Origin of the sequence: Saccharothrix sp. S26 (assembly GCF_021390395.1) — a bacterium.
Lineage (GTDB): Bacteria > Actinomycetota > Actinomycetes > Mycobacteriales > Pseudonocardiaceae > Actinosynnema.
This window is the reverse complement of record NZ_JAJUWT010000024.1, coordinates 57,672-170,092: the sequence shown is the minus strand read 5'-3', so window position 1 is coordinate 170,092 and position 112,421 is coordinate 57,672. Positions and strand designations below refer to the sequence as shown.

112 protein-coding genes and 1 tRNA gene (2 of these 113 cut by a window edge) are annotated in these 112,421 nt (G+C 71.6%); 66 read left to right on the top strand and 47 right to left on the bottom strand.

What is annotated here, in order from left to right:
* The 6 genes from murQ to LZG04_RS33110 all read right to left on the bottom strand — a co-directional run.
* Nucleotides 1-706: the 5' portion of an N-acetylmuramic acid 6-phosphate etherase gene (gene murQ, locus LZG04_RS33135; protein WP_233824555.1), read on the bottom strand. Its footprint begins 230 nt before the window's first position; only the first 706 of its 936 coding nucleotides appear in the window; the start codon lies at nucleotides 704-706; its stop codon lies beyond the left edge, outside the window.
* On the bottom strand, nucleotides 703-1,620 hold the full coding sequence (locus LZG04_RS33130) for a MurR/RpiR family transcriptional regulator (protein WP_233824553.1): 918 nt from the start codon (nucleotides 1,618-1,620) through the stop codon (nucleotides 703-705). Before LZG04_RS33130 ends, murQ begins: the two co-directional genes overlap by 4 nt.
* 110 nt (nucleotides 1,621-1,730) lie before the next feature.
* Nucleotides 1,731-3,398, bottom strand: a complete 1,668-nt coding sequence (locus tag LZG04_RS33125; protein ID WP_233824551.1) for a serine hydrolase domain-containing protein — start codon at nucleotides 3,396-3,398, stop codon at nucleotides 1,731-1,733.
* Between the two features lie 13 nt (nucleotides 3,399-3,411).
* On the bottom strand, nucleotides 3,412-4,659 hold the full coding sequence (locus LZG04_RS33120; RefSeq protein WP_233824549.1) for an exo-beta-N-acetylmuramidase NamZ domain-containing protein: 1,248 nt from the start codon (nucleotides 4,657-4,659) through the stop codon (nucleotides 3,412-3,414).
* Between the two features lie 5 nt (nucleotides 4,660-4,664).
* Complete coding sequence (locus tag LZG04_RS33115) at nucleotides 4,665-6,383, bottom strand: glycoside hydrolase family 3 N-terminal domain-containing protein (RefSeq protein ID WP_374202938.1); 1,719 nt, start codon at nucleotides 6,381-6,383, stop codon at nucleotides 4,665-4,667.
* A gap of 589 nt (nucleotides 6,384-6,972) precedes the next feature.
* Nucleotides 6,973-7,785, bottom strand: coding sequence for an HAD-IB family hydrolase (locus LZG04_RS33110; protein WP_233824547.1), 813 nt, complete (start codon nucleotides 7,783-7,785; stop codon nucleotides 6,973-6,975).
* Between the two features lie 474 nt (nucleotides 7,786-8,259).
* Between LZG04_RS33110 and ssd the strand changes: the two genes are divergently transcribed.
* The 8 genes from ssd (at nucleotide 8,260) to LZG04_RS33065 (ending at nucleotide 14,936) form a co-directional block, all read left to right on the top strand.
* Complete coding sequence (gene ssd / locus LZG04_RS33105) at nucleotides 8,260-9,312, top strand: septum site-determining protein Ssd (RefSeq protein ID WP_233824545.1); 1,053 nt, start codon at nucleotides 8,260-8,262, stop codon at nucleotides 9,310-9,312.
* A gap of 987 nt (nucleotides 9,313-10,299) precedes the next feature.
* Nucleotides 10,300-11,433, top strand: coding sequence for a TadA family conjugal transfer-associated ATPase (locus tag LZG04_RS33100; protein WP_233824606.1), 1,134 nt, complete (start codon nucleotides 10,300-10,302; stop codon nucleotides 11,431-11,433).
* Complete coding sequence (locus tag LZG04_RS33095; protein WP_233824543.1) at nucleotides 11,430-12,191, top strand: type II secretion system F family protein; 762 nt, start codon at nucleotides 11,430-11,432, stop codon at nucleotides 12,189-12,191. Before LZG04_RS33100 ends, LZG04_RS33095 begins: the two co-directional genes overlap by 4 nt.
* The gene (locus tag LZG04_RS33090) at nucleotides 12,188-12,742 is read left to right on the top strand and encodes a type II secretion system F family protein (protein ID WP_233824541.1); all 555 of its coding nucleotides are present in this window, start codon (nucleotides 12,188-12,190) and stop codon (nucleotides 12,740-12,742) included. The genes LZG04_RS33095 and LZG04_RS33090 overlap by 4 nt, the downstream gene beginning before the upstream one ends.
* Before the next feature lie 29 nt (nucleotides 12,743-12,771).
* Entirely contained in the window at nucleotides 12,772-12,948 is a 177-nt protein-coding gene (locus tag LZG04_RS33085; protein WP_233824539.1) for a DUF4244 domain-containing protein, read from the top strand.
* Nucleotides 12,945-13,289 (top strand): TadE family type IV pilus minor pilin, encoded by a 345-nt coding sequence (locus tag LZG04_RS33080; protein ID WP_233824537.1) that lies wholly within the window; start codon nucleotides 12,945-12,947, stop codon nucleotides 13,287-13,289. Before LZG04_RS33085 ends, LZG04_RS33080 begins: the two co-directional genes overlap by 4 nt.
* Before the next feature lie 438 nt (nucleotides 13,290-13,727).
* On the top strand, nucleotides 13,728-14,063 hold the full coding sequence (locus LZG04_RS42110; RefSeq protein WP_308199614.1) for an Rv3654c family TadE-like protein: 336 nt from the start codon (nucleotides 13,728-13,730) through the stop codon (nucleotides 14,061-14,063).
* 270 nt (nucleotides 14,064-14,333) lie between these two features.
* Complete coding sequence (locus tag LZG04_RS33065; protein WP_233824535.1) at nucleotides 14,334-14,936, top strand: bifunctional DNA primase/polymerase; 603 nt, start codon at nucleotides 14,334-14,336, stop codon at nucleotides 14,934-14,936.
* On the opposite strand, the gene LZG04_RS33060 is transcribed toward LZG04_RS33065, so the two are convergent.
* Complete coding sequence (locus LZG04_RS33060) at nucleotides 14,906-17,284, bottom strand: DEAD/DEAH box helicase (RefSeq protein WP_233824533.1); 2,379 nt, start codon at nucleotides 17,282-17,284, stop codon at nucleotides 14,906-14,908. The genes LZG04_RS33065 and LZG04_RS33060 overlap by 31 nt on opposite strands.
* Before the next feature lie 234 nt (nucleotides 17,285-17,518).
* On the opposite strand from LZG04_RS33060, the gene LZG04_RS33055 reads away from it, so the two are divergent.
* The 8 genes from LZG04_RS33055 (at nucleotide 17,519) to LZG04_RS33020 (ending at nucleotide 28,830) form a co-directional block, all read left to right on the top strand.
* Complete coding sequence (locus tag LZG04_RS33055; protein ID WP_233824531.1) at nucleotides 17,519-19,822, top strand: sodium-translocating pyrophosphatase; 2,304 nt, start codon at nucleotides 17,519-17,521, stop codon at nucleotides 19,820-19,822.
* 134 nt (nucleotides 19,823-19,956) lie between these two features.
* Nucleotides 19,957-20,541 (top strand): hypothetical protein, encoded by a 585-nt coding sequence (locus LZG04_RS33050; protein ID WP_233824529.1) that lies wholly within the window; start codon nucleotides 19,957-19,959, stop codon nucleotides 20,539-20,541.
* A 45-nt stretch (nucleotides 20,542-20,586) separates the two neighbouring features.
* Nucleotides 20,587-21,198, top strand: a complete 612-nt coding sequence (locus LZG04_RS33045) for a hypothetical protein (protein WP_233824526.1) — start codon at nucleotides 20,587-20,589, stop codon at nucleotides 21,196-21,198.
* 90 nt (nucleotides 21,199-21,288) lie between these two features.
* Entirely contained in the window at nucleotides 21,289-22,176 is an 888-nt protein-coding gene (locus LZG04_RS33040; protein WP_233824524.1) for a hypothetical protein, read from the top strand.
* A gap of 126 nt (nucleotides 22,177-22,302) precedes the next feature.
* Nucleotides 22,303-25,065: a type I DNA topoisomerase gene (gene topA, locus LZG04_RS33035; RefSeq protein WP_233824522.1), complete on the top strand. Its 2,763-nt coding sequence runs from the start codon at nucleotides 22,303-22,305 to the stop codon at nucleotides 25,063-25,065.
* 13 nt (nucleotides 25,066-25,078) lie between these two features.
* The gene (locus LZG04_RS33030; RefSeq protein ID WP_233824520.1) at nucleotides 25,079-25,498 is read left to right on the top strand and encodes a hypothetical protein; all 420 of its coding nucleotides are present in this window, start codon (nucleotides 25,079-25,081) and stop codon (nucleotides 25,496-25,498) included.
* 84 nt (nucleotides 25,499-25,582) lie between these two features.
* Nucleotides 25,583-27,610 carry a dTMP kinase gene (locus LZG04_RS33025; RefSeq protein ID WP_233824518.1) on the top strand — a complete coding sequence of 676 codons (2,028 nt, stop codon included), beginning with the start codon at nucleotides 25,583-25,585 and terminating at the stop codon, nucleotides 27,608-27,610.
* Nucleotides 27,611-27,630: 20 nt separating this feature from the next.
* Nucleotides 27,631-28,830 (top strand): DNA polymerase III subunit delta', encoded by a 1,200-nt coding sequence (locus tag LZG04_RS33020; protein WP_233824515.1) that lies wholly within the window; start codon nucleotides 27,631-27,633, stop codon nucleotides 28,828-28,830.
* A gap of 3 nt (nucleotides 28,831-28,833) precedes the next feature.
* On the opposite strand, the gene LZG04_RS33015 is transcribed toward LZG04_RS33020, so the two are convergent.
* Nucleotides 28,834-30,402: a hypothetical protein gene (locus tag LZG04_RS33015; RefSeq protein WP_233824513.1), complete on the bottom strand. Its 1,569-nt coding sequence runs from the start codon at nucleotides 30,400-30,402 to the stop codon at nucleotides 28,834-28,836.
* 123 nt (nucleotides 30,403-30,525) lie between these two features.
* Here LZG04_RS33015 and LZG04_RS33010 point away from each other — a divergent pair.
* Nucleotides 30,526-30,599: transfer RNA gene (locus tag LZG04_RS33010), tRNA-Thr, on the top strand.
* Between the two features lie 19 nt (nucleotides 30,600-30,618).
* On the opposite strand, the gene xerC is transcribed toward LZG04_RS33010, so the two are convergent.
* Nucleotides 30,619-32,031 carry a tyrosine-type recombinase/integrase gene (xerC, locus tag LZG04_RS33005; protein WP_233824511.1) on the bottom strand — a complete coding sequence of 471 codons (1,413 nt, stop codon included), beginning with the start codon at nucleotides 32,029-32,031 and terminating at the stop codon, nucleotides 30,619-30,621.
* Between the two features lie 175 nt (nucleotides 32,032-32,206).
* Complete coding sequence (locus LZG04_RS33000) at nucleotides 32,207-32,905, bottom strand: helix-turn-helix domain-containing protein (protein WP_233824509.1); 699 nt, start codon at nucleotides 32,903-32,905, stop codon at nucleotides 32,207-32,209.
* A gap of 183 nt (nucleotides 32,906-33,088) precedes the next feature.
* Here LZG04_RS33000 and LZG04_RS32995 point away from each other — a divergent pair, with 183 nt between their 5' ends.
* The 3 genes from LZG04_RS32995 to LZG04_RS32985 are packed head-to-tail and all read left to right on the top strand — an operon-like array spanning nucleotide 33,089 to nucleotide 34,694.
* The gene (locus tag LZG04_RS32995) at nucleotides 33,089-33,250 is read left to right on the top strand and encodes a hypothetical protein (protein ID WP_233824507.1); all 162 of its coding nucleotides are present in this window, start codon (nucleotides 33,089-33,091) and stop codon (nucleotides 33,248-33,250) included.
* Nucleotides 33,247-33,621, top strand: a complete 375-nt coding sequence (locus tag LZG04_RS32990) for a hypothetical protein (RefSeq protein ID WP_233824505.1) — start codon at nucleotides 33,247-33,249, stop codon at nucleotides 33,619-33,621. Before LZG04_RS32995 ends, LZG04_RS32990 begins: the two co-directional genes overlap by 4 nt.
* On the top strand, nucleotides 33,618-34,694 hold the full coding sequence (locus LZG04_RS32985; protein ID WP_233824503.1) for an AAA family ATPase: 1,077 nt from the start codon (nucleotides 33,618-33,620) through the stop codon (nucleotides 34,692-34,694). The genes LZG04_RS32990 and LZG04_RS32985 overlap by 4 nt, the downstream gene beginning before the upstream one ends.
* Before the next feature lie 382 nt (nucleotides 34,695-35,076).
* Here the strand turns inward: LZG04_RS32985 and LZG04_RS32980 are convergent, their stop codons facing one another.
* From LZG04_RS32980 to LZG04_RS32970, 3 genes are all read right to left on the bottom strand, one after another.
* Nucleotides 35,077-35,898, bottom strand: coding sequence for a hypothetical protein (locus LZG04_RS32980; RefSeq protein ID WP_233824501.1), 822 nt, complete (start codon nucleotides 35,896-35,898; stop codon nucleotides 35,077-35,079).
* Between the two features lie 322 nt (nucleotides 35,899-36,220).
* On the bottom strand, nucleotides 36,221-37,456 hold the full coding sequence (locus LZG04_RS32975) for a helix-turn-helix transcriptional regulator (protein ID WP_233824499.1): 1,236 nt from the start codon (nucleotides 37,454-37,456) through the stop codon (nucleotides 36,221-36,223).
* 42 nt (nucleotides 37,457-37,498) lie between these two features.
* Nucleotides 37,499-37,921, bottom strand: a complete 423-nt coding sequence (locus tag LZG04_RS32970; RefSeq protein WP_233824497.1) for an NUDIX domain-containing protein — start codon at nucleotides 37,919-37,921, stop codon at nucleotides 37,499-37,501.
* A gap of 161 nt (nucleotides 37,922-38,082) precedes the next feature.
* Here LZG04_RS32970 and LZG04_RS32965 point away from each other — a divergent pair, with 161 nt between their 5' ends.
* The 10 genes from LZG04_RS32965 (at nucleotide 38,083) to LZG04_RS32920 (ending at nucleotide 44,863) form a co-directional block, all read left to right on the top strand.
* Nucleotides 38,083-38,835, top strand: coding sequence for a TauD/TfdA family dioxygenase (locus LZG04_RS32965; RefSeq protein WP_267938511.1), 753 nt, complete (start codon nucleotides 38,083-38,085; stop codon nucleotides 38,833-38,835).
* A complete protein-coding gene (locus tag LZG04_RS32960) occupies nucleotides 38,832-39,176 on the top strand; it encodes a hypothetical protein (RefSeq protein ID WP_233824493.1) in 345 nt (114 codons plus the stop codon). The genes LZG04_RS32965 and LZG04_RS32960 overlap by 4 nt, the downstream gene beginning before the upstream one ends.
* A gap of 48 nt (nucleotides 39,177-39,224) precedes the next feature.
* Complete coding sequence (locus LZG04_RS32955) at nucleotides 39,225-39,497, top strand: hypothetical protein (RefSeq protein ID WP_233824492.1); 273 nt, start codon at nucleotides 39,225-39,227, stop codon at nucleotides 39,495-39,497.
* Between the two features lie 9 nt (nucleotides 39,498-39,506).
* Nucleotides 39,507-40,589 (top strand): radical SAM protein, encoded by a 1,083-nt coding sequence (locus LZG04_RS32950; RefSeq protein ID WP_233824491.1) that lies wholly within the window; start codon nucleotides 39,507-39,509, stop codon nucleotides 40,587-40,589.
* A 40-nt stretch (nucleotides 40,590-40,629) separates the two neighbouring features.
* Nucleotides 40,630-41,160: a class IV adenylate cyclase gene (locus tag LZG04_RS32945; protein ID WP_233824488.1), complete on the top strand. Its 531-nt coding sequence runs from the start codon at nucleotides 40,630-40,632 to the stop codon at nucleotides 41,158-41,160.
* A gap of 612 nt (nucleotides 41,161-41,772) precedes the next feature.
* The gene (locus LZG04_RS32940) at nucleotides 41,773-42,186 is read left to right on the top strand and encodes a hypothetical protein (protein WP_233824486.1); all 414 of its coding nucleotides are present in this window, start codon (nucleotides 41,773-41,775) and stop codon (nucleotides 42,184-42,186) included.
* Nucleotides 42,183-42,971, top strand: a complete 789-nt coding sequence (locus LZG04_RS32935; RefSeq protein ID WP_233824484.1) for a TauD/TfdA family dioxygenase — start codon at nucleotides 42,183-42,185, stop codon at nucleotides 42,969-42,971. The genes LZG04_RS32940 and LZG04_RS32935 overlap by 4 nt, the downstream gene beginning before the upstream one ends.
* Nucleotides 42,968-43,642 carry a YdcF family protein gene (locus LZG04_RS32930; RefSeq protein ID WP_233824482.1) on the top strand — a complete coding sequence of 225 codons (675 nt, stop codon included), beginning with the start codon at nucleotides 42,968-42,970 and terminating at the stop codon, nucleotides 43,640-43,642. Before LZG04_RS32935 ends, LZG04_RS32930 begins: the two co-directional genes overlap by 4 nt.
* 15 nt (nucleotides 43,643-43,657) lie before the next feature.
* On the top strand, nucleotides 43,658-44,572 hold the full coding sequence (locus LZG04_RS32925) for a hypothetical protein (RefSeq protein WP_233824480.1): 915 nt from the start codon (nucleotides 43,658-43,660) through the stop codon (nucleotides 44,570-44,572).
* Between the two features lie 111 nt (nucleotides 44,573-44,683).
* Nucleotides 44,684-44,863, top strand: coding sequence for a hypothetical protein (locus LZG04_RS32920; RefSeq protein ID WP_233824478.1), 180 nt, complete (start codon nucleotides 44,684-44,686; stop codon nucleotides 44,861-44,863).
* Here LZG04_RS32920 and LZG04_RS32915 read toward each other — a convergent pair.
* The 3 genes from LZG04_RS32915 to LZG04_RS32905 form a co-directional block, all read right to left on the bottom strand.
* Nucleotides 44,850-45,800, bottom strand: a complete 951-nt coding sequence (locus tag LZG04_RS32915; RefSeq protein ID WP_233824475.1) for a TIGR03617 family F420-dependent LLM class oxidoreductase — start codon at nucleotides 45,798-45,800, stop codon at nucleotides 44,850-44,852. The two genes, LZG04_RS32920 and LZG04_RS32915, sit on opposite strands and share 14 nt — an antisense overlap.
* Before the next feature lie 10 nt (nucleotides 45,801-45,810).
* On the bottom strand, nucleotides 45,811-46,485 hold the full coding sequence (locus LZG04_RS32910) for a thermonuclease family protein (protein WP_233824473.1): 675 nt from the start codon (nucleotides 46,483-46,485) through the stop codon (nucleotides 45,811-45,813).
* Nucleotides 46,486-46,653: 168 nt separating this feature from the next.
* Complete coding sequence (locus LZG04_RS32905) at nucleotides 46,654-47,106, bottom strand: DUF4442 domain-containing protein (RefSeq protein ID WP_233824471.1); 453 nt, start codon at nucleotides 47,104-47,106, stop codon at nucleotides 46,654-46,656.
* Nucleotides 47,107-47,233: 127 nt separating this feature from the next.
* On the opposite strand from LZG04_RS32905, the gene LZG04_RS32900 reads away from it, so the two are divergent.
* Together LZG04_RS32900 and LZG04_RS32895 are read left to right on the top strand one after the other, a co-directional pair.
* Nucleotides 47,234-47,749: a MarR family winged helix-turn-helix transcriptional regulator gene (locus LZG04_RS32900; RefSeq protein ID WP_233824469.1), complete on the top strand. Its 516-nt coding sequence runs from the start codon at nucleotides 47,234-47,236 to the stop codon at nucleotides 47,747-47,749.
* A complete protein-coding gene (locus LZG04_RS32895) occupies nucleotides 47,749-49,413 on the top strand; it encodes an MDR family MFS transporter (protein WP_233824467.1) in 1,665 nt (554 codons plus the stop codon). Before LZG04_RS32900 ends, LZG04_RS32895 begins: the two co-directional genes overlap by 1 nt.
* 75 nt (nucleotides 49,414-49,488) lie before the next feature.
* Here the strand turns inward: LZG04_RS32895 and LZG04_RS32890 are convergent, their stop codons facing one another.
* Nucleotides 49,489-49,995 (bottom strand): inorganic diphosphatase, encoded by a 507-nt coding sequence (locus LZG04_RS32890; protein ID WP_233824465.1) that lies wholly within the window; start codon nucleotides 49,993-49,995, stop codon nucleotides 49,489-49,491.
* A 381-nt stretch (nucleotides 49,996-50,376) separates the two neighbouring features.
* Here LZG04_RS32890 and dacB point away from each other — a divergent pair, with 381 nt between their 5' ends.
* From dacB to hpt, 4 genes are all read left to right on the top strand, one after another.
* Nucleotides 50,377-51,726 carry a D-alanyl-D-alanine carboxypeptidase/D-alanyl-D-alanine-endopeptidase gene (gene dacB / locus LZG04_RS32885; RefSeq protein ID WP_233824463.1) on the top strand — a complete coding sequence of 450 codons (1,350 nt, stop codon included), beginning with the start codon at nucleotides 50,377-50,379 and terminating at the stop codon, nucleotides 51,724-51,726.
* Nucleotides 51,727-51,883: 157 nt separating this feature from the next.
* The gene (locus tag LZG04_RS32880; RefSeq protein WP_233824461.1) at nucleotides 51,884-52,897 is read left to right on the top strand and encodes a zinc-dependent metalloprotease; all 1,014 of its coding nucleotides are present in this window, start codon (nucleotides 51,884-51,886) and stop codon (nucleotides 52,895-52,897) included.
* Nucleotides 52,894-53,805 carry a tRNA lysidine(34) synthetase TilS gene (gene tilS, locus LZG04_RS32875; RefSeq protein ID WP_233824459.1) on the top strand — a complete coding sequence of 304 codons (912 nt, stop codon included), beginning with the start codon at nucleotides 52,894-52,896 and terminating at the stop codon, nucleotides 53,803-53,805. Before LZG04_RS32880 ends, tilS begins: the two co-directional genes overlap by 4 nt.
* Nucleotides 53,806-53,822: 17 nt before the next feature.
* The gene (gene hpt / locus LZG04_RS32870; protein ID WP_233824601.1) at nucleotides 53,823-54,374 is read left to right on the top strand and encodes a hypoxanthine phosphoribosyltransferase; all 552 of its coding nucleotides are present in this window, start codon (nucleotides 53,823-53,825) and stop codon (nucleotides 54,372-54,374) included.
* Nucleotides 54,375-54,428: 54 nt separating this feature from the next.
* On the opposite strand, the gene LZG04_RS32865 is transcribed toward hpt, so the two are convergent.
* Nucleotides 54,429-56,129 carry a substrate-binding and VWA domain-containing protein gene (locus tag LZG04_RS32865; protein ID WP_233824457.1) on the bottom strand — a complete coding sequence of 567 codons (1,701 nt, stop codon included), beginning with the start codon at nucleotides 56,127-56,129 and terminating at the stop codon, nucleotides 54,429-54,431.
* 420 nt (nucleotides 56,130-56,549) lie between these two features.
* Here LZG04_RS32865 and ftsH point away from each other — a divergent pair, with 420 nt between their 5' ends.
* The 8 genes from ftsH to LZG04_RS32825 are packed head-to-tail and all read left to right on the top strand — an operon-like array spanning nucleotide 56,550 to nucleotide 64,037.
* Complete coding sequence (gene ftsH / locus LZG04_RS32860; protein ID WP_233824455.1) at nucleotides 56,550-58,817, top strand: ATP-dependent zinc metalloprotease FtsH; 2,268 nt, start codon at nucleotides 56,550-56,552, stop codon at nucleotides 58,815-58,817.
* Between the two features lie 17 nt (nucleotides 58,818-58,834).
* A complete protein-coding gene (folE, locus tag LZG04_RS32855) occupies nucleotides 58,835-59,458 on the top strand; it encodes a GTP cyclohydrolase I FolE (protein ID WP_233824599.1) in 624 nt (207 codons plus the stop codon).
* A gap of 29 nt (nucleotides 59,459-59,487) precedes the next feature.
* Entirely contained in the window at nucleotides 59,488-60,276 is a 789-nt protein-coding gene (gene folP, locus LZG04_RS32850) for a dihydropteroate synthase (RefSeq protein ID WP_233824597.1), read from the top strand.
* 1 nt (nucleotide 60,277) lies between these two features.
* The gene (folB, locus tag LZG04_RS32845; RefSeq protein WP_233824453.1) at nucleotides 60,278-60,658 is read left to right on the top strand and encodes a dihydroneopterin aldolase; all 381 of its coding nucleotides are present in this window, start codon (nucleotides 60,278-60,280) and stop codon (nucleotides 60,656-60,658) included.
* Nucleotides 60,651-61,133, top strand: coding sequence for a 2-amino-4-hydroxy-6-hydroxymethyldihydropteridine diphosphokinase (folK, locus tag LZG04_RS32840; RefSeq protein WP_233824451.1), 483 nt, complete (start codon nucleotides 60,651-60,653; stop codon nucleotides 61,131-61,133). Before folB ends, folK begins: the two co-directional genes overlap by 8 nt.
* Before the next feature lie 53 nt (nucleotides 61,134-61,186).
* Nucleotides 61,187-61,843 (top strand): maleylpyruvate isomerase family mycothiol-dependent enzyme, encoded by a 657-nt coding sequence (locus LZG04_RS32835; protein WP_233824449.1) that lies wholly within the window; start codon nucleotides 61,187-61,189, stop codon nucleotides 61,841-61,843.
* 17 nt (nucleotides 61,844-61,860) lie between these two features.
* Nucleotides 61,861-62,313 (top strand): DUF3180 domain-containing protein, encoded by a 453-nt coding sequence (locus tag LZG04_RS32830; RefSeq protein WP_233824447.1) that lies wholly within the window; start codon nucleotides 61,861-61,863, stop codon nucleotides 62,311-62,313.
* A gap of 50 nt (nucleotides 62,314-62,363) precedes the next feature.
* Nucleotides 62,364-64,037: a DUF6779 domain-containing protein gene (locus tag LZG04_RS32825; RefSeq protein WP_233824445.1), complete on the top strand. Its 1,674-nt coding sequence runs from the start codon at nucleotides 62,364-62,366 to the stop codon at nucleotides 64,035-64,037.
* A gap of 3 nt (nucleotides 64,038-64,040) precedes the next feature.
* Here the strand turns inward: LZG04_RS32825 and LZG04_RS32820 are convergent, their stop codons facing one another.
* The 3 genes from LZG04_RS32820 to LZG04_RS32810 all read right to left on the bottom strand — a co-directional run bounded on the left by LZG04_RS32820 (nucleotide 64,041) and on the right by LZG04_RS32810 (nucleotide 66,573).
* Nucleotides 64,041-65,105 carry an NADH-quinone oxidoreductase subunit D gene (locus LZG04_RS32820; RefSeq protein ID WP_233824443.1) on the bottom strand — a complete coding sequence of 355 codons (1,065 nt, stop codon included), beginning with the start codon at nucleotides 65,103-65,105 and terminating at the stop codon, nucleotides 64,041-64,043.
* Between the two features lie 42 nt (nucleotides 65,106-65,147).
* Nucleotides 65,148-65,594 (bottom strand): DUF1203 domain-containing protein, encoded by a 447-nt coding sequence (locus tag LZG04_RS32815; RefSeq protein WP_233824441.1) that lies wholly within the window; start codon nucleotides 65,592-65,594, stop codon nucleotides 65,148-65,150.
* Nucleotides 65,595-65,661: 67 nt separating this feature from the next.
* Complete coding sequence (locus tag LZG04_RS32810) at nucleotides 65,662-66,573, bottom strand: SAM-dependent methyltransferase (RefSeq protein ID WP_233824439.1); 912 nt, start codon at nucleotides 66,571-66,573, stop codon at nucleotides 65,662-65,664.
* A 30-nt stretch (nucleotides 66,574-66,603) separates the two neighbouring features.
* Between LZG04_RS32810 and LZG04_RS32805 the strand changes: the two genes are divergently transcribed.
* The 5 genes from LZG04_RS32805 (at nucleotide 66,604) to LZG04_RS32785 (ending at nucleotide 70,963) form a co-directional block, all read left to right on the top strand.
* Nucleotides 66,604-67,776 carry a PrsW family intramembrane metalloprotease gene (locus LZG04_RS32805; RefSeq protein ID WP_233824437.1) on the top strand — a complete coding sequence of 391 codons (1,173 nt, stop codon included), beginning with the start codon at nucleotides 66,604-66,606 and terminating at the stop codon, nucleotides 67,774-67,776.
* 91 nt (nucleotides 67,777-67,867) lie between these two features.
* On the top strand, nucleotides 67,868-68,758 hold the full coding sequence (locus LZG04_RS32800) for a Rossmann-like and DUF2520 domain-containing protein (protein WP_233824435.1): 891 nt from the start codon (nucleotides 67,868-67,870) through the stop codon (nucleotides 68,756-68,758).
* Nucleotides 68,755-69,645 (top strand): pantoate--beta-alanine ligase, encoded by an 891-nt coding sequence (gene panC / locus LZG04_RS32795; RefSeq protein WP_233824433.1) that lies wholly within the window; start codon nucleotides 68,755-68,757, stop codon nucleotides 69,643-69,645. The genes LZG04_RS32800 and panC overlap by 4 nt, the downstream gene beginning before the upstream one ends.
* A gap of 10 nt (nucleotides 69,646-69,655) precedes the next feature.
* Nucleotides 69,656-70,150: an aspartate 1-decarboxylase gene (gene panD / locus LZG04_RS32790; protein WP_233824431.1), complete on the top strand. Its 495-nt coding sequence runs from the start codon at nucleotides 69,656-69,658 to the stop codon at nucleotides 70,148-70,150.
* A 27-nt stretch (nucleotides 70,151-70,177) separates the two neighbouring features.
* Nucleotides 70,178-70,963 carry a type III pantothenate kinase gene (locus tag LZG04_RS32785; RefSeq protein ID WP_233824429.1) on the top strand — a complete coding sequence of 262 codons (786 nt, stop codon included), beginning with the start codon at nucleotides 70,178-70,180 and terminating at the stop codon, nucleotides 70,961-70,963.
* A gap of 24 nt (nucleotides 70,964-70,987) precedes the next feature.
* On the opposite strand, the gene LZG04_RS32780 is transcribed toward LZG04_RS32785, so the two are convergent.
* The gene (locus LZG04_RS32780; protein ID WP_233824427.1) at nucleotides 70,988-71,743 is read right to left on the bottom strand and encodes a class I SAM-dependent methyltransferase; all 756 of its coding nucleotides are present in this window, start codon (nucleotides 71,741-71,743) and stop codon (nucleotides 70,988-70,990) included.
* Nucleotides 71,744-71,805: 62 nt separating this feature from the next.
* On the opposite strand from LZG04_RS32780, the gene lysS reads away from it, so the two are divergent.
* The 5 genes from lysS to LZG04_RS32755 all read left to right on the top strand — a co-directional run bounded on the left by lysS (nucleotide 71,806) and on the right by LZG04_RS32755 (nucleotide 76,892).
* Nucleotides 71,806-73,317, top strand: a complete 1,512-nt coding sequence (gene lysS, locus LZG04_RS32775; protein ID WP_233824425.1) for a lysine--tRNA ligase — start codon at nucleotides 71,806-71,808, stop codon at nucleotides 73,315-73,317.
* 114 nt (nucleotides 73,318-73,431) lie between these two features.
* Nucleotides 73,432-73,779 carry an Lsr2 family protein gene (locus tag LZG04_RS32770; protein ID WP_073886911.1) on the top strand — a complete coding sequence of 116 codons (348 nt, stop codon included), beginning with the start codon at nucleotides 73,432-73,434 and terminating at the stop codon, nucleotides 73,777-73,779.
* Nucleotides 73,780-74,035: 256 nt separating this feature from the next.
* On the top strand, nucleotides 74,036-75,043 hold the full coding sequence (locus LZG04_RS32765; RefSeq protein WP_233824423.1) for an iron ABC transporter permease: 1,008 nt from the start codon (nucleotides 74,036-74,038) through the stop codon (nucleotides 75,041-75,043).
* Entirely contained in the window at nucleotides 75,040-76,089 is a 1,050-nt protein-coding gene (locus tag LZG04_RS32760; protein WP_233824421.1) for an iron chelate uptake ABC transporter family permease subunit, read from the top strand. The genes LZG04_RS32765 and LZG04_RS32760 overlap by 4 nt, the downstream gene beginning before the upstream one ends.
* The gene (locus LZG04_RS32755) at nucleotides 76,086-76,892 is read left to right on the top strand and encodes an ABC transporter ATP-binding protein (protein WP_233824419.1); all 807 of its coding nucleotides are present in this window, start codon (nucleotides 76,086-76,088) and stop codon (nucleotides 76,890-76,892) included. The genes LZG04_RS32760 and LZG04_RS32755 overlap by 4 nt, the downstream gene beginning before the upstream one ends.
* 118 nt (nucleotides 76,893-77,010) lie before the next feature.
* Here the strand turns inward: LZG04_RS32755 and LZG04_RS32750 are convergent, their stop codons facing one another.
* Complete coding sequence (locus tag LZG04_RS32750) at nucleotides 77,011-77,811, bottom strand: (2Fe-2S)-binding protein (RefSeq protein WP_233824417.1); 801 nt, start codon at nucleotides 77,809-77,811, stop codon at nucleotides 77,011-77,013.
* Nucleotides 77,812-78,167: 356 nt separating this feature from the next.
* Between LZG04_RS32750 and LZG04_RS32745 the strand changes: the two genes are divergently transcribed.
* Complete coding sequence (locus LZG04_RS32745) at nucleotides 78,168-80,726, top strand: ATP-dependent Clp protease ATP-binding subunit (protein ID WP_233824415.1); 2,559 nt, start codon at nucleotides 78,168-78,170, stop codon at nucleotides 80,724-80,726.
* A 60-nt stretch (nucleotides 80,727-80,786) separates the two neighbouring features.
* Here LZG04_RS32745 and pcp read toward each other — a convergent pair whose 3' ends face one another.
* Entirely contained in the window at nucleotides 80,787-81,419 is a 633-nt protein-coding gene (gene pcp / locus LZG04_RS32740) for a pyroglutamyl-peptidase I (RefSeq protein WP_233824413.1), read from the bottom strand.
* Nucleotides 81,420-81,437: 18 nt separating this feature from the next.
* Between pcp and LZG04_RS32735 the strand changes: the two genes are divergently transcribed.
* Nucleotides 81,438-82,412, top strand: coding sequence for an endonuclease/exonuclease/phosphatase family protein (locus LZG04_RS32735; protein ID WP_233824411.1), 975 nt, complete (start codon nucleotides 81,438-81,440; stop codon nucleotides 82,410-82,412).
* Here the strand turns inward: LZG04_RS32735 and LZG04_RS32730 are convergent.
* From LZG04_RS32730 to LZG04_RS32715, 4 genes are read right to left on the bottom strand one after another with little or no spacing between them, the layout of a single operon-like run.
* Complete coding sequence (locus LZG04_RS32730; RefSeq protein ID WP_233824409.1) at nucleotides 82,384-83,181, bottom strand: Sir2 family NAD-dependent protein deacetylase; 798 nt, start codon at nucleotides 83,179-83,181, stop codon at nucleotides 82,384-82,386. The genes LZG04_RS32735 and LZG04_RS32730 overlap by 29 nt on opposite strands.
* A gap of 10 nt (nucleotides 83,182-83,191) precedes the next feature.
* Entirely contained in the window at nucleotides 83,192-83,500 is a 309-nt protein-coding gene (locus LZG04_RS32725; RefSeq protein WP_233824407.1) for an antibiotic biosynthesis monooxygenase, read from the bottom strand.
* A 9-nt stretch (nucleotides 83,501-83,509) separates the two neighbouring features.
* Nucleotides 83,510-84,121: a CGNR zinc finger domain-containing protein gene (locus LZG04_RS32720; protein ID WP_233824405.1), complete on the bottom strand. Its 612-nt coding sequence runs from the start codon at nucleotides 84,119-84,121 to the stop codon at nucleotides 83,510-83,512.
* 17 nt (nucleotides 84,122-84,138) lie between these two features.
* Complete coding sequence (locus LZG04_RS32715; protein ID WP_233824403.1) at nucleotides 84,139-85,614, bottom strand: M1 family metallopeptidase; 1,476 nt, start codon at nucleotides 85,612-85,614, stop codon at nucleotides 84,139-84,141.
* Between the two features lie 17 nt (nucleotides 85,615-85,631).
* On the opposite strand from LZG04_RS32715, the gene LZG04_RS32710 reads away from it, so the two are divergent.
* Nucleotides 85,632-86,378, top strand: coding sequence for an alpha/beta fold hydrolase (locus tag LZG04_RS32710; RefSeq protein ID WP_233824401.1), 747 nt, complete (start codon nucleotides 85,632-85,634; stop codon nucleotides 86,376-86,378).
* Here the strand turns inward: LZG04_RS32710 and LZG04_RS32705 are convergent.
* The 3 genes from LZG04_RS32705 to LZG04_RS32695 are packed head-to-tail and all read right to left on the bottom strand — an operon-like array spanning nucleotide 86,327 to nucleotide 88,226.
* Nucleotides 86,327-86,824 carry a 2'-5' RNA ligase family protein gene (locus LZG04_RS32705; protein ID WP_233824399.1) on the bottom strand — a complete coding sequence of 166 codons (498 nt, stop codon included), beginning with the start codon at nucleotides 86,822-86,824 and terminating at the stop codon, nucleotides 86,327-86,329. The two genes, LZG04_RS32710 and LZG04_RS32705, sit on opposite strands and share 52 nt — an antisense overlap.
* Before the next feature lie 2 nt (nucleotides 86,825-86,826).
* Entirely contained in the window at nucleotides 86,827-87,696 is an 870-nt protein-coding gene (locus LZG04_RS32700) for an A/G-specific adenine glycosylase (protein ID WP_233824397.1), read from the bottom strand.
* Nucleotides 87,697-87,734: 38 nt separating this feature from the next.
* Complete coding sequence (locus tag LZG04_RS32695; protein WP_233824395.1) at nucleotides 87,735-88,226, bottom strand: carbonic anhydrase; 492 nt, start codon at nucleotides 88,224-88,226, stop codon at nucleotides 87,735-87,737.
* A gap of 144 nt (nucleotides 88,227-88,370) precedes the next feature.
* Here LZG04_RS32695 and LZG04_RS32690 point away from each other — a divergent pair, with 144 nt between their 5' ends.
* Complete coding sequence (locus LZG04_RS32690; RefSeq protein ID WP_233824393.1) at nucleotides 88,371-89,030, top strand: hypothetical protein; 660 nt, start codon at nucleotides 88,371-88,373, stop codon at nucleotides 89,028-89,030.
* Here the strand turns inward: LZG04_RS32690 and LZG04_RS32685 are convergent.
* From LZG04_RS32685 to LZG04_RS32675, 3 genes are all read right to left on the bottom strand, one after another.
* On the bottom strand, nucleotides 89,023-90,057 hold the full coding sequence (locus LZG04_RS32685; RefSeq protein WP_233824391.1) for an LLM class flavin-dependent oxidoreductase: 1,035 nt from the start codon (nucleotides 90,055-90,057) through the stop codon (nucleotides 89,023-89,025). The two genes, LZG04_RS32690 and LZG04_RS32685, sit on opposite strands and share 8 nt — an antisense overlap.
* A gap of 177 nt (nucleotides 90,058-90,234) precedes the next feature.
* Nucleotides 90,235-91,338 (bottom strand): LacI family DNA-binding transcriptional regulator, encoded by a 1,104-nt coding sequence (locus tag LZG04_RS32680; RefSeq protein ID WP_233824389.1) that lies wholly within the window; start codon nucleotides 91,336-91,338, stop codon nucleotides 90,235-90,237.
* A gap of 107 nt (nucleotides 91,339-91,445) precedes the next feature.
* Nucleotides 91,446-92,495 carry a LacI family DNA-binding transcriptional regulator gene (locus LZG04_RS32675; RefSeq protein WP_233824387.1) on the bottom strand — a complete coding sequence of 350 codons (1,050 nt, stop codon included), beginning with the start codon at nucleotides 92,493-92,495 and terminating at the stop codon, nucleotides 91,446-91,448.
* Between the two features lie 225 nt (nucleotides 92,496-92,720).
* On the opposite strand from LZG04_RS32675, the gene LZG04_RS32670 reads away from it, so the two are divergent.
* The 3 genes from LZG04_RS32670 to LZG04_RS32660 all read left to right on the top strand — a co-directional run bounded on the left by LZG04_RS32670 (nucleotide 92,721) and on the right by LZG04_RS32660 (nucleotide 95,853).
* A complete protein-coding gene (locus LZG04_RS32670; RefSeq protein ID WP_233824385.1) occupies nucleotides 92,721-93,977 on the top strand; it encodes an extracellular solute-binding protein in 1,257 nt (418 codons plus the stop codon).
* Nucleotides 93,978-94,042: 65 nt separating this feature from the next.
* Nucleotides 94,043-94,960, top strand: a complete 918-nt coding sequence (locus LZG04_RS32665) for a carbohydrate ABC transporter permease (RefSeq protein ID WP_374202936.1) — start codon at nucleotides 94,043-94,045, stop codon at nucleotides 94,958-94,960.
* Complete coding sequence (locus LZG04_RS32660) at nucleotides 94,960-95,853, top strand: sugar ABC transporter permease (protein WP_233824383.1); 894 nt, start codon at nucleotides 94,960-94,962, stop codon at nucleotides 95,851-95,853. The genes LZG04_RS32665 and LZG04_RS32660 overlap by 1 nt, the downstream gene beginning before the upstream one ends.
* Before the next feature lie 37 nt (nucleotides 95,854-95,890).
* Here the strand turns inward: LZG04_RS32660 and LZG04_RS32655 are convergent, their stop codons facing one another.
* From LZG04_RS32655 to LZG04_RS32645, 3 genes are read right to left on the bottom strand one after another with little or no spacing between them, the layout of a single operon-like run.
* Nucleotides 95,891-96,292, bottom strand: coding sequence for a type II toxin-antitoxin system VapC family toxin (locus LZG04_RS32655; protein ID WP_233824381.1), 402 nt, complete (start codon nucleotides 96,290-96,292; stop codon nucleotides 95,891-95,893).
* Nucleotides 96,285-96,563 (bottom strand): type II toxin-antitoxin system Phd/YefM family antitoxin, encoded by a 279-nt coding sequence (locus LZG04_RS32650; protein WP_233824379.1) that lies wholly within the window; start codon nucleotides 96,561-96,563, stop codon nucleotides 96,285-96,287. Before LZG04_RS32650 ends, LZG04_RS32655 begins: the two co-directional genes overlap by 8 nt.
* A gap of 52 nt (nucleotides 96,564-96,615) precedes the next feature.
* On the bottom strand, nucleotides 96,616-97,182 hold the full coding sequence (locus LZG04_RS32645) for a histidine phosphatase family protein (RefSeq protein WP_233824377.1): 567 nt from the start codon (nucleotides 97,180-97,182) through the stop codon (nucleotides 96,616-96,618).
* A gap of 115 nt (nucleotides 97,183-97,297) precedes the next feature.
* Between LZG04_RS32645 and LZG04_RS32640 the strand changes: the two genes are divergently transcribed.
* The 4 genes from LZG04_RS32640 (at nucleotide 97,298) to LZG04_RS32625 (ending at nucleotide 101,166) form a co-directional block, all read left to right on the top strand.
* Nucleotides 97,298-98,398 carry an ABC transporter ATP-binding protein gene (locus LZG04_RS32640; RefSeq protein WP_233824375.1) on the top strand — a complete coding sequence of 367 codons (1,101 nt, stop codon included), beginning with the start codon at nucleotides 97,298-97,300 and terminating at the stop codon, nucleotides 98,396-98,398.
* A 160-nt stretch (nucleotides 98,399-98,558) separates the two neighbouring features.
* Nucleotides 98,559-99,506 (top strand): metal ABC transporter solute-binding protein, Zn/Mn family, encoded by a 948-nt coding sequence (locus tag LZG04_RS32635; protein WP_233824373.1) that lies wholly within the window; start codon nucleotides 98,559-98,561, stop codon nucleotides 99,504-99,506.
* The gene (locus tag LZG04_RS32630; RefSeq protein WP_233824370.1) at nucleotides 99,503-100,336 is read left to right on the top strand and encodes a metal ABC transporter ATP-binding protein; all 834 of its coding nucleotides are present in this window, start codon (nucleotides 99,503-99,505) and stop codon (nucleotides 100,334-100,336) included. Before LZG04_RS32635 ends, LZG04_RS32630 begins: the two co-directional genes overlap by 4 nt.
* Nucleotides 100,336-101,166, top strand: a complete 831-nt coding sequence (locus tag LZG04_RS32625; protein ID WP_233824351.1) for a metal ABC transporter permease — start codon at nucleotides 100,336-100,338, stop codon at nucleotides 101,164-101,166. The genes LZG04_RS32630 and LZG04_RS32625 overlap by 1 nt, the downstream gene beginning before the upstream one ends.
* A gap of 221 nt (nucleotides 101,167-101,387) precedes the next feature.
* On the opposite strand, the gene LZG04_RS32620 is transcribed toward LZG04_RS32625, so the two are convergent.
* From LZG04_RS32620 to LZG04_RS32575, 10 genes are all read right to left on the bottom strand, one after another.
* Nucleotides 101,388-102,797, bottom strand: a complete 1,410-nt coding sequence (locus LZG04_RS32620) for a GGDEF domain-containing protein (protein WP_233824349.1) — start codon at nucleotides 102,795-102,797, stop codon at nucleotides 101,388-101,390.
* Nucleotides 102,798-103,099: 302 nt separating this feature from the next.
* Nucleotides 103,100-104,323, bottom strand: coding sequence for an MFS transporter (locus LZG04_RS32615; protein WP_233824347.1), 1,224 nt, complete (start codon nucleotides 104,321-104,323; stop codon nucleotides 103,100-103,102).
* Nucleotides 104,324-104,685: 362 nt separating this feature from the next.
* The gene (locus LZG04_RS32610) at nucleotides 104,686-106,107 is read right to left on the bottom strand and encodes an MBOAT family protein (RefSeq protein WP_233824345.1); all 1,422 of its coding nucleotides are present in this window, start codon (nucleotides 106,105-106,107) and stop codon (nucleotides 104,686-104,688) included.
* 570 nt (nucleotides 106,108-106,677) lie between these two features.
* Nucleotides 106,678-107,646 carry a 23S rRNA (guanosine(2251)-2'-O)-methyltransferase RlmB gene (rlmB, locus tag LZG04_RS32605; RefSeq protein ID WP_233824343.1) on the bottom strand — a complete coding sequence of 323 codons (969 nt, stop codon included), beginning with the start codon at nucleotides 107,644-107,646 and terminating at the stop codon, nucleotides 106,678-106,680.
* A 4-nt stretch (nucleotides 107,647-107,650) separates the two neighbouring features.
* On the bottom strand, nucleotides 107,651-109,042 hold the full coding sequence (cysS, locus tag LZG04_RS32600) for a cysteine--tRNA ligase (protein WP_233824341.1): 1,392 nt from the start codon (nucleotides 109,040-109,042) through the stop codon (nucleotides 107,651-107,653).
* Nucleotides 109,043-109,087: 45 nt separating this feature from the next.
* Nucleotides 109,088-109,699, bottom strand: coding sequence for an HAD family hydrolase (locus tag LZG04_RS32595; protein WP_233824339.1), 612 nt, complete (start codon nucleotides 109,697-109,699; stop codon nucleotides 109,088-109,090).
* 96 nt (nucleotides 109,700-109,795) lie between these two features.
* A complete protein-coding gene (locus LZG04_RS32590; RefSeq protein ID WP_233824337.1) occupies nucleotides 109,796-110,191 on the bottom strand; it encodes a PPOX class F420-dependent oxidoreductase in 396 nt (131 codons plus the stop codon).
* Nucleotides 110,192-110,195: 4 nt separating this feature from the next.
* Nucleotides 110,196-110,669, bottom strand: coding sequence for a 2-C-methyl-D-erythritol 2,4-cyclodiphosphate synthase (ispF, locus tag LZG04_RS32585; RefSeq protein WP_233824335.1), 474 nt, complete (start codon nucleotides 110,667-110,669; stop codon nucleotides 110,196-110,198).
* Nucleotides 110,666-111,376, bottom strand: a complete 711-nt coding sequence (gene ispD, locus LZG04_RS32580) for a 2-C-methyl-D-erythritol 4-phosphate cytidylyltransferase (protein ID WP_233824332.1) — start codon at nucleotides 111,374-111,376, stop codon at nucleotides 110,666-110,668. Before ispD ends, ispF begins: the two co-directional genes overlap by 4 nt.
* A gap of 32 nt (nucleotides 111,377-111,408) precedes the next feature.
* The gene (locus tag LZG04_RS32575) at nucleotides 111,409-111,897 is read right to left on the bottom strand and encodes a CarD family transcriptional regulator (RefSeq protein ID WP_012782996.1); all 489 of its coding nucleotides are present in this window, start codon (nucleotides 111,895-111,897) and stop codon (nucleotides 111,409-111,411) included.
* 347 nt (nucleotides 111,898-112,244) lie between these two features.
* Between LZG04_RS32575 and LZG04_RS32570 the strand changes: the two genes are divergently transcribed.
* Nucleotides 112,245-112,421, top strand: partial view of a hypothetical protein gene (locus tag LZG04_RS32570; protein ID WP_233824325.1) — the beginning only. The gene runs 585 nt beyond the window's last position; 177 of the gene's 762 nt are visible here — the first part of the coding sequence; the start codon lies at nucleotides 112,245-112,247; its stop codon lies beyond the right edge, outside the window.

The window sequence follows — 112,421 nt, the reverse complement described above, 5'->3', positions numbered from 1 at the left end:
CGCGCATCGACACCATCAGGTTCGAGTACGTGCGGCCCAGCCGGACCATCACCGCGGTGGAGAACGACGTCAGCACCAGCTTCTGCGACGTGCCCGCCTTCATCCGGGTCGACCCCGCGATCGCCTCCGGACCCGTGTCGACCGCGATCAGCACGTCCACCTCGACCGGCGCGGGCGCGGTCGGGTTGTTCGACACCAGCACGGTGCGCGCGCCCAGCGTCCGCGCCTCCTCCAGCGCGGCCACCACGAACGGCGTGCGGCCCGACGCCGTGACGCCGACGACCAGGTCACCCGCGGCCGCGTGCGCGCGAATCTCGGCGGCGCCGTCGGACGCCTGGTCCTCGACGTCCTCCACGGCGTTGACCAGCGCGTCCCGGCCGCCCGCGTGGTGGGCGACGAACCAGTCCGGCGGCGAGTTGAACGTCGGCACGAGCTCGGCGGCGTCGAGCGTGGCCAACCGGCCGGACGTGCCCGCGCCCACGTAGTGCACCCGGCCGCCGGCGCGCAGCGCGCCGACCGCGAGGTCCGCGGCACGGGCCAGCTCGGGCAGCACGGCCGCGACGGCGTCGGGCACGAGGTGGTCCTCGGTGTTGATCAGGCGGAGCACGTCCAGCGTGGAGAGCCGGTCGATGTCCAGCGTCCGCGGGTTCCTGGCCTCGGTGGGTGAGTCCACGCGGACCGCGACACCGTCCCGGGGCGGCGTCATTTACCGGACTCCCGGCGTCGCCTGCCGTCCGGCCGCGCGCCGAGGCGGTGCCCCGACACCGCGTCGTACGTCGCCTCCAGGGCGGTCTTGGCGCTGTCGACGTGCCGTTGCGCGACGCCGATGAACAGGCAGTCGATCACGGTGAGCTGGGCGATCCGGCTGGCCATCGCGCCCGAGCGGAACGTGGTCTCGCGCGCCGCCGTGGTCAGCACGTGGTCGGCGATCTCGCTGATCGGCGAGCGCGGGAAGTTCGTCAGCGCCACCGTGGTCGCGCCGTGCTCCTTGGCCACCCGCAGCGCCTCGACGGTCTCGGAGGTGGAGCCGGTGTGCGATATCCCGACCGCCACGTCCGCGTCGGTGAGCACGGCGGCCGACGTGAGCGCGATGTGCGTGTCGTTCCACGCGAAGCACGTGCGCCCTATGCGGTGCAGCTTCTGCTGGAGGTCGAACGCGACGAACGCGCTCGCCCCGAACCCGTAGACGTCCACCCGGCCCGCGCCCGCGACGGCCTCCACCACCGCTTCGAGCGTCTCCACGTTGAGCTGCTCGGCGGTCTCCTCGACCGCGCGCGCGTCCGCGAACGCGACCTTGCCCACCACCTGGCGCAGGTCGTCGCCGGGGCCGATGTCGCCGCCCAGGTCCCGGTCGGTGCGCATGGACGTGCGAGCCGTGTCGGCGGCCAGCGCGATGCGCAGCTCCGGGTACCCGCCGACGCCGATGGCCTTGCAGAACCGGGTCACCGTGGTCTCGCTGGTGCCCGCGGCCTCGGCGACCTCGGTGATGCTGCGGTGGGCGACGGTCGCCGGGTTGTCCAGCACGACCTTGGCGACCCGCTGCTCCGCGCGGGCCAGGCCCGGCAGCAGTGAACGGATCTTGACCAGGGGACTGGAGTCGGCGGAACTTTCGGTGGACACGTGGGAAACTTACTAACCGCCCAACCTGTGGTCAACGCAGGGTGGGTGCAACTCACCCCAACCGTGACCCAAAGGCACCACTTGGCGGGGTCCGATCGTCGCGAGCGTCACTAACGGTCCGCGGTCCGCCACCCTTCGGGGTGCAAACCCGCTGGTTCGCGCTCCGCGTCCAGTGCCACGCCGCGCTCGTCCGTGACGCGGACGGCGTCCACGTACACGCCACGCCCGCCGTACCCCGTGCCGCGCACGTACCGCCAGCGCAGCTTCGCCGCCGACCCGGTGTCCAGCTCGACCTTCTGCCACCGCCGCTGCCCGTACCCGGCCAGCACGTGCACCTCGCGCCACGCCGACCCGTCGTCGGTCGCCTCGACCACCACCTCGTCGCCGGGGTCGAGGTCGACGAACGCCCAGAACGACAGCCGCTGCCGTTCACCGCGCCGCGGCAGGTCGCGCGTGGTCAACGTGGCGCCGTCCGACTCCGGGGTCCACGCCGTGCCGTGCCTAGGGCGCACCGCCAACGCCTGCGCCAGGCCGTTGGCCACCACGCGCCGCGCCGGGTTGATCGAGCCCCAGTTCCGGCTCGGGTGCACCCGGTTGGTCAGCAGGATCGCGATCGACCGCGACAACGGGTCCAGCACCAGCGTGGTGCCCGTGTAGCCGGTGTGCCCGGCGGCCCGCGGCGACGTCAGCGCGCCCATGTACCAGCGCTGGTCCAGCTCGAAGCCCAGGCCGTGCGAGTTGCCGGGGAAACCCTGGTTGAAGTCGGTGAGCATCAGCTCGACCGTCTCCTCCCGCAGGATCCGCGCGCCCGCGTGCTCGCCGCCGTTGAGGATCGCCTGGCCCAGCACGGCCAGCTCGCGCGCGGTGGAGAACACGCCCGCGTGACCGGCGACGCCGCCCAGCGACCAGGCGTTCTCGTCGTGCACGCTGCCGCGGATGATGCCCCGGCCCGCCTGGTACTCGGTCGCCGCGACGCGGTCCAGCTTGGCCGCCGGCGGGTTGTAGCCGGTGTCCACCAGGCCCAAAGGGCGGGTGATGTCGTCGCGGACCAGCTCGTCCAGCTTCTTGCCCGACCACTTCTCGGCCAGCAGGCCGAGCGTGATCAGGTTCAGGTCCGAGTACAGGTACGCGGTGCCGGGCGCGCTGCGGGGCGTCGTGTCCATCACGGCCTTGATCCGGGACGGGACGTCCGGGTACTGCGACCACAGCGGCAGCCACGCGACCAGCCCCGAGGTGTGGGTCAGCAACTGGCGGACGGTGATCGACTCCTTGCCGTTGACGCCGAACTCCGGCAGGTGGCGCGCCACCGGGTCGTCCAGCCCGAACCTGCCCAGCTCGTGCTGCCGCATCACCACGATGGAGGTGAACAGCTTCGAGATCGAGGCCAGGTCGAAGATCGTGTCCCGGGCCATCGGCACCCGCTGCGCCTCGGGCAGCTCGGTGCCGGCCGCGTCGGCGTAGCGGACCGCCCAGCCCGTCGGCTCGTGGGTGACCACCACGCCGTCGTGCGCGAACAGCGTGACGGCGCCCGCGAACAGCGGGTGGCCGGTCGGGTCCTGCCCGGAAGAAGCGGAAACGGTGTACCGCTCGATCTGGGCCAGTGCGGCGTCCAGCGGCGCCGGGTCGAGTCCCACGCGCTGCGGGGTACCCGTTCGCAGCACGGAGCTCGACCACCCCTCGTGCGGCTGGTCGAAGCGGGCCTCGCGGCCCTCGGCGTGGGCGGGCAGGGTGACGGACAGGGCCAGGGTGGTCGCGATCAGCAGGGCAGGGACGCGCATCGCTGTTCTCCCTCTACCGGTAGCGCAGGTAAGGCCGGCGGGTGCGGTCGAACGCGGCCAGCTCGTCGGCCCAGGCGCCGACCACCTCGTCGGTGCCCGCGCCCGCGTCGACCATGCGGCGCAGCCGGTCCGAGCCGCTGAGCTTGTCGATGTAGAGGTCGGGCCGCCACGCGAAGACCTCGGGGTAGCGGGCCTTCGCGGTGACGATCATGGCGACGGCCGTGCGGGGCGCGTCGAAGCCGTGCGGGTCGGTGAGGTGCAGGGCGACACCGCCGCACAGCTTGTTGGCGAACTTGTTGAACGTGGGCGTGAAGTAGGTCTCGCGGAACCGGACGCCCGGCAGCCCCAGCGCGTTGAGGTCCTCGGCCCAGCGCCAGTCCAGGCCCGGTGCGCCGATCGTCTCGAACGGGCGGGTCGTGCCGCGGCCCTCGGAGAACACCAGGCCCTCGAACAGGCACGTGCCGGGGTAGACCAGCGCGGTGTCGTGCGTGGGGACGTTCGGGCTCGGCGGCACCCACGGCAGGCCCGAGTGCAGGTCGTCGCGCTTCCACCCCTTCACGTCGACCACTTCGAGGCTGGACACGCGGCCGCCGTCGGTGGGCAGGAACTCGCCGTCGAACAGCCGGGCCAGCTCGCCGATCGTCATGCCGTGCTGCTGCGCGATCGGCTTGCGGCCGACGAACGTCGCGTAGGCCGGGTCGAGCTGGGGCCCGCGGGCCGTGCCGCCGACCGGGTTTGGGCGGTCGAGCACGACGAACCGCACGCCGGTCGCGGCGGCGGCCTGCATGACCGCGTACATCGTCCAGATGTAGGTGTAGAAGCGCGCGCCGATGTCGGCGATGTCGAACACGAGCGTGTCGACGCCCGCCTTGGCGACCATGTCGGCGATCTTGGCCGTGCTCGCGCCGTAGGTGTCGTAGACCGGGACGCCGGTGCGCGGGTCGAGGTAGCTGCCCTCCGAGCCGCCGGCCTGCGCCGTGCCGCGGAAGCCGTGCTCCGGGCCGAACGCGGCCAGCGGCCTGATGCCGGCGGCCACCATGGAGTCGACGATGTGGGTGTGGTCGCGCAGCACGCCCGTCGGGTTGGTGACCACGCCGATCCGGCTGCCCGCGAACCGCCGCCAGCCGTCCTCGGCCAGTTGCTCGGCCCCCGTCTTGACCGGGCGCGGCCGGTCCGGGTGCTCGGGGGCGCGGTCGAACGCACCGAGCGCGGGGACGGCCAGGGCGCCCGCGCCTGCCGCGAAAAAGTGCCTGCGGTCCATGGCCGTCACCACTCCAGCCCGTGGCCGAACGGGTAGGGCCTCGGGCCGGGCACCTCGACCGGCAGCCTGCCCGTCGGGCCCACCTCGCCGGTGATCACCCGGGCGAGCGCCTCCATCGACACCGCGCCGTAGGAGTAGGTCGCCAGCCACGTCGGCGCGTCCGTGTGCGCCACGTCGTACGGGTTCTGCACGGCGACCGCGACGACGGGCTTGCCGGTGGCCAGCAGGCTGGTCAGCAGGTTCTGCTGCGCCGGCTGGCGGGACAGCGCGTTGGTGAGCACGACGACCACGTCCGCGCCGGCCGCGGCCTGCACGGCGGCCGTCACGTGGGCCTGCGTCGGGGTGCTGCCGGTGGGCAGGGCCGTGCCGCCGAGGAAGCCCGCCAGCGTGCGGGTCGTCGTCTCGCCCCAGCCGGTGACCAGGGCGGCGGATGGCTTGGCGCGCAGGGGTAGCACGCCCGCGTCGTTGCGCACGGCGGTGATCGTGCGGTCGGTGATGCGCCTGGCGGCGGCGAGGTGCTCGGCCGGGCCGACCGCCGCGTCGACCTTGTCGACGTCCACGAGCGGGCCGGTGAGCATCCCGCGCAGGAACTTCATCCGCAGGATCCGCACCACGCTCTGGTCGATGCGCCGCTCGGACAGCTCACCGCTGCGCACGGCCGCCAGGACGCTGTTGACGGCCAGCTCCAGGTTCACCGGCATGAGCAACTGGTCCACGCCCGCCTTCAAAGCCAGCACGGGGATCTCGGCGTCGCTGTGCAACTGCCGCACGCCCGCCATGGCCAGCGAGTCGGTGATGACCACGCCGTCGTAGCCCAGGTTCTCGCGCAGCAGGCTGATGGCGGGCTCCGACAGCGTCGCAGGCTCACCCGACGGGTCGATCTTCGGCATCTGGATGTGCGCGGTCATGATCGAGTCGATGCCCGCGGCGATGGCCGCCCGGAACGGCGGCGCGTCCACCCGCGCCCACTCCGCCTCGGTGCGGTCGACCGTCGGCAGCGTGCTGTGGCTGTCCTGGTCGGTGTCGCCGTGGCCGGGGAAGTGCTTGGCGGTCGCGCTCACGGTGTGCTTGGCCAGGAACCGGCCCTGGTAGCCGCGCACCTGGGCGGCGGTCAGCTCGGCCGCCAGCGCCGGGTCGCTGGAGTAGGAGCGCACGCCGATGACCGGGTTGGCCGGGTTGGAGTTCACGTCCGCGTCCGGTGCGAAGTTCTGCGTGATGCCCATGGCGCGCAGCTCGGTGGCCGTGATGCGGGCGGCCTGCTCGGCGTCCTGCGCGCGGCGGCCCGCGCCGAGGGCCATGTTGCCGGGGAACTGGGTGGCGGGCGCGCCGATGCGCGTGACGATGCCCATCTCCTGGTCCGTGGCGATGGCCAGCGGGACGCGGCTGGCCCGTTGCAGGCCGTTGGAGAGGGTGGCGATCTGGCGCGGGGTGTCGATGTTGTCGTAGCTGGTGTTGTTGAAGTAGACGACGCCGCCCGGCTGGAACTTGGCCACCACCTCGGCCGGGGTGGCCACGCCGAAGTCGCGCAGGTTGCCGGGGTGGGCCTCGTCCGGGGACTGCCCGTGCAGGTAGGTGACGAACAGCTGGCCGACCTTCTGCTCCAGCGACATGCCGCGGACCAGGGCGGCCACGTGTTGTGCCTGGTCGGGGGCGGCCTGCGCCGGTGTCGGGGTGGTCACTGCGGACGCCGCGGCCACGGCGACGGCGACGAGCGGACGGAGCACTGCGGCCTCCCCACTGGGAATCTTCCACCACAACGTGGTGCGTTTGGCAAGTTACCCACGTCACAGAGGCGGGTCAACGGGTTGCGTTGCGTGGCCATTGTGCGGAGGGGCACCGACAGAACCAGGGGTTTGGCGCGTCACTCGTTCGGGCACTTGTTCGGGGAGTCGCGCTTTCAGGGCAGGAAGCAGTGGCACGAAAAACGGTGGGGCCCCTCGGCTGAGGGGTCCCACCGTCGTCAGCGCGGGCCTTCGAGTTACCAAGCGTGCAACTCGTGTCGTACCGACCTGGCCTCGGCGTCCGGCGTCCCGGTACGCAGGCCCTAGACGACAAGCCTCCCGCGGCGTGCTGCGCGTGGGTGTCTCGAAGTCCGCGCACGGAGCTCCGTCGGGGTGGACGCTGCTTCTCTTCCGCTTCGTCCCTGGCCGACCCGAGGTCCGCACTTCCTTTGTAGTGCGTGTCCGGCGTCACAGCAAGGGCTCGATGGGGTGCACCGTTCAAGCCACCGTAAGTAGCGGAAAGTCTTTTGTGACAGTGATTCCGTGCCTTTCGCGACCCCCGGTACCGCTGTCCGGGCCACGGCGGGGTGAATCAGCTCCGGCGGCGCCTGCGCAGGCCGTACCAGGCGACGCCGGCGGCCGTCGCCGCGCCCAACCCGATCGCGGTGACGGCGACCGCCGCGCCCGACGGGCGGGGGATGCGGGCCCGCAGCGACACGGGGTCGGAGAACGTCAGCACCGGCCAGCCGCGCTGGCCCGCGACGCGGCGCAGGGCGCGGTCCGGGTTGACCACCGTGGGGTGGCCGACGGCCTCCAGCAGCGGCAGGTCGGTGATGGAGTCGGAGTAGGCGTAGCAGCGGCTCAGGTCGTAGTCGTGCTGCTCGGCCAGTTGCTTCACCGCGATCGCCTTGTTCTCGCCCGCGCAGTAGAAGTCGACCTCGCCGGAGTAGCGGCCCTCCGCGACGACCATCCGGGTGCCCACGCTGTGCGTGGCGCCGACCATGGTGGAGATGGGCGCGACCAGCTCCTCACCGGAAGCGGACACCACGACCACGTCGTGACCCTCGCCCTTGTGGTCGGTGATGAGCTGCGTGGCCTCCTTGTAGACGAGGGGGTCGACGATGTCGTGCAGCGTCTCCTCGACGATCGAGCGGACCTGCTCGACGTCCCAGCCCTCGCAGAGCGCGGTGATGTGCGAGCGCATCCGGTCCATCTGGTCGGCGTCCGCGCCGGCCAGCATGAACACGAACTGCGCGTAGGCGCTCTTGAGCACCGCACGCCGGTTGATCAGGCCCTCTTGGAAGAAGGGCCGGCTGAACGCCAGCGTGCTCGACTTGGCGATGACGGTCTTGTCCAGGTCGAAGAACGCGGCGACTCGACTGCCTTCGGTGGCGTGCTCGGTCACCGGTCAAGCTTAAGCGGGGTGGGCCGCGCGAGCCGTCGACGGTAGTTCGCCACTTTACGAATCAGGTGTGCGGTCCATCGAAATTTGGTCTCCCTCTCACGAGAAGACACGCATGACCCTGTCCCGTGGGGATACAGTAGACGGGTCCGGCTCGACCGGACGGGTTCAGTCCGACCCCCCGGGACTGAACCAATGACGACCCCCGTCCCTCCCCCCTGGCGGGGGTCGTCCCATGTCCGGGGTCGGTTCTCCCGGGTCGTCGCGCTGGACCTCCGCGCACTTGCCCTCCTTCTTGCATCGAACCCCGATCTTTCGCCGCGCCGCGCGGGAAGACCGCCGTTCGGCGGTCCCCGGCGCGCCGAGTTGTCCACAGCCCATCCGGTTGTCCACATGTTGATCATGTGGCGTTGTGTCCTTCCTCACCGCCCGAGACCGTGGAACCCGCACCACCACAACGGAAGCGGGGAGGGCGGCATGAGGCGACCGGTGGCACTGGTGACGGACGCGGGGCTGGTGGAGGAGGTGCTGCACGCGGCGGCGGTCGTGGGCTGCGAGCTGGAGCGCGTGGTCGACGTGACGGCGTTGCGCGGGCGTTGGCAGGGCGCGGCGGCGCTGGTGCTGGACTTCGAGGCGGTCGTCGCGTGCGCCGGGTTCCCGCGCAGACCGGGGGTGCACGTGGTCGGCGCCGGTCCGCCGGGTGCGGAGGTGTGGCGGCGTGCCCTGGCGCTGGGCGCGGAGCAGGTGTTGGAGCTGCCCGCCGACCAGGAGCGGCTGCGGGCGGTGCTGGCCGACGCGTCGGAGGGCGGGCCGGTCGGCCAGGGCAGGGTGCTGGCGATCCTGGGCGCGCGCGGTGGTGCCGGGGCGTCCGTGCTGGCGGTGGCGGTGGGTCAAGCGGTGCTGGCGGCCGGGGGCCACGGGCTGCTCGTCGACTGCGACCCGTGGGGCGGTGGGCTCGACCTGATGTTGGGCGCGGAGCGGCAGGAAGGACTGCGGTGGCCGACCTTGCGGGTGACGGGCGGCCGCGTGCCCGCTTCGGCGCTGCGCTCGGCGCTGCCGGGCCGTTCGGGTGGGCGGGGCAGCCTGACCGTGCTCTCGTGCGGCCGGACCGGTCCGGGCCCCGAGCCGGACGCCGTGGTGGCCGTGGTCGAGGCGGGCAGGCGCGCGGGTGACACGGTCGTGTGCGACGTCCCGCGCCAACCGACCCCCGCCGCCTGCGCCGCCCTGGACCGCGCCGACCTGGCCGTGCTCGTGGTGCCTGCCGACGTGAAGGCGTGCATGGCGGCCAGGACGTTGATCGACCAGGCCACCGAACGGGGCGTGCGGCTGCAAGCCGTCGTCCGCGGCCCCGCCCCGGGCGGCCTGACCACCGCCCAAGTGGTGGCAGCGATCAACCTCCCCCTGCTGACCACCATGCGCCCCGAACCGGGCCTGGCCAGATCCCTGGACAACGGCCACTTCCCCGACTCCAACCGCGGCCCCCTGTCCAAAGCCGCCCGCAAAGTCCTGGCCGCCCTCCACACCGCCTAACCAACCACCACCTCACCCCACCACCCGGACTCCGGCTCCCATCCGCACTCCGCCTCCCGTCCGGACTCCGCCTCCTACCTGGGATCCAGCTTCCGCACGCGGCCCCACCGCCGCGTGGTCCTGCCACCGCACAGGCCCTGCACCCGGCGTGCCCTGCCTCCACACGCCTCCTGCCACCCCTCCACCTCACCGCCACGAAGCCCCCAGAACTCACCAACCTCACCGTCCTCACAGCGATCGGCCTCGCCATGCACTCGCTCCGGCCTTCCCCCACACCGCTCTCATCTGGCGAACTGCGGCCGCCAACCCTGCCGCCTCAACGGCGATCGGCCCCAGTCGTGCCCCTGCGGCCGGCGGTGCCTCACCACGGCTCCTGGCACCCACGTGCCTCACCGCCATGGGATCCACAGTGCTCACTACCCCCGCCGCCCCACAGCGATCGGCCTCGTCATGCATTCGACCGGCTCACCCCACCGCTCTCACCAGGCCGCACAACAGCCAACAGCCCGCCCTCCCAACAGCGGCCGGCCCCAGCCGACCGCGCCACCCACCAACACCACCCGTGGCCGGCCCACTGTGCCAACGGAGGTCGGCATCACTGAGGCTTACCGGCCCGCAACGACCCCAAGAAGCACCGGCCCGCCAGTGGCCGGTGACACCCCGAACCGGTGGGCCAACAGGAAACCGCCCCGAACCGCCGCGTCCTCGAGCGCGCGAACCGACCAAGCCCGCACTGCCAGAGCGATGAAGTCCCGACGAGAACTGGAGGTTGGACATGAGTTGTGATCGCGGCCCTCGGGTGACGCGGCATCCCCGGTTCCGGGAGCCGGTCCGGTTCCGCAGATGTCGGCCGGTGTTGCTGTCGACGTTGGTGCTGGCCGAGTTGTCCGCGTCCTTGCGCGCTGAGGTGGGTGACGGGCGGCAGGTCTTGGTCGAGGCGGCTCGGGACGTGGTGGAACGGCGGCCTCGGGCGTCGTGGAAGGAGGGATCGTGAACGACCTCGTTGAGCGCGTCCGGCTCCGTTTGGCCAGTGGGCGGGGGGATCTCACGTCGGCGGCCGTCGCGGCGGCGGTGCGGGGTGAGGCCGGTGGGGTGCTCGGTGACGAGGACGTCCAGCGGGCGCTCGCGGTGTTGCGGCAGGAGTTCGTCGGGGCCGGGCCGTTGGAGCCGTTGTTGCGCGATCCCGACACGACCGACGTCCTCGTCACGCGACCGGACCAGGTCTGGGTCGACGGGGTAGGCGGGTTGCGGCGCACCGACGTCACGTTCCCCGACGAGGCCGCGGTCCGCCGGCTCGCGCAGCGGCTCGCGGTGGTGGCCGGGCGGCGGTTGGACGACGCGTCGCCCTGCGTGGACGGGTGGTTGCCCGGCTCGGTGCGGTTGCACGCGGTGTTGCCGCCGATCTCGCCGTTCACCTGCCTGTCCTTGCGGGTCCTGCGGCCGGCGGTGCACGACCTGGCGACCCTGGAGGCGTGCGGCACGTTCGACCGGGTGGCGGCCGACCTGCTGCGGGCGGTCGTGGTGGCGCGGCAGGCGTTCCTGGTCGTCGGCGGCACGGGCTCGGGGAAGACGACGCTCCTCGCCGCCCTCCTGGGGTGCGTGCCGCACGACGAACGGGTGGTCTGCGTGGAAGACGCAGGCGAACTCCAGCCCGACCACCCGCAGGTGGTCCGGCTGCTGGCCCGCGGGCCGAACGTCGAGGGCGCGGGCGAGGTGACGATGCGCGACCTGGTCCGGCAGGCGTTGCGGATGCGGCCCGACCGGATCGTGGTCGGGGAGGTGCGGGGCGCGGAGGTCTGCGACTTGCTGTCCTCGCTCAACACCGGGCACGACGGGGGCGCGGGGACGCTGCACGCCAACTCGCCGGCCGAGGTGCCCGCCCGGTTGGAGGCGTTGGCCGCGCTCGGCGGGCTCGACCGGCACGCCCTCCACAGCCAACTGGCCGCGGCGGTGAAGGTGGTGCTGCACATGCGCCGTGACGGCGACGGCAGCAGGCGGTTGGCCGAGATCGGCGTGTTGGAACGGCGGTCCGGGAACCTCGTCGTCCGGCCCGCGTGGCGGCGCGACGGCGGTTGGCAGGAGGCCGGTGCGGTGCTCGAACGCATGGTGGGGGCGTCATGAGCCTGCTGTTGCTGGCCGCAGCGTTGCTGGTGTTGCCCTCCGCGCACGCACGACGACGCCTTGCCGGGCTCAGGAGCGGACCGCGGTGGAAGCCGGTGAGGCCCAGTCGTGTGCTGGTCGTGCCGGCGGGGATCGCGCTGGGTGCGCTGGTGGGTGTCGGCGGGGCGATCGCGGGTGGGCTGCTGGCGGCGACCGTGTGGCGCACGTACCGGGAGACGGCTCGTCAACGTGATCACCTGGCGGCGTCCGGCGCGCTGGCGGACGGGCTGAAGGCGTTCGTCGCCGAGCTGAGGGCGGGCGCGCACCCGGCCAAGGCCGCGATGGGCGCGGCGGAGGACGCGGACCGGCCGGCGGCGGACGTCCTGCGGGCCATCGCGGCGACGTCGTCGCGGGGCGGTGACGTGGAGGCGGCGCTCGCCGACTTCCCGGACGCCCACCAGTTGGCCCGGGCCTGGCGGCTGTCGGCGGTGCACGGGGTGCCGTTGGCCGACGTGCTGGACGCGGTCCGGCGGGATCTTGACCGGCGCACCGCTTTCGCCGGCCAGGTCCACGCCCGCATGGCCGGTCCGCGGGCCGGGGCGGCGGTGTTGGCCGGGTTGCCGCTCCTCGGCGTGGTGCTCGGCGAACTCGGCGGTGCGGGGCCGCTGGCGGTCCTGTCCGGCACGCCGCCGGGGCAGGCCCTCCTGGTCGCCGGGGTGGTCCTGATCTGCGCCGGGTTGCGGTGGAGCGGTCGGTTGACCAGGCAGGTGATCGCATGAGCCTGCTGCTGCTCGCGCTGGCCGTCGTCGCGTTCCCCGCGCCGGGCCGGGCCGCGGCTCGACTGCGACCGAGGGTCAGGCGAAAACCCGAGCCCAAGGTTCGGCCGCCGGACCCGTTCGCCGCGGCGGCGACCTGGGACCTGCTGGCCGCCGCACTGCGGGCGGGTCTGCCGGTGGCCGGTGCGGTGCGCGCCGTGCTGCCGGGCGTCCCACCGGGGCCGGCCGATCGCCTGCGCGAGGTGGTCGACCTGCTGACGTTGGGCGCGGACCCGGTCCAGGCGTGGGCCAAAGCCCTCGCCCACCCCGACACCGCGCCGTTGGCGAGAGCGGCACGCCGCACGGCGCGGTCGGGCGCGGCGTTGGCCGGTGCGGCGGCGGACCTGGCGGCGGAAGCGCGGGCGCAGGTGGCCGACCAGGCCGAGGCCCGGGCGCAACGTGCCGCGGTGCTCGTGGCGGGGCCGCTGGCCCTGTGCTTCCTGCCCGCGTTCCTGTGCCTCGGTGTCGTGCCGGTGGTGCTCGGCATCGTCGCCGGCGTGAGCGACGACTGGTGAACGTCCACTGTGGAGTGAAGGAGAGAATGATGTTGGCAGTCAAGGAGAACCTGTCGGACGACCGCGGGATGTCGACGGTGGAGTACGCGATCGGCACGCTCGCCGCCGCGGCGCTCGCGTTGCTCCTGTACTCGCTGATGAGCGGTGACTGGGTGCAAGGACTGGTCCAAGCGCTGCTGCAACGGGCGTTCACGGTGGACGCGTGAGACGCGGGGTGCTCGGCGACGACCGGGGTGGGGTGACGGTCGAAGCGGCGGTGGCGGTGTGCGGGTTGGTCGCCGTGCTGGTGCTCGGGGTCGCGGCCGTGATGGCGGTGATCGGGCAGCTCCGGTGCACCGATGCGGCGCGGGAGGCGGCTCGGCTGGTCGCCCGGGGTGAGGGCGCACGGGTCTCCGGCGTGGTCGAGGCCATCGCGCCGGAAGGAGCGCAGTGGACGGTTCGGCGTGAGGGCGACACGGCGTCGGTGGAGGTTGTCGTCTCACGGCTGGGCATCGAGCTGCGGGCGTGGGCCTACGCGGTGGTGGAGCCCGGGGTGGCTGGTCGCTGATCCCGGGACCAAGGCCGGGTGGTCGATGAGAGGAGGGCGCGGAGCGGGCGGGAGGGGGCGGGGTGGAAGAGGCGGTCGCTGGGCGATCGGGTGAGGGCGGCGGCGGGTGCGAACCGCGGCGGGTGAGGGCGCGGGCGGTGAGGGCGGCGGCGGGTCAGGGTCCGGGAGGTGAGGGCGCGGGAGGTGGTGGTGCTGGGTGGGGCGGGAGGCCCGGGTCGTCGGTGGAGGCGAGAGGCGGCGCGGGCGCGGTGGGAGGAATGGGCCGGGCGGTGGTGGCCGGCGTGGTGGAGCGGGCTGGCGGAGGAGACGGTGGTGGCCGGGTGGAGGGAGAGGGGTGGCGGTTGGTGGGTCAGTGAAGGGTGGCGGTCCGGTGGGCGAAGGGCGGTTGGTGGGAAAGGCGGGAGTCGGTCGGTTGGTGGGCGACGGAGGAGGTGGTGGGTGGTGGGTGATCGGGGGTCGGCGTCGGTCGTGGCGGTGGTGGTGGCGGGGTTGTGGTTCGGGCTCGTGGTGGTCGGGGTGCAGGTAGGGGAGGTGCTCGTGGACCGGCGGCGGGTTGGTGCGGCGGCGGATCTCGGGGCGTTGGCGGCGGCTGGGCAGTTGGGTGGTGGGGGTGCGCACGCGTGCGCGCGGGCCGAGTGGGTGGTCGAGCGGATGGGTGGGCGGTTGGTCGCCTGCCTGGTCGAGGGATGGGAGGTGGAGGTCCAGGTCTCCGGTGAGGTGGCGGTGTTCGGCGCGGTCAGCGCGCGGGCACGGGCAGGTCCGGCTGAACCGTGACCCCGGGCCGGCGCGACGAACGGTCGCCCGTCGACGGTGAGCGGACTCACACGACCGCAGATTCGCGGCTTGGTGGTGGGTGAGCGGTCGGCACGGCGTTCTGCCGCACGCCCCCGCGGGCTGCGCTCGCCGTGCCACAACGACCAGTTGCCGACAGGCGGGTTACCAAAACCGCCGGTCATGGCGTTAGTTCAAGTGGCGGCACCGACACGGTGTCGAACACCACGCGACACGGTGTCGTGGACGCAGGACGCAGGAGGCGAACGAAAGATGGAGTGGTCGGATAGCTGGCGCGGGGCCTTCCGCATCGAGCTGCGCGCAGAGGCGGTCAACCTCGCGTGGCACGGGTGGCCTGTGCTGCCGGGCACCTATCCGGCGGGTGACCGGTGGGCCGGGCGCGACGGCGTCGAGGACACCGGGCCGGTCCCGGTGCACGACGACTGGCAGGAGCGCATCGGCACGAAGGCGGAGCAGGTCGCCACCTGGTGGGCGGGCCACTCCTACAGCATCCTGCTGGCCACCGGCCACGGCGTGGACGCCGTCGAGGTGAGCGCCGACCTCGGCCGCCGCGCCGCGGTCGAGCTGCGTGCCGCGGGCGTCCCGGTGCCGATCGTGGCCACGCCCGAGGGGCGCTGGATGTTCCTGGTCGCCTCGGGCGGCACGCCGGTCACCGACGAGGGCGTCAAGCACCACGGCCAGGGCGAGTACGTCCCGCTGCCGCCCAGCCCTGGCCAGGTCGGCGTCGTGCACTGGCGGGTCAAGCCGCAGATCTGCGCGTGGCAGCTGCCGCACGTGGACGTGGTCCGCGAGGCCCTGCTCCAGGCCGCCGACCGCACCTCCGACTACGGCCTGGTCACCGCCGACAGGTCGTGACCGACGTGGCCGTGCCGGACGTCGTGGCGTCTCTCCCCGACCACCCCGAGCACGACGTCCAGCACGGCCACACCGCCCGCCTTGTCCAGCGGATCGTTGCCATTCCCGCACTTCGGCGACTGCACGCAGGACGGGCACCCGGCCGGACACGCGCAAGCCGCGATGGCCTCCCTAGTAGCGACCAACCACGGGACTACCGCGTTGAACCCGCGGTCGGCGAACCCGGCTCCCCCGGGATGACCGTCGTGCACGAACACCGTCGCCTCCCCGGTGTCCTGGTGCAGAGCGGTCGAGACCCCGCCGATGTCCCAACGGTCACAGGTCGCGAAGAGCGGTAGCAGGCCGATCGCCGCGTGTTCGGCGGCATGCAGTGCGCCGGGGACGCGCGCCGGAGTCAGACCGGCGCCCCCCGGCGCACTGCCCAACAACTCCGCCGACACCGTGTACCAGACCGCCCGCGTCACCAACGTCTGCGCGGGCAGCGACAACGGCACCGAGTCGATCACCTGACCGGACGGCAGCTTGCGCAGGTAGCCGACCACCTGCGAGGTCACCTCCACCTCGCCGAGGCACACCGTCACCCCCTCGAACGAGCGCTGCTCCAGCACCCGCACCACAGAGATGTCCTTCGTGTCCCGGGCGGTCGTCGTCCAGTCCGGCTTCTCCGCGTGCACCATCGCCAGACCCGCGTCCAGGTCGAGCTCGTCCACCACGTACGACTCGCCCTGGTGCAGGTAGACGGCCCCGGAGTGCACCTGCCAGCACGCCGAGCCGGGGTCGACCGTGCCGAGCATCCGCCCCGAGTCGGCCTCCACCACCACGACCTGCTCGCCGCCGGACCCGCGGATGTCCACGTCGCCGTGCGGCCGGTCGTGCGAGGTCCAGTACCAGCCGTTCGGCCGCCGCCGCAGCACCCGCCGCGCCGTCATGTCCTCCACCACGGCCAGCGCCGCCGCACCGCCGAACGACTCCAGCGACTCCGGCGTCAGCGGCAGCTCGGCCGCCGCGCACGCCAACTGCGGCTCCAGCACGTACGGGTTCGTCGGGTCCAGCACCGTCGCCTCGACCGGCTTGTCCAGCACCGCCGACGGGTTGTGCACCAGGTAGGTGTCCAACGGGTCGTCCCGCGCCACGAACACGACCAGGGCGTCACCGTCCCCGGTCCGCCCCGCCCGCCCGGCCTGCTGCCAGAACGACGCCAGCGTGCCCGGGAAACCGGCCACCACCACGGCGTCCAACCCGACGATGTCCACGCCGAGCTCCAACGCGTTCGTCGTCGCCACGCCCAGCAGCTCGCCCGACGACACGGCCCGCTCCAACGCCCGCCGCTCCTCGGGCAGGTACCCGCCCCGGTAGGCGGCCACCCGCGACGCCAACGACGGGTCGACCTCCGACAGCACCCGCCGCGCGCCCAACGCGGTCAGCTCCGCACCCACCCGCGACCGCACGAACGCCAACGACCGCGCGCCCTCCACCACCAGGTCGGCCAGGATCCGCGCCGTCTCCGCGCCCGCCGACCGCCGCACCGGCGCACCGTTCTCGCCCTCCAGGTCGTCCAGCAGCGGCGGTTCCCACAACGCCACCGTCCGCCCGGCGCGCGGCGAGCCGTCCTCCGTCACCGCCTCGCACGGCGCACCGAGCAGGGCCGCGGCCGACGCCGCCGGGTCGGCCACCGTCGCCGACGCCAGCACGAACACCGGGTCCGCGCCGTAGCGCTGCGCGACCCGCCGCAGCCGGCGCAGCAACAGCGCCACGTGCGAACCGAAAACACCCCGGTAGGTGTGGCACTCGTCGACCACCACGTACGACAGCCGGCGCAGGAACCTGATCCACCGGGCGTGGTTGGGCAGCACGCCCCGGTGCAGCATGTCCGGGTTGCTGAACACCCAGTTGGCGTGCGCGCGCACCCAATCGCGTTCCGCCATCGGCGTGTCACCGTCGAACGACGCGGCGCGCACGCCCGGCACGCCCAAACCGGTCACCGATCTCAACTGGTCCGCGCCCAACGCCTTCGTCGGCGAGAGGTACAGAGCTGTTGCCTTCGGATCAACTGTCAACGCGCTGAGGACCGGCAATTGGTACGCGAGCGATTTTCCCGACGCGGTGCCGGTCGCCACGACCACGTGTGATCCGGACCACGCGTGCGTCGCCGCTTCCACCTGGTGCCGCCACGGTTGCGCCACACCGCGTCGCACCAGCGCGGACACCACCGGTTCGGGCGCCCACGACGGCCACGGGACGGGTCGCGCGGGCCGGGGCGGCTGCTCTTCGGTGTGCGTCAACGGCGATTCGCCCGCCGGGACACCGGCGAGGACGCGGTCCAGCAAACGTCGTCCCTGGTTCGCCACGGGGCGCAGCTTCGCACACCTGTCCGACAGCCGAACCCTGCCTGTGCGGATAACGGTGTGTGTACGGATCGGGACTGATCGTTGCCTCCTTGCGCACTATGAATAGACTCCGCCGCTATCGCATCCAATGAGGGGTGCATCACGTTGTGTCGGGGCTGACAGTCGCGTGAGTGACCCGCCTCACACCAGCGGGATGGCCCCGGATTGGGCTTGGAAAACTCACCAGGAGGACGGATGTCCCGGCAATTCCTCGCGGAGGGCCTAGAGCTCTCCGGAGGTGATCGCGGCCTCGTCGCCGTGGTCGCCGTGGTCGCCCTGGCTGCCCTGGCCGTGGGCTACGTGCTGCTCCGGGAGGTGCTGGCCGCGGGCCAGGGCACCTCCAAGATGCAGGACATCGCCAAGGCGGTCCAAGAGGGCGCGGCGGCCTACCTCAACCGGCAGTTCCGAACGCTCGGCATCTTCGTCGTCATCGTGTTCGTGTTGCTGTTCGCGCTGCCGGCCGAGGACATCGGCGAGCGGATCGGCAGGTCGCTGTTCTTCCTCGTCGGCGCCGGCTTCTCCGCCGTCATCGGCTACCTCGGCATGTGGCTGTCGACCCGCGCGAACGTGCGCGTCGCCGCCGCGGCCAAGGAGGACGGCGGCCGGGAGAAGGCCATGCGGATCGCGTTCCGCACCGGCGGCGTGGTCGGCATGTTCACCGTCGGCCTCGGCCTGTTCGGCGCGGCCCTGGTCGTGTTCGTCTACGTCGGCCAGGCGCCCCGGGTGCTGGAGGGCTTCGGCTTCGGCGCGGCCCTGCTCGCCATGTTCATGCGGGTCGGCGGCGGCATCTTCACCAAGGCCGCCGACGTCGGCGCGGACCTGGTCGGCAAGGTCGAGCAGGGCATCCCCGAGGACGACCCGCGCAACGCCGCGACCATCGCCGACAACGTGGGCGACAACGTCGGCGACTGCGCCGGCATGGCGGCGGACCTGTTCGAGTCCTACGCCGTCACCCTGGTGGCGTCGCTGATCCTCGGCACGGCCGCGTTCGGCGCGAAGGGCCTGCTGTTCCCGCTGATCGTCCCGGCGATCGGCGTGCTCACCGCGGTCATCGGCGTCTACATCACCAGCGCGCGGACCGGCGAGAACGGCCTCACCGCGATCAACCGCTCGTTCTACATCTCGGCGGTCATCTCGGCGGTGCTGTGCACGGTGGCGGCGTTCGTCTTCCTGCCCAGCTCGTTCGCGGGCCTCGCGGGCGTGTCCGAGGAGATCGCGGGCACGTCGGGCAACCCGGCCCTCATCGCCGCCGTCGCGGTGATCATCGGCATCGTGCTGGCGGGCGTCATCCTGTGGCTGACCGGCTACTTCACCGGCACCGAGCACAAGCCGGTCAAGGAGGTCGGCCGCACCTCGCTCACCGGCGCGGCGACGGTCATCCTGTCCGGCATCTCGGTCGGCTTCGAGTCGGCGGTCTACACCGCGCTGGTCATCGGCGGCGCGGTCTACGGCGCGTTCCTGCTGTCCGGTTCGGTGGTCGTGTCGCTGTTCGCGGTCGCGCTGGCCGGCTGCGGCCTGTTGACCACGGTCGGCGTCATCGTGGCCATGGACACCTTCGGCCCGGTCTCCGACAACGCGCAGGGCATCGCCGAGATGTCCGGTGACGTGGACGGCGAGGGCGCGCAGATCCTCACCGAGCTCGACGCCGTGGGCAACACCACCAAGGCGATCACCAAGGGCATCGCGATCGCCACCGCGGTGCTGGCGGCGACCGCGCTGTTCGGCTCCTACAAGGACGCCATCGAGCAGGCGCTGCGGGACGTGCAGGTGGGCCTCGCCGACGTGCCGGTGTCGTTCACCAACGTGGTGTTCAGCCCGAACGTGCTGGTCGGCGTCGTGATCGGCGCGGCCGTCGTGTTCATGTTCTCCGGCCTCGCGGTCAACGCGGTGACCCGCGCGGCGGGCGCGATCGTGTTCGAGGTGCGCCGCCAGTTCCGCGAGAACCCCGGGATCATGGACGGCACGGTCAAGCCGGAGTACGGCAAGGTCGTCGACATCTGCACGAAGGACTCGCTGCGCGAGCTGGCCACCCCCGGCCTGCTCGCGGTGCTGGCGCCGATCGCGGTCGGCTTCGGCCTCGGCGTCGGCCCGCTGGCCGGGTACCTGGCCGGCGCGATCGCCACCGGCACGCTGATGGCGGTGTTCCTGGCCAACTCCGGTGGTGCCTGGGACAACGCGAAGAAGCTGGTCGAGGACGGCAACCACGGCGGCAAGGGCTCCGACGCCCACGCCGCCACCGTCATCGGCGACACGGTCGGCGACCCGTTCAAGGACACCGCCGGCCCGGCCATCAACCCGCTGATCAAGGTGATGAACCTGGTCTCGGTGCTGATCGCGCCCGCCATCGTCGGCTTCACCGTCGGCGCGGGCGAGTCGGCGGGCATCCGCTACGCCATCGCGATCGTGGCGGCGGTGGTCATCGTGGCGGCCGTGGTCGTGTCCAAGCGGCGCGGCACGGCGATCGCCGACGCCCCGGCGGAGGCCACCACCTCCGCGTGACGTGACGTGCGGGCAGGGGCGGGGTGCCGCGGTCGGGGCACCCCGCCCTCGCACGTCCAAGGGCAGGTCGGGTGGGCGCGTCCGGAAGGGGGCACACTGTTCGGTGAACGCCGAGACGGAGGGGGAGCACCCTGATGAGACTTCTTCCGCTGGTCGCCGCGACCGCCGTGGTCGTGGCGGTCGCCGGGTGCGGGTCCGGGGGTGACTCGACCGCGCCCACGTCCTCCTCCTCCGCGCCGTCGGACGCGGCGGCGGTCGCGTACATGGACAAGGTGTGCACGGCCGCGGCGTCGTTCGCCTCGGTGCCGAAGACGCCGCCGCAGTTGGACGCGAACGACCCGGCCAAGCTCAAGGCCGACATGGGCGCGTACATGGGCCAGATGGCCGACGCGTTCGGCCAGACCGCCGCGAAGCTGCGCGGCGTCGGCCCGTCCCCGGTGCCGGGCGGTGACCAGCAGGTGGAGCAGATGGCGGCCACGTTCACCGACATCGCGAAGAACTTCACCGACGCGAAGGCGGCCATCGAGGCGGCGGACGCCAACGACCCGGTGGGCGGGTTGCAGGCCGCCGGTGAGGCCATCACCCGCCTGGATGATTTCGTGGCACCGCTGAAGCAGCTCGAGGCGTCACCGGAGCTGTCGGAGGCGGCCGAGAAGGCGGAGTCCTGCCAGGACCTGCGGACGTTCCGGCCGTCGGAATCGCCCGCACCGACGTCGTAGTACGTTGCCCCCTCACCATTTTCACCCGATTTGGGGGGCTTTCCTGTGAAGCACCGTGTCGCGCTCGCCGGCGTGTTCGCCGCCGTCCTGGTCACGGCCGCGTGCGGCGGTGGTGGCGCTTCGTCGTCCTCGGCCGGCGGGTCGTCGGCAACCACCACGACCACCACCGCGGCGGCCAACGCCGACCCCGTCAAGTGGACGGGCACGTTCTGCGAGGGCATCGGGCCCACGATCGAGGGCGTGCTGTCGCTGCTGAAGACGATGTTCGAGGGCGGCGCGGAGGACCCGGCCGTGCAGAAGGCCGCGCTGCTCGACTACAGCTCCAAGGCGGGCACGTCGCTGTCCGCGGCGGGCGAGAAGCTCGAGGACCTCGGCGCGCCGTCGGCCGAGAGCCAGGAGCTGCACGACGAGCTGGTCAAGTTCTTCACCGACTCGGGCAAGACGTTGGCCCAGGTCAACACCGAGCTGGCCGCGCTGGACCCGGCCGACCCGGAGTTCTCGACCAAGCTGGAGCAGCTGGGCGGCGACCAGGCCGACCCGTCCAAGCTCCAGGAGCAGATCAAGAAGCTCCAGGACGACCCGAAGCTCGGCGAGGCGTTCAAGCAGGCCCCGGAGTGCGTGGCGATGCAGGACACGCTGAAGGGCCTGGGCGGCTGACACCGCTGGGACGCGTGGGAAACGTGGGGCAGGTGGTTCAGCCCTTCGGAGACTGGCCGTGGTCGAACGTGTGTTCTACGCTGCGTCTTCGTGGGGCAACTGTCCTTCTACTCGGCCGAGGCGAGACAGCCTTGCGTCGGTGACCTGGCGGGCCTGCTGTGCGGGCCCGGCCGGGCGCTGGGCTTCGCCCGCGGACGTGCGGCCCGGGTGTCGGTGACCGTCGACACCCGGGACCGGGCCGTCGCGGTGGCCGCGGCGCTGGCCGAGCGGGGCGTGCAGGCCCGGGTCGAGCTGGTCAGGACGCCGGTCCTGGTCGAGGCCGCCGAGGACGAGCCCGTGCCCGCCGACGAGCCCGGGGCCGCCGAGCCCGCCGAGCCGGAGGCGGTCGCGGACGAGGACGTGCCCGACGAGGACGTGCCCGACGAGCCGCTGGACGACGTGGTCGACCTGCCCGTCGACGACGAGCCGGACGGCTTCGCGCCCGTCGTGATCGGGGCGGGCCGCAGCCGCCCGGCCGAGCCGGTGGCCGAGCCCGCGGAGCCCGACACCGGACCGACCTGGCCCGTGGCCGACGAGCCCGTCGAGGACGAGCCGGTCGTCACGGAGTCGTGGCAGGTCACGACGGCTTTCCGCACCGATCTGGCCGGGTTGGCCGCGCAGTGGCTCGACGGCGACGGCAAGGTCGTCCCGCCCGACTTCACGCTGGACGGCGCGGCCCTGCGGCTGTGGGCGCTGGCCTCCGGCCGGTGGGTCGAGTCCGGCTCCGGCTACCTCCTCGGCCTGGACCCCGACGCCCCCGACACGCACGAACCCTTGCGAAAAGCATTGGCCACGTCGGGCCTGCCCTCGACACTCTTGACCGGGAAAGCCGGGGGACCGGCGCTGCGCGTCGCCGGCAGACGGCGCCTGGAACGGCTCGCGGAGCTGGTCGGACGTGCGCCGACGGGCGTCGCGGAGCGCACCTGGCCGGCCGCGTAGCGCGTCGGGTTGGCAGAGGATCCGGCACAGTTGTGTCACCCTGTCCCGACCAGGGCTGCCCAGCGGCGACAAAGGACAGTGCACACTGGCGGGTCGGGACACAGTGTTCGAAGAGAGCGGGACGGCGTGGCTGGATCGACACGGGCGAGGAAGACAAACGGGGGATCAGCGAGCGGCAACCGGCGGTTGGTGATCGTCGAGTCGCCCGCGAAGGCGCGGAAGATCGCGTCCTACCTCGGCAACGACTTCGTCGTGGAGTCATCCAAGGGGCACATCAGGGACCTGCCCCGCGGCGCGGCCGACGTGCCCGCCAAGTACAAGGGCATGTCGTGGGCCCGGCTCGGGGTGGACGTCGACCACGGCTTCGAGCCGCTCTACGTCGTCACGCCGGACAAGAAGTCGACCGTCGCCGAGCTGAAAGAGCTGCTCAAGGACGTCGACGAGCTGTACCTCGCGACAGACGGCGACCGCGAGGGCGAGGCCATCGCCTGGCACCTGCTGGACACGCTGAAGCCGAAGGTCCCGGTCCGGCGGATGGTGTTCCACGAGATCACCGAGCCCGCGATCCTCGCCGCCGCCGCGAACCCGCGCGACCTGGACCAGGACCTGGTCGACGCCCAGGAGACCCGCCGCATCCTCGACCGCCTCTACGGCTACGAGGTCAGCCCGGTGCTGTGGAAGAAGGTCATGCCGAAGCTCTCGGCGGGCCGCGTGCAGTCCGTGGCGACCCGGATCGTGGTCGAGCGCGAGCGCGAGCGGATGAAGTTCGTCACCGCCTCGTACTGGGACGTCTCGGCGACCATGGACGCGGGCGAGGACGCCTCGCCGCGCACGTTCGGCGCGCGGCTGGTCGCGGTCGACGGCACCCGCCTGGCCGCGGGCCGCGACTTCGGCCCCGACGGCAGGCTCAAGGCCTCCTCCGACGTCCGCGTGCTGGACGAGGCGCAGGCCAGGACCATCGCGGACGGCCTGGTCAACGCCACGATGACGGTCTCCTCGGTGGAGGAGAAGCCGTACACGCGCAAGCCGTACGCGCCGTTCATGACCTCCACGCTCCAGCAGGAGGCGGGCCGCAAGCTGCGGTTCTCCGCGGACCGGACCATGCGCACCGCGCAGAAGCTGTACGAGAACGGCTACATCACCTACATGCGCACCGACAGCACGACGCTGTCGGAGACGGCGATCGCGGCGGCGCGGGCGCAGGCCACCGAGCTGTACGGCTCGCAGTTCGTGTCCAAGGAGCCCCGCCAGTACACGCGCAAGGTCAAGAACGCGCAGGAGGCCCACGAGGCCATCCGCCCGGCCGGCGAGGTGTTCCGGACCCCCGGCCAGGTGGCCCGTGAGCTGGAGTCCGACGAGTTCAAGCTCTACGAGCTGATCTGGCAGCGCACGATCGCCTCCCAGATGGCCGACGCCCGCGGCAACACCACGTCCGTGCGCATCTCCGGCACGACGGCGGGCGGCGAGGACGTCACGTTCGCCGCCTCCGGCCGCACGATCACGTTCGCGGGCTTCCTGAAGGCCTACGTGGAGACGGTCGACTCGGAGGCGGGCGGCGAGTCCGACGACGCCGAGTCGCGCCTGCCGCAGCTGGTCAAGGACCAGTCGCTGCTGGCGGCCGAGCTGTCCGCGGACGGCCACTCGACCAGCCCGCCGCCGCGCTTCACCGAGGCGAGCCTGATCAAGACGATGGAGGAGCTGGGCATCGGCCGCCCCTCCACCTACGCCTCGATCATCAGCACCGTCCAGGACCGCGGCTACGTGTGGAAGAAGGGCTCCGCCCTGGTCCCGTCGTGGGTGGCGTTCGCCGTGGTCGGGCTGCTGGAGCAGCACTTCGGCCGGCTGGTCGACTACGACTTCACCGCCGCGCTGGAGGACGAGCTCGACGGCATCGCCGCCGGGCGCCAGGAGCGCACCACCTGGCTGTCCGGGTTCTACTTCGGCGGCAACGTCGGCCCGGAGTCGTCGGTCGGCCGGTCGGGCGGGCTGAAGAAGCTGGTCGGCTCCAGCGTCGAGGAGATCGACGCGCGTGAGGTCAACTCGATCCCGCTGTTCCCCGACCTGGAGGGCCGCACGGTCTACGTCCGGGTCGGCCGCTACGGGCCGTACCTGGAGCGCGAGGTCGAGGGCGAGGACGGCGCGGTCAGCGCGCAGCGGGCGAACCTGCCCGACGACCTGCCGCCGGACGAGCTGAACCGCGAGGTCGCGGAGAAGCTGTTCGCCACGCCGCAGGAGGGCCGCTCGCTGGGCACGGACCCGGTCACCGGGCACGAGATCGTGGCCAAGGAAGGCCGGTTCGGGCCGTACGTCACCGAGGTCCTGCCGGAGGCGCCCGAGGGCGCGAAGAAGGCGCCGAAGCCGCGCACCGGCTCGCTGTTCAAGTCGATGTCGCTGGACACGGTGACGCTGGACGACGCGCTGAAGCTGCTGTCGCTGCCGCGGGTGGTCGGCAAGGACCCGGAGACGGGCGCGGAGATCACCGCGCAGAACGGCCGGTACGGGCCCTACCTGAAGAAGGGCACCGACTCGCGGTCGCTGACCAGCGAGGACCAGTTGTTCACGGTCACCCTCGACGAGGCGTTGAAGATCTACGCCGAGCCGAAGAAGCGGGGCCGGGCCGCGGCGGCGCCGCCGTTGAAGGAGCTGGGCGCGGACCCGGTCTCGGGCAAGCCGATGGTGGTCAAGGAGGGCCGGTTCGGCCCGTACGTGACCGACGGCGAGACCAACGCGTCGCTGCGCAAGTCCGACAGCGTCGAGGGCCTTTCCGACGAGCGGGCGGCCGAGCTGCTGGCCGAGAAGCGGGCCAAGGGGCCGACGACGAAGAAGAAGGCCCCGGCGGCCAAGAAGGCGCCCGCGCGCAAGAAGGCCCCGGCGAAGTCGAAGAGCTAGGGGAGGCGGGGCGGTGGACGAGCTGAGCGCCGGTCGACCCGGCCACGACGGCACGCAGCCGCCCCCGCCCCCGCCGCTGTTCGCCGACCCGCTCGCGGGCCTGGTGACGGGCGAGCAGCGCTACCGGCCGCCCGAGGCGGTGGTCCCGGTCGTGCCGCCGCCACCCGGCCCGGTGGACGTGCCACCGACACGTGCGGCGGCCCGGCGGCCGGCTCAGCCCAGTTCACGGCCGGTGCGGGCACCCGTGCGGCAAGAGCGGGGACAGCCCGCGGAGCCGGTCCGGCGCGCGCCGGGGCGCGTGGTCGTCGAACAGGGGCCGAAGAAGAGCAGGGCGGGCCTCATCGGGTGCCTGGTCGCGCTCGCCACGCTCAGCGGGCTGCTGTTCACCGTGGTGCGTGAGATCATCGGAGCAGTGGTCGACCTACTGCGATGATCTCGCTTCGGTCACCCGAACGGCGGATGTGGTCAGGCGGGTGAATCGGTCCGGCTACCCTGACTGCCTGCACCATCGGCGGGGGTGAGCACCATCCAAGAAGGCGGCACTGCGGCCTCGACCAGCCACCGGATTCGCAGCGTGTTGGCGATCCGGCCGTTCCGCAGGCTCTGGGGTGTCACCTATCTGTGCAGCGTCGGTGACTGGCTGTCACTGCTGGCCTTGACGGGCCTGGTCACCAAGATGATGGACAGCTACCAGTGGCAGAGCTTCTCGCTCAGCCTGGTCGTGCTCACCCAGCTGCTGCCCGGCATCCTGTTCGCCCCGCTGGGCGGCGTGCTCGCGGACCGGTTCGACCGCCGCAAGATCATGGTGGTCTGCGACCTGCTGCGCGGTGGCCTGTTCATCTCGATCGCCCTGGTCGGCACGGCGTGGTGGCTGTTCATCGCGAACTTCCTGGTCGGTTGCTGCGCGATGCTGTGGATCCCGGCCAAGGACTCGGCCGTGCCGAACCTGCTGCGCCGGCCCGACCAGGTGGAGACGGCCAACCAGCTCGGCTTGGTGATGACCTACGGCATCTCGGTCATCTCCGGCGCCGGCCTGTACTCGATCATCTCCGGCATCCCCGGCTACCTGGGCCTGCAGAACAGCGACCTCGAGTTCCGCATCGCGACCATCGCGGTCATGGTCAACGGCGCGCTGTACGTGACCTCGGCCATCATCGTGGCCACCCGCATCCCGGAGCTGTCGGGCCGGATCGCCGCGGTCAAGCGCACCCGGGAGAACGGCGAGGCGCCCGGCTTCTTCGCCATGCTGCGCGACGGCATGAAGTACGCGGCCCGCACGCCGCTGGTCCGCGGCCTGGTCATCGGCATGATCGGCGCGTTCGCCGCGGCCGGCGCGGTGATCGGCACGGCCACCCCCTACTCGCTGTCGCTGCTGGGCGGCGACTCCACGTTCGGCCTGCTGTTCGTGGCCGTGTTCGCGGGCCTGGCGCTGGGCATGGCCACCGCGCCGCGGATGGCCCGGCGGCTGCCCTACGACCGGCTGTTCGGCGTCACGATCCTGGTCGCCGGCGTGAGCCTGCTGTTCGTGGCGTTCGCGCCGCACCTGTGGGTGGCGCTGGTCGCGGTCGCGTGCGTCGGGGCGTCGGCGGGCATGGCGTTCCTCACGGGCCTGACCATCGTCGGCTCGCAGGTCGAGGACGCGATGCGCGGCCGGACCGTGGCGCTGCTCCAGTCGCTGCTCAAGGTGGTGCTGTTCGCCTCGTCGGCCGCCGCGCCCCTGCTGGTCACGCTGGTGCAGAAGCGGACGGTCACGATCTTCGGTCACCCGATGGTGGTGGACGGCACGCGCCCGGTGATGTTCGGCGCGGGCGTGATCGCCGCGCTGCTCGGGCTGATCGCCTACCGGCAGATGGACAACCGGCGGTCCGAGCCGTTCCTGTCCGACCTGCTCGCCGCGCTGCGCGGGCGGGCGCGGCGGACCGGCGGCGTGCTCATCGCGGTCGAGGGCGACACCCGGCAGGACACGTCCGTGCAGGCCAGGCGGCTGGCCGAGGCGTTGCGGGAGACCGGCCGGGAGGTCGTGCTGGCCTCCGACCCGGACCTGGACGAGCAGCGGTTGCGCAACCTGCTGTCCACCGCCGACCTGGCCGGGGTGCGGGCGCACGCGCTGGTGGCCGCCGCCGTGCGCGCCGACGTGGTGGAACGCGAGGTGCGGCCCGCGCTGGACAACGGCGCGCTGGTCGTCATGGAGCGGTACGTGGACAGCCCGCTGGCGCACTTCAGCGCGGCGGGCAGCGTGGAGCCGCGCGAGGTGGAGGGCCTGGTCGACTGGGCCACCGGGCGGCTGCGGCCGGACATGACCGTGCTGCTGGACCGGACGCCGTCGCAGGTGCGGGCCTCCGGCGGCACGCTGGACACCGTCGAGCACCACTGGCGGGTGCAGAAGCTGCTCACCGACATGGCCTCGGCCGACCCGGAGCGCTACGTCGTGGTCGACGCCGACGGCACCCCGGACGAGGTCGCCGAACGGGTGCGGTCCGCGGTGCTGCCGCTGCTGGCGCGGCGCACGCGGATGGCGGTCGAGCCGGTGGCGGAGACGTCCTGACGGCTCGGTACGGTCGCCTGGTGAACCGTGGTGTGTGGGGCGACGTCGTCGGCCAGCCCGAGGCGGTCGCGGTGCTGTCGGCGGCGGCGGAGGCCGCCGCGTCGATCGTGGCGGGCGGGTCGCCCGCGCCGGGTGCGATGACGCACGCGTGGCTGTTCACCGGACCGCCCGGCTCGGGTCGCTCGGTGGCGGCACGCGCGTTCGCCGCCGCCTTGCAGTGCACCGCCGTGGACGACCGGCCGGGCTGCGGCTCGTGCGCGGGCTGCCACACCACGATCGCCGGCACGCACGCCGACGTGCGCGTGGTCGCGCCCGAGGGCCTGTCGATCTCGGTGGCCGAGATGCGGTCGCTGGTGCAGGTCTCGGCCCGTCGCCCGACGTCCGGCCGCTGGCAGGTGGTGATCATCGCCGACGCCGACCGGCTCACCGAGGGCGCGGCGAACGCGCTGCTCAAGGCGGTCGAGGAACCGCCGGCCCGGACCGTGTTCCTGCTGTGCGCGCCGTCGGACCACCCCGAGGACGTGTCGGTGACCATCCGGTCGCGGTGCCGGATCGTGTCGCTGGCCACCCCCCGCACCGCGTCGATCGCGTCGGCGCTGGAGGACGAGGGCGTGGCGCCGGAGGTGGCGTCGTGGGCCGCCTCGGTGTGCGGCGGGCACGTGGGCCGGGCGCGGCGGCTGGCCACCGACGAGGAGTCGCGGGCGCGGCGCGAGGCCGTGCTGCGGATCCCGCTGGCGTTGCGCCGGCCCGCGGACATCTTCACGTGCGCCGACCAGCTCGTGTCGGCCGCCGAGGCGGACGCGCTGACCGCCAACGAGGGCCGTGACCAGGCCGAGCGCGAGGCGTTGGAGACCGCCATGGGCGCCGGCGGCACGGGCAAGGGCACGGCCGCCGCCACCCGCGGGGCCAAGGGCGCGATCAAGGACCTGGAGAAGCGGCAGAAGTCGCGCGCCACCCGGACCCAGCGCGACTCGCTGGACCAGGCCCTGGTCGACCTGGCCGCGTTCTACCGGGACGTGCTGGTGACCGCGACGGGCGCGACCGCCGCGCTCAACCACCCCGACCGGGAACAGGACGCGCGGTCGGCGGCCTCGGCGTGGACGCCGGAGTCGACGTTGCGCCGGCTGGAGGCCGTGCTGAGCTGCCGGACCGCGCTGGAGCAGAACGTGAAGCCGCGCATCGCCATCGAGGCCATGCTCACCACGCTCCAGCGGGGCTGAGCGTCACGTGGTCTTCGCCGTCGGCCGGCGGCGGGTCGGCAGGGCGGCGACCACGACCACGCCGACCAGCAGCAGGGCCGTGCCGGTCCAGAAGATCGGGACAGTCTTGTACGCCGCGTTCGTGTAGGCCAACGGCTGGCCCTTCTTCGGCGGGGCGGCCTGCCCGCCACCACCCGGCGGGGCCTGCGCCGGAGCGCACACCACGCCGCCGTTCGGGGCCGCCGCGCGCACGATCTGCTCACCCAGGGACACCTGCGCCAGCGCCGACGGCAGGTTCGGCAGACCGAGGGCGTCGGTCGGCAGCAGCTGGAGGTCGAGCAGGCGCGCGGTGGCCCCGAGCATGAACCCCTTGATGGTCGGGCCGCCCTGCTGGAGGGGGCCGTCCAGCTCCACGTCGCGCTGGTTGAGCTGGGCGATCTGCAACCGCAGCACCCCGATGTCGAGCTTGGGCAGGCCCTCGGCGAGCGCACCGACCAGCGGCAGCTCCTGCCCCGCCGTGACGCCGATCGGGACGTCCAGCTTCGGGTTGGCCGCGTCGAGCGTGCCGAGCTCCTTGCCGCCCTGGCTGACCCGAAGCACGGGTGCGGTGTAGCTGATCGCGGACGTGGCCCGGTCGCCGGTGGACAGCGCGACCAGCGTCGGTTGGCTCACCACGTCGATCCGGATCTCCGCCGGCGTGCCGGCCAGGAGCCGGACGCCGGCCGCCTGGAGCGTGGACGTCGACCTGACGGCCTTGTTCGGGCTGCCGGGCAGGTCGACCAGCTCCACCGTGGACCGGGCGCTGAGCGTGTCGGGAAGGCTGAGCAGCGATCCGTTCGCGCCGGTGTCGGGCGTGCCGGAGAGCAGACCGCCCAGTTGGCTCAGCGGCGCGGTGAGCTGCTTGACGTTGTCGATCAGCGACTGCTTGGCGGCGGCGTCGAGCTTCGGCGTGTCCTGGGTGAGCAGGCCGGTCAAGTCGGGTGTCGCGGGCAGGGCGGGGATGGCGTTGAGCACGCTGAGGGACGCGACGGAGGTCTTGGCGTCGGCGAGCGGTTGGACGCACGGGCCCAGCTCGTCGTGCCAGCGGGCGTGCGCGCTGCCGTTGAGCAGGCCGACCTTGAGCAGGGCGTCCAGCGGGGTGGCGGGTGGTGTGAGGCCGCCGGTGACCGGCTCGGCGTTGTCCGGCGAGGCCGTCTGCACGAGTGTGCCCGGCGTCTGCGGCGCCCGGCCCTGGACGGCGAAGCCCAGCGGCGAGGCCTGCGCGACCGACCGTTCGTAGGACAGGTACGCCTCGGTGTTGGCCTGGGCGGAGGCGAGCCCGACACCGATCTCCGCCGCCGACTGCTTGGGCAGCTGCTCGCCGAAGCCGGGCAGGATCGTGCCGGTGGGCGTCGAGTCGGGGGCCAGCCTGACCACGGCCAGGCCGGTGCCCGCGTCGCCGATCGCGTGCGTGGGCGGGGTCGGCCCGGCGGACGCCGGCGGCTGGGCCGGGTCACGCGGTCCGGGCACCGGCGTCGTCGCCGGCTGGGCGAGGGCGGGAGCGGCGCAGAGCGCGACCAGCATCGCGGCGGCGGGCACGGCCATCAGGCGCATGTGGTCGGACCTCCATGACTGCGACGTCATCGCGCGACGCCGCGTGAGCACCGTCACTGTGGGGCTAACGAGCCACCCCCGGTTCGGTGACGCCGGTGACGTCGGCTATAGTTGTCGCGTCTCGCCGCCTTAGCTCAGTCGGCCAGAGCGGCTCACTCGTAATGAGCAGGTCATCGGTTCGATTCCGATAGGCGGCTCGGTGAGATAGGGACCAGGTCAGCGCGTCTGACCTGGTCCTTTTTCATTCCCCAGGCTGGTGACGAGCTGTAGGGCTGCACCGTCTCGGGCGTCGTGTGTGCCCGAAGTGTGCCCATCGGGCCCGGTGGACCGGCGCGGGACGAGCTGAGCCGCTGCCTCTGCCGCCCGGTGCGCGACCTCGGGCAGCACGCTCGTGTAGATGTCCGACGTGATCGTGATGGACGAGTGACCAAGCATCTCCTGCACGGTCTTCAGGTCAGCGCCACCAGCGAGCGCGAGCGTGGCCGCACCGTGCCGGAGGTCGTGCAGCCGGACCGGAGGCAGGTCCGAGGTCCGCACGATCTTCTCGAACGCCTCGGACACCTTGCCGGGGTGCAGCAGGGTGCCGTCAGCCTCGGTGAACACGCGGCCGGTGTCGATCCACGCTTCGCCCCACTTCAGCTTCTCGGCGGCCTGCTGCGCCTTGTGGGCACGCAGCACCTTGACCGTCTCGCCGTCCAAGGCGATCACGCGAGCACCGCTGGACGTCTTCGGGTCGCCCTCCTCGACCTCCCAGCCGTCGAGCACGAGCTGAGTCGCCACCGTCGCCGTCTTCGCGTCCAGATCGACGTCAGCCCACCGGAGGCCGCACGCCTCGCCTCGGCGCATGCCTCGGAAGGTGATCAGGTGGTAGAGCGCGTACAGCCGGTCCTCGTGGACCAGGTCGAGGAAGTCGCCGGTCTGCTCCGGAGTCCAGACCATGACCGGTGACGGCTTTTCCCCGGTCCGCCGCCACTGCTCGACGCGGTCAGCCGTCCACACGAGCGCCTTGGGACGCTTGGCGGGGTCAAGCTCGACGTGGGCGGCAGGGTTGAACGTGATGATCTGCTGCGCGATGGCGTCGTTCAAGGCTGCTCGCAGCGTTGCGCGCAGCCGGTGCTGTGCGGCCGGTCCGGTCGTTCGGCGGAACGGCGGCATCTCCCGGAGCTGCGCGCGGAGTGCGCGCTGTTCCGCTCGCCTGGTCGCCTGCTTGCGCGCGTCATCCACCGCTCGACGTGCGGCGTTCGCCGAGATGATCTCGTCGTTGTTCTCCGCGATCTTGGCGAACATCTCGTTCAGGTGGCTCACCCGGAGCCGGTTCAGCGGGACGTGCCCGATGAGCGGCTTCAGGTGCACCCTGATCGCCGATTCGTAGTGCCTGCGGCTGGTCTTGCGGATGCGCTTGCCCGGTAGCCACTGGTCCAGCCACTCGCCGACCGTCATCCGGCTGACGAGGCTTTGACCGGTTCGCAAACGGCGCGTCGTCTCCTCGTGGTCGGGGATCGGCTGCTTGCTGTCGGCGGCCACCTGGACGAGCAGCGCGGCGATTGCGTCACGGCCCTCGTCGTCGTCCTTGTCCAGGATCGCCAGGAGCGCTCGCACCTTGTCGAGGTCGGCTTGCGCCTTCTCCACGGTCGGGTAGCCCGAGCGGCGGAAGACTCGGCGTTCGCCGTCTGCGGTCGGTGGGAGTTCCTGGCGAACGGCGAGGGTGCCGTGCCCCTCTTGTTGGCCTTCGGGCAAGACTTGCCGTACTGCTTGCCGGTGTCAGGGTTCCGGCAGGCACAGCGGCGGGTGATGCTTCCCGCTTTCACCGGTTGGTGTCCTTCCTGTCGAGTTGGTCGAGTTCTTCGTTGGTCGGTGGGGTGAGACCTGCCCTGCGCATCGCGCGGCGAACGTTGATCAGGTCGCGCTCGATGACCTGGGCGCGGTAGAGGTCTTCGGAGTCGGCCTCGATCAGCCGGGCCTGCCTGGTCTCGGGTGACTGGGCAAGCTCGGCGAAGCGGTGCGCGTTCACCGCTCGCTGCTCCGACTCGGCCAGCGCACGGATGAGCCGTTCGTGCTGGCGCAGGAGGTCGAGCTGTTCGTGGTTGTCCTTGGGCTCCTCCTCGTACCACTCGTAGAGACCGGTCGCGGCGTCGTACTCCCCGCCGCCGCGTGGCTTGATGGGCTGGCGGCCTTCCCCGCTGAACCAGCGGATCGCGTGCCAGGGGTGTGCGGTCACGCCGGGGGACCAGGTGACTTCGGTCTCGGTGTGCAGGGGGAACATCAGCACCACCGGGGGCACCAGGAGCGCACGCGCGAGCGCCGCGACCTCGTCCACGGTGACGCCGCGACGTCGGCGACCGGTCTCGTCCGGCCTGCCGGTCTCGATGCTGGTGATGGCGGAGAACGTCAGCCAGTCCGCGCCGAGTTCCTGGCAGCGCTCAGCGAGCTGTTTGCGTGTCCAGCCGTGCCGATTGCGGTGTCGCTGGACTTCCTGCGCCACCGTCTCGCTCAGCTCATGCACTGTGTCCTCCTGGTGATTCCCTTGCAGTGGCTGGACAAGGTCGGTAGCGTCCGGTCCTGTCCGGCAGGACGATCATGTCATATCAAGAGTGCAAATTGCAACATCAGTGCTGCGAAATGAGGTTTGAGTGTCTGGGGAGATGACCCGCCAGGAACTGCTCGCGCTGCCGCTTCGGTCGACCTGGTGACTGCTGGCCGTGCGCTCGGCATCGGGCGGACGAAGACTTACGAACTGGCGAGATCCGATCAGTTGCCGGTGCGCGTGCTGCGGTTGGGCAGCACGTACCGCGTCGCAACGGCCGACCTGCTACGGGTGCTCGGCGTCGAGGAGGACGACGCCGCGTGACGCAGACGAACAGCGGCGGCTCCCCGGCAGGAGCCGCCGCCCGGCATCGAGAAGTGAACCCTGTCCAGCGTAACGGGACGATCTACGGCGTGTTGGAGCTGCGCGTTGACGCGCTCGGCGACGCGACCCCGGTGCCGCTCGGCGTGCGCGTGCGTGTCGATCTGGCGGACGCCCGATGGATCGACTCGGCGACGTTGGAACGTGCCGCACAGCTCACGTGGGGCGCGGCGGGCGTCGAGGTGGTCGGTCGGGACAGCGGCGTGATCGCCGAGGTCGTGCGGTACGTGCGCAGCGCCCATGAGCGCTACGCCCTTGCCGAGGTCGAGCACGCGCGCCACACGGCGCGGTGGAGCCTCGGTGATGCCGCGTGACGCTGGTCTACGGCACCGACCCGCCGAGCGCCGAGACCCCGCCGGGTAGGCACATCAGGCTCACCCCGGCTTCCGGTATCCGGATGCGTGCGGTGCGCTGGATCTGGCAGGACAGGGTTCCCGCGGGCTCCCTGTCGTTGGTGCCCGGTCGTGAGGGCATCGGTAAGAGCCAGTTCGCCTGCTGGCTGGCAGCGCAGGTCACCAACGGCACGTTGCCGGGTGCTCTGCACGGTGAGCCGCGACCGGTCATCTACGCCGCAACCGAGGACTCCTGGGCGCACACAGTGGCGCCCAGGCTCGCCGCTGCCGGTGCCGACCTCGACGCGGTCTACCGGGCCGAGGTGGACGTGGACGGCATTGTCACGGGGCTGACGCTGCCTCGGGACTGTGAGGCACTGGGCGACGAAATCACGGCGCGCGGCGTCGGCTTGCTGATCCTCGACCCGCTCCTGTCGGTCATCGGTGCGGGGATCGACACCCATCGGGACAGGGAGTTGCGGCAAGCGCTCGAACCGCTGGCACGCATGGCGGACCGAACCGGGTGCGCGGTGGTCGGCCTCGCCCACTTCAACAAGTCGGCGAGCCCGGACCCGCTGAACCTGATTACCGGCAGTCGGGCGTTCTCCGCTGTGGCACGCGCCGTGTTGGCGGTCGCCCGCGACGAGGAGAGCGACGACGGCGCGTGTGTGATCAGTCTGGCCAAGAACAACCTCGGGCGGTTGGACCTGCCGTCACTGGGCTACCGCATCGAGTCCGCCGTGATCCCGACCGACGACGGTCCCGCCGAGGTCGGTCGGCTGGTGATGATGGGTGAGACCGAGCGCAGCGTGCGCGACATCCTCGCCGAGACCGGCGCTGATCCCGAAGCACGCTTGGAGCGCGACGAGGCGGCCGGATGGCTGCGTGACTACCTGATCCAGCACGGCGGCAGCGGCAAGGCAGCCGAGATCATTAAGGCCGCACGCGCGGACGGCATCGCCGAGGCGACGTTGAAGCGTGCCCGCAAGCGCGCCGGAATCGCCACTACCCGGCAGGGCTTCGGACAGGGGTCGGTCTGGTCGCTCGACTTGTGACCCGTCATCCGGATCACCATTCGGCCCGTTCGGATCACGTCACGGGTGCTGATCTGAATGAGCCGAATGGTGATCCGAACGAGCACGGTCGCGACCGGTCGGCAGCCTCCCCGCGCGCACGCGGGCAGTCCTGACCAGGGGGTGGGGGATGCCCCCGGCTGCCGTCCGCCCGACCGGTACGTCATAGCAGCTCGCGCTGTGTACGAAACTCGGGGATCGGGGCCGTCGTTCCTAGCCCACGCCGTGTGCTCCTCTTTTTGCCCGCTGGTGATGGGAGTGCCTTGCGGCCCGTCGAGACCATCGATACCGATAAGGCCATCCTGATTGGCTTCCGGTGTCGCTTACCTATTGTCTATGAATGGGCTTGCCTGTTTCCGCCAGGCTAACTATCCGACTTCTCTCTAGATAGTCTCTCGGTCAATTCTTTGAAGCATGGAATACTCATTCTTGTGCATGGAGTGTCGTAGTCGATCACGTCAGCCATGATCCAGTTCTCGATCCTACCGGAAGTGATCTGAAGGCTCGCCGCCAGCATGGGAGGTACCTTTTCGAATCTCTGAATGTACTCCAGGATTGGGTTTGAGTCTGGTTTGCTTGGGTCCGACTGGTAGATTACGGTAGCATCGGGGTTCGCCTGAATCATTGCATATATTCGTCTGAAGGTCTCGTCTGATGCCAGTTCTTGGAACTCTTTTGGTTTGTTGTCTTTGACGACCCTCTTCCAAAACCGCCTCTTCACGGGCTTGTCGATCCTGGCGTCGATTCGGGCGAACCTTACTAGCATTAGCCGTGCTTCTTCGTAATCCTCTGGCATCGCCTCAAGTTGCTTCAGATTAACGCCAGCGAAAGCGGTCCGGAATAGCCACGTCAAAGCTGGGGCGAGGTGGTCGTAGTGCAGTGAGTGCTCGCGAAGTCGGTCGATCCCTGTGGAGAGTGTCGTTTCGATTTTTGTGAGCAGTGATGGCCACTCTTTTTTCCAGTCGAACGGTGGAGGTTGGGACATGTTGGATAGTTTGAGATGGCAGCGATAGTGCCACGCAAGATCGAAGGCGGCGAGGGTCGTGTCATAGCCGCGTTTCAGTGCTTCGGCGCGGCGCTGTTCGCTTTGTCCGACAAGTTCGAGTCTTTTTGTGTGCACGGATGCAAATGCGGCAATAAGTGCCACGATGAGCGCTACTGTGCCGGCTATTATTGCTGTAACCACTCGCTCATGATGGCCTGGTGGGCGGCACATTCTGTACGAGCGTTCCTGGAACCACCTGATCGGTCTAGCGCTAGTCCCGATGTCTGCACGCCACGGAGGTCGCGTAGAACATGGCCATCCCGGGCCACTGGTCGAGTGCGAACCGGCGCAATCGCAACGTTAAGGCTTACGACTGGTCCTCGGTTCTCACGTGCCGTTCGACGGCCTGTCGCCGGATGTGTACTCGTTGGGTTGGCCGCGGCGGCACGCTCAGGCAAGAGCGTCGATGGAAGAGGTATGTCATTGCGACTCGCACCGTGCACGAAGCTTGGGTGACCTGGAGCTACCGCCCCGCCGACGACGGCGCGAGCTGGTCGGTCAACCGTTGGAGAGCTGCGCGACCGTCCGCACTGATCTCGGCAAGACCGGCGTCGTCGGCTGCTCGGATCGTCCGTTGCACCTGGTGCGGCAACCGGTGGACCTCGGCAGCGGTCAGCGCCGCTCGGAACGCCTCCGTCGCACCGTCACGATGCCGCGCAGCGAGCAGCACTTGCCCGGCGGTCACCCGCTCGATGATGTGCCACTGCGGCGCGACAGGTGGACCGCTGACGTCGGCCTGCAACGCGCGCACGGCCTCGGCGGCGCGGCCGGTCGAGATCAGGCCGCGTAGCTCGATCTCCCGGAACGTGAACCGGTTGAACAGCATCCCCCGGCCCGCTTCCGCGTCGAGCAGGTCGCGGTAGCCGGTGATCGCCTGGTCGAAGAGGTCCGCGTTGCCCTGTTCGCCTGCCGCACGCGCAAGCAGGGCGAACGCCGCGCCTTGGCCTTCCCGATCACCGGACACGGCTACGGCTCGACTCAGTCGCGCGATCGCCGCGCCGACGTGATCCGCCTTGCGCAGCTCGTTGCCGTGCATCCGGAGCGCGTGCGCGAGGAACACGGGATCGCCCAGCCGCTCGGCGACGACGAGGGCCTTGCCGGTCCAGCGCGCCGCAGCGGCCAACCGCTCCTCGGGCAAGACGGTGCCCAGCGAGACGCCCAGTGCGGCCCTGCCCTGCCCGAGCAGGATCATCGTGTCGCGCTCGGCGCGGCCCTCGGCGGCGCGTGCCTCCAACCTGGCGACGAGCGGCCACAGCTCGTTGACCGCGTCGACCGCGCGCCCGGACTGGCGGGCGATCTCGGCGAGTCGGATGGTCGAGTCACCGAACTGGATCATCGCGGCGAAGTCGGCATCGTCGTTGTCCGTCACGCCGAGCACGTGCATCGGCAAGCCGAGTACGCGGGCGATGTGGCGTCGGGTGGTGACGTCGCTGATGGTGCGCCGACCGGTCTCGATCATCGACACGTAGGTCTTGTCGTAGCCGAGCAGCGCGGCGAGCCGTTCCTGGTTGAGGCGGTTCACCCGGCGGTAGACGCGCAGGATCGTCGCCAGGTCACGAGTCCTCAGCGCCGCTGCCGCCTCGGGAGTCGACCACAGCCACACTGCCGGTGTCAGCGGGCGGACCGGCATGTTCGGCGGCGCGTGTCGTGCGCTTGCGTGGCACGTCGGACAGACAGGCTCGACCGCGAGCCTGCTCAACTCGGCTCCGCACGACTCGCAGCGTCCGCCGGTCATGAGCGGCTACCGGATCAGTTCCCGGTCGGTCTCGCGCAGCCGCGCGAACCAACTCCCGATCGAACGCTTGTACCCGTCCGGCATGTTCAGCCCGCGCACCTCGGACTCGGTGAACAGCCCGATCTCCTTGTGCTCGTGGGAGAGCACGGGTTCAGCGTCGCCGTCCGGGTAGCAGCCGTAGGTCACGACGAACACGTTCTTCTCCGCCACGTTGATGTAGTACATCCACGTGTCGAGGATCGGCCCGGTGGTCACCTGCCACTGCGTCTCCTCTGCGATCTCGCGGGCCACGCACTCCTCGGGCGTCTCGCCGGGTTCGATCCGGCCGCCGGGTAGTTCCCACTCCTCGCGCTCGTTCTTCAGCAGCAACACCCTGTCGTCACGCACCACCACGCCCTTGATCGAGACGGGGTAGACGGGCTGGCTCATCGGCGTTGACCTCCGGAAGGCGTGCGCGATCTGCTCACCGCAACGTAGCACCCGATCACCAGACGCCCGGCGACGCTGTGTTGACAGCTTGTCACTAGACGTGCCGGACCGGATCGCGCTCCCATGATCTCGCGGAACAAGCGTTTCGGGAGGTAGAGACGATGGACAACCCCTTTGATGGCGGTTGGGTCACGGCCGATGACGAGTCTGCAGTGGTGGGCGCTCTGAGCCGTCACGGCCTGGTGTTGGTGGAAGGGCTCGCCGACTCGGCGGACCTGCTCCGTCTCGCTCGCTCCGTCGCCACGGTCGTGCCACACCGGGACAGCGCGTCGGACGGCGTCACGACGCTGGTGGACCTCGGCTCCGAGCAGAACGGCGCGTTCGCCGGGTTCAGCTCGTGCGCGCTCCCGCCGCACACGGATCGCTCCGGTGTCGCCAACCCGCCCGCCTTGCTGGTCTTGGGTTGTTCGCAGCCCGCGACGAGCGGCGGTCAGTGCGTGCTGATCGACGGACAGGCGGTGTACGACACGCTCGCCGACACCGCACCTGACGCCCTGGCGGCGCTGTGCACGCCCCGGTCAGTGCTGTTCGGCGGTGCGTCCGGTCATCTCGGCGCGATCTTCACCGAGTACGACGGCGGACGGGTCACCATCAGGCTGCGCCAGGACGACCTCGTGCACTTCTCGCCCGAGGTGAGTCGGTGGCTGCCGACGCTGCGAGCGGCGATCGCCTGGCACATGCACGAGCTGGACCTGAGCGCCGGACAGGGTTACATCCTCGACAACCACCGATGGCTGCACGGTCGGCGAGCGTTCACCGGGCACCGCGTGGTGCACCGCGTCAACGCGAACCCGCTGCCTCACCTCGGCATCCGGACCGGCATCCCCACCAGCGCGCGGAGCAGTGCGGTATGAGCGACGAGGCGGCGGTGGGTGCGTTCCCCGCCTTGGCGGGGCTGGTCGCCATCCGGGACGCGGGATGGCAGTTCGTGCACCAACGGGTCGTTGACGGCGTCCCCACCGAGGTGGACGGGTTCCGCCTGTGGCCGGACGGGTGGCACGACGCCATCCGCGTGCGCAGCAGCACCGACGCGATGGCGCTGCGCGCGAACGGCGACGAGCCGCCCGGCATCGTGTGGGAGCGCACAGGCTCGCTGTCCGACGTGGTCGAGGGCCTGCTGAGCCTGCCCGCGCCGACTCAGCGGCACGCGCCCCGCCTGGTGGTCGCGTCGGCCCCCGTGCTGTGGGTGCCATGACTCGACCGGACCTCGGCGACCGCCCCGCGGCGCACGTCGCGTGACCAGATGTGCGTCTGCGGCTGGCAACTGATCGCCGTGACGTTGGCGTTGGTCGCGCTGGTCATCGGCTACGGCGAGATCGAAGGCCGCCGCCGAGCCCGCGCCGAGGACGCCCGTTCCGCGACAAGACCACCTGACCGCTTCGGCAGCACCGGGCGGAACCTCTCCCGCTCCCGGCCGTCCGGCCGCCGAGGCACCCGACGCGGTGGGAGGGCCGTCCGTCCCGACCCGGACAGCCCTCCCGCCGCGTCCTCGGACACCATCCACCAGAAGGGCTAGCAACTCCCCATGATCCCCACGGATCTGCCCGTTCACATCGAGCAAGACAAGACCGCCCGCGCGAAGGTGATCGACGCCTGCGGTCTGACGTGCACGTTCTGCCACAACGAGGGCACACCCGTTGCTGTGGACAACCGCCGCCGTCCCGTTGGCGACTTCACGATTGCCGGTCCGAGCGGGCGCATGTCGATCTACGCCGCGACCAACGGCGCGACCTTCCTTCCTGCCCCGATGCCCGCGAACGAGCAGTTCGGGCACGCGCTGATCGCGTTATGCGAGGCGCTGCGCCTGACCGAGGTCCACCTGACCGGCGGTGAACCCTCCAAGCACCCCGCCATCGCGCGGCTGACGAAGATCGCCACCGAGGCGGGTTTGCGGGTCGGGATGACGTCCAACGGCGAGAACGGCGCGGAGGTGTTGCCCGCCTGCGCCGACGCCGGACTGGACCGGGTGAACTTCTCGATCTTCGGCACCACGGCCGCCGAACTCGCCCAGACCCAGCACGCCCGCTACCGCGACCCCGAACGCGCACAGCGCAAGATCAACGCCCTGAAGCGCTCGATCGCCGTCTGTGAGGCGCACGGGGTCAAGGCCAGCGCCAACATCGTGGTACTCGACTACAGCCACGCGCCGCGCGTGCACCGCTTGCTCGATGAATACTCCCCGCACCTGTCGGTTCGACTGCTCAACTCGCTGGACCACGGCCCGGCCTCCGTCGAGGCCATCGAGCGCATCCTGGCCGAACGCGGAGCGGTAGCCGAAGCGCACTACATCACCGCAGGCGTCTCCGGGGCGCGCACCGCCTACCGCCTCCCGGACGGGCGTCGGGTGTACTTCAAGCAGATCCGCCGCGTCCGGCTGCCCGAGACGTGCGCCGGATGCCGGTTCAACAACGACACCGACTGCCAAGAGGGCTTCTACGGCGTGCGGCTCTACTACGACCGCAACGGCCGGTACCAGGTCGGTGTCTGCATTCAGCGGATGGACCTGACCATGCCCCTTGACGACTTCCTCACCGGGCCGGTGCTGACAGAAGTGCTGGCACTGCGTGAGGTCGAGTACGACCGACTCACCCGCCGCCACGCGGCATAGCGTCGGACCAGCACCGATCAACCAGGAAGGACGGCCGCGAGTGCCGATCGAGCACGAAGCGAAGATCCTCGACGTCGATCCCGCCGAGATGGAACAGCTCATCCTCGACAAGGGCGGGCAGAAGCTCGGCGAGCGGTTCATGCGCCGCTACGTCTACGACATCACGCCCGGCGACCAGTCGAAGTGGATCAGGCTGCGCGACACCGGGGACGAGGTGACGTTGACGGTCAAGCAGATCACCAGCGACGCCATCGACGGCACGCACGAGACCGAAGTGACCGTGAGCGACTTCGCCGAGACCAACGCCCTGCTCGGCGCGCTCGGCTTCACCGCGAAGTCGTACCAGGAGACCAAGCGCACGAGCTTCGTCCTCGACGGCGCACAGGTCGAGATCGACACGTGGCCGCGCATCCCGCCCTACGTCGAGATCGAGGCCGGAACGAAGGACGAGGTCGTTCGGGTCGCCGCACTGCTCGGCTACGCCGAGGAGGAGCTGACCGGGGAGAACACGATCAAGGTCTACGCCCTCTACGGCATCGACCTCAACACCATCTCTGACCTGCGCTTCTAGGCGTCAACGAGTGTGCTCGACGTGTGCCCGAGGTGTGCCCGGACGCACGATCACCGAGCGACAGGGATCGTCCCGAAACGGCAGCCGCCCCGGTGTGACCTGCACGGATCAGACCGGGGCGGTACTACCTGTCAGCGCTCGACACGATCACTAGAGAACTCGTAATGAGCAGGTCGTCGGTTCGATTCCGACAGGCGGCTCGCGGGATACAGCGCTGGGGCTCTCCCTCCGGGGAGGGCCCCAGCGTCGTCTGCGCGGTCGAGTCCCACGCCGAGCGTGGTGGGCCGCGATCACCCCTCCGAATTCCGCCTTTGTGGCTGAAATCAGCGTGCGCCCGCAAATGTGCGGCAGGGCGGCCCCGGTGGTCGGTTATAACGGCCTGTACGCGCCTGCGAAAGGGGGTTGTCACCTGAGCGGGTGAAGTCGTGATCACGATTTCGCGGGGCGGGTGGCCGCGTCGATCTTGCCCGGTTCGGCAGCCGGTTCCGACTAGCTGCGAAAACCTCGCCGAAACCGCGTCCCGCCCGCCGTTCGGAATACGCACACCCCTCTCGACGACTATTCGTCCGGCCTGCGAAGCTCCCGGGCTGTCGACTCCTTGGCGGTGATCACATGAGCGTTCTCGGGTCGGCGGAACCGGCCGACGGGACCGAGGGGGAGTCGCCGCTGGACGCCTACGTCGCCGACATCATCAACAAGACGGTCGGCGGTGAGCCGGCCGGGCACTCGACCGCGCCCATCGTGATGCCCGCCAGGGAAGAGCTGGTGGTGCGCCTGGTCACGCAGCACTCGCTGGACCGGCTGCGCGACGCGGAAGCCGATCGGACCCTGTTCGACAGCGTCCTGTGGAGCCTGGTCGGCGCGGTGCTCGGGTTCTTCACCAACGTCATCACCGGCGACGACCCCGTCTCGACCGCCGGGTACGTCCTCCTCGCGATGCTCGTCGTCGCTTTCGCCGGTGTGGTGCTGGTGCGAATCCGCCTGGCACGACGCCTGCGATCCGCACGGAACAAGGTGAACCCATGAGGGCAATTCAGGGAGTCGGCCTCGCCGGACAAGCGCGCGAGGTCCACGAAGAGCTGATCGAGAGCGGTTACGCGGTCTTCCGGTCCCCGGTCGACCCGCGGCAGGACCTGGCCGGTGCGAAACGGGCCGTCGAGGTGATCGTCGAAGCTCGGGCACGGCCGATCGCGGTGTTCCGGCGCCACGGGCTGTGGCGCGAGATCGGGGTGCGGCCCGAACGCGACCCGCTGCGCTCCGAAGGCGTCGGGAGGTCCCCGCTGCACCTCGACTTCGTCAACGCCGCCGACCCGCCCGACCTGCTGTGCCTGCTCTGCGTGCGCAGCGATCCCCGCGGTGGAGGGCACACGAGCCTGGCGCCGACGGACGTGGTCGACCGCCTCCCCGCGCGGACCCGCCGCCAACTCGCCCGCCCGGTCTACTCCGACGGCGTGGTGGTCGAGCTGGACCACATCGGTCACGACGTGAACCCGTTCGCCGTGTTCACCCCGGGCGACCGGTGGCGGGTGCGCTACACCGACAACCTCCGCCACGCCGACTCGATCGACGACGACGCCCGGCGCGCGGTCGAAGAGCTCTCGGTGGCGCTGCACGACCACCTGAAGACGATCCCGCTGCGATCCGGCGACGTGATCCTCGTCGACCAGCACCGGTACCTGCACGGCAAGACGCCGCTGGGGGCCGGGCAGGCCGACTTGCCCGAAGACCGGCGACGGCTGCTGCTCCAGATGTTCGGCAGGGCACGTGCCGAGGACCAATCCCCCGACGGACGAACGGAAGCGCACGCGTGAGCGAGAGCGGATTGCAGGTGTCGGACCTGGAGGCCCGGGACCGCCGGGACATCGAGCTCCTGTGGGACTACCACGTGCTCGACTCGGGGCCGGTGGAGGCGGATTTCCTGCTCGCGCTCGGCAGCCACGACGTGAGGGTCGCCGACCACGCCGGGAAGCTCTACGCGTCGGGCGCCGCGCCGCTGGTCGTCGTCACCGGCGGCGCCGGGAAGGTGACCCGCGAGGAGTGGTCGACGTCCGAGGCCGCCCGGTACGCGGAACGCCTGCTGGAGCTGGGGGTGCCGCGGGAGAGCCTCGTGCTGGAGGACGCCTCGACCAACTCGAGCGAGAACTTCTCGTTCACCCGCCGGTTGCTGCTCGACCGCGGGATCGAGGTTCGGACGGGCATCATCGTGAGCAAGCCCTACATGGCCCGCCGCGCGCGGGCCACCGCGGGCAGGCAATGGCCCGAGGTGCGGTGGTTCACCCGACCGCAGGTGATGTCGGTGTGGGACCACCCCACCCCGGACGTGCCGCTGGACCGCATGATCAACCTGATGGTCGGCGACCTGCAACGGCTCAGGGTCTACGCGGAGGCGGGCTTCCAGGAGCCGGTGGACGTGCCGGACGACGTGTGGGCGGCGTACGAGCGGCTCGCCGCGCGGGGCTTCGACCGATTCGTCCTGAAATAAGGGCGCGGGGGTCGGATGGACGACTTGGGCGCGGTTCCGCTCCTGGTGAGCCTGCACATCCAGGAACGCATAGCTTCCAGCGCGCGGGCCGCGGACCTGTTCTTCGGCGCGGAGCTGACCCGGGTCCGCGACTACTACTCCAGGACCGGTGACCCGAGGCTCGCGTTGCTGATGGGGGAGAGCGCCGCCGCGCTCGCGCGGAAGTTGGACGTGGTCGGCTCGACGAGCCTGGCCGCGCTCCACCTCTTCCTCTGTGAGATGTGCCTGGCGGCGGGCGCGTCCGCCGACGACCTGACCCGAGCGGGCTCGCACCTCGACCGCGCCCGTGACCAGGCGGAACGCGCGACGGGTGACGCACTCGTGCCGAGGATCCTGCTCAACTGGTACTGGCTGATGTCGATCCTGGCCAAGGCGACCGGTGACGACACGGCGTACGCGGTCCTGCTCGCCGAAGGTCTCGCGGACAAGTGGATCGCGCGGCGGGCCGAACCGGCCGACTACATCCCGGTGGTCAGGCAGCAGGTGATGGCCCGGCAGGAGCTGCGGGGCCACCTGGCGTTGCTGGTGCAGGCCGCGCAGTACAAGGAGCAGCGCCCCCTGGACTACTACCGCAGCGTCAAACGGGTGATGGAGTTCCTGACCAACCACGGCCACCACGCCGCCGCCCGGAACCTGCACTACGAGTTCGTGCGGTCGTTCGCCGCCATCGGACCCCGCCGCACGTTGATCGCCAAGATCTCGTTCACCAAGAACCTCGCGCACCTGGCGGCCCTGGAGGGTGACGTCGCGGTGGCGAAGCGGCTCGTGGGCGCCACCCTGCGGTCCGCGGCCGAGGCCGGGCTCGCGGGTCAGGTCAGGCAGTTGACCCGGCTGCGGGAGGCGATCGCGCAAAGCGACGTCAGAGGGGCGTTGGTGACGTTCTGCCTCTAGGCGTGGCACCTTGCCGACTACTGCCCGAATCGGCGATGCTGCTCCATCGGGGTGACCTTTTCACCATTGGCGTCAGGTGTGGGCGACGGTGTCGTTGCCACCGTGGAGGTGATGGCGATGGTCACGATGGTCGTGCTGACGGTGCTGGCCCTGCCGCTGGCCGTGCTGGCGGCGCGCGTCGGCCGTCGGCGCTGGGTGCGGCGGAGGACCGCGGCGCGCTTCCGGGCCGAGCTGTTCCGGCACTGGATGTCGCGCGACGAGCCCAGCGGCCGTTACCTCATCCGGTCCTGACCACCGGTGCGGCGATCCGGGTGACGACGTCACCGTAACGGCGGTCCACCTCGGCCTTCACCTGCGCTGGCGTGCCCACGACCGCGAAGGCGGCCAGGACGTCGTCGGTGATCGCGGCCGCCATGTCGTCCCACAGCTGCCGCCGTGACATCCGGTGCAGCTCCTCGTGCAGGTCGCCCCAACCGTGCAGGTCCAGCACCTTGCGGTAGGCGGGCGTGGAGCCGTAGAACGCGATCTGCCGCCGCGCCTCGGCCACGCCGCGCTCGTCGCACGCCACCAGCGACGGCCCGCTGACCTCCAGCCCCGCGAGCGGTTTCCCGGCCTTGGCCCGACCCCGCGCCAACGCCGGCAGCGTCACCTCCCGCAGGTACCGCTCGGTGGTGAAGTTGTGGCACAGGAACCCGTCCGCCACCTCGCCCGCGACCTCGGTCATCAGCTCGCCCACGCCCGCCAGCCACACCTTCGGCGGACCGTGCGGGTTCGGGCCGGGGTCGAAGAACGGCGTCATCAGCGTGTGCGTGTAGAACTCGCCGCGGAACCTCAGCCGCTCGCCGGTGGCCCACGCGTGCCAGATGGCCCGCAGCGCCAGCACGAACTCGCGCATCCGCGCGGCGGGCCGTGACCAGGGCATCCCGAACCGCTTGGTGACGTGCGCCTGCACCTGCGAGCCCAGGCCGAGGTTGAACCGGCCGCCCGACAGCAACTGCAGGTCGTTGGCCTGCACCGCGGTGCTCATCGGGTTGCGCGCGAACGCCACCGCGATCGCCGTGCCCAGCTCGACGCCGTCCACCCGCCCGGCCACGCGGCCCAGCGCCAGGAACGGGTCGTGCCGGGTCTCGGCGAGCCAGAACCCGTCACAGCCCTGGTCCCGCGCGGACCGTGCCGCGTCCAGCACGGTCCGCGGGTCGTACTCGATCTCCAGCCGGTCCACCTTCACGCCGCGGAACCTACTCGCAGGCCACGCCGTCCTTGTCCCGGTCCAGGGCGGCCCGGTAGCCGGGCTGGTTGGCGTAGAGCGGTGCCTTGCCCGCGGCGCGGACGGCGTCGCAGTTGGCGTAGTACGCGTTCGCCTGCGGCTCGGGCGCGGGAGGGGGAGGAGGCGGGTCGTAGGTCGGCTTGGGCGCGGGCGGGGGAGGTGGCGGCGGTGCGATCGTGTCGGCGCCACCGCAGGGCGCGCCCCACAACCCGAGACCGGCGGCCTTCGCCGCGTCCTGGGCCGAGATGACGGCGGTGGACGCGGCCCCCTCGGCACGGGCCAGGCCCTTGCCCACCACGTGCACGGCCAGGTCGACGCCGCCGGGCAGCAGCACCGTGCCGTCGACGACCCTCAACTCCTTGCCCGCCAACGTGGTCTTCAGGAAGTCCACCGCGGCGGCGGCCCAGCACTCGCCCGGCTGCGCCAGGCCGGCCAACTGCACCCGTGCCCCGCCGGACACGGTGATCGTGCGCCCGTCGACCACTTCCGCCACTGTCACGGGAGGTGTTGTCGTGGTGGTGGGAGAAGTGGTCGTCGACGTGGTGGTCGTGGTGGTCGTGGTTCCCGTCGCCGCGGTGAGCGCACGCGGGGTGCCGTTCTCCGGCTCTTGATTGGTGATGCCGATGATGAACAAGAACAACAGCACGACACCGACGGTGATGAGGACGCGGCGCTTGCGGGGGAGCCTGCGCCAGGAAGCTAACGGCCCCGAATCCGCCGGGCCTGCGGGTCTACCTGCCATGCCCGCCTCATCGTCCGTGCCGCGACCGGGTGTTACCCACGTCACTTGGCACGGTCGGTTGATCACTGTAGGTCAGCGGTTGGGGCGCAGGGTCCACACGACGGTCATCTCGCCGGTCGTCACGCCTTGCGCGTCGGTGATCGTGACGGCGACGGGGAACTCCGGCCGCGTGCCCGACTCCAGCTCGGCCACGACCTCGGCCGCCGGTCGGCCCAGGACGGCTTCGGCGCGCAGCGTGCCCAGCGCCAGCTTCTTGTAGGCGATCTCGGACCGCGCCACCAGCGGGGTGGCCTTGGTCAGGTGCGGTGCGAAGGCGGCCATCACCACCGCGCCCGAGGCGGTCTCGGCGACGCCGAACATCATCGCGGCGTGCGGTCCGCCGACGTGGTTGCGCAGTTCCTCGCGGTCGGGCAGTTCGGCGACCACCCGGTCGGCGGCGACCTCGGGGAACTCCACGCCCACGGTCTTGACCCACGGCACGGCCTGCTTCATCGCGTCGGCGACGAACGAGTAGTCAGCGCTCATGGCCGCGATGCTACCCGTCGGTAACAAGGAGACGGGCGTCACGGGAATCCGGTTTGCCAAGTCACCCGTTTGAGCGCATGCTTGTATTCAGCAACTAGTTGGTTGATGCAAGCAAACGGAGTGTGCGATGGCGACCCCGCTGAGTGACGAGGTGCGAGCCGACGAGCTCGCCCTGGCCGACCGACTCGGCATGGCCCTGGTGCGCATGAACAAGATGCACGCCTGCGTCGCCGCGCACATGAGCAAGTCGGGCCTGGACAAGGCGTCCTTCGTGCTGCTGGCCAACCTCGCCAACCTGGGGCCGTCCCGCTCCAGCGCACTGGCCGAGGCGGTGTTCTCCGACCCGTCCACGGTCAGCCGCCAGGTGGCGACGCTGGTCAAGGACGGCCTGGTGGAGCGCCGGGCCGACCCGGAGGACGGCCGGGCGAGCGTGCTGGCGGTGACCGAGGCCGGCGAACGCCTGCTCGCCGAGCGCCGCGCGCAGCGCAACCTCGCGCTGGCCCGCCTGTTCACGGACTGGTCCCCGCAGGAGTGGACCGAGTTCATCGAGTACTTCGAGCGCTTCGTGGGGGACTACGAGAAGGCGCTACCGGATTTCATCGCTGAGAGCGGACTGGGGCCGCGCTCAGAAGGGGAGAAGTGATGTCGGAAACGACAACCCGAGCGGACGCGCCGCCACCCGGCGCCGCCCTGCTCACCCACCGGCAGATCCTGACGATCCTGTCGGGCCTGCTGCTCGGGCTGTTCCTGGCCGCGCTCGACCAGATGATCGTGGCCACGGCCATGAAGACCATCGCGGACGAGCTGCACGGCCAGACGCTCCAGGCGTGGGCGACCACCGCGTACCTGATCACCGCGACGATCTCCACGCCGCTGTACGGCAAGCTGTCCGACATCTACGGCCGCAAGCCGATGTACCTGACCGCGATCTCGCTGTTCCTCGCGGGCTCGCTGCTGTCCGGCATCGCGAACTCGATGTACGAGCTGGCCGCGTTCCGCGCGGTGCAGGGCCTGGGCGCGGGTGGCCTCATGTCGCTGGCCATGGCGATCCTGGCGGACATCACCTCGCCGCGTGAGCGCAGCCGTTACACGGGCTACTTCATGGCGGTGTTCGGCATCTCCAGCGTCGCGGGCCCGGTCGTCGGCGGCCTGTTCGCGGGCATGGACACGTTCCTGGGCACGGCCGGCTGGCGCTGGGTGTTCCTGATCAACGTGCCGATCGCGCTGGTCGCGCTGGTCGTGGTGGCCAAGGTGCTCAACATCCCGCACAAGCGGGTGAACCACCGCATCGACTTCGTCGGCGCGGGCCTGCTGACCGTCGGCCTGGTGCCGCTGCTGATCGTGGCCGAGCAGGGCCGCGAGTGGGGCTGGGCGTCCGGCACCGCGATCGCCATGTACGTCATCGGCGTGCTGGGCCTGGCCGGTTTCGTGCTCGTAGAGAAGCGCATGGGCGACGAGGGGCTGCTGCCGCTGCGGCTGTTCAAGCGGCAGACGTTCTCGCTCGGCAACACGATCAACTTCATCCTGGGCGTCGGCATGTTCGGCGGCATGGTGTCGCTGCCGCTGTACCTGCAGATCGTGAAGGGCTACACGGCCACCCAGTCCGGCCTGATGATGCTGCCGCTCACGTTCGGCATCATGATGGCGGCGGGCACGAGCGGCAACATCACCGCCAAGACCGGCCGCTACAAGGTGTTCCCGGTCGTCGGGTTCGGCATCATGACGATCGCGCTGTTCCTGTTCAGCACGGTCGGCACGGACACGCCGCTGTTCCAGCCGCTGGTGCTGATGTTCTTCCTGGGCGCCGGCCTGGGTCTGTGCATGCAGACCCTGCTGGTGGCCATCCAGAACGACGCCGAGCCGCGCGACATGGGCGTGGCGACCTCGTCGGCCACGTTCTTCCGCCAGATCGGCGGCACGGTCGGCACCGCGGTGTTCCTGTCGATCCTGTTCAGCACGGTCGGCGACAAGATCGGCGACGCGCTGCGCACGGCGGCGGCCACGCCCGACTTCCAGGCGGCGTTGGCCCGGCCGGAGAACCGCGAGTTCGCCGTCGGCATGCAGACCGGCTCCGGCTTCGACCTGGACAACACCGAGTTCCTGACCAAGCTCGACCCGGTGCTGGCCCGGCCGTTCCTGGACGGCTTCTCCGGCTCGATCGACCTGGTGTTCCTGGTCGGCAGCATGGTCACGCTGGTCGGGTTCGCGGTGATCTGGTTCCTGCGCGAGGTGCCGCTGTCCAACCGCTCCGGGCTGGAGCGGGTGCAGGACGAGAAGGCGGAGGCCGCGCCCGTCGCGATGCACTGACCCGTCGACGACGAAGAGGCCCGCTCCCCGATCGGGGAGCGGGCCTCTCGCACGTCAGTTCGGCGAACCGTGCCGTCAGTGGTGCTCTTCGCCGCGCGCCACGGCGTCCTTCAGGCGCTGGTACGAGCGGACGATCTCGGCCTCGGCCTCGGTGCGGCCGACCCACGTGGCGCCCTCGACGCTCTTGCCCGGCTCCAGGTCCTTGTAGACCTCGAAGAAGTGCTGGATCTCCAGCCGGTAGAACTCGTTGAGGTGGTGGATGTCGCGCAGGTGCTCCGAGCGCGGGTCCTCCGCCGGGACGCAGAGCAGCTTGTCGTCGCCGCCCTTCTCGTCGGTCATCCGGAACATGCCGATCGCGCGCGCCTTGATCAGGCAGCCCGGGAACGTCGGCTCCTGGACGAGCACGAGGGCGTCGAGCGGGTCGCCGTCCTCACCCAGGGTGTCGTCGACGAACCCGTAGTCCGCCGGGTACTGAGTGGCCGTGAACAGGGTCCGGTCCAGCCGGATGCGCCCCGTCTTGTGGTCCATCTCGTACTTGTTGCGGACCCCCTTGGGGATCTCGATGGTGACGTCGAACTCCACTGCGCGGTCCTCGCTCGTCTTCGCCGTTCGTTACGCCACTAGTGTGGACTACGACGTCTCGTCAACCCCTTGCCGAGGGTGTGACGTTGCCCGTACTCGACCGCGGAGGACTGCGTGCCCGACGAGCCATCGTGGCCGACCGTTGACGGCGACGAGGTCGACCGCGAGCCGCCGACGGTGCAGGTCAGGCGGCCTGACCCGCCCACCATGAGGATCGCCGCGCCGGTGCCCGCCACACCCGCGCCGGTGCCGCCGAAGCCCTCCCCGACCCCCGCCGGGCCGCCGCCGAAAGAGATCAAGTCGGAACCTGAACCGGTCCCTGAACCGATCACGCAACGTGAAGAACCGCCGCCGCCGGCCCGGCGACGCAAGCGTCCGTTCGTGGTGGCCGCGGCGGTGCTGCTGGTGATCGCGCTCGCCGGCGCGGCGGTGGTCGGCACGCAGCGGGGCTGGTTCGACGCCACGCCCGCCGCGACGACGGCCGCGCCGCTGCCGCCCGCGCCGGTGTCGTTGGCGATGAAGGGCGTCGGCGCGGACGGCACCCCGCCCACGCCCGCCGGCGTGCGGGCGGTGCTGGCCGGTCCGGCGGGCAACGGGCTGCTGGCGCCGTTGACGGGCGTCGTGGTGGACCCGGCCACCGGCACCGCGCTGTGGAACCAGGGCGAGACGGCGGCGCAGACGCCCGCGTCCACCATCAAGATCCTCACCGCGGCGGCGGCGCTGCTGACCCTCGACCACACGTCCCAGCTGTCGACCAAGGTCGTGCGGGGCGCGCAGCCGGGGACGGTGGTGCTCGTCGGTGGCGGCGACCCGACGTTGTCGTCCCTGCCCGCCGGGCAGCCGACCGTGTACCCCGGCGCGGCCACGATCGACGACCTGGCCGCGCAGGTGCGCGCGTCCGCCGGCCAGGTGACGCAGGTGCAGTACGACGTGTCGCGCTACGTCGGCCCCGGCACCGCGCCCGGCTGGCACCCCGACGACGTGCCGGGCGGGTACGTCGCGCCGATCGAGCCCGTGATGCTGGACGGCGGGCGTGAGGACCCGACGAAGGACGAGGTGCGGCGCACGTCGACCCCCGCCGCGGCGGCCGCGCAGGCGCTCGCGCAGCGGCTGGGCGTGACGGCGGTGGCGGCGGGTGCGGCGGCACCGGGCGCGCAGGTGCTCGGCGAGGTGAAGTCCGTGCCGGTGGACCAGCTGGTCGAGAACCTGATGCAGATCTCGGACAACGTGCTGGCCGAGGTGATGGCTCGGGAGGTGGCCAAGGCGCGCGGGCTGGAGCCGTCGTTCGCGGGGGCGGCGCAGGCGGTGCGGGACGTGCTGACCGAGCACGGGTTCGACCTGTCGACGTCCACGATCGTGGACGGCAGCGGGTTGTCGCCGAACGACAAGGTGCCCGCGAAGCTGCTCGCGGACGTCCTCGTGGCGGCGGCGAAGCCGGACGCGTCGGACCCGAAGACGGCGAAGCTGCGGCCGTTGTTGACGGCCCTGCCGGTGGCCGGCGGCAGCGGCACGCTGGCGAGCCGTTACGAGCAGTGGGGCGCGGGCGGGCGCGGCTGGGTGCGGGCCAAGACGGGCACGCTGACCGCCGTGAACACGCTGGCGGGCGTCGTGGTGGACACCGACGGGCGGCTGCTGGTGTTCGCGTTCATGTCGGGCAACGCCGGCAGCACCGCCGAGGTGCGCGGGGCGTTGGACGAGATGGCCGCCGCACTGCGCAGCTGCGGCTGCTGAGCCGTCCTGAGCGTTGAACTCACCGGTCGCGAACGTAGGACTCTCGCGTTCCGAACGTAGGACTCGCGCGCGAGTCCTACGTTCGGGTTGCGTGTGTCGAACCTTCGGGACCGGTGAGTTCTACGTTCGGGCGGCTCGCGCAGGTAGCGTCAGGAGCGTGAACCCGGCGACGCAGGACCGCAGTGCCCCGGTCGATTGGGCCCTGGCCGTCACCACGGCGACCAGGCTCGTCCGCCCCGGCCCGATCGTGCCCAGAGCCGAGGCCGACGTGGCCGTGCACCGCCTGCGCGAGCTCGCCGTCGACGCCGAGGTGCACGTGCGCGAGCTCACCGGCCTCGGCCACGGCCTGCCGCTGCGGCAGGGCGAGGTGGTCGACCGGCCCGGCTGGGTCCGCGCCGCCGTGCAGGGCCTCGCCGCCCTCACCGACGGCGCCCTGCCCAAGCAGTCCGGCGCGCTCAGCGGCGTCCTCGCGGGCACGGCGGGCGTCCAGGCGGGCGTCGTGGTGGCGTTCCTCAGCGGCCGGGTGCTCGGCCAGTACGACCCGTTCTCCGGCGGCGGCAGGCTGCTGCTGGTCGCGCCGAACATCGTCGGCGCGCAGCGGGCGCTGGACGTCTCCGGCGAGGACTTCAGCATGTGGGTCTGCCTGCACGAGGGCACGCACCGCCTCCAGTTCACCGCCGTGCCGTGGCTCGCCGAGCACTTCGCGGGCCTGGTCGCCACCCTGCTCGGCAGCATGGACGACAGCTCCGGGCCACGCCTGCGCGACCTGCCCAAGCGGCTGCGCGAGGCGGGTGGGCTGGTGGAGCTGCTCCAGAGCCCCGGCCAGCGCGAGGTGCTGGACCGGCTCATCGCCCTGTCGACGCTGCTGGAGGGCCACGCGGACCACGTGATGGATGCCGTCGGCCCGGACGTCGTGCCGTCGGTGCGCACCATCCGCGAGCGCTTCACCGCCCGCCGCCAGGGCGGCGGCGTGCTCGACCGCGTACTGCGCACCCTGCTGGGCGTGGAGGCGAAGGTCCGCCAGTACGCCGAGGGCGCGGCGTTCACCGGGCACGTGGTCGACGCGGTCGGCATGGACCGCTTCAACACCGTCTGGACCAGCCCCGACACGCTCCCGACGCGCGCCGAGATCGCTGACCCGGCGGGCTGGCTGCGTCGCGTCCAACCGTGAACGGACCGCTCGCCGAGGTGCGCACCGCGGTCAAGCGCTTCCTCGCCGAACACCGGCCCGAGCGGGTCGCGGTGGCCGTCAGCGGCGGCGCGGACTCGCTCGCCCTGGCCGCCGTCACGGCCGGCCTCACCGAGGCGTCCGCCGTCGTCGTGGACCACGGCCTGCAAGCCGACTCCGCGCAGGTCGCCGCACGGGCCGCGGGCACGTGCCGCGAGCTCGGCCTCACCGCCGAGGTGCGTCGCGTGCACGTCACCGGATCGGGTGGACCTGAGGCGGCTGCCCGCAAGGCCAGGTACGCGGCGCTGAGACCGCAGCGCGGCCTGGTCCTGCTCGGCCACACCCGGGACGACCAGGCCGAGACCGTCCTGCTGGGCCTGGGCCGCGGCTCCGGGCCGCGCAGCATCGCCGGGATGCGCCCGCACGACCCGCCGTGGGGCCGTCCGCTGCTGCGCGTGTCCCGCGCCACGACCAGGGCCGCCTGCGCCGAGCTGGGCCTGGCGCCGTGGGACGACCCGCACAACGAAGACCCCCGCTACACGCGGGTCCGCCTGCGCCGCGAGGTCCTGCCGCTGCTGGAGGAGGTGCTCCAGGGCGGGGTGGCCGACGCCCTGGCCCGCACGGCGGCGCACCTGCGCGAGGACTGCGACGCCCTGGACGAGCTGGCCGAGGCGTTCGACGGCGACCGCTGCTCGGTGGCCGAGGTCGAGCGGCTGCCGACGGCGCTGCGGCGGCGCGTGCTGCGGCGGTGGCTGCTGGAGGAGAAGGTGCCCGAGTTGTCCGACTCGCACCTGCGCCGGGTGGACGCGCTGGTGAGCGAGTGGCGCGGGCAGGGCGGTGTGTGGCTGCCCGGCGGCTTTGTGGCGCGGCGTGCGCATGGCAGGCTGCGAGTGGAACCAGTGCAGTCATGACAAAAGGGGAACCGTCCGTGTACGACGGCGACATCAGTTCCGTGCTCATCAGCGAGCAGGAGATCAGCGACAAGGTCTCCGAGCTGGCCAACAAGGTCGCGGCTGACTACCCGGCCGACGGCGGGAACGACCTGGTGCTGATCACCGTGCTCAAGGGCGCGGTGATGTTCATGACCGACCTGGCCAGGGCGTTGCCGGTGCCGGTGCAGCTGGAGTTCATGGCGGTGAGCTCCTACGGCTCGTCGACCTCGTCCTCCGGCGTGGTGCGCATCCTCAAGGACCTCGACCGAGACATCGCGGACCGCGACGTGATCATCGTCGAGGACATCATCGACTCCGGCCTCACGCTGTCGTGGCTGCTCAAGAACCTGGCCTCGCGCAAGCCCCGGTCGCTGGAGGTCTGCACGCTGCTGCGCAAGCCCGACGCGGTCAAGGTCGAGGTGCCGGTGAAGTACGTCGGCTTCGAGATCCCGAACGAGTTCGTGGTGGGCTACGGCCTGGACTACGCCGAGCGCTACCGCGACCTGCCCTACATCGGCACCTTGGACCCGAAGGTCTACTCGAGCTGACGACGTGGTCGGGGGGCGGCCTCGTGCAGGGACCGCCCCCCGATCACGGGTGGCTCAGCAGTTGGGCCGGCAACGCCGCTGCGAGATGCCGTCCAGCAGCACGCCGCGGATGTCCTCGGGCTCCATCGCCTGGTACGCCTTGCCGCCGGTGGCCTCGGCGATCTGCCGCAACGCGTTCATGTCCGCGTCCGCGCCCAGCCCCACCATGATCATCGGCACCGGTCGGGCCGGGTCGACCTCGCGCTTGAGCGTCGCCACCAGGGTGGGCAGGTCGATGCTGGAGATGTCGTCGTTGCTGCCGTCGGTGATCAGCGTGACGGAATTGATCTTCGACGGGTCGTAGGTCTGCTGCACGTGCCGGAACGCGGCCAGCGCCGTCTCGTGCAGCGACGTGCCGCCGCCGACCAGGCCGGGCAGGTTGCCCGCGCCCTTCTGCAGCTGCACCCGCCGGGGCGCGCCGCCGATCGGCTCGCCCAGCGGACCCATCGGGACCAGCTCGATCCAGTCGTTCGGCGGCTTCTTGTTCGTGGAGAACGCCCACAAGCCGATCTCCGAGGTGTCCGGCAGCATCCCCAACGCGGTCAGCGCCGCCTCGCGGGCCGCCTCGACCCGGGTCTGGCCGTTGCTCATCTTCTCGGCCATCGAGCCGGACACGTCCAGCACGGCCAGCAGCCGGGTGTCCAGGTTCACCGCGCCCCACGTGCGCAGCAGCTCGGAGACCTGGTCGGGGTCGGGCGTCTTGAGCACGGCCACGTCGTCGCCGCGCACGCCGTCCTCCTCGTTGGTCCAGCCGCCGGGGGCCTTGCCGTCGGGCGTGCGGAACCCGGCCTCGGCGAACCGCTGGGCGGTTCGGCCGGCGCGCAACGCCTTGGCGAAGCCCTCCGCGGCCTGCGCGGTGCCCGCCTGCTCGCTCACGCGGTTCACCCGCACCAGCGGGTAGTCGAACGCGACCGTGCCCTCCTTGGGGTAGGAGGCGACGACCCGGCGCGACGCGGCCGCGCGGTTGGCCGCCAGCACCGACTGCTCCGAAGCGGTGAACACCGGCGCGTTCTCCTCGCCCTGCGCGACCTTGCCGAACGCGTCGCGCACCGACGGCAGCGCGTTGCGGCCGACCCGCAGCAGCGCGCCGATCAGCTCCGGCTTCGGCGTGCCGTCCGGGTTGCCGAGCTGCGCGCGGATGACCGCGAGCGTGGCCAGGCCCTCGGTGGACGTGGTCGGGTCGCTCAACGTCACCGGCACCTTGGGGTCGACGACCTTGGCCCAGCTCACGGGCGTGATCGGCCAGCCGAGCGCGGTCATCGCGGGCTCCGAGCCCGCGATCACCAGCGGCGAGCTGGCCAGCGGGTCGCCGATGTCCAGCCGCGGTGCTTCCTCGCCCTCGTCGCCCGCGTGCCGCTGGGCCTCCGCGGCCCACATCGACGAGTCCGGCACCCACAGCGCGGGCGGGTTGATCTGGGCGGTGGGCAGCTCGTTGGCCACGTCGGCCGCGCCGCGCGCCTCGACCTGCACCTGGACGCACCTGCCGTCCACCACGGGCTGGGTGGCCTGGTAGTCGTCGGCCGCGCCGCGCACGACCTCCTCGATCGCGGGCGTGACCGCGATCTTGAGGGGTAGGGTGCCCCTGCACTCGGGCCCGCTGGTGGCTCGCAGCGCCACCACCGTGACGCCCGCCGCGGCGATGACGCCGATCAGGGCGCCGACGGGCAGGAGGACGCGGCGGAGGCGGCCGGGGCCGTCCGGGTTGCGAGCTGCCATGGCTTCGTACCTTCGGTCGGTGTTCACCCTTTCGGGTGCGCGAAGAACACTCGGTGGTTGCCGAGGATGACACGGCTCACTCACATGACAAACTCTCGTGTTCTACGTCACGCGAGTGTCGCTCACGTGGTCGCTACCTGCTGGTAGCGAGTCACCCTTGGTGAGTGTTACGGGCACGGCCCCCGCCCGGTTCATGATCGATTCCCCCGACCGGTTGAACCTCGCTGACCTGCGGCGCGTGTTCACGGTCACCACGGGAACCCGGGGCCGTCCTCGCCCGTTGGTCCGGCAAGACGCGACAGGGCCCGCACGCGGAGCGCTTCGCCCGAGCCATGGGCGGTAGTCTGGTCGGACGGGTGTGCCCGTCTGCGCCCGTCGACAAGTCAGGGAGGGTCGAGGCCGCCCGCCGGCCGTAAGTGCATGGACCGCAAGCGCCTGCTTCGCAACCCGCTGCTGTGGATCGTGGCGGTGTTGCTGCTCTTTTACGCCTTCAACGTGCTCTTCGACGACAACCGGGGCTACACCCCGATCAAGACGTCCCAGGCACTGCAACAGATCAGGGACGGCCAGGTCAAGGAAGCCACGATCGAGGACAAGGAGCAGCTCCTCAAGCTCACCCTCAACGACGGGGTGACCGTCGAGGGCAGCAACCGCGTGCGCGCCCAGTTCCCGGCGAGCTCGACGGACGAGGTCTTCACCATCCTCGACCAGGCGAGCAACAAGCCGGTCGTCGAGACCAAGGTCACCCAGGACTCGTTCCTGATGCAGATGCTGCTGTACCTGGTCCCGCTCGGCCTGCTGCTGCTCCTGCTGATGTGGATGATGAACAACGCCCAGGGCGGGGGCAACCGCGTCCTGAACTTCGGCAAGTCCAAGGCCAAGCAGCTGTCCAAGGACATGCCCAAGACGACGTTCGGCGACGTCGCGGGCGCCGAAGAGGCCGTCGAAGAGCTCTACGAGATCAAGGACTTCCTGCAGAACCCGGGCCGCTACCAGGCCCTGGGCGCGAAGATCCCCAAGGGCGTGCTGCTGTACGGCCCGCCCGGCACCGGCAAGACGCTGCTCGCGCGCGCCGTGGCCGGCGAGGCCGGGGTGCCGTTCTACTCGATCTCCGGCTCGGACTTCGTGGAGATGTTCGTCGGTGTCGGCGCCTCCCGGGTGCGCGACCTGTTCGAGCAGGCCAAGCAGAACGCGCCGTGCATCATCTTCGTCGACGAGATCGACGCGGTCGGCCGCCACCGCGGCGCGGGCCTCGGCGGTGGCCACGACGAGCGCGAGCAGACGCTCAACCAGCTGCTGGTGGAGATGGACGGCTTCGACTCGCGCGGCGGGATCATCCTGATCGCGGCGACCAACCGGCCCGACATCCTCGACCCCGCGCTGCTGCGCCCCGGCCGGTTCGACCGGCAGATCCCGGTGTCCGCGCCGGACCTGAAGGGCCGCAAGCAGATCCTGCGCGTGCACGCCAAGGGCAAGCCGTTGGCCCCCGAGACGGACCTGGACGGCCTGGCCAAGCGCACCGTCGGCTTCTCCGGCGCCGACCTGGCCAACGTGATCAACGAGGCCGCGCTGCTCACCGCGCGCCAGAACGGCACGGTCATCACCGGCGCCGCGCTGGAGGAGTCGGTGGACCGCGTCATCGGCGGCCCGGCCCGCAAGAGCCGGATCATCTCCGAGAAGGAGAAGAAGATCACCGCCTACCACGAGGCCGGGCACGCCCTGGCCGCGTGGGCGATGCCGGACATCGACCCGGTCTACAAGGTCACGATCCTGGCCCGCGGCCGGACGGGCGGTCACACCCTGTCCGTGCCCGAGGAGGACAAGGACCTGATGACCAGGTCCGAGATGATCGCCCGGCTGGTGTTCGCGCTGGGCGGCCGCTCCGCCGAGGAGCTGGTCTTCCACGAGCCGACCACGGGCGCGTCCAACGACATCGAGCAGGCGACCAAGATCGCCCGCGCGATGGTCACCGAGTACGGCATGTCCGCCCGGCTCGGCGCGGTCAAGTACGGCCAGGAGCAGGGCGAGCCGTTCCTCGGCCGCACCGCGGGCCGGCAGGCCGACTACTCGCTCGAGGTCGCGCACGAGATCGACGAGGAAGTCCGCGAGCTGATCGAGGCCGCGCACACCGAGGCGTACGAGGTGCTCAACACCTACCGCGACGTGCTCGACGCGCTGACGCTGGAGCTGATCGAGAAGGAGACGCTGCACCAGAAGGACCTGGAGCGGATCTTCGCCAAGGTCGAGAAGCGCCCGCGGATCACCAAGTTCAACGACTTCGGGCACCGCACCCCGTCGGACAAGCCGCCGGTCAAGACCCCGGCGGAACTGGCCAAGGAGCGCGGCGAGCCGTGGCCGCCCGCGATCGAGGACACCCTCGACGCGGACCCGCGGATCCCGGACCCGGTGCCCGCGCCGCCGAACGGCCACCACGGCGCCCAGCCGCAGCCGTACCAGCCGCAGCCCTACCAGCAGCCGCAGCCGCAGCAGCAGCCCTACCCGCCGCAGCCGCAGCACCCGTCGTCCGGCCCGCCGAACTACGGCGCGCCGCCCGGGTGGACGCCCGCGACGGTGCCCGGCGGCGGTGCCCACTCGCACGGCGCGCAGCCGCCGCAGTGGCAGCCGGAGCCGACGGACGCGGAAGCGGGCAAGCGGTCCTTCGACACCGACCCGGACAACCGCACGTGACCGAGCACGGCACCGCGATCGACCAGACCGGCCCCTCCGCGAACGGGGGGGCCGGTCTCGCGCGCCGGCCCTTCGACCAGCGGCGGGCCGAGGCGGCGGTGCGCGAGCTGCTGCTCGCGTGCGGTGAGGACCCGGAGCGCGAGGGGCTGCGCGACACGCCCGCCCGGGTGGCGCGGGCGTACCGGGAGCTGTTCGCCGGGCTGCACACCGACCCGGACGGCGTGCTGGCCAGGACGTTCGACGAGAGCCACGAGGAGCTGGTGCTGGTCACCGACATCCCGATGTTCTCGTTCTGCGAGCATCACCTGCTGCCGTTCCACGGCGTCGCGCACGTCGGGTACATCCCGAACGAGCACGGCCGGGTCACCGGGCTGTCGAAGTTGGCCCGGCTGGTCGACCTGTACGCCAAGCGGCCCCAGGTGCAGGAGCGGCTGACGTCGCAGGTCGCGGACGCGCTGATGCGCCGGCTCGAACCGCGCGGGGTGATCGTGGTGGTCGAGGCCGAGCACCTGTGCATGGCCATGCGCGGCGTGCGCAAGCCGGGCTCGCGGACCACCACGTCGGCGGTGCGCGGGCTGCTGCGCACCTCGGCGTCGTCGCGCTCGGAGGCGATCGAGCTGATCAAGGGACGTACCCGGTGAGCGTGCCCAGGCCGGGGCACTGCGTGGTGATGGGCGTGCTCAACGTCACCCCGGACTCGTTCTCCGACGGCGGCCGGTACCTCGACCTGGACGACGCCGTGGCGCACGGCGTGGCCATGTTCCGGCGCGGCGCGGACCTGGTGGACGTCGGCGGCGAGTCGACGCGCCCCGGCGCGGGCCGGGTGTCGCCGGACGTGGAGGCCGCCCGGGTCGCCCCGGTGATCCGGGCGCTGGTCGCCGAGGGCGTGCCGGTCAGCGTGGACACCACGCGGGCGGAGGTGGCGCGGGCCGCGCTGGACGCGGGCGCGTCGATCGTCAACGACGTGTCCGGCGGGCTGGCCGACCCGGCGATGGCGCCGCTGGTGGCGTCGGCGGGCGTGCCGTACGTGCTGATGCACTGGCGCGGGCACAGCGACCGGATGGACCGGCTGGCCGTGTACGACGACGTGGTGCGCGACGTGCGCGACGAGCTGTGCCGCCGGGTGGACGCCGCCCTGGCCGCCGGTGTCGCGTCCGACGCCATCATCCTCGACCCCGGCCTGGGGTTCGCCAAGGACGCCACGCACAACTGGCAGTTGCTGCACGGCCTCGACGCGTTGCTGGAGCTGGGTTTCCCGGTGCTGGTCGGCGCGTCGCGCAAGCGGTTCCTCGGCGCGCTGCTGGGCGGTCGCGCCCCGGACGGCCGGGAGGACGCGACCGCGGCGGTGTCGGCGTTGGCGGCGTTCGCGGGCGCGTGGGGCGTGCGGGTGCACGACGTCGACCGGTCGTTGGACGCGGTCGCGGTGGCTCGGGCCTGGAGGAGCGGAGGTGCCCACTGACGTGAGCGTCCCAGCGGAGGTTTCCGACCGGATCTCGTTGCGGGGCCTGCGGGTGCGCGGGTTCCACGGCGTGTTCGAGCACGAGAAGCGCGACGGGCAGGACTTCCTGGTCGACGTCACCGCGTGGCTGGACCTGTCGCGCGCGGCGGCCACGGACGACCTGCGCGAGACGCTGCACTACGGCGAGCTGGCCGAGCGCGCGGCGGCCATCGTGGCGGGCGGGCCGTACGACCTGATCGAGACGGTCGCGGGCAAGATCGCCGACGAGGTGATGACCGACCTGCGGGTGCGGGCGACCGAGGTGACCGTGCACAAGCCGTCCGCGCCGATCCCGCTGGCGTTCGAGGACGTCTCGGTGACGATCAGGCGCACGCGTGACTAGGGCGGTGCTGTCGCTCGGGTCGAACCTGGGCGACCGGCTGGGCCACCTGCGGCTCGCGGTGGCCGGGTTCGCCGACGTGCTGGTGGCGGCGTCGCCGGTGTACGAGACCGCGCCGTGGGGCGTGACGGACCAGGACGACTTCCTCAACGCGGTGCTGATCGTGTCCGGCGACGTGGACGAGTGGGGTTGGCTGCGGCGCGGCCAGGAGCTGGAGCGGGCGGCCGGGCGGGTCCGGGAGCGGCGGTGGGGCCCGCGCACGCTGGACGTGGACGTCGTCACGGTGGACGGCGTGCGCTCGTCCGACCCGGAACTGCTGCTGCCGCACCCCGGCACGCACGAACGCGCGTCCGTGCTCGCCCCGTGGCTGGACGTGGAGCCGGACGCCGTCGTGCCGGGGCACGGTCCCGCGCGCGACCTGCTGGCCCGCCTGGGGCTGGACGGGGTCACCCGCAGGGATGACCTGCGCCTGACGTGAACGGCGCTGCGGTGCGCGTGCGGCGGGGTTAGCGTGGGCGCGGAGGTGGCGCGATGAGCAACGCGGTCACTTACGACGCCGCCCGGCGGCGGATCATCAGCCTGGCCACCGGCGGCGACCCCGAAGCCCCCGTCGCCGCCTGTCCGGGGTGGACGGTCCGGGACGTGGTGGCGCACCTGGCCGTCGGGTTGGGCGACTTCGCCGAGCAGCGGTTCGAGGGCGTCGCGGACGGCTCCTGGGGCGAGCGGCACGTCACCGAGCGGCGCGGCCGGAGCATGGGTGAGCTGCTGGTCGAGTGGGAGCGCAACTTCCAGGTCGCCGAAGGGCTGTTCGACTCGCCGATGGGCGCGGTGCTGATCGCGGAGATCATCTCGCACGAGCACGACATCCGCACCGCGCTGGGACGGCCCGGCGAGCGGGACAACGTGGCCGTGCGGGCGGCGCTGACGCGACCGTTGCAGGAATTGGACAAGCGGCTTCGGGAACAGCACCTGCCCGCGCTGAGGGTCACGCTGGAGCACGGCGACCGGGTGGTGGGCGAGGGCGAGCCCGCGGGCGGGCTGCGGACGTCGTCGTTCGAGCTGCTGCGGGTGCTGGGCGGTCGGCGCAACGACGAGCAGGTGCGCACCCTGGACTGGGACACCGATCCCGGGCCGTGGCTGCCCGTGCTGTCGCTGTTCGGCAGGCGCGAGACCGCGTTGGTCGAGTAGTCGGGGACGATGGTGGCGTGAGGTTCACCAAGCCCCGTGACCTGCTCGCCGCCGGACTCGTCGCGGGCCTGGTCGCGCACCTGCTGACCAGGCTCGCCTACGACACGCTGCCGCCGCTGCCGACGTTCGCCGGTTTCACCCTGCTGGTGATCGCGATCGTCAACGTGTGGCTGGCGTTCTCGCTGCGCGCCCGCATCCTGCGCAAGCCCGGCGCACGGCCCGTCGAGCCGCTGACCGCGGCGCGGGCGGTGGCGTTCGCCAAGGCGTCGTCGCTACTCGGTGCGATCATGCTCGGCGCCTGGGCGGGGGTGCTGGTGCACGTGCTGCCGGCGCGCGGCGAGTTCGAGGCGGCCGGTCACGACGTGGTGAGCGCGATCGTCGGCGTCGTGTGCTCGGCCGTGCTCATCGCCGCCGCGTTGTGGCTGGAACGGTGCTGCAAGACGCCCGACGACCCGCACCTGGATCAGTAGATACGGACGCGGAGGTCTCAATCGGGTAACTGACCGGTACGGTAGACGCCATGACCGGGCGAGGCGCGTCGGACGATGACGAGCAGCAGGATCGCGGTCGTGGCTCCGGGCGACTACTGCTGGTAGCGGCATTGGCGCTCGCACTCGGTGCCGCGGCGGTGCTGGTGCTGAGCGACAACGCCCGTTGGCTGCGGTTGGCCGTGGTGGCCGCGCTGTGGGCGGCGCTGGTCGGCGCGTTCCTCGCGGCCCGCTACCGCAAGCAGGTCGCCGAGCGCGAGGACGAGGTGGCCGACCTGCAGTCGGTCTACGAGCTCGAGCTGGAGCGCGAGATCGCGGCCCGGCGCGAGTACGAGCTGGAGGTCGAGGCCGAGACCCGCAAGCGCGTGCGGGAGGAGGCCAAGGACGACCTGGAGGCGCTGCGCGGCGAGCTGCGCGCCCTGCGGGAGAACCTGGAGGCCCTGCTCGGCGGCGAGGTGCTCGTCGAGCGGGTGGCGCTGCGCGCCGAGTCGACCCGGATGCGCGCCCTGTCCGACCAGTCGCGGCTGATGGCGGTGGGCGACCAGCGGATCATCAACGCCGGGCCCGCCGTGCCGGTGACGAAGAAGGCCGCGGACAAGCCGCAGCCCGACCGGACCGAGCTGATCGAGCGGATCGGCGCGGACACCTCGCGCAAGGACCAGGTGCGGCGTCCCGAACCGACGCGCCCGGAGCCCGCGCGGCGCGAGCAGGCGCAGCCCGCGCGGCGTGAGCCCGCCCGTGCGGCGGCCCAGCCGCGCCCGGCGACGCCGGTGGTCGTGCGGCGGGAGCCGGCGAAGGCGGAGCCGACCGAGCGCGTGAACCGGGAGGTGGCGGCGCGGCTGTCGGCCCCCGCGGCACCGGCCCGGCCGGCCGAGCCGTCCAAGACCGAGCACACCGTGCAGCGGCGCAGCCGGGTGGCCGAGCGGACCGAGATGATCAGCCGGGAGGCGTTGGCGGACGCCCCCGTGCGGCGGGCGGGCGAGTCGGCGGGCGAGCAGCGCGCCACGCCGGCGGACGTGCGCCGGGCGTCGACGGCGCGGGCGGAGCTGACGGGCGAGCACCGCCCGGTGCAGGCGCGCCGGCCCCGGGCCGACCTGACCGGCGAGCACCGGCCGGTCGACCCCGTGCGCCGGCCGGACCCGGCGGCCGAGCGGCCGACGGAGGTCCGTCCCGATCCGGTCGTCGAGGCCGCTCGTCGGCCCGCGGCGGGTGAGCCCGTGCGCCGGGTCGTGCGGTCGGAACCGGCCGCCGAGCCCGGTCGACGGCCCGAGCCGACCGGTGAGCACCGGCCCGTCGGTCGCCCCGACCCGGTCGAGCAGGCCCGCGGGCCCGCGGCGCGCGCCGAGCTGACCGGCGAGCACGTGCCGGTGGCCGAACCCGCGCCCCGGAGCCCGGCGGAGGACGAGTCGCGTCGCCGCCGCCCGGCCGAGCCGGAGGTGGTCGGCGGGCGTTCGGCCGATGCCGCGTCGGCCGCCGTGACGCCCGAGGGCCGGCGCCGGGCGGCCGAACCCGAGTCGGGTGGCCGCCGTCGGGCCGAAGAGCACTGGGACTCGTGGGAGGACGCCCCGAAGCCGTCCGGCAGGCGCAGCGCGCCGGAGCCGGTCGAGCCCGCCGGGGCCCACGCGGACGGCAAGTCGGTCAGCGAGCTGCTGGCCGCGTTCGGCGGGGCCGACTCGCCGCGCCGCCGCCGTCGCCGCGAGGACTAGGGCTCACTTGTCGATGTCGCCGACCACCACGGCGAACGACCCGAGCACCGCGGGCAGGTCCGACACCTTCGTGCCGGGCAGCAGCGCGGACAGCGCCTGGACGTTGTTGAACGACGGCGTGCGCAGCTTCAGCCGCCACGGCGTCTTCTCGCCGCGTGACGCGAGGTGCACGCCGGAGGTGCCCAGGGGCGCCTCGACCCAGGTGTAGACCGAGCCCTCGGGCGCCTTGACCGCCTTGGGCAGGCGCAGGTTGACCGGACCGGCCGGCAGGTGGTCCAGGCACTGGCGGACGAGCGCGACCGAGTGGTGGACCTCGTCGACCAGGCAGCGCACGCGGGCCAGCGCGTCGCCCTCGGCGCGCACGACGGGGCGCACGCCGAGGTCGCGGTAGCCGGGCAGCGGGTCGTCGCGGCGCAGGTCGAAGTCCACTCCGGACGCCCGGCCGATCGGGCCGGTGACGCCGTACGCGAGCGCGGCGTCGCGGTCGAGCACCCCGAGGCCCGCCAACCCCTCCGGCGGCTCGCCGGGGTCCACAGTGGACAGCACCTCGCGGACCCGGTCGGTCCAGCCGGCGGGCACGTCCTCGCGCAGGCCGCCGATCCGGTTGGCCATGAAGTGGATCCGGCCGCCGGACGCCTCCTCCAGCACGGCCTGCACCGCGTCGCGGTCCCGCGTGCCGGTGAGCGGCGCGAGGAACACCAGGTGGGCCATGACCCGGTTCAGCTCGCACAGCACGACCCGCAACGCCTGGGCACGCGGCGGGACGTCCATGCCGGTCATGCGCTCGACGGCCAGGGCGACGGCCAGCTCGTTGCAGAAGGCGGCGAGCCAGTCGTGCCGGTTGGCCAGGGTCAGCACCTGCCGGTAGTCGCGGACCTCGAACAGCTTCTCCGCGCCCCGGTGCAGGTGCCCGACCAGCGGGGCGGCGGCCGTGATGACCTCGTCGTCGCGGACGGTCAGCTGCAGCCGGTACGCGCCGTGCGCCGACGGGTGCAGGGGACCGAGGTCGACCACCCGGTCCACGCCCAGGTGGCGCGCGCCGGCGCCCACGCCAACGGTGATCTCCACCGGGTCATGGTCGCACGGCCGCGCCGTCGCGCCGGGCGAGCCCTAACCGCGGGTGATGGCGAACAGGAAGCAGCCGTGGGACACGCTGCGGACCTGGACCTCGGCGACCTCCGGGTCGTCGAGCAGGGCGGCCACGCGGTCGTCGAGGCGGTCGGGCTCCACGACCTCGCCGCCGTGGATCCGGCCGTCGGCGGTGTAGGCGCGCAGGGTGCGCGACGAGTGGCGCAACGCCTCGGGGAACCGCGCCGTGGTCGCCGGCCCGTCGCACGGCTCGGCGTGCGCGAAGACCGGGCCCAGCTCCTCGTACGGCCCGGTGCCGGCGCCCGGCGTGTGGCGGAACAGGACCAGCGGCTCGCCCGGCCCGGCCTTGCGCAGGCAGCAGCGCAGCGGCGCGCCCGGCGACTCGGCGTGCCACTCGTGGTGCTCGTCGGTGCCGGCGAGCTCGCGCGCCCGGTCGAGCACGTCGTCCGGCAGTGCGTGGATCCTCATGCACCCGACCTTCGCCGCGCCCGGTCACGGTCGCCGGCGGTCTTCGGCCGTCGAGCCCGCGGACCGGTCAGGGCCGCCACGGGGGCAGCGGCGGGAGCAGGGCGGACAGGGGCACGCCGACCGCGTGCAGCAACCACCCGAACGAGCCCAGGCCGCCCTCGGCCCGCAGCTCGGCGATCCGGGACGCCCGCTCGGCCGCGGCCAGCCAGTCGGGCTCGCCCGGCGACACCGCCCCGACGAACCCCAGCGCGGCCAGCGCGTCCCGCTGCGACACCAGCACCCACTCGCCGCCGGCCGCCTCGGCGCACGCGTCCAGCGCCACGTGCGCGGTCAGGTCGCACGTGCCGTCGAACACCGGCTCCACCCGCCGGCCGCCCCGGTACGCGGCGAACGTGCCGGCCGCGTACCGGCCCGCCACCCGATCCGCGCGCACGTGCCCGTAGTCCACCGCCAGGGCCGCGCCGCGCTCGACCCGGGACACGGCGTCCGCCCACGCCTCGTCCCTCGGCTGCCCGAGCTCCGCGCGTTCGCCGTCGCGCACCGGCCACCACCGGTCCAGCCACGGGTGCGACGCCGGTCCGGTGACCAACGGGCACGGCACCGCGTCCAACCACTCGTGCCCGACCAGCAACCCGCGCACCGATGACGGCAGCGTCGACCGCCACCGCACGCCCGGCACCGACCGCGCCGGCCCCAGGTCCACCGCCGTCACCACCAGCCGCGCCGCCAGCGAGCCCGAGGCCAGGGCGCGCACCGCGCCCGCCAGCTCGCCGCCGCCCGCGCCCACGTCCACGAAGTCCAGCCGGGCCGGCCGACCCAGCGCGAAGTCCACCCGTTCGAGGAGCACGAGCAGCGCTTCGGCCAGCTCAGGACCCACCAGCGGGGCGGTGCGGAAGTGGTCGGCCGGGACCTCGCCGCGGGTGAAGAACCCCGACGGCCCGTACAGCGCCTCCCGCCAGAGGGCTTCCGAGTCCACCATCGGTCAAGTGTCCCTTTAAGGTTTCCCCTCGTGACCACTCCCGCCCGCAAGCGCGTCGACCAGCAGCGCTGGACGGTCCTGCTCCCGGTCCTGGGCCTGATCGCGCTGGGCGTGTCCGGGCTGGTCCTGCTCGGCCTCGGCACCTCCCGGACCGGCCTGCTGCCGATCCTGGTCGGCGCGGTGGCCGCGCTGCTGCCCGTGCTCGCCGTCATCGGCGCCTACCTGTGGGTCGACCGCTGGGAACCCGAACCCGCGAAGATCCTGCTGCTGGCGTTCTTCTGGGGCGCGTGCGGCGCGACGATCACCTCCCTGGTGTTCAACCAGACCGCGCACGTGCTCGGCCAGCTCATCGACGGCGGTGACGGCAGCACGTTCGCCGCCGTGGTGGGCGCGCCGATCACCGAGGAGGCCGCGAAGGCCGCGTTCATCGTGGTGCTGTTCCTGCGCCGCCGCCAGGAGTTCGACGGCGTGGTGGACGGCGTGGTCTACGCGGGCGTCACGGCCGCCGGCTTCGCGTTCACCGAGAACATCTGGTACTTCGCCCGCGTCTTCTCCGACAGCGGGTTCGGCGACCTGGGCAGCGGCGTGATCGCCCTGTTCATCCTGCGCGGCGTGCTCTCCCCGTTCGCGCACCCGCTGTTCACGTCGATGACCGGCATCGGCATCGGCATCGCGGCCATGACCGCGAGCCGCGGGGTCCGCGTCGTCGCGCCGGTCCTGGGCTACCTCGGCGCGGCCGGCCTGCACTCGCTGTGGAACTTCTCCACCACCGTCGGCACCGGCTCCACGTTCATCAACCTGTACTTCCTGATCATGGTGCCGATCTTCGCCGGCATGGTGCTCATGGTCGTCTGGCAGCGCCGCCGCGAGCAGCGCATCGTCGCGGGCCAGCTGCCCGCCATGGCCGCCAACAAGTGGATCGCCTCCAGCGAGGTGACCCTGCTGGCGAGCCTGCAGGGCCGCAGCCGGTGGCGGCGCACCGTGAAGCGCAAGGTCGGCGACGAGGCGGCCAAGGCCGTCGCGGGCTACCAGGTGGCCGCCACGGAACTGGCGTTCCTGCGGCACCGGATGGCCAACGGCACGGCGGGCCACGACGCCGACGCACGTCACGCCCAGCTGCTCGCCGCCCTCGTCGCCGCACGTCAGGCCGCCGTCGACGCGCCGGGTGCGCTGAAGGCCGCGGGTGGCGTTCGTCGCAGTTGACGGTTGCCCGCACCGCACCGGATTACGCTCGCGGCCGTCGTCCGGTACCCGAGCATCGGGACTGGAACGCCGCCCTGAAGGAGTACGTCGCATGGACGCGACCCCCCGCCCCGCGCGGTTGGCCGTGGGAGTCATCTCGGCCGGCCGAGTGGGTTCGGTGCTGGGTGCCGCGCTGGCCCGTGCGGGCCACGTCGTGAGCGCCGTCTCCGCCGTGTCCCGCGACTCGCTGCGCCGCGCCGAGGAACTGCTGCCCGACGTGCCCGTGCGGCCCGCGCCGGACGTCGCCGCCTCCGCCGACCTCGTGCTGCTCGCCGTGCCCGACGACGAGCTGGCCGGGCTGGTGCGCGGCCTGGTGGCCACCGGCTCGCTGCGCGCCGGGCAGATCGTCGTGCACACCAGCGGCGCGCAGGGCGTGCGGGTGCTGCGGCCCGCCGCCGAGCTGGGCGCGCTGTGCGTGGCGCTGCACCCCGTGATGACGTTCACCGGCCGGGTCGAGGACGTGCAGCGGATGAACGCCTGCTCCGTCGGCGTCACCGCGGCCGACGGCGACGACGTCGCCTGGCACGTCGGCGAGGCGCTGGTGGTGGAGATGTCCGCCGAACCCGTGCGCGTGCCCGAAGCGGCCCGCCCGCTCTACCACGCCGCCCTCGCCCACGGCGCCAACCACCTGATCACGCTGGTCGCCGACTGCGCCGACCTGCTGCGCGACGCGGGCATCGCCGACGCCGAGCGGATGCTCGGCCCGCTGCTGTCCGCCGCGCTGGACAACGCCCTGCGCCACGGCGACCGCGCCCTCACCGGCCCGGTCGCGCGCGGCGACGCGGGCACCGTGGCCAAGCACCTCGCGGTGCTCGCGGACACCGAAGCGCTGCCCGCGTACCGAATCCTCGCGCTCCGCACCGCGGCGCGCGCCCAGGCCGCCGGGCTGCTCAAGCCCGAGCTCGCGGCCGACGTCCGCACCACCCTCGAGGGACAGGCATGACCAAGCCGCTCACCAAGGACGACTACACGCCCGGCGACGTGACGGTGCACCGCGACCCCGAACGCCTGCGCCGCGTCACCAGGGCGTTGAAGGCGGCCGGTCGCAACATCGCGCTGGTGCCGACCATGGGCGCGCTGCACGAGGGCCACCGCAAGCTGATCCGCGAAGCCCAGGTCCTGCAGAACACCGTGGTCGTCGTCTCCATCTTCGTGAACCCGACCCAGTTCGGCCCGAACGAGGACTTCGACCGCTACCCGCGCAGCTTCGACTCCGATGTGGACATCTGCCGCGAGGAGCGCGTGGGCCTGGTGTTCGCGCCGTCGGTGGACGACATGTACCCGCCGGGCAGCACGGTCACCGTCGACCCGGGGCCGCTCGGCGACGAGCTGGAGGGCCGGACCCGGCCCGGCCACTTCACCGGCGTGCTCACCGTGGTCGCCAAGCTGTTCCACATCGTGCAGCCGACCTACGCGGTGTTCGGCGAGAAGGACTACCAGCAGCTCACGCTGATCCACCGGATGGCGCGCGACCTGAACTTCCCGCTCGACGTGGTCGGCGTGCCGACCGTGCGCGAGCCCGACGGCCTGGCGCTGTCCTCCCGCAACCGCTACCTGTCCGACCAGGAGCGCTCCGCCGCGACCGCGCTGTCCGCCGCCCTGGTGGCGGGCGCGCACGTCAGCGGCCGGGGCGCGGACGCCGTGCTGCGGGCCGCGCGCGACACCCTCGCCGCGGCGCCCGGCGTCGACCTCGACTACCTGGAGCTGCGCGCGCCCGACCTCGGCCCCGCGCCGGAGAACGGCGACGCCCGCCTCCTGGTGGCCGCCCGCGTCGGCTCGACCCGACTGATCGACAACGCCGCCGTGCTGCTCGGCACCGGTGACGAGTAAGGGGACCGCCATGTTCCGCACCATGCTCAAGTCGAAGATCCACCGGGCCACCGTCACCCAGGCCGACCTGCACTACGTCGGCTCGGTCACGGTGGACGAGGACCTGATGGAGGCCGCCGACCTGCTGGCGGGCGAGCAGGTCGCGATCGTGGACGTGACCAACGGCGCGCGCCTGGAGACCTACGTCATCCCCGGCGCGCGCGGCAGCGGCGTGATCGGCATCAACGGCGCGGCGGCGCACCTGGTCAAGCCGGGCGACCTGGTGATCCTCATCGCCTACGGGCAGATGGACGACGCCGAGGCGCGGGTGTACGAACCGAAGGTGGTCTTCGTCGACGCCGACAACAAGGTGGTCGAGCTCGGCGCGGACCCGGCGCACGCGCCGGAGGGTTCCGGGCTGGTGAACGGGTCGACGTCGGCCCGGGTCCCGGCGCAGCCCGAGCCGGTGGCGGCGGAGACCGAGGACGCGGCGGCGCTGGACGCGTTGATCCAGGCCGAGGACTAGTAGGCCGAGAAACAGGGGAGACCCGCAGTGCTGCTCGCCATCGACGTCGGCAACACCAACATCGTGCTGGGCCTGTACGACGGCACGGGTGACTCGGCCGCGCTCGTCCGGGACTGGCGGATGCGCACCGACGCCCGGATGACCGCCGACGAGCTGGCGCTGACCATGCGCGGCCTGCTCGGCGAGTACGCCGACAAGATCACCGGCATCTCGGCGCTGTCCACCGTGCCCGCGGTGCTGCGCGAGCTGCGCGTGATGCTCGGCCGGTACTACTCCGGCGTGCCGAAGGTGCTCGTGGAGCCGGGCGTGCGGACCGGTGTGCCGCTGTTGGTGGACAACCCCAAGGAGGTCGGCTCCGACCGGGTGATCAACACGTTGGCCGCGCACCACCTGCACAGCACCGCGTGCGTGGTGGTCGACTTCGGCACGTCCACGAACCTCGACGTGATCTCGGCCAAGGGCGAGTTCCTCGGCGGCGCGCTCGCGCCGGGCATCGAGATCTCCGTGGACGCGCTGGCGGCCCGTGCCGCCCAGCTGCGCAAGGTCGAGCTGGTGCGCCCCCGGTCGGTGATCGGCAAGAACACCGTGGAGTGCCTGCAGTCCGGCATCGTCTACGGGTTCGTCGGCCAGGTCGACGGCCTGGTGCGCCGGATCGTGGACGAGCTGCAGCTCAGCGAACCCGGTCCGGTCGCGGTCATCGCGACCGGCGGCCTCGCGCCCCTGGTGGTGTCCGAGTCGGCCACCATCCACTCGCACGTGCCGGACCTGACCCTGCTGGGCCTGCGGTTGGTGTTCGAGCGCAACCGCGCCTGATCGCCGCTGCCGCGCGGGCGGCGGTCACACCCGGCGCAGCCGCTTCACGTAGACGGTCAGGGGCAGGTCGAACTCGCCCTCGGCGGTTTCGGGGCGGGACTTGAGGAACGCGAGCATCCGCGCGTTCAGCTCGGCCCGCTCCGGCTCCGCGATCACCAGCGCGTGCGAGTGCGTGTTGACCATCGCCACCAGCGACTCGGCGGTGCGGCGGTCCACGTGCCCGAAGTCCCGCCGGACCGGGTCGGTGAACAGCTCGTGCTCCGTCACCGGGTCGAACTCCAGGTCGTCCTGCGCGCTCACGCTGGACTGCGCGACCCGGACGAACTCGCCGACCCACGGCACGGAGTCGTCGTAGTCGTTCCACAGCGCGGCCAGCACGCCGCCCGGCCGCAGCACCCGCGCGATCTCGGGCATCGCGCGTCGCGGGTCGAACCAGTGGAACGCCTGGCCGACGACCACGGCGTCGACCGTGCCGTCCGGCAACGGGATGCGCTCCGCGGTGCCGGGCAACGCGCGCGCCGCGCCGTGGTGGCGCACGAGTTCGGACAGCATCGCCTCGTCCGGCTCCACCGCCGTCACGTGGTGCCCCTCGGCGAGCAGGCCGCCGGTCAGCTTGCCCGTGCCGGCGGCCAGGTCGAGCACCTGGTGCGGCCCGCGGCCCAGCGGTTCCAGGATCCAGCGGATGGCTTCGGCGGGGTAGTCCGGTCGGTGTTCCGCGTACGCCGCGGCGCGCGCTCCGAAGGAGTTCGCCCGCCGGGCCCGCAAGTCGTCTCCGGTCACCACCCAGAGCCTAGTGAGATCCGGTTCGATTTCCCGAGCGGTCTTTCCGTACTCTTCGTCGTGTGAGTGAGCAGCCAGCGACCGGTTCCGCGACCAGCGACGACGATCTCCCCGAGCAGCTCAGGGTGCGCCGGGAGAAGCGGGCGCGACTGCTGGAACGCGGTGTCGACCCGTATCCGGTCGAAGTACCACGCACGCACACGTTGCGCGAGGTGCGCGAAGCGCATCAGGGCCTGGAACCGGACACGTCGACCGGTGACGTGGTCGGCGTGACGGGCCGGGTCATGTTCATCCGCAACACCGGCAAGTTGTGCTTCGCGACGCTGCGCGAGGGCGACGGCACCGAACTGCAGGCCATGCTGAGCCTGAACGGCGTCGGCGAGCAGGCGCTGGCCGAATGGAAGTCCGACGTCGACTTGGGCGACCACGTATTCGTGCACGGCGAGGTCATCACGTCCCGCCGCGGCGAACTGTCGGTGATGGCGGACCGCTGGTCGATGACGGCGAAGGCGTTGCGCCCGTTGCCGGTCGCGCACAAGGAACTCGCCGAGGAAACCCGCATTCGCCAGCGGTACGTGGATCTCATCCTGCGCGAGCAGGCCCGCAACACGGTGCGCAACCGGGCCGCGGTGGTGCGGTCGTTGCGGGAGTCGTTCCACCGGCGCGGTTTCGTCGAAGTCGAGACCCCGATGTTGCAGACGTTGCAGGGTGGCGCGAGCGCCCGGCCGTTCGTGACCCGGTCCAACGCGCTGGACATCGACCTGTTCCTGCGGATCGCGCCGGAGCTGTACCTGAAGCGGTGCGTGGTCGGCGGTATCGAGAAGGTCTTCGAGATCAACCGCAACTTCCGCAACGAGGGCATGGACTCGTCCCATTCGCCCGAGTTCTCGATGCTGGAGTACTACGAGGCGTACGCCACGTACGACACGAACGCGGTGCTGACCCGCGAGCTGATCCAGGAAGCCGCGATGGCGGTGGCCGGTTCGCACGTGGTGACGCTGGCCGACGGTTCCGAGTACGACCTCGGCGGCGAGTGGACGACGTTGAGCATGTACGACTCGTTGTCCGAGGCGGCCGGCGAAGAAGTCACGCCCGAAACTTCTTCGGAGCGGCTGCGAGAGCTCGCCGACAAGCACGGCTTGGAGACCGACCCGAAGCTCGGCCACGGCAAGCTGGTCGAGGAGCTGTGGGAGCACCTGGTCGGTGACACCCTGCACGCGCCCACGTTTGTGCGTGATTTCCCGGTGGAGACCTCGCCGCTCACCCGCCAGCACCGCAGCCGGCCGGGCGTGGCCGAAAAGTGGGACCTCTACGTGCGCGGATTCGAGTTGGCCACGGGATACTCGGAACTGGTGGACCCCGTGGTGGAGCGGGAGCGGCTGGAAGCCCAGGCCCGCCTCGGCGCCACCGGCGACGTCGAGGCCATGCCGGTCGACGAAGACTTTCTGCGATCACTGGAGTACGGAATGCCACCGAGCGGTGGTGTGGGAATGGGCATCGACCGGCTGCTGATGGCGCTCACCGGTCTCGGTATCCGGGAGACGATCCTGTTCCCCCTCGTGCGCCCGGAATGAGTAACTTCTCGGACTCCGGGCGGCGCATTCCCGCACTTGTGCGCTAACCTGCACTCGCCAATGCTTTAGGTCGCGGTCGGGGAACACCGCGCATTCGAGTCCAGGAGGATACGCATGGCGCAGAAGGTCACCGTGACCCTGGTCGATGACCTGGACGGTGGGAAGGCCGAGGAGACGGTCGGCTTCGGATTGGACGGTGTGTCCTACGAGATCGACCTTTCTGCGGACAATGCGTCCAGGCTCCGCGACGCTCTCGCCGACTTCGTCGCCAGTGCCCGCAAGGCGGGTGGCCGCAAGCGCGGCCCGGGTCGTCCGGCCGGTGTGAAGGCGGCTCGTCCGGCTTCGGCGGATCGCGAGCAGAACCAGGCGATTCGGGAGTGGGCCCGCAAGCAGGGCATGAAGGTGTCCGATCGCGGTCGCATCCCGGCCGAGGTGCTGGAGGCTTACCACCAGCAGGGCTGACGCGACGTGCGGGACGTGGCCCAGGCCACGGCAATTACGTCAATCGACGAAGGGGCACCGGATTCTTCCGGTGCCCCTTCGTTGTTTTTCCGGGTCGGCCGCGGTGTTTGAAGATCCATTCCGCGTCCGGCGATGAGCGGATCAGGCGACCGTGCACCCAGGTGATCTTCGACTCGCCCGTTCGGCGGCACTCAGCGTGCCCGGCGGTGACCGGTGCGTGTTCGGTTAGGCTCACCTCACCGAAGGTCGGGTCGCGGTGGGAGGAGCGAGCGCGTTGGCCCTCCGCAGCACCCGCCTGGCCCTGCTCGTCGGCCTCCTGGTCCTGGTCGCGCTGGCCAGCGTCGCCATCGGCGCGAAGGACATCCCGCTCGCCGACGTCTGGCACGCGCTGACCGCGCCCACCGGGCTGGAGAACGACCTGGTCGTGCGCGAGCTGCGGGTGCCGCGCACGGTGATCGGCATCGCGGTCGGGGTGGCGCTGGGCGTCGGCGGCGCGCTGATGCAGGGCCACACCCGCAACCCGCTGGCCGACCCCGGCATCCTCGGCGTCACGCAGGGCGCGGCGTTCGCCGTCGTGCTGTCGATCTTCACGTTGGGCGTGACCAGCCTCTACGGGTACGTGTGGTTCGCGTTCGGCGGCGCGTTGGCGGCCAGCGTCGTGGTGTTCCTGCTCGGCTCCGGGCGCAGCGGGCCGACCCCGGTCACGCTGGCGCTGGCCGGCGCGGCGGTCAGCGCGCTCATGCACGGCCTGGTGTCGGCGCTGGTGCTGCTGGACCGGCAGAGCCTCGACGCGTTCCGGTTCTGGCAGGTCGGCGGCATCGGCGGGCGCGACGTCGAGCTGCTGTGGCAGGTGCTGCCGTTCCTGGTGCTCGGGCTGGTGCTGGCGGGCGCGAACGCGGCCGGGCTGAACGCGCTGGCGCTCGGTGACGACGTGGCCAGGTCGCTGGGGCAGCGGGTGGTGGCGACCCGGGTCGTCGGGGTGGTCGCCACGACGTTGCTGGTGGGCGGTGCGGTGGCGGTGTGCGGGCCGATCGGGTTCCTCGGGCTGGTCGTGCCGCACGCGGCGCGCGCCCTGACCGGGCCGGACTACCGGTGGCTGCTGCCGTTCGCCGGGGTGATCGGGGCGATCGTGCTGCTGGTGGCGGACGTCCTCGGGCGGGTCGTCACCCGGCCGGGTGAACTGGAGGTCGGGGTCGTGATGGCCCTGGTCGGCGCGCCGTTCTTCATCGCCCTGGTGCGGCGGCGGAAGCTGGTGAAGCTGTGAAGGGCTTCCGGGTCGGGCCCGTGTCCGGTCCGCTGCGGTGGCGGCCGTTCGCCCTGGTGGTCGTGGGGCTGGGGCTGGTCGTGCTGGCGGGTGCGGTGAGCGTGGCGCGCGGCGACTTCCCGATCCCGTTGGGGCAGGTGTTCGACGTGCTGCTGGGCGGCGGGCAGCGGGGCCAGCGGTTCATCGTGCTGGACCTGCGGTTGCCGCGGGCGTTGACCGGGGTGTTCGTGGGCGCGGCGCTCGGGGTGGCGGGCGCGATCTTCCAGTCGATCGCGCGCAACGCGCTGGCCAGCCCGGACATCCTCGGCGTTACGTGGGGTGCCGGTGCGGGTGCGGTCACCGTGATCACGTTCGCCGGGTCGATGGGCGCGGTCGGCGGGACCACGGCGGCGGTCGGCGTGCCGCTGGCGGCGCTGGGCGGCGGGCTGCTGGCCGGGCTGCTCGTCTACGGCCTGGCGTGGCGGCGCGGGATCGAGGGGTTCCGGCTGGTGCTCGTCGGCATCGGCATCTCGGCCGTGACCGGCAACTTCACCCACTACCTGCTGACCGTCGGCGACGTGACCGACGCGGCGCGGGTGATGGTGTGGATCACCGGCAGCCTCAACGGGCGCGGGTGGGAGCACGTCGTGCCGGTCGGGGCGGCGCTGGCGGTGCTGATCCCGGCGGCCCTGGTCGGGTCGAGGCTGCTGGGCGCGCTGCGGTTCGACGACGACACCGTGCGCGGGCTGGGCGTGCGGCTCGACGGTGCGCGCGGCGTGATGCTGCTGCTGGCGGTCGTGCTGGCGGCGGTGGCCACCGCTTCGGCCGGGCCGGTGGCGTTCGTGGCGCTGGCGTCACCGCAGATCGCGCTGCGGCTGGCCGGGACCGCCACGCCGCCGCTGCTGGGCTCCGCCGTGGTCGGCGGGCTGCTCGTGGTGGTGTCGGACCTGGTCGCGCGGCTGGCGTTCGGCGGGTTCGAGCTGCCGGTCGGCGTGGTGACCGCGGTGCTCGGCGCGCCGTACCTGATGTACCTGCTCGTCCGCAGTCGCCGGGAGGCACGGGTATGACCGCTGTTCGGCTTCAGGCGCAGTCGCTGTCCGTCGGGTACGGGGAGAGGCTGGTGGTGTCGGAGCTGGACCTGGACGTGCTGTCCGGTTCGGTGACGGCGGTGATCGGCCCGAACGGGTGCGGCAAGTCGACGTTGCTGCGGGCGTTGGGGCGGTTGCTGCCGGCGCGGGCCGGTGCCGTGGTGCTGGACGGCAAGCGCATCGACCGCACGCCGACCCGTGAGGTGGCGAAGGTGCTGGCGATGCTGCCGCAGTCGCCGCAGGCACCCGAGGGGTTGACCGTGGCCGAGCTGGTCGCGCGCGGGCGGCACCCGCACCAGGCGTGGTACCGGCAGTGGTCGCCGCAGGACGAGGCGGCGGTGGCGTCGGCCCTGGAGATGACGGGCATGGCGGAGCTGGCCGAGCGGACCGTGGACGAGCTCTCGGGCGGGCAGCGGCAGCGGGCGTGGCTCTCGATGGCCCTGGCTCAGGGCACCGACCTGCTGCTGCTGGACGAGCCGACGACCTACCTGGACCTGGCGCACCAGATCGACGTGCTCGACCTGGTGCAGCGGCTGCACCGGGAGTTCGGCCGGACCGTGGTGATGGTGCTGCACGACCTGAACCTGGCCGCCCGCTACGCCGACCGCCTGGTCGCGATGAAGGACGGCCGGATCGTGGTGGCCGGCGCACCGTCCGCGGTGCTGACCGAGGAGAACCTGCTGGAGGTCTTCGGCCTGGCCGCCCGCGTCGTCCCCGACCCGGTCACGGGCACCCCGCTGGTCGTCCCGATCGGCCACCTCCACCGCACACCTGAGCGTTGAACCCGGGTGTTCCGAACGTAGGACACACGCGACCTGGACGTAGGACTCTCGCGCGAGTCCTACGTTCGGAACGCGAGTGTCCTGCGTTCGGGACGGGCGAGTTGAACGCTCGGGGTGCTCAGCAGACGCGGGGGCAGGTGGAGCAGGCTTCGGCGTTCGGCAGGACGTAGTGGAAGCAGCAGCTCTCGCGGCGGCGGGTCCAGCCGGTCTCGGTGGCCTTCAGGGTCGACGCCGAGGTGAACGGGTCCAGCTTGGCCGGCAGCAGCAGCGCCGAGTCCATCACGCCGCCCGTCTCGTCGCCGCACAGCTGACCCGCCGTCCACGCCGCGGTGTCCAGGGCGTCGGTCGCCGCGGCCCACAGCATCCGCCGCCCCAGCCGCACGGTCGGCCCGAACGCGGCCACGAACCGGGCGCTGTGCGCGGCGAACCGGGCCCGCATCAGCGCCGCCAGCGCCGTCTCGTCGGCCACCACGGTCGCCGCCGGGTGGTCGCCCTCGGGGTCGTCGGGCAGGCACGCGAAGTCGTCGCTGAGCAGCGCCAGGCCGACCACGTGCGGCCGGCCCTCCGCCGCCACCTTGATCGCCACGTCCTCGGGCCGCAGCGACGGCACGCGCCGCGCCGTGTGGAACAGCAGGCCGCCCAGGACGCCGACGACGTTGAGGTACCAGCTCATGACGTACCCGGCGGTGGTGCGGTCGGGCGCCTCGCCGTACTGCTCGCGCAGCCACTCGGCCAGCGCCTTGCGCCACGCGTCGAACCGCTCCGGCTCGCCGGTGAGATCCGAGCACAGCACCCAGTCCCCGCGCTGCGCCGGCAACCCGAACCGCAGCTCGAACCCCTCGTACAGCGACAGCCGCCCCAAGGACCGCGCGACGGGCGTCATCACGTCGCACGCGGTCGTCCTCACCGGTACGGTCATGTCCAGAAGGTCCTCGTCGGTTCCAGTTGGCAGGGGAGCGTGGGGTTGAGGCTTGCCTAACCTTACCGAGGTTCCCCTAACTCGCACCGCGGCGGTGACCCCGGTCACCCCCGGTGTCGCCGAACGGTTGAATGTTCGCGCTCAGCGGACAACACCCGTTCCGTGGAATCTGCCTGGCAGATCACGCGTTGGTACCGATGTCAGAGATCCCCGAAGACGGCTGCCTGCGATCGGGAACTGAGAGTGTCGGGGCTGACGACTACAGTGGTCCCACGGTGCCGCGCTCTCCACGGTCAGCCAGACGGTCGGCCAGGGGTGAGCCCGAGGACCGCCGGCGCAGCAGTCAGGGAGTGCGAATGTTCGAAAGGTTCACCGACCGCGCGAGGCGGGTGGTTGTCCTGGCCCAGGAAGAGGCCAGGATGCTCAACCACAACTACATCGGCACCGAGCACATCCTCCTGGGGTTGATCCACGAGGGTGAAGGTGTCGCCGCCAAGGCGCTGGAGTCGTTGGGGATCGCGCTGGAGGGCGTCCGCCAGCAGGTCGAGGAGATCATCGGCCAGGGCCAGCAGGCCCCGTCCGGCCACATCCCCTTCACCCCGCGCGCCAAGAAGGTGCTCGAGCTGTCGCTGCGCGAGGCGCTTCAGCTCGGTCACAACTACATCGGCACGGAGCACATCCTGCTCGGCCTGATCCGCGAGGGCGAGGGCGTCGCCGCGCAGGTGCTGGTCAAGCTGGGCGCGGACCTCAACCGGGTGCGCCAGCAGGTCCTCCAGCTCCTGTCCGGCTACTCCGGCGGCAAGGAGCCCGCCGAGTCCGGCGGCCGCGGTGAGGGCACCCCGTCCTCGTCCCTGGTCCTCGACCAGTTCGGGCGCAACCTGACCGCCAGCGCGCGGGAGGGCAAGCTCGACCCGGTGATCGGGCGCACCAAGGAGATCGAGCGGGTCATGCAGGTGCTGTCCCGCCGCACCAAGAACAACCCGGTCCTGATCGGCGAGCCCGGCGTGGGCAAGACCGCCGTGGTCGAGGGCTTGGCCCAGATGGTGGTCAAGGGCGAGGTGCCCGAGACGCTGAAGGACAAGCAGCTCTACACGCTGGACCTGGGTTCGCTGGTCGCGGGCTCGCGCTACCGCGGTGACTTCGAAGAGCGCCTGAAGAAGGTGCTCAAGGAGATCCGCACGCGCGGCGACATCATCCTGTTCATCGACGAGATCCACACCCTGGTCGGCGCCGGCGCGGCCGAGGGCGCGATCGACGCCGCGTCGATCCTCAAGCCCATGCTGGCCCGCGGCGAGCTGCAGACCATCGGCGCGACCACGCTCGACGAGTACCGCAAGTACGTCGAGAAGGACCCCGCGCTGGAGCGCCGGTTCCAGCCGATCCAGGTCGGCGAGCCGTCGCTGGAGCACACGATCGAGATCCTCAAGGGTCTGCGGGACCGGTACGAGGCGCACCACCGCGTCTCGATCACCGACGCCGCGCTGGTCGCCGCGGCGACGCTGGCCGACCGGTACATCAACGACCGGTTCCTGCCGGACAAGGCGATCGACCTGATCGACGAGGCGGGCGCGCGGATGCGCATCCGCCGGATGACCGCGCCGCCGGACCTGCGCGAGTTCGACGAGAAGATCGCCGACGTGCGCCGGGACAAGGAGTCCGCGATCGACGCGCAGGACTTCGAGCGCGCCGCGAAGCTCCGTGATCAGGAGAAGACCCTGCTGGGCCAGAAGGCCGAGCGGGAGAAGCAGTGGAAGGACGGCGACCTCGACGTCGTCGCCGAGGTGGACGACGAGCAGATCGCCGAGGTGCTGGCGAACTGGACCGGCATCCCCGTGTTCAAGCTCACCGAGGAGGAGACCACGCGTCTGCTCCGCATGGAGGACGAGCTGCACAAGCGGATCATCGGCCAGGTCGACGCGGTCAAGGCCGTGTCGCAGGCGATCCGCCGCACGCGGGCCGGCCTGAAGGACCCGAAGCGGCCTTCCGGCTCGTTCATCTTCGCCGGCCCGTCCGGTGTCGGTAAGACCGAGCTGTCCAAGGCGCTGGCGAACTTCCTGTTCGGCGAGGACGACGCCCTGATCCAGATCGACATGGGCGAGTTCCACGACCGCTACACGGCGTCGCGGCTGTTCGGTGCCCCTCCCGGCTACGTCGGCTACGAAGAGGGCGGCCAGCTCACCGAGAAGGTGCGCCGCAAGCCGTTCTCCGTGGTGCTGTTCGACGAGATCGAGAAGGCGCACCAGGAGGTCTACAACACGCTGCTCCAGGTGTTGGAGGACGGCCGCCTGACCGACGGTCAGGGCCGGACGGTGGACTTCAAGAACACCGTCATCATCTTCACGTCCAACCTGGGCACGTCGGACATCAGCAAGGCCGTGGGCTTGGGCTTCACCTCGGGTCAGGACACCGCGTCCAACTACGAGCGCATGAAGAACAAGGTCAACGACGAGCTGAAGAAGCACTTCCGGCCCGAGTTCCTCAACCGCATCGACGACATCATCGTCTTCCACCAGCTCACGCAGGACGAGATCATCAAGATGGTGGACCTGATGATCGCCCGCGTCGAGCAGCAGTTGAAGAACAAGGACATGGCGATCGAGCTCACCGATCGCGCGAAGAAGCTGCTGGCCAAGCGCGGGTTCGACCCCGTGCTGGGCGCCCGGCCGCTGCGTCGCACGATCCAGCGCGAGATCGAGGACCAGCTGTCGGAGAAGATCCTGTTCGGGGAGATCCAGCCCGGCCAGATCATCATCACCGACGTCGAGGGCTGGGACGGCGAGTCCGAGGCCGACGACAAGGCGCACTTCACCTTCCGCGGCGAGACCAAGCCGCTGCGGGTGCCGGACGCCCCGCCGGTCGACCTGGCCGCCTCCGGTGGCGACTCGGGCGGCGACTCGGACTCCGAGTCCGCCTGACGCACGGCCGACGAAACGCCCCCCGGGTTCGCCCGGGGGGCGTTTCGCGTGCTCAGGGGGTCAGTGCAGGACGCCCGCGGTGGTGCGCAGGTCGGTGGACGTGGTCAGCGCCGTGCGGATGACCAGCTCCAACGCCCGGGCCGTGGTGGTGACGGGCAGGCTGGGGTGGCCGCCCGCCTCGGCCTGCTCCGGCGAGAACGGCACGTGCACGAACCCGCCGCGCACGTCCGGGTGCTCGGTCGCGATGAGGTGCATGAGGCCGTAGAACACGTGGTTGCACACGAACGTGCCCGCCGAGTGCGACACCGAGGCGGGGATCCCCTCGGCCCGCAACGCGGCCACGCACGCCTTCACCGGCAGCCCGGTGAAGTACGCCGCCGGACCGCCCGGCACGACCGGCTCGTCGATCGGCCGCGCGCCCGCGTTGTCCGGGATCCGGGCGTCGTCCAGGTTCACCGCGACGCGTTCCGGCGTGATCCCGACCCGGCCGCCCGCCTGCCCCGCGCACACCACCAGGTCGTAGGCGCGGGCGGCCAGGGCGGCGCGCAGCGCGGCGATCGAGTCCCCGAACACGCACGGCAGCCGCAGCTTCGTCAGCCGGTAACCGTCCGGTCGCACCGCGTCGACCGCGTCCCACGACGGGTTGGTCACCTCGCCGCCGAACGGTTCGAAGCCCGTCAGCAAAACGTCCACTCGGGCAGACTAGATCGTGTGGTCGACACCGGGGAACGCCGCACCAGGCGCAAGAGCACGACGTTCCTGCTGGTGGTGGCGGCCGTCGCGGTCCTGCTCGCCGCGTTCACCCGGCTGCTGGGCATCGACGGCACCCGGCACATGGTCGCCACGACGGCCCTCACGCCCTACTTCACCGCCGCCGGGGTCGTGCTGGGCGTGCTGGCGCTGCTGCTGCGGCGCTGGGCGGTCGGCACGGTCACGCTGCTGGTCGCCGTGGTGCTGGTGGCGGCCGTCGCGCCGCGGGCGTTCCCGGACCCGCGGCCGGTCGGCGTGGGCCGCGAGGTGACCGTGATGGCGGCGAACCTGCTGGTCGGCAAGGCCGAGGCGGAAGCGGTGGTGGCCGCGGTGAAGGCGCACCGCGTGGACGTGCTGGCCATGCAGGAGCTGACCCCCGCGATGGTGCGCGACCTCGAGCGCGCGGGCCTGGACGAGGTGCTGCCCCACCGGCACTTCCTGGACGAGCCGGGCGGCTCGGGGTCGGGCATCGCGTCCCGCTACCGGGTGTCGCCCCGCACGCTCACCCCGCCGAGCACGTTGCGCCAGGCGGGTGCGCTGGTCGACCTGCCGGGCCGAGACCTGGAGGTGCTGTCGGTGCACCCGCTGCCGCCCGTGGTGGACGCGGGGCCGCGGACGTGGCAGCGCGACCTGGCCGGCCTGCCGGAACGGGAGCTGGACGGCCCGGTGCGCGTGCTCGCGGGCGACTTCAACGCCACCCTCGACCACGTCGGCCTGCGCCGGCTGCTCGCCACGGGCTACGTGGACGCCGCCGACGAGACCGGCGCGGGCCTGCACCCGACCTGGCCGTCGGGCGGCGCGCTGTGGCCGCCGCCCGTGGCGATCGACCACGTGCTCGTGGACGACCGGTGCCCGGTGGAGGCGTTCACCGTCGTCGACGTGCCCGGCTCGGACCACCGGGCCGTGGTCAGCCGATTCGTCGTGCCAGCTCCGTGAGCGCCTCCAGCGCGCCCAGCGGCAGCGACACCCCGCGACCGTGCCGCACCTGCGGCTCACGCGGGTTGATCCTGATCAACGCCCCGGACGCGGCGCTGGCCAGCTCCGCTTGACGCCGCACGGTCGGCACCGCGACACCGGCCCCGACCTCGAGCACGACCAGGTCGCGCCGCCCTCGCCGCCACTGCGCGAGCGCGTCCAACGCCTTCTGCGACGGCCCGCCGATCCACGACCAGTCGCCGAACATGAGGATGTTCGGCCGCGCCAGCCCACCGCAGTTGCGGCACGACGGCAGCGGACCGGTCGCGCGCATCGTCTCCGGGTCGACGTCCACCGCGACGTCGTCGGCGGGCCACACGTCGTCCGTGCACGGCTCCACGCACTGGAGGTGGTGGATCGACCCGTGCACCTCGGCCACGTCGGCGAACCCGGCCCGCTGGAACTGGCCGTCCACGTTCGAGGTGAACACCCGCGCGCCCCACTCCCGCAGCACGCGGAACCCGTCGTGCGGCGTCGTGCGCCGGTACAGGTCGAGCCGGTGCCCGTAGAAGCCCCACGCGAGGGTGGGGTCCTCCACGAAGTGCACCGGGTCGGCGAGCTCCTCGAACCGCAGGCCGAGCCGTTCGTAGGGCGGGTAGGCCTGCCAGAAGCCGGTGGCGCCGCGGAAGTCGGGCAGGCCCGAGTCCACGCCCATCCCGGCGCCCGCGCACACCAGTACCGCGTCGGCGGAGGAGATCAGCTCCGCCGCGCGGTCGAGCGCCTCGTTCACCCCCGCCGGGTCACTTCTTCGGCTCGGAGCTGAGCACGACCTCGAACTCCAGCAGGTCCGACCCGGTGCCGACGGGCTTGGCCCGCTCGCCCGAGTGCGCTTCCTTGGCCCGGCCGCCCATCCAGTTCTGGAAGTCCTCCTCGGACTCCCACTGCGTCACCACGAAGTACCGGTCGTCGCCCTTGACCGGCCGCAGGAGCTGGAAGCCGAGGAAACCGGGTTCGGAGTCGACCGCGCCGAGCCGCGCGGCGAACCGCTTCTCCAGCTCCGGGCCCGAGCCGTCGGGCACGTGGATCGCATTGATCTTCACAACCGCCATGCCCCGACGTTACTGCGCTTCGCCGGTTCGCGTCTCGTGGCGGGCCCGGTGGGCGCGGACCTTGTGGCGGTTGCCGCAGCGCTCCATCGAGCACCAGCGGCGGTTGCCCGACCGGGAGGCGTCCACGAACAGCAGTTGGCAGTTCGACCCGGAGCACTCGCGCACGCCGCCGCCGGCCACCAGCTCGACCGCGTCACGGGCCGCCGCGCCCAGCACCTGCCCGCCGGTGATGGGCTTGGCCCAGGTCAACGTGCGCGTCCGCGGGTCGACGACCGGCCGCGGCGTCTCGGCGGTGGCCGCGTTGAGCACGTCGAGGTCGGCGGCCGGCAGGTCGGCGCCGCGCGCCATGGCCCGCGCGACCCGCCAGAACGCGTCACGCAGCCGTTTCACCGCGTCCAGCTCGGCTTCGGTGACGCGCACGTCGGCCGCGGTGAACGGCGCGGTCGCGGCCAGGCGGGAGTCGGCCAGCCACGCCGCCAGGTCGTGCGGCGCGTGCAGCTGCTCGAACACGCCCAGCTCGCCCGGACCGCCGCTGACCAGCAGTTCCATCGCGAAGCTGCCGGGGTCGAAGCGGAAGCTCTGCCCGTCCGGGCGGGTCAGCGTCCTCGTCCACGTGGCCACGTAACCACTGTAGCCAGTTACCGACGCAGCGGGCCGGGGTAGAGGAACTCGTCGGCGGGCACCTCGTCGCCCCGGAACCACGCGGCGAAGAAACCGCCCAGGTCCAGCCCCGACACCCGCTCCACGTGCGCCTCGAACTCCGGCCACGACGCGTTGCCGCCCCGGTGCTCGGCCACCCACTCCTTGAGCACCCGGTCGAACGCGGGGTCGCCGACCTGGCGGCGCAACGCGTGCAGCGCGAGCTGGCCCTTGTCGTAGACGCCGCGGAACTCGTTGCCCCGGCCCATGTCGTAGAGCTTGCGGCCCCAGTACGTCTCGCGGTCGCCCACGCGCTCCACCTCCGCGCGGTACCGGTCGTCGAGGTCCACGCCCTCCTCGGCCTCGGCCCACAGCCACTGCGCGTAGGAGGCGAAGCACTCGTTGAGGCAGATGTCGGCCCAGTTCTCCAGGCTCACCGAGTCGCCGAACCACTGGTGGGCGTTCTCGTGCACGACGGTGTCGAGGTCGGCCCACCCGGCGTAGATCGGGCGGGTCTGGGTCTCCAGCGAGAAGCCGATGTTGTCGGCCAGGAAGATCCCGCCCGCCGAGGAGAACGGGTAGGGCCCGAACTTCTCCGCCAGGAACCCGAGCACCTCCGGCAGCCGCCGCTGGTGCTGCCTGGCGTTCTCCGCGCCGGGCGCGTAGGCGTCCACGACCGGCGTGCCGTCGGGCAGCGCGGACCGCTCCACGGTCCACCGGTCGATCGCGATCGTGGTCAGGTAGGTGGCCATCGGCTGCTCGGCGACCCAGCGGAACGAGGTCCAGCCGCCGTCGGTGGTGGAACCCGCCTCGACGCCGTTGGAGATCACCGACCAGCCTTCCGGCACGCGGGCGGTCAACGCGAACGACGCCTTGTCGCGCGGGGTGTCGTTGGCCGGGAACCAGGTGGTCGCCGAGTGCGGCTCGCCGGCCGCGAACGCGCCGCCGCTGGAGGAGGTCTGCCAACCGCTGCGGCCCAACGCGCGGTCGGTGAACAGGGTCGGCTCCCCGCCGTACCGGACGGTGGCGGTGAACTCCTCGCCGGCGGTCAGGGGACGCGCGGGCGTGATCACCAGCTCGTGGTCGCCCTCCTGGCGGAACTGAGCCCCCTGGTCACCCACGTCCACCCCGTCGACCTTGAGCGAGTACAGGTCGAGGTTGAACCGGGACAGGTCGGCGGCGGCCTTCGCGGTGATCTTCGCGACCCCGTCCAGCCGCTTCGTCGCCGGGTCGTAGGTGACCGACACGTCGTAGCCGACGACGTCGTAGCCGGTGTTGCCGTCCTGCGGGTAGTACGCGTCGCCCGCGCCGTCGCCGCCCTCGGCGTCCACCACCGGGGGCGCGGTCGTGCCGGTCGACGTCGGCGCGGCGGCCGTCGGCTCGTCGCGCGGCAGCTTCGCCACCACGATCCCGGCCACCACCAGCACCACGATGACGACGATCAGGTACGGGCGTGCCTTGGGGCTGATGGCCATGCCGACATGATGCACGCATGAGCGTTGCGGAGTTCGGGGGATCGGGGCAGGGCATCCTGCTGCTCCACGGCCTGATGAGCCGGGCGAGCACGTGGTGGACGGTGGCGCAGTGGCTCAAGCCCTACGGGCGGGTGGTGGCGCCGGACGCGCGCGGCCACGGCCGCAACCCCGTGCGGGGGCCGTTCCGGACGGAGGACTTCGTGGCCGACGCGGCGGAGGTGATCGAGCGGCACGACCTCGCGCCCGCCGTGGTGATCGGGCACTCGATGGGCGGGCTGCACGCGTGGGCGCTCGCCGCGACCCGGCCCGACCTGGTGCGCGCGGTCGTCGCCGAGGACGTCGTGCCGGACAACCGCGGCCGCTCGGTCGAGGAGTGGAAGTGGTACTTCGACGCCTGGCCCGCCGCGTTCGAGTCGTTGGCGCACGTGCGGACGGTCGTGGACGTGCCGCGGGTGGAGGAGATGTTCGAGGAGCGCGAGGACGGCTGGCACCTCATCGCGCACCTGCCCGACCTGTACGAGATCGCCTCCGAGTGGGGCGAGCGGGCGTACTGGGACTTCGTGGACGCCATCCGGTGCCCGATGCTGGTGGTCGAGGCCGGGCGGGGCGGGCTGCGCGCCGGGCAGATGGCCGAGGTGGCGCGGCGGACCGGGGCGGCGCACGTGGTCGTGCCGGAGTCCGGGCACGTGGTGCACGACGAGGCGCCGGAGGTCTACCGGGGCGCGGTGGAGGCGTTCCTGAGCGGGTCGATCGACCCGGTCTGAGTGTCCACGATCGCCATCTCGCGGGTCTTGGCGCGGATCGGCGTGATCGGGTGCAGCTCGGCGAACGCCGCCTTCACCTCCGCGTCCTCGCCGGTGAGCAGCGGGCAGTGCGGCACCCAGTTGCCCGGCAGGTGCTGGGCGTTGGGGTGCTTGACGCGGCCCGCCAGGACGTCGTGCACGGCCGAGTGCACCGCCAGCAGCTCGGCGTCCACCACCGCGCCGAGCTGGAGGGCGTTCTCCGTGGCGCTGAGCGTGTGCAGCCAGACGTCGGGCACCCACAGCCGGGACAGCTCGTCGCGCAGCTCGGCCCGCACCTTCGGCCCGATCGCGCCCGCCGCCGCGTAGGTCAGGTGCGGCGGCAGCTCGGACCGCGCGCCGATCCGCCGCCACAGCGACCGCACGGCCTGCTCGGCCTCGGCGTCGAAGAACACCACCAGGGCGTGCACGGTCAGTGCTCCCCGGGCAGCGCGAACAGGCCCGCGTCGGTCTGCTCGACCAGGCCGTCGACCAGCAGCGAGTGCAGGCAGCGGTCCCGCTGGCCCGCGTCCGACCAGACCACGTCCAGCCGGGCCTTCGCCACCGGCTCGCTGGTGCCGCGCAGCACGTCCAGCAGCAGGCCGCGCACCTGCCGGTCGGTGCCCGCGAACTTCTGCACCGCCTTGGCCGGGCCGTCGTAGGCCGGGCGGCCCGCCCGCTGCCACGCGCACGCGTCGAACACCGGGCAGTCGGCGCACTTGGGCGCGCGGGCCGTGCAGACCAGGGCGCCCAGCTCCATCAGCGCGGCCGAGTAGACGGCGGCGTGCTCGTCGGGCAGCAGCGCTTCGACGTCCTTGAGGTCCTTGGTGGTGGACGGCGGGCCCGCGTCACCCGCGCCGTGCACGGCCCGTGCCACGACCCGGCGCACGTTCGTGTCGACCACCGGGCACTTCCGCCCGTAGGCGAACGCCGCCACCGCCCGCGCGGTGTACGCGCCGATGCCGGGCAGCGCGAGCAGGGTGTCCACGTCGCTCGGGACGACGTCGCCGTGGTGCTCGGCGATGGCCTGCGCGGCGGCGTGCAGGCGCAGCGCGCGGCGCGGGTAGCCGAGCTTGCCCCAGGCCCGCAGCACCTCGCCCTGGCTCGCCTTGGCCATCGCCGACGGCGTGGGCCAGCGGGCCAGCCACTCGTGCCAGATCGGTTCGACCCGGGCCACCGGGGTCTGTTGCAGCATGATCTCGCTGACCAGCACGCCCCAGGCCGTGCACTCCGGCCGTCGCCAGGGCAGGTCGCGGGCGGTGTCGGCGAACCAGTCGAGGAGGAGCTCGGCGTCCAGGCTCATAGCGCCGCACAGTCTCCCACGGCCGGTCCGCCGACCGGTCAGACGACCTCGGTCAGCACGCCCGTGCGCACGTCGTAGACGAAGCCGCGCACGGTGTCGCGGTGCGGCAGGAAGGCGCTGCGCCGGACCCGGTTCACCGACCCGCGCACGCTGTCCTTCACCTCGCGGAACGCCTCCACCGACCACGTCGGGCGCAGGCCGGAGTCGCGTTCCAGCTCGTCCTTGAAGTCGTCCTCGGTGACCAGCTGGAGGCCGCAGTCCGTGTGGTGCACCAGCAGCACCTCGCGGGTGCCGAGCTTGCGCTGGCTCAGCGCCAGCGAGCGGATCATGTCGTCGGTGACCACGCCGCCCGCGTTGCGCAGCACGTGCGCCTCGCCCTGCTTGAGGCCGAAGATCTCGAACACCCGGATCCGGGAGTCCATGCACGTCAGGATGGTCACCTGCATCGAGGGCTTCGGCGTGGACCGGTCGCCGGGGACGATGTCGCCCAGCTCGGCGTTGCGGCGGAGCAGCTCGTCGATCGCGGTCATCGCACACCCTCTCGTCGGTGTCTCCCGGATTGGAACCCGCGTCCCGCATGGCGGGCAAGCGGATCGGGCCAACCTCACGTTCACCACATCGGGTGACCGATGCCTTACCCGGCAATTCCACGCGACCCGGCTACTTTCGACCGCGTGACCGAGCACACAGGTCCGCACATGCGGTCGGTGTACTGGCGGCGCCGCGCGCTCGCCGTCGCCGGGTCGCTGGTCGCGCTGGTCGGTGTGGTGTGGGCGGTGGGCGCGCTGATCGGCCGCGGCGACCCGGCGCCGGTGGTCGTGCGGCCGTCCAGCCCGCCGGAGCCGGCCGCCACGCCGGTGGTCGCCCCGTCGTCGGTGACCACGCCGCCCCCGGCGCCCAGCCCCGTCGTGACGCCGTCGCCGACCCTGCCGCCGGGTCCGCCGCCGCCGTGCGAGGACGCCCAGGTGGCCGTGGCGGCGGAGGTGGGCGAGCCGTCGACGCCCGCCGGCCAGCCCGTCCGCTTCACCATCGCCGTGTCCAACACCGGGCCGCTGCCGTGCGCGAAGGAGATCGGGCGGCACGTGCGCGAGCTGGTCGTGACGAGCGCGGACGGCGCCACCCGGCTGTGGTCGAGCAACGACTGCTTCGCCACCGAGGGCTCCGAGGTGCGCGTGATGCGGCCGGGCGAGCGGTTCACCTACAGCCTGCAGTGGGCGGGCAGCACGTCCGAACCGGGCTGCCGCAAGCACTCCCGGCTGGGCGCGGGCGACTACCTGCTCACCGCGGTCGTGGCGGGCAAGGCGAGCAACCCGGTGATCTTCCGCGTCACGTGAGGCCCACCGGCGCTTGGGCCCGCCACCCGAGCGCGGGACCCAGCGCGGTGGCGATGTCGGTGAGGATCTGCACGTAGTCGTCGTGCTCGAAGGTGAACGGCAGCGCGAACGCCACCTCGTCGACCTCGCGGAAGGCGGCGTGGTCGTGCAGGCGCTCGGCGATCTGCCCGGAGGTGCCGACGAAGTCGGGGGAGAACAGCAGCCCGGCCGGGCCCTGCGGCTCGGCGGTGCGGGGCAGGCGCGCGGCCGCGTAGTCGTGGTACTTCGCGCGCTGCCCGGCGGTGGCCGAGTCGGTCGGGATGACGACGAGGCCCTGGGAGACGCGGGCGCGCACGCCGTCGGGGTGGGCGGCGCGGAACGCCCTGATGTGCTCGCGCTGGATGTCGGCGAAACCCGTGCGGCCCTCGGCCTTCACGACGCTGCTGACGAGCAGGTTCATCCCGTGCTCGCCCGCCCAGCGGGCCGAGGCCAGGCTGCCCGCGCCGTACCAGAGGCGGTCGGCCAGGCCGGGGGAGTGCGGCTGGACGCGGTCGGAGAAGACCTCGATGCCCTCCGTGCCGCGGAAGTCGGTCACGGGCTCGCCGCGCACGTGGGCGAGCAGCCGTGCCACGCGCCGGTGGCCGAAGTCCTCGGCGTCCGCGGTGTCCGGGTAGAGGGCCTCCCGGACCCGGTCGAAGCCCATCGGCGGCCCGGCGCTGACCCCGGGGTTGAGCCGCCCGCCGGACAGCACGTCGACCGTGGCCAGGTCCTCGGCCAGGCGCAGCGGGTTCTCCCAGCCCAGCGGGATGACGGCGGTGCCCAGCTCGATGCGGCTGGTCCGCTGGGTCGCGGCGGCCAGCACGGCGACCGGCGAGGAGATGCCGAACTGGAGGTGGCGGTGGCGCACCCAGGCGCTGTCGAACCCCAGCCGCTCGCCGAGCTCGATCACCCGCAACGTCGACTCGTGCCCGCGGGCGGGGTCGGCCTCGTCGAACAGGCCGATGGTCAGGAAACCCAGCTTGCGCAACGGCTCGGAAGGTGGCGGCACCCCTCGATTGTCGCCCTCCGGCGCGGCCGGTCCACCTGGTGGAACGCGGTGGCGGGCAGCGGACCGCCCGGAATTGTCGGTGCCCGCCGGCAAAATAAAAGCAGGGGTCCCCTGGGCGGGGACCCCTGCGGAGCGTTCAACGGCTGCCGGCTGGTGGTGGTCAGGCCGGGGTGGGGGTCACGGGCCGAACCAGCGTTCCTCCGCCGTGCCGCGCGGTGGGGCGGCGGTGGTGCCCTCGACCAGCTCGGTGGACAGGGTGACCGCACGGGGTCGGGTGCGCTCGGCCGAGTCGAGCAGCAGCTTGCCCGCCGCGCGGCCCTTCTCCAGGACAGGTTGGCGCACCGTGGTCAGGCCGGCCTGCTCGGCTTCCCGGATGCCGTCGAAGCCGGTGACGGTGATGTCCGCGGGCACGCGCAGGCCGCGCCGCTGGAGCTCCGCCATCGCACCGAGGGCCAGTATGTCCGACGTGCAGATCAAGGCGGTGATGTGCGGGTCGCGCTCCAGCACCTGCGCGGCCGCCGACGCGCCCGACGCCATGGTGTGGTCGAACCGCTCCGCCACCGGCACGGTCGCCCAGTCCACGCCGACCGACGCGAACGCCTGCGCCAAGCCCGCCAACCGGGACCGCTGCACGTGGAAGTGCGCCGCCTGCTGCCGCTCCGGCGTCACGAAGTCGTCGTTGCGGTCCCGCGCCAGCCGCATGCACACCACGCCGACCCGCCGGTGCCCCAACGAGATCAGGTGCTGCGCCAGCGCGTGCATGGCCGCCTGGTCGTCGATGCCGACGCGGTCGACGTTGCCCAGGTCGGGCTGGTCGCACACGACGGTCGGCACGGGCCGCTCCAGCACCGCCGCCAGGTGCGGGTCGTCGTCGGGCACCGAGTACACGACGAAGCCGTCCACACCTGCCCGGTGCACGGCCGCCACGTCCTCGCGCTCGGGGTTCGCCGGCACGAGCAGCAGCCCGGTCCCGGCGTCCTCGCAGGCCAGCGCCAGCCCTTCCAGGAACCCGATCGCCGCCGGGTCGCGGAACGCGTAGGAGAGGTTCTCGGTGAGCAGCAGGCCCACCGCACCCGCTTTCCTGGTCCGCAGGGAACGGGCCACCGGGTCGGGCCCCGGGTACCCGAGTCGTCTAGCTGTCTCCAACACCCGGCGTCGCAGCTCCGGCGAGAGCTGGTCGGGACGGTTGTACGCGTTGGACACCGTTGTCCGGGAAACACCCAGCTCCGCCGCCAGTGAGGCGAGCGTCGCGGGGCGTCGCACATGCATCGACCGCGCCATGAAGTGACCGTAACGGTTCAGAACCAATTACAGAAGTGGGGGTGACCGGCGTCCCTCCAAATAGTCATCAGTGCAGATGAGGGCCGGTTACCTCAGGGTACAATGGTCTAAACCAATGGGGCCTCGGCGGACGACTCGCGCACCACCAACCGGGGTCGGAAAACACGCGTGTAATTCCCCGCCGGACGCCGTCGCCGATCCGGGTCGAGCCGGTGCACCAACTCGTCCACCGCCGCCGCGGCCATCTCCTCGATAGGCTGGGCGAGCGTGGTCAACGACGGCGAGCAGTACGACGCCAGCGGGATGTCGTCGAACCCCACCACGGACAGGTCACGCGGCACCACGAGCCCGCGCCGGTGCGCCTCCCGCAGCACGCCGATCGCCATGTGGTCCGACGAGCAGATCACCGCCGTCGGCCGCACCGTGTCCAGCAACGTCGACACGGCCGCCGCGCCGCCCTCGGGCCCGAACGGCGCGTGCGCCACGAAGTCCGACGTCGCCGGCAGCCCGTCCTCCTCCAGCGCCGCCGCCCACCCGGCCCGCTTCAGCCGCGACGGCAGCGACCGCGCCGGACCCGACACGAACCCGATCCGCTTGTGCCCCAGTTCCACCAGGTGCCTGGTCGCCGCGTACCCGGCGTGCTGCTCGTCCACCGTCACGTCCGGCACGTCCAGCGACGGCGTGGCCCCGTTGAGGAACACCATGTGCACGCCGTCGGCCAGCAGCTTCGCGTAGTACGACGGCCGCGGCGCCTGCCCCAGCGGCACCTCCACGTTGGTGATCTCCGGCGACACGAACACCATGCCCTCGACGCCGCGCGCGAGGAGCATCCGCACGTACTCCTCCTCGCCCATCGCGCCCGCGCCGGTGGCCCGCGTGTTGCACAGCAGCGACGAGTAGCCCAGCCGCGCGGCGCGCACCTCCAGCGCCTCGGCGAACGCCGGGAACACCGGGTTGGACAGCTCCGGCACCAGCAGCCCGATCACGCCGGTCCGCTGGAGCGCGCCGAGCCCGCGCGGCGTGTAAGGCATTTCCGCAAGCACCGCGAGCACGCGCTGGCGCGTCTCGTCGTTCACGCCCGCCCGGCGGTTGAGCACCCGGCTGACCGTGGAGATGCTCACCCCGGCTGCCCTGGCGATCTCGGACAGACCGGACACCCTGCCTCCTCGCTGACTCGCTGGTGACGTGCAGCCTGCCGTCAGTGGCAAATTTTTGCAACGCCCACCTTGGTTTCCTCCGGCCGCACGGGGCCGTTACGGCTTGGTTACGTCAAGCCCCTTGACCCGGCCCTGGTCGGCGGGATGAAATCCGCGGCAACAATTTCGCAAGTTCTTGCAAGAGCCTTCATCACGGTGGAGGCCGCAGGAGGGACGACAGCAACGATGCGACGTACCACCCTCGTGACCGCAGTGGCGGCCGCCTCCGCCCTCGTCCTCACCGCGTGCGGTGGTGGCGGCGGCGGATCGGCGTCCGGCGACTCCGGCGAGATCACCTTCTGGGACACCAGCGGCCCCAACGAGAGCCCGGTGTTCACCGCGATCGCGCAGGAGTGCGCGACCAAGGGCGGCTACCGGGTCAAGACCGAGACGGTCGCGTTCGACCAGGCGCTCAACAACTACCGGACCGCCGCGCAGGGCGGGCAGGGCCCGGACGTCTTCCGCGCCGAGGTCGCGTGGGTGTCGCAGCTGGCCAAGCTCGGCTACGTCGTCGACCTGACCGGCACGGAGCTCGCGAGCGACACGTCCGACTTCCTGGAGACCCCGCTGGGCTCCACCAAGTACGACGGCAAGTCCTACGGCGTCCCCCAGGTCACCGACTCGCTGGCGCTGTTCTACAACAAGAAGCTGCTGGCCGACGCCGGCGTGGAGCCGCCGAAGACGTGGGACGACGTGAAGGCCGCCGCCGCGAAGCTGGGCGGCGAGAAGACGATCTTCATCAACAACGACGCGTACTACGCGCTGCCGTTCATCTACGGCGAGGGCGGCGACCTCGTCGACGCCGACGCGAAGAAGATCGTGGTCAACTCCGCGGACAACGTGAAGGCGCTGGAGACCGCCAAGGGCCTGCTCGACGCCAAGGCCGCGTCCACCGCGCTCGACCCGGCGAACTCCTACAACAACATGCAGGCCGCGTTCACCTCCGGCGAGGTCGCCATGGTCGTCAACGGCCCGTGGTCGGTCGCCGACTACCTCAAGGGCGCGGCCTTCACCGACGCCGCCAACCTGGGCATCGCGCCCGTCCCCGGCGCCACCGCGGGCAAGGGCTCCGCGCCCGTCGGCGGGCACGACTACGTGATCCGGCAGGGCACCAAGGCCAAGGACTCGTCGGTCAAGTTCATCGCCTGCATGAGCAGCACCGAGTCGCAGGTGCGGATCGCCGAGGAGCTGGGCCTGCTGCCCACCCGCAAGTCGGCCTACGACAACGCCGACGTGAAGGCGCACGCGGTCGTGTCCGCGTTCGAGCCGGTCGTCACCTCCGCCCACCCGCGCGCGTGGATCCCCGAGGGCGGCCAGCTGTTCGACCCGCTGAAGATCGCCTACGCCGACGTGCTGGCGGGCAAGAAGGACGCCAAGACCGCGCTGGACGACGTGGCCAAGGCGTACAAGGACACCGTCGTCCCCGAGTACACCGTCGGCTGACCATCCCCCGCCGCGCCCGGCACGCACGTGGGCCGGGCGCGCCGGGGCGGCGAAGGGAGACTTCGGTGCGCAGGTTCCTGGACCGGCACTGGTACGCGTACGCGATGGTGCTGCCGGTCGTGGTGGTCATCGCGGTGTTGGTGCTGTTCCCGCTCGCCCAGGGCGTGTTCTTCACCTTCACCAACATCAACGAGGGCAACATCGCCAACCCGATCCTCGACCGGCCGGCGACCTACGTCTCCGTTGGCCTGGACAACTACCTGAACGTCCTGTCCGGTGACGCGAGCTACGGCGCGTTCTGGGGCACGCTCGTCCGCACGCTGATCTGGACGTTCGGCTGCGTGTTCTTCCACTACACGATCGGCCTGGCCCTCGCGCTGCTGCTCAACCGCGAGGTGCGCGGCCGGGCGGTGTACCGGGTGCTGCTGATCCTGCCGTGGGCCGTGCCCGCGTTCATCAGCGCGTTCGCCTGGAAGTACATGTTCAACGCGCAGTACGGGATCATCAACCAGGCCCTGCGCTTCGTCGGCCTGCCCGACCCGGTGTGGCTCGGCCAGTCGGACTGGGCGCTGGTCGCGGTGATGATCGTCAACATCTGGCTCGGCGTGCCGTTCATGATGGTGGCGCTGCTGGGCGGGCTCCAGTCCATCCCCGGTGACCTCTACGAGGCGGCCGAGGTGGACGGCGCGACGCCGTGGCAGCGGTTCCGCAACGTGACGCTGCCCGGCCTGCGGTCGGTGTCCAGCACGGTGGTGCTGCTGGGCATCATCTGGACGTTCAACATGTTCGCGATCATCTACCTGGTCACCGGGCCCAACCCGAACACCCGGATCCTGGTGACCTACGCGTTCGAGCGGTTCTTCTCCGGCGCGTCCCGCGACTTCGCGGTCGCGTCCACCTACGGCGTGCTGATCCTGTCCGTGCTGCTCGTGTTCGCGGGCGTGTACCGGCGTGCGCTGCGCAAGCAAGGCGAGGTGTGGTGATGACGGTCGAAGCCGCGTCGTTGAAGGCGGTCCAGCCGGCGCGCGGGCCCAAGCGCTCGCAGCGGTCGGTCGGGGCCAGCGTCGGGCTGCACGCCGCGCTGGTCGTGGCGTCGCTGATCGCGGTGTTCCCGGTGTTCTGGGTGCTGGTGACGTCGTTCAAGCCGGACGCCAAGGCCGTGGAGACCACGCCGAAGCTGCTCAACGACTCCAGCTTGGACAACTACGGGCGGATCCTGGCCGGGGAGAAGGGCGACTTCCTGGCGTGGTTCGGCAACTCGGTGCTGATCGCGCTGATGACCACGGTGCTGGCGGTGTTCCTGTCGGCGACCACGGGGTACGCGGCGTCGCGGTTCCGGTTCCCGGGCAAGCGGTCGCTGATGCTGTCGTTCCTGGTCGTGCAGATGTTCCCGTTCGCGGTGCTGATCGTGCCGCTGTACAACATCCTGCTCGCCCTGGGGTTGCAGGGCACCTCGCTCGGCCTGGTGCTGGTGTACTGCACGACCGCGGTGCCGTTCTGCACGTACATGCTCAAGGGCTACTTCGACACCATCCCGACCGACATCGACGAGGCCGGCCGGGTCGACGGCCTGTCGCCGTTCGGCGTGTTCTGGCGGCTGGTGCTGCCCCTGGCCCGGCCGGGCCTGGCCGTGACGGCGTTCTACGCGTTCCTGACGGCGTGGGGCGAGGTGGCGTTCGCGTCGGCGTTCCTGTCGGCGGCGGACGAGTCGAAGACGCTGGCCGTGGGGTTGCAGGTGTTCGTGCAGCAGAACCGGACCGAGTGGGGCCACCTGGCGGCGGCCTCGATCCTGGTCGCGATCCCCGCGATCGTCGTGTTCTACCTGGTGCAGCGGTTCCTGGTGACCGGTCTGTCGTCGGGCGCGGTCAAGGGCTGAGGGCGGTGGGGCCTCCGCCTCGTCGCGGAGGCCCCGGTCACACCTCGACGACCTCGACCAGCGATTCGAGGCCGACGAAATCCTTGGGGTTGCGGGTGTAGAGCGGCAGGTGGTTGGACGAGGCGATGGCCGCGATCATCAGGTCCAACCTGCGCGAGCGCGGATCGCGGCCGGCCTCGATCGTCAGCCTGATGAGGCTGCCGTACCGGGTGGACGCCCTGCGGTCGAAGGGCAGCGGGTCGTAGTCCACCATCGCGGCACCCAGCCGTTTGGTCCGCACGTCGTGGGCCGCAGCGTCCATGGCCACCGCCACGCCGTGGTGCAATTCGGCGAACGTGATGGTGGTCAGCTCGAAGATTTCCGGCAGGGCCTCGTGGTCCAGGAAGTCGAGGTCGATGTACGTCGAAGTGTCCAGGACACCGACGTGGTGATCACCCACGGCCGCGCTCCCACGGGTCGTCGTCACCGAGCCGGTCCTCGTTCCCGAAGAACTCGTCCACTTCCCGGCGCATCTGTGCGTAGTCGACCCGTGGCAAGTGCTTGAGCCGTTCGATGACCTCCGCTGTGACCAACCCTCGCCTCTGCGTCGGCGGGCTCAGTTCGAGGATCTGCTCGCCGTCCTGGGTGATCTGGTAGGTCTCGCCCGCCTCGACGGCTTCGAGCACCTCGTGGGGGTTGTCGTAGAAATCTTGTTCGCTGATGACCTTCATTGCGGGGAGGTTAGGGAGCCCGCGCGAAGCGCGCCAGCGGCAATACCGCTGGTCAAAGCCCTGGTCCGGACGCCTCGATCGGGTGATCGCCGCCCCACTGGAGCCGGTAGACGGCGGGCATCGGCATGGTCTTGAGGAACCCCCACCCGACATCGTGCCCCGCCGCGAGCAGGGCGCGTGCGGCGAACGTGCCGTGCGTTCCGACCAGCACCACACCGCCCGGGTGCTCTGCCGTGACCGCCGTCAACGCCCGCCGCACCCGGTCGCTGAACGCGGACAGGCTCTCCCCGCCCGGCCGCGCGAGCTCCGGGTGCTCCCAGCTGTGCGCGAAGTGACGCGCATAGTCCGGCGTCGGCTCGATCCCGGAGGTCCACTCCCGCAGGTCCCACCGGGTCTCGACGGGCAGCCCCAGGGCGTCGGCGGTCGGCTGGACCGTCTGCACGGCCCGCAGGTACGGGCTCGACAGCACCGCCGTCGGGCGCAGCGCCGTCAGCTCTTCCACCAGGTCGCGGGCCTGGACCAGGCCCGAGTCCCGCAACGGCCGGGTCAGCTCGTCCGGGCCGTCCGGTGTCGGGACGACGGAGTTCGCGTGGCGGACGAGCACCAGGGTCGCGGTCATGCACCAGCAGTACCAGGGGCTGAACCGATGCGGAACTAGACCAATTCACCCGTTCCCGTAAGCGCTTGCAATCCCTAGCGTTGCGGCAAAGCTCGGGCAGTGAAAGGTGCGTGGCATGGCAGAGGTGTCCTACGTCAAGGCTTCGCGGATCTTCTCCGGCAACCCGCCGGTCCGCGCGGTCGACGAGCTGTCGCTGGACGTCAGCGACGGCGAGTTCCTGGTCCTGGTCGGCCCGTCCGGCTCCGGCAAGTCCACCGCGCTGCGGATGCTCGCGGGTCTGGAGGACGTGGACGAGGGCGCCATCCACATCGGCGGCAAGGACGTCACCAACGTGCCGCCGAAGGGCCGCGACATCGCGATGGTGTTCCAGTCCTACGCGCTGTACCCGCACATGACGGTCGCGGAGAACATGGGCTTCGCGCTCAAGCTGCGCGGCGTCAACAAGGCCGAGATCAAGGAGAAGGTCGCCGAGGCGGCCCGGATGCTCGACCTGGAGAAGTACCTCGACCGCAAGCCGAAGGCCCTCTCGGGTGGTCAGCGCCAGCGCGTCGCGATGGGCCGCGCGATCGTCCGCGAGCCCTCCGTCTTCCTCATGGACGAGCCGCTGTCCAACCTGGACGCGAAGCTGCGCGTGGAGACCCGCGCGAACATCGCCGCCCTCCAGGCGCGGCTGGGCACCACCACGATCTACGTCACGCACGACCAGGTCGAGGCCATGACCATGGGCCACCGGGTCGCCGTGCTCAAGGACGGCCTGCTCCAGCAGTGCGACACCCCGCGCGCGCTGTACGACAAGCCGGCCAACGCGTTCGTCGCGGGCTTCATGGGCTCGCCCGCCATGAACCTCAAGACGGTCCCGCTGACGTCGGAGGGCGCGAAGCTCGACGGCCTCGTGGTGCCGCTGGAGCGCCGCATGATGGACAAGGTGGCCGCCGAGGGCCTGTCCACGGTGACGTTCGGCATCCGGCCCGAGTCGCTGGCGCTGGTCAGCTCCTCCGAGCAGGGCATGGACATGACCGTCGAGCTGGTCGAGGAGCTGGGCGCGGACGCGCTCATGCACGGCTCGATCCGCATCGGCGACACCCCGGAGCGGTTCGTGGTCCGCGTCGACGGCCGCACGCCGCCCACCCTCGGGCAGACGGTGAAGATCGCCGTGCGCGACGCGAGCGAGATCCACCTGTTCCACCCGGAGTCGGGCAACCGCCTCACCGACTGACGGCTGACCTGCCCAGGGGCCACCTCCCGCGCCACGCGGTGGGTGGCCCCTGTGGTGTGCGGAACACCCGGTCGGTGGACGTGTCGGTCGCGGACCGTTCTAAACTGAACTCGACAACGGTTTCCATTGCCTGTCCGTCCACCCGTCGAGGAGTGCTCTGATGACCGTCCGCAACGCGTTGCTCGGCGCGGTGGCCGCCGCGACCGCCGTCGCCCTGACCGCCTGCGGCGCGCAGGACACCCCCGCCGCGAACGACGGCGGCCCGATCAAGGTGGTGGCCTCCACCAACGTGTGGGGCAGCGTGGTCAAGGCCGTCGGCGGCGACGCCGTGCAGGTCAGCGCGATCATCGACGACCCGTCCGGCGACCCGCACTCCTACGAGAGCACGCCGTCCGACCTGGCCGAGGTGCGCGACGCCAAGCTCGTCGTGTTCAACGGCGGCGGCTACGACGACTTCTTCGCCACCCTGCTCGGCCCCGAGACCGAGGGCGCGAAGAAGATCGAGGCGTTCCCGCTGTCGGGCAAGGCCGACGGGCACGAGGAGCCCGAGCCGTCCGGCGAGCCGGAGGGCGAGGAGCACCACGACCACGCCGTCAACGAGCACGTCTGGTACGACTTCGAGACCGTCCGCAAGGTCGCCGACCAGGCCGCCGCCGACCTCGGCGCGATCGCGCCGGACAAGAAGTCGACCTTCGACGCCAACGCGAAGGACTTCGCCGCCGGGCTCACCGGGCTGGAGCAGCGCGTCGCGGGCAAGGGCGCGGGCAAGAAGGTGCTGGCGACCGAGCCGGTGGCGCACTACCTGCTCGACACCGCGGGCGTCGAGGACGTCACGCCCGAGTCGTTCGCCGACGCCGTCGAGAACGAGACCGACATCCCCGCCGCCGCGCTCGCCGACGTCACCCGCCTGATCGAGCAGAAGCAGGTCACCGCCCTGGTCAACAACGCCCAGACGGAGAACGCGGGCACGAAGCAGGTGGTCGAGCAGGCCAGGGCGACGGGCGTGCCGGTCGCCGAGGTGACCGAGACGCTGCCGGAAGGCGTCACGGGTTACCTTGATTGGATGACGAAGCAGGTGGACTCGCTGGTGGGAGCGCTCGGCGCATGACGCTTCCCAGCCGGACCGCCGAGGCGGCGGAACCCTCGACGCGCGCGGCCGTCGCGTTGCGCGGCGCCCGGCTGTCCTACGGCGACCGGGTGCTGTGGGACGGGCTGGACCTGGACGTGGCCCCGGGCGAGTTCGTGGCCGTGCTCGGGCCCAACGGCTCGGGCAAGACCAGCCTCATCCGGGTGCTGCTGGGCCTGCAACCGCTGTCCGGCGGCACGGTGCGCGTCGCGGGCGGCAACCGGCGCATCGGCTACATCCCGCAGCAGCGGGCGATCGACTCCACGCTCGCGCTGCGCGGCCGTGACCTGGTCGGGTTCGGCCTGGACGGGCACGGCTGGGGCGTCGGCTGGCGCAACCGGCGCGAACGCCGGGCCAAGGTGGACGTGGCGCTGGAGGCGGTCGGCGCGACCAGGTACGCCGACGAGCCCGTCGGCCTGCTCTCCGGCGGCGAGCAGCAGCGGCTGCGGGTGGCGCAGGCCCTGGTCGGCGACCCCGAGGTGCTGTTGTGCGACGAGCCGCTGCTCTCGCTCGACCTGCACCACCAGCGCGTGGTCAGCGACCTGATCGACGCCCGCCGCCGGGCCGCGGGCACGGCCGTGCTGTTCGTGACCCACGAGATCAACCCGATCCTGCCGCTGGTCGACCGGGTGCTGTACCTGGTCGACGGCCGGTTCCGGATCGGCCCGCCCGCCGAGGTGATGACCTCGCGGACGTTGACCGAGCTGTACCGCACGAACGTCGAGGTGGTCCGCGTGCGCGACCAGATCCACGTGGTCGGCGCGCAGCACGTGTGCGAGGACGAGCCGCACCACGTGGCGGATGAGGGCTGATGGAGAACTTCTTCGACGTCGGGCAGACGATCGACCTGTTGCGGTACGTGCAGCCGATGCTCATCGCGGGCGCGGTGCTCGGGCTCGTGGCGGGGCTGCTCGGACCGCTCGTGGTGACCCGGAAGATGGCGTTCGCCGTGCACGGCACGAGCGAGCTGGCGTTCACCGGCGGCGCCGCGGCCCTGCTGGTCGGCGTCGGCGTCGGGTACGGCGCGCTGGCCGGCTCGGTCATCGCCGCGCTGCTGCTGGGGCTGCTGAGCAGGCGTGACGCGGACCGGGACTCGGTGATCGGCGCGATCCTGGCGTTCGGCCTGGGGCTCGGGGTGCTGTTCCTGGCGCTCTACAAGGGGCGTGCGGCGAACAAGTTCGGCCTGCTCACCGGGCAGGTGGTGAGCGTCGGGTCGACCGACCTGTGGCTGCTGATCGGCTCGTCGGTCGCGGTGCTGGCGGTGCTGGCGTTCATCTACCGGCCGCTGCACTTCGCCAGCGTGGACGCGGCCGTGGCCACGGCGCGGGGCGTGCCGGTGCGGACGTTGTCGGTGGTGTTCGCGGTGCTCGTGGGCGTGGCGACGGCGTTGAGCGTGCAGCTGGTCGGCGCGCTGCTCGTGCTGTCGCTGATGATCACGCCCGCGGCGGCGGCGACCAGGGTCACCGCGAGCCCGCTGCGGGCGACCGTGCTGGCCGTGGTGTTCGCCGAGGTGTCCGTGCTCGGCGGGATGGTGCTGTCGCTCGCGCCGGGCATGCCGGTGAGCGCGTTCGTGACGGCCGTGTCGTTCCTGATCTACCTGGTCTGCCGCCTGCTCGGCGGCAAGCGGGAAAGAGTGCAGTAGCACGTTTGGGACCGGCCCAGAGTGGGTATGCCGGTGTCAAGGGGGCACCAAGAGGCCCGGTGGCGAGACGCGGGTCGCGCGCGGAGACGGGTGCCATGCGTCGCACGACGACCACATCGGCCAACCACCGCGGTCGCGGTGGGGCGTCACGTCGTGCCCTGCGCCGCCGTGCGCGTGCCCCAGCGGGCCGCCAAGGGCGTGGTGGAGACGACGGGGTCTTACTACGCGGTCCGGGTTGCTCCGGCGGCTTCCTGCGGCTCCGTGGCCTCGACCACGGGCTGGTGCTGGTCGGCCCGGGGCGCGGGCAGCAGCCGGATCTCGCCGGCGGCGACGCGCACCTGGTTGCGCCCGTTCTCCTTGGCCGCGTAGAGCGCCGCGTCCGCGCAGTGCTGCGCGTCCTGGAGGCATTCGCCGTTGTCCGGCAGCACGGCCACGCCGATGGACGCCGAGATGGCCCGCACGTCCGGCCCGTCCGAGGTCAACGGCAGGTTCCGCCCGCGCAGGGTGACGGTGTTGCGGTGCTTGTCGGTGGTCACCACGGACATCTGGCCGATCGCCTCGCGCACCCGTTCGGCGATCGCGGTGCCCTGGGCCAGGCCCGTGTCGGCGAGCACCACGACGAACTCCTCGCCGCCGTCGCGCCCGGCCACGTCGCCCGGCCGCAGCTTCTCCCGCAGGATCCGACCCACCTCGGCAAGCACGGCGTTGCCCGCCGGGTGGCCCCAGGTGTCGTTGATCCGCTTGAAGTGGTCCAGGTCGATGGCCAGCACGGTCACCGGCTGGTTGTCCAGCCGGCACCGGTCGGTGAGCCTGCCCGCGTACTCGGCCAGGCCGTTGGTGTTGAGCAGCCCGGTCCGGTAGTCGGTGTGCGCGTCCTCGGCCAGCCGCGCCTGCAACTGCTCCTGCTCGCGCAGCAGGCGCTCGAGGTGCGCCCGTCGTTGCGCGGCGTGGTAGAGCAGCGCGTTGACCAGGATCACCGGGAACACCAGCAGCAGCGGGCCCACCCAGTGCGTGGTCATCAGCATGCCGAGCATGGCGCCCGCGCCGAGCGTGCTCAGCTCCAGCATGTTGTCCGCCCGCGAGCCCAGGAACTCCTGGATTCGGGTGTGCGGGGTGACGATCTTCAAGGCGATCGCGATGTTCATGCCCTGCGCGCCCCAGTTGACCACCCCGGCCACGATGAGCACGAGCACCAGGCCCAGGTCGGTCGGGATGCGGCCGGTGGCCAGCAGCGACAGCCCGGACAGGTGCACCACGGCCCAGGCGAGCATGGTGCCGCCGAGGATGCTGGCGGAGCTGAACACGAACCGGTACGGCTGGCGGCGCGCGATCGGCTGGATCAGGATCCGCATCCACACCGTGGCCAGCACGGCCAGGGCGCCCGGCAGGGCGATGGCGGCGGCGAACGTCCACACCGACGTCAGGTCGATGTGCGGGCCGGCGGACTCGTTGCGCCGCGACTCCTCGGCGCGCCGGACGATCATCAGGTGGACGGTGATGGCGAACATCACCGCGCCGAATCGCAGCCAGTCGGCGTTCGAGACCGAACCGAGCCCGGTGAGCAGCCAAATGGCGGCAGCGGCTACCGCCGATTCGATGAAGAAGAAGTACACCAGCGCGGCCGGTCGCAACGCCCACAGATCCCAGTTGCGAATCGAGGGCCGGCCGACTGCCCCAGATGCCTTCTGGTCAGTCAAACTGTTCTTCACCACGACCCCCTACCCTCTGCCCGGCGCCGCGTGGCGAACGCCGTTCGCAGCGGCACGTCCGTGCCCGAGATGCGCACTGAGGAGGTGTTCGCCATGCGCAACCGCGACATGTGAGCCGCTCCCTCCATCCCGGACCGAATGTTCACCGTACGTGCCCGCGGGCTAGCGGGCCGCAGCCGAGGGGTTCTTCATGTTTGACAATCGCGATATGTGATGAGTCCGTTTCAGATCGCCACCGCCTTCGGATCGTTCCGGGTGCGGGCCCGTCGCCAGGCTACGGTCGCCTGGGTGGCGAGCAGTAGTCCGATGCCGCCTGCACCCGCGATGGTCGCGGTCACCGAGCCGATCGAGTGGGCCACGACACCGGCCAGCGCCATCCCGCCGCCCTGCGACGAGCGCAGCGCGGCCCGGCCGATGCCGTACGCCCGACCGCGGTAGGCGTCCGGCAGGATGCGCATCCACGCCGAGCGTGCGGGCGTGTGGTACGCACCGGCCATCCCGGCGATCACCAGCAGTGCGATGGTCCAGGTCAGGTTCGGGTTCAACGCGAACATGACCAGAGGGGCCAAGGACAGTATGGCGAGCGGGCCGATCAGCCGCTCGCGTTTCGCGGGATCGCGCACCACCCGGAACAGCACGGCCACGCCGAGGACGTTGGCGGCGGGCTCGATGGCCAGGATCAGGCCGACGGCCCACACCGCGTCCAGACTCGCCGCCAGGGGCACGGCGAGTCCCTCCGGGACCATGGCGAGGCCCGCCAGCAGGCGCATGCCCATGAGGCTGCGCAGCCGGGGTTCGGTGACCAGGAGCGTGAACGCGCCCTTGGGACCTTCGGGATCCCGTTTCGTGCCGCGCGGGTCGGCCGCGGGCCGGTGCTTGACCGACAGCTGCACCAGGACCGCCACCCACACGAACGTGGCCGCGTCGATGGCGAGCGCGACGTTGGCGCTCGTGCCGGTGACGAGGAAGCCCGCGGCGGCGAGGCCGGCCATCTGGGCGACGTCCACCGACGTGCCGAACAGGGCCACGCCGTCGTCGTAGCGCTTGTCCGGCAGCACGTGCGGCAGGCTGGCCTCCTGGGCCGCCAGGAACGGCGACGAGATCATCAGCACGACGACCAGCAGCACGATCATCAGCCACAGCGGCGCGCCGGGGATGGCCATCAGGCCCACCAGGCCGGCTTGCAGCCACGCGCACCAGACCATCACCGTGCGGCGGGGGAACCGGTCCGCGAGCCAGCCCAGCAGCGGGCCGGAGACCAGCGGCGGGAACAGCGTCAAGGACCACGTCAGGGCGGTCCACGCGGCGGACTGGGTGCGCTCGAACACCAGCAGCGAGAGCGCCACCGCCGCGAGCTGGTCGCCCACGGTGGACACCGTCGAGCCGATCCACATGCCGCGGAACTCGCGGTTGCCCACGAGCGCGCGGACGGTCCCCCCGGAAGTCACAACTCCCCCAGGTTGGTCGGCCCCGATGAGTGAGTCACGTTACCCCCACCCGAAGTAACAATTCCCTCGGTTAGCACGGTAGAAGCTGCCGGATGTGCAATCTCTGTCCTACCACACTGTGTACCCGAACGGAGCAGGTCGGTTACATAAAGTAGTTACAACGGCGAAAAACCGCCCACTTATTCTTCACAGTTGACTGTAGGTGACACGGCGTGAGCAATCCTCGCCTACCCTACGTCGACCTTGGCCTCCATTGGGTACGGCCGGGCTGGTCCGACCGGGCCAGCGCGTTCCTGCGGTCGCCGAGGCGGTGTCACGGCGGTTGAACGGTCAATTGTTGAACGAGACCCGAGTGTCGATCTTCAGAACTGGTAGTAGAGGAACGGGCTGAAGGTGCCGCTCGCCACGAGGATCGCCGCGTAGCCGACGCCGACGGTCATCAACGAGATCCTGGCCGCGGTCGCGACCTTGTCCCGGGAAGCCTCCAGGTAAGGACCGCTCACCGGGTGGTTCGGCAGCACGACAATCACCAGGGCCAGCACGAGCAGCACAATGCGCTGATTGGTCGCCGCCGCCGCCACCGTTTCAGTCAACCCGCTGAAATCCGGCAACAACAGGTGGCCGATGATGGTGAACGCCGTACCGAGGTCGGCGGACCGGAAGAACACCCAGCCGATTACGACGAGCAGCGTGGTCCCGACGCGCCGGGCAATTCGGGCACGCGCGGTGACCGGCGCCGAATCCCAGCCGAATCGGCGTTCCAGCACGAGCAGCCCGCCGTGGAACAAACCCCACACCAGGAACGTCCAGTTGGCCCCGTGCCAGAAACCGGTCAGCACGAAAACGATCGACAGGTTCCGGTAGGTCTGCCACACGCCGCCGCGGTTGCCGCCCAGCGGGATGTAGACGTAGTCGCGGAACCAGCGCGACAGCGACATGTGCCAGCGACGCCAGAACTCGGTGATGGTGACCGACGAGTACGGGCGGGCGAAGTTCTCCGGCAACCGGAAGCCCAGCATCCGGCCGAGCCCGATGGCCATGTCGGAGTAGCCGGAGAAGTCGAAGTAGAGCTGCAGCGTGTAGCCGATCGCGCCGAGCCAGGCGATGGACGTGGTCATCTGGTCGGCGGGCGTGGCGAAGCAGGCGTCGACCATCGGCGCGAGCGAGTCGGCGATGATCACCTTCTTGCACAGGCCGAGCGCGAACCGGGGGAAGCCCGCCGCGATGTCGTCCCAGCGGTGCAGGCGCGGCTGCGGCAACTGGTCGGCGATCTCGCGGAAGCGCACGATCGGGCCGGCCACCAGCTGGGGGAACATCGCGATGTAGGCGACGAACGCGACCGGGTCGCGCAGCGCCGGCCGTTCGCCCCGGTACACGTCGACCACGTACGAGATGTGGTGGAACGTGTAGAACGAGATGCCGATGGGCAGCGCGAGCTCCACCACCGGCAGGTCCGCGCCGACGACGGCGGCGATGTCGTGCAACTGCCGCGTGGCGAAGCCGGCGTACTTCCAGATCACCAGCACGGCCAGGTTGAGCGCGATCGCGCCGACCAGGACCAGCCTGCGATCTCCCGGAGCGCCGGGCTCCAACCGCCGGCCGGCCAGGTAGTTGCCGACCATGCAGACGAGCAGCAGGACCGTCGTCCCGCCCGCTCCCGAGACGTAGAACAGCAGGCTCGCCACGGCGACCACGCCGTTGCGCCAGTTCCTGGGCGTGACGAGGACGGTCGCGAGCACGACCGGGAGGAAGAACCACAGGAACAGCGGGGTGGCGAAGGACATCGCCGCAGACCTTATCCGCCGTTCACGCGCCTTCGGACCGGATCACCCACAAACCGGCCGACCTCACATCCCGGTCCGGGGGCACGGGAGGTCGAGGTGGACGTAGAAGCGTTGAAAGCTGTCCTCGCCGGACGGGCAGATCAGCAGGATGACCCCGACTGCGCCTGGATGCTGCGGTGGGGTGGGTGGTCCGGGTTTCGTGTCATCCCACCGACCTCCACAAGGGCTACCACACGTATCAAGGGGGGCGCGGCCCGCAGTGAAGGCCGTGGGCATCGGTGAACCCGCGCCCCCCTTGACACGTGCGGTAGGGCTGCGCCAGGTCGGCGGGATGACACGAAGCCCTACTTTTGAGGCAAAAGACGTCCAGTGGAGGGGATCGGGGTCGCCGGCGGGGCCGGGGGTCCGGTCCCGTCCGGCGCGGTGCGGGCGCGATGTAGCCCGGAGGGAGGTCGGTGGGATGACACGAAACCCGACCCACGACGCAACCGCAGCGTCAAGGGGTGGTTGGGGTCATCCTGCTGATCTGCCCCCTGCGAGGACGTTTTTGATCTTCGCAGCTGTTGCTCTTCAGCCCCGGACTTCGAGCCGACGCCGACGAGCGATCTCGGCCAACACCACGCCGGCGGCGACGGAGGCGTTCAGCGACTCGACGCCGGCGGCCATCGGGATGGACACCGTCTGGTCGCACGTCTCCTTCACCAGGCGCGACAGGCCGCGTCCCTCCGAGCCCACCACGACCACCAACGGGCCGGTGGCGAGGTCCAGGCCGTCCACGTCCACGTCACCGTCCGCGTCCAGACCGATGACCATCAGCCCGGCCTCGGCCCACTCCTTGAGCTGACGCGTCAGGTTCGTGGCCACGGCGATCGGCATCCGAGCGGCCGTGCCCGCACTGGTACGCCAAGCCACCGCCGTGATCCCGGCGGACCGGCGCTGCGGCAGCACGATGCCGTGCGCGCCGAAGGCGGCGGCCGAGCGCACGACGGCGCCGAGGTTGCGCGGGTCGGTCACGCCGTCCAGGGCGACCAACAACGGCGGCATGCCGGACTGGTTCGCGATCTTGAGCAGTTCGCGCGGCTCGGTGTACTCGTAGGGCGGCACCTGCAAGCCGAGCCCCTGGTGCATGGCGCCGCCGGTGATCCGGTCCAGCTCGCCGCGCTGCACCTCCAGCACGGAGATGCCGCGCGTGGCCGCCAGTTGCACCGCCTCGGCGACCCGGTCGTCGGCGTCGATGCCCAGCGCCACGTACAGCGCGGTCGCCGGGATGCCGGCCCGCAGGCACTCGACCACCGGGTTGCGCCCGGCCACGGTCTCGGGGCCGTTCTCGGCGGCCTTGCGCCGCTGGGAGCGGACCTGCTCGGCCTTCGCGGCGGCGTTCGCGCGCTTGTAAGCGGGGTGGTTCGGTCGTTCGGTCGCCTTCGGCGTGGGGCCCTTGCCCTGCAGGCCCTTGGACTTCTGCCCGCCGGAACCGACGACCGCGCCCTTCTTGGAGCCGGGGTTGCGCATGGCGCCCCGGCGCTTGGAGTTACCAGCCACGAGCTCAGTCGTCCTTCAACGTCCACAACGGACCGTCGGGGGTGTCCTCGACGGCGATACCGGCCAGCAGCAGGTGGTCGCGCAGCGCGTCCGCGCGCGCGAAGTCCCTGTCCTTGCGGGCCTGCGACCGCTCCTCCAGCAGCCGCTCCACGAGCACGCCCAACGCGCGCCTGCCCGCGCCGCCCGCCGAGGCGTCGTGCCACTGCGGCGACAGCGGGTCCAACCCGAGCACGCCGGTCATCGCCCGCACCGACTCGGCGGCGGCACGCGCGCCCGGGTCGTCACCGGACTCCAGGGCCGTGTTGCCCTCGCGCAACCGCTTGTGGATCGCGGCCAACGCGCCGGGCGTGCCCATGTCGTCGTCCATCGACGCCACGAACGCGGGCGACAGCTCGCCGTCCGCGCCGACGGCCCCGGTGCGCTCGACCACCCGCCGCAGGAACGACTCGATCCGCCGGTAGGCCGACACCGACTCGTCCAACGCCTCCGGCGAGTACTCGATCGCCGACCGGTAGTGCGGCCCCACCAGGTAGTACCGCAGCTCGGGCGCGCGGACCCGCTCCAGCATCGCCGGGATCGACACCGTGTTGCCCAGCGACTTCGACATCTTCTCGCCGCTGAGCGTCACCCACGCGTTGTGCATCCAGTACCGGGCGAACCCGTCGCCCGCGGCCCGCGACTGGGCCTGCTCGTTCTCGTGGTGCGGGAAGATCAGGTCGATGCCGCCGCCGTGGATGTCGAACGTGCCACCGAGGTACGCGGTCGCCATCGCCGAGCACTCCAGGTGCCAGCCCGGCCGGCCCGGTCCCCACGGCGTCGGCCACGACGGCTCGCCCGGCTTCGCCGCCTTCCACAACGTGAAGTCGCGCGCGTCGCGCTTGCCCGTCGCGGCGGACTCGCCCTGGTGCACCTCGTCCGGCTTCTGCCCGGACAGCGCCCCGTACTCGGGGAACGAGGTCACCGAGAAGTACACGTCGCCGTCGGCGGCGTAGGCGTGCCCCTTCTCGATCAGCCGCTCCATCAGCTCGACCATCTGCGTGACGTGGCCCGTCGCGCGCGGCGAGTAGGAGGCGGGCAGGCAGCCCAGCGCGTCGTAGGCGTCGTCGAACGCGCGCTCGTGCTGGTAGGCCCACTCCCACCACTGCGCGCCGTGCTCGCCCGCCTTGGCCAGGATCTTGTCGTCGATGTCCGTGACGTTGCGCACCAGGCGCACGGTCGAGCCGTCGCGGCCCAACCACCGGCGCAGCACGTCGAAGTTGAGGCCGCTGCGCACGTGGCCGATGTGCGGAACGCCCTGCACCGTGGCCCCACAGACGTAGATCGACGCCGTTCCGCTGACCTGCGGGACGAACTCCCGCATGGACCGGGTCGCGGTGTCGAAGAGGTGGAGGCTCACGTGAAGATGGTACGGGCGGTGACGGAGCGGGGTTGAGTCGCCCGGTCAGATGTGCTTGCGGAGCACCTGCAGCAGGGCGTCCGGCCGGCTGCCCGTCGGGAGCGGCTCGACGATCTCGACCTGGCACCCGATCGCCGCCGCGCCGCCGTCGGCCTCCGGGCTGTCGCCGATCATGAGCGCTTCGGTGGGGTGCACGCCGAGGCGGTCGCAGGCGATGCGGAAGATCTTCGGGTCCGGCTTGACGAAGCCCTCCTGGTAGGACAGGACGAACTCGTCCACCCGGTTCTCGACGCCGTGACGTGCGAAGACCGCGGAGATGTCCCAGGCGATGTTGCTGACGACCGCGGTCGGCACCTCGGTGCCCAGCGCCTGCGCGGTGTCCGGGTACGGCTGCCAGAACGGCGGGCTGCACAGGTCGGCGTAGAACCGGGCCGGGTCCTTCGCGCCCGCCTTCGCCAGCACGGCGAGGTGCAGCTCGCGGTGCGCGTCGGGGTCGAGGTCGCGGCGCTCCCACTGCGCCGGGTCGACGTCCAGGCCGTCCGCGACGCCGACGGGCGCGGTGAGCGCGCGCATCAGCGCGGCGTGGGCGGCCAGCGAGTCGTGCTCCAAGCGGAACAGGGTGCCGGAGAAGTCGAAGAGCACGGCGCGGATCGTCACATAACGAACGTTACGGGATTCGAACATCGGAGGTCTCGTGAATCCCGCAGACAGAGAACGGTCTCACCAGACCGGAGTAGCGACGCGCACCGGCCGTCAGGCGGCGTTGCCGGTGACCTTCGTCGGCGTGAGGCGCAGCACCACGCGGACCCGGCCGGGCTCGTCGGCCGGGAAGTCCTCACCGGTGTACTTGTGGGACAGCGCGTTGGCCAAGGCGCGACCGGTGTCCTCGGTGATCGTCACGGTGCCGCGGATCTCCGCGTACGCCTCCGGGTCGGCCCCGCTCCACACGCTCGCGCTCGCCCTCGGGTCACGGCGCAGGTTGCGCTCCTTCGCGCGGTCGCGCAGCGTCGAGAACAGCAGGTCGTCACCGTCACGAGTGACCCACACCACCGATGTCTGCGGGCTGCCGTCGGCGTTCAGCGTGGCCAGGACGCAGTAGTTCCGCTCGTCGACCAGGGCCCGCGTGGACTCGCTGAGGGTGATCGCCATGGCCTCAGGCTAGCGGCACGACCAGCGCGGTCGCGACCGCGGCGATGCCCTCGCCGCGCCCGGTCAGCCCGAGGCCGTCGGTGGTCGTGCCGCTGACCGACACCGGGCCGCCGACCGCGTCCGACAGCACCCGCTGCGCCTCGTCGCGGCGCTTGCCGATCTTGGGCGCGTTGCCGATGACCTGCACGGCCGCGTTGCCGACCCGGTAACCGGCCTCCTCGACCAGGCGACGCGCCTCGGCCAGGAACTCCACGCCGTGCCGACCCGACCAGCGCGGGTCGCTCGTGCCGAACACCGCGCCCAGGTCGCCCAGGCCCGCCGCGGACAGCAACGCGTCGCACAGCGCGTGCGCGGCCACGTCGCCGTCCGAGTGGCCGGCGCAGCCGTCGGCGTCGTCCCAGCGCAGGCCGGCCAGCCAGCACTCGCGACCGCGTTCCACCTGGTGGACGTCCGTGCCGATGCCCACCCTGGGGATCACGGGGCTCCTCCGTCACCGACCAGCAGCGCCTCGGCCACCGCCAGGTCGAACTTCGTGGTGATCTTCATGGCGTCGGGGTGGCCGGGCACCGTGACGACCGGCACACCGAGCCGTTCGACCAGGCCCGCGTCGTCGGTCGCGCCGAGCCCCGCCTGGTGCGCGGCCTCGTGCGCGCGCAGCAGCACGGTGGCGTCGAAGCCCTGGGGCGTCTGCACGACCCGCAGCGCGGCGCGGTCCGGTGTGGCGACCACCACTCCGTCGGCGTCGACCTGCTTGACCGTGTCCGCGACCGGCAGCACCGGGATGACGGCCGGGTGACCCGCGGCGACGGCGTCCACCACGGCCTTGACCACGGCGCTGGGCGTGAACGCCCGGGCCGCGTCGTGGACGAGCACGATCGAAGTGTCGCCGATCTCACGCAAGGCGTACGTTAGGGCCAGGCGCACCGAGTCCGACCGCTCGGCGCCACCGGCCACGACGTGCACCGCCCCGTCGGCTGGGGCCAACGGGGCGGTGACGGTGTTCACAACGTGCACATCGGACGGCGGCGCGGCGATCACGACGTGCCGCACGCAGCCGGAGTCGAACAGACCGCGCACCGCACGCACGAGCAGCGGAACGCCGTCGACCGGCACGAGCGCCTTGGGCATGCCATAGCCCAACCGCTCACCCCGGCCCGCCGCGGGCACGAGCGCGACCACACCCATGTTCGCGGTTTCCGAGTTGTCGGGTGGAACGATCAGGACGCGGTAGCCAGGACCTCGTCGAGGAGGACCTCAGCCTTGTCCTCGTCGGTGCCCTCGGCCAGCGCCAGTTCGCTAACCAGTATCTGTCGAGCCTTCGCCAGCATCCGCTTCTCACCAGCGGACAGACCGCGATCCTTCTCGCGCCGCCAGAGGTCGCGCACCACTTCGGCCACCTTGTTCACGTCACCGGACGCGAGCTTCTCGAGGTTGGCCTTGTACCGCCGGGACCAGTTGGTCGGCTCCTCCGTGTGGGGAGCACGCAAGACCTCGAAGACCTTGTCAAGACCCTCCTGGCCGACGACGTCACGAACGCCCACGATCTCGGCGTTGTCGGCGGGGACGCGAACCGTGAGGTCGCCCTGGGCAACCTTGAGGACGAGGTACTTCTTCTCCTCGCCCTTGATCACACGGGTCTCGATTGCTTCGATGAGAGCGGCACCGTGGTGCGGGTAGACGACGGTCTCTCCGACCTTGAAAACCATGTGTCCTCTGCCCCTTTCGCTAACCCCATCCTAACACGCCGAGCAATCCCCTCTTCGGCCCGTTGAGATCAGTTAGCGCTGGTCAGGGCCGCGTGGGGGGTTGACAAATCACCCGGTCGCATGCAACGCCCGAGGTCGATCTTGCTCCACTGTGGACGCGCGTGGGAGCCTCGCGGGCGGGTGTGGGGGCCGGTGCCGGGCGGCTGCGAGGGTGCTGCGGGGGGCCTGTGGGGCACCACATGCCGCAGGTCCGGGGGCACCCCGTTAGGCTCCTGGACTGGTGGTCGGACCCGTTACTACCGGGTACGACCCGCCTCGTCAGCACACCGGGAAGGATCCGAGCAGCCGTGGGTCGCGCACTCCAGAAGTCCCCAGCGCCGCGCCGCCTGGCCGTCGTGGCCGCCCTGGCGACGGGCCTCGGCTTGGCCGCCGCAGGTTGCAGCGCAGGTCAGGTCACGCAGACGGACACGCAGGTGGCCGCCGTCAACGGGGCCAGCGGGCAGGTGGGCGACGTCGCGGTCCGT

Excerpts from the sequence above, each read along its gene's own strand:
- LZG04_RS33125 (WP_233824551.1), bottom strand. The coding sequence starts at position 3,398 with ATGCGCGTCCCTGCCCTGCTGATCGCGACCACCCTGGCCCTGTCCGTC.
- LZG04_RS33120 (WP_233824549.1), bottom strand. The coding sequence starts at position 4,659 with ATGGACCGCAGGCACTTTTTCGCGGCAGGCGCGGGCGCCCTGGCCGTC.
- ssd (WP_233824545.1), top strand. The coding sequence starts at position 8,260 with ATGAGGCGACCGGTGGCACTGGTGACGGACGCGGGGCTGGTGGAGGAG.
- LZG04_RS33095 (WP_233824543.1), top strand. The coding sequence starts at position 11,430 with ATGAGCCTGCTGTTGCTGGCCGCAGCGTTGCTGGTGTTGCCCTCCGCG.
- LZG04_RS33090 (WP_233824541.1), top strand. The coding sequence starts at position 12,188 with ATGAGCCTGCTGCTGCTCGCGCTGGCCGTCGTCGCGTTCCCCGCGCCG.
- LZG04_RS33085 (WP_233824539.1), top strand. The coding sequence starts at position 12,772 with ATGTTGGCAGTCAAGGAGAACCTGTCGGACGACCGCGGGATGTCGACG.
- LZG04_RS33065 (WP_233824535.1), top strand. The coding sequence starts at position 14,334 with ATGGAGTGGTCGGATAGCTGGCGCGGGGCCTTCCGCATCGAGCTGCGC.
- LZG04_RS33055 (WP_233824531.1), top strand. The coding sequence starts at position 17,519 with ATGTCCCGGCAATTCCTCGCGGAGGGCCTAGAGCTCTCCGGAGGTGAT.
- LZG04_RS33050 (WP_233824529.1), top strand. The coding sequence starts at position 19,957 with ATGAGACTTCTTCCGCTGGTCGCCGCGACCGCCGTGGTCGTGGCGGTC.
- LZG04_RS33015 (WP_233824513.1), bottom strand. The coding sequence starts at position 30,402 with ATGCGCCTGATGGCCGTGCCCGCCGCCGCGATGCTGGTCGCGCTCTGC.
- LZG04_RS32970 (WP_233824497.1), bottom strand. The coding sequence starts at position 37,921 with ATGAGCCAGCCCGTCTACCCCGTCTCGATCAAGGGCGTGGTGGTGCGT.
- LZG04_RS32965 (WP_267938511.1), top strand. The coding sequence starts at position 38,083 with ATGGACAACCCCTTTGATGGCGGTTGGGTCACGGCCGATGACGAGTCT.
- LZG04_RS32960 (WP_233824493.1), top strand. The coding sequence starts at position 38,832 with ATGAGCGACGAGGCGGCGGTGGGTGCGTTCCCCGCCTTGGCGGGGCTG.
- LZG04_RS32955 (WP_233824492.1), top strand. The coding sequence starts at position 39,225 with ATGTGCGTCTGCGGCTGGCAACTGATCGCCGTGACGTTGGCGTTGGTC.
- LZG04_RS32950 (WP_233824491.1), top strand. The coding sequence starts at position 39,507 with ATGATCCCCACGGATCTGCCCGTTCACATCGAGCAAGACAAGACCGCC.
- LZG04_RS32940 (WP_233824486.1), top strand. The coding sequence starts at position 41,773 with ATGAGCGTTCTCGGGTCGGCGGAACCGGCCGACGGGACCGAGGGGGAG.
- LZG04_RS32935 (WP_233824484.1), top strand. The coding sequence starts at position 42,183 with ATGAGGGCAATTCAGGGAGTCGGCCTCGCCGGACAAGCGCGCGAGGTC.
- LZG04_RS32925 (WP_233824480.1), top strand. The coding sequence starts at position 43,658 with ATGGACGACTTGGGCGCGGTTCCGCTCCTGGTGAGCCTGCACATCCAG.
- LZG04_RS32920 (WP_233824478.1), top strand. The coding sequence starts at position 44,684 with ATGGCGATGGTCACGATGGTCGTGCTGACGGTGCTGGCCCTGCCGCTG.
- LZG04_RS32905 (WP_233824471.1), bottom strand. The coding sequence starts at position 47,106 with ATGAGCGCTGACTACTCGTTCGTCGCCGACGCGATGAAGCAGGCCGTG.
- LZG04_RS32900 (WP_233824469.1), top strand. The coding sequence starts at position 47,234 with ATGGCGACCCCGCTGAGTGACGAGGTGCGAGCCGACGAGCTCGCCCTG.
- LZG04_RS32895 (WP_233824467.1), top strand. The coding sequence starts at position 47,749 with ATGTCGGAAACGACAACCCGAGCGGACGCGCCGCCACCCGGCGCCGCC.
- LZG04_RS32865 (WP_233824457.1), bottom strand. The coding sequence starts at position 56,129 with ATGGCAGCTCGCAACCCGGACGGCCCCGGCCGCCTCCGCCGCGTCCTC.
- ftsH (WP_233824455.1), top strand. The coding sequence starts at position 56,550 with ATGGACCGCAAGCGCCTGCTTCGCAACCCGCTGCTGTGGATCGTGGCG.
- folP (WP_233824597.1), top strand. The coding sequence starts at position 59,488 with ATGGGCGTGCTCAACGTCACCCCGGACTCGTTCTCCGACGGCGGCCGG.
- LZG04_RS32835 (WP_233824449.1), top strand. The coding sequence starts at position 61,187 with ATGAGCAACGCGGTCACTTACGACGCCGCCCGGCGGCGGATCATCAGC.
- LZG04_RS32825 (WP_233824445.1), top strand. The coding sequence starts at position 62,364 with ATGACCGGGCGAGGCGCGTCGGACGATGACGAGCAGCAGGATCGCGGT.
- LZG04_RS32815 (WP_233824441.1), bottom strand. The coding sequence starts at position 65,594 with ATGAGGATCCACGCACTGCCGGACGACGTGCTCGACCGGGCGCGCGAG.
- LZG04_RS32810 (WP_233824439.1), bottom strand. The coding sequence starts at position 66,573 with ATGGTGGACTCGGAAGCCCTCTGGCGGGAGGCGCTGTACGGGCCGTCG.
- LZG04_RS32800 (WP_233824435.1), top strand. The coding sequence starts at position 67,868 with ATGGACGCGACCCCCCGCCCCGCGCGGTTGGCCGTGGGAGTCATCTCG.
- panC (WP_233824433.1), top strand. The coding sequence starts at position 68,755 with ATGACCAAGCCGCTCACCAAGGACGACTACACGCCCGGCGACGTGACG.
- panD (WP_233824431.1), top strand. The coding sequence starts at position 69,656 with ATGTTCCGCACCATGCTCAAGTCGAAGATCCACCGGGCCACCGTCACC.
- LZG04_RS32770 (WP_073886911.1), top strand. The coding sequence starts at position 73,432 with ATGGCGCAGAAGGTCACCGTGACCCTGGTCGATGACCTGGACGGTGGG.
- LZG04_RS32755 (WP_233824419.1), top strand. The coding sequence starts at position 76,086 with ATGACCGCTGTTCGGCTTCAGGCGCAGTCGCTGTCCGTCGGGTACGGG.
- LZG04_RS32750 (WP_233824417.1), bottom strand. The coding sequence starts at position 77,811 with ATGACCGTACCGGTGAGGACGACCGCGTGCGACGTGATGACGCCCGTC.
- LZG04_RS32745 (WP_233824415.1), top strand. The coding sequence starts at position 78,168 with ATGTTCGAAAGGTTCACCGACCGCGCGAGGCGGGTGGTTGTCCTGGCC.
- LZG04_RS32725 (WP_233824407.1), bottom strand. The coding sequence starts at position 83,500 with ATGGCGGTTGTGAAGATCAATGCGATCCACGTGCCCGACGGCTCGGGC.
- LZG04_RS32715 (WP_233824403.1), bottom strand. The coding sequence starts at position 85,614 with ATGGCCATCAGCCCCAAGGCACGCCCGTACCTGATCGTCGTCATCGTG.
- LZG04_RS32710 (WP_233824401.1), top strand. The coding sequence starts at position 85,632 with ATGAGCGTTGCGGAGTTCGGGGGATCGGGGCAGGGCATCCTGCTGCTC.
- LZG04_RS32700 (WP_233824397.1), bottom strand. The coding sequence starts at position 87,696 with ATGAGCCTGGACGCCGAGCTCCTCCTCGACTGGTTCGCCGACACCGCC.
- LZG04_RS32695 (WP_233824395.1), bottom strand. The coding sequence starts at position 88,226 with ATGACCGCGATCGACGAGCTGCTCCGCCGCAACGCCGAGCTGGGCGAC.
- LZG04_RS32680 (WP_233824389.1), bottom strand. The coding sequence starts at position 91,338 with ATGGCGCGGTCGATGCATGTGCGACGCCCCGCGACGCTCGCCTCACTG.
- LZG04_RS32670 (WP_233824385.1), top strand. The coding sequence starts at position 92,721 with ATGCGACGTACCACCCTCGTGACCGCAGTGGCGGCCGCCTCCGCCCTC.
- LZG04_RS32660 (WP_233824383.1), top strand. The coding sequence starts at position 94,960 with ATGACGGTCGAAGCCGCGTCGTTGAAGGCGGTCCAGCCGGCGCGCGGG.
- LZG04_RS32650 (WP_233824379.1), bottom strand. The coding sequence starts at position 96,563 with ATGAAGGTCATCAGCGAACAAGATTTCTACGACAACCCCCACGAGGTG.
- LZG04_RS32645 (WP_233824377.1), bottom strand. The coding sequence starts at position 97,182 with ATGACCGCGACCCTGGTGCTCGTCCGCCACGCGAACTCCGTCGTCCCG.
- LZG04_RS32640 (WP_233824375.1), top strand. The coding sequence starts at position 97,298 with ATGGCAGAGGTGTCCTACGTCAAGGCTTCGCGGATCTTCTCCGGCAAC.
- LZG04_RS32635 (WP_233824373.1), top strand. The coding sequence starts at position 98,559 with ATGACCGTCCGCAACGCGTTGCTCGGCGCGGTGGCCGCCGCGACCGCC.
- LZG04_RS32630 (WP_233824370.1), top strand. The coding sequence starts at position 99,503 with ATGACGCTTCCCAGCCGGACCGCCGAGGCGGCGGAACCCTCGACGCGC.
- LZG04_RS32625 (WP_233824351.1), top strand. The coding sequence starts at position 100,336 with ATGGAGAACTTCTTCGACGTCGGGCAGACGATCGACCTGTTGCGGTAC.
- LZG04_RS32610 (WP_233824345.1), bottom strand. The coding sequence starts at position 106,107 with ATGTCCTTCGCCACCCCGCTGTTCCTGTGGTTCTTCCTCCCGGTCGTG.
- LZG04_RS32590 (WP_233824337.1), bottom strand. The coding sequence starts at position 110,191 with ATGGCGATCACCCTCAGCGAGTCCACGCGGGCCCTGGTCGACGAGCGG.
- ispD (WP_233824332.1), bottom strand. The coding sequence starts at position 111,376 with ATGGGTGTGGTCGCGCTCGTGCCCGCGGCGGGCCGGGGTGAGCGGTTG.
- LZG04_RS32575 (WP_012782996.1), bottom strand. The coding sequence starts at position 111,897 with ATGGTTTTCAAGGTCGGAGAGACCGTCGTCTACCCGCACCACGGTGCC.